General features: G+C 72.1%; 100 protein-coding genes, 3 tRNA genes and 2 pseudogenes (2 of these 105 cut by a window edge). 33 read left to right on the top strand and 72 right to left on the bottom strand.

The window, feature by feature from the left end:
* Positions 1–1,397 carry the 3' portion of a dihydrolipoyl dehydrogenase family protein gene (locus AC3CCI_RS14480; RefSeq protein WP_354595527.1) on the top strand. The gene continues 4 nt to the left of window position 1, outside the view, so the window shows 1,397 of its 1,401 coding nt (coding positions 5–1,401); its start codon lies beyond the left edge, outside the window; the stop codon is at positions 1,395–1,397.
* A 17-nt stretch (positions 1,398–1,414) separates the two neighbouring features.
* Here AC3CCI_RS14480 and AC3CCI_RS14475 read toward each other — a convergent pair whose 3' ends face one another.
* Positions 1,415–2,083, bottom strand: coding sequence for a response regulator transcription factor (locus AC3CCI_RS14475; RefSeq protein WP_056256592.1), 669 nt, complete (start codon positions 2,081–2,083; stop codon positions 1,415–1,417).
* Positions 2,084–2,200: 117 nt separating this feature from the next.
* Between AC3CCI_RS14475 and AC3CCI_RS14470 the strand changes: the two genes are divergently transcribed.
* Positions 2,201–2,482, top strand: a complete 282-nt coding sequence (locus AC3CCI_RS14470) for a GlsB/YeaQ/YmgE family stress response membrane protein (RefSeq protein WP_354595528.1) — start codon at positions 2,201–2,203, stop codon at positions 2,480–2,482.
* A 67-nt stretch (positions 2,483–2,549) separates the two neighbouring features.
* Here AC3CCI_RS14470 and AC3CCI_RS14465 read toward each other — a convergent pair whose 3' ends face one another.
* From AC3CCI_RS14465 to AC3CCI_RS14440, 6 genes are all read right to left on the bottom strand, one after another.
* Entirely contained in the window at positions 2,550–3,476 is a 927-nt protein-coding gene (locus AC3CCI_RS14465) for a carbohydrate ABC transporter permease (protein WP_488627604.1), read from the bottom strand.
* 10 nt (positions 3,477–3,486) lie between these two features.
* Positions 3,487–4,458 carry a carbohydrate ABC transporter permease gene (locus AC3CCI_RS14460; RefSeq protein WP_488627603.1) on the bottom strand — a complete coding sequence of 324 codons (972 nt, stop codon included), beginning with the start codon at positions 4,456–4,458 and terminating at the stop codon, positions 3,487–3,489.
* Positions 4,455–5,732 carry an ABC transporter substrate-binding protein gene (locus AC3CCI_RS14455; protein WP_488627602.1) on the bottom strand — a complete coding sequence of 426 codons (1,278 nt, stop codon included), beginning with the start codon at positions 5,730–5,732 and terminating at the stop codon, positions 4,455–4,457. Before AC3CCI_RS14455 ends, AC3CCI_RS14460 begins: the two co-directional genes overlap by 4 nt.
* 31 nt (positions 5,733–5,763) lie before the next feature.
* Positions 5,764–6,747, bottom strand: coding sequence for a phosphotransferase enzyme family protein (locus tag AC3CCI_RS14450; RefSeq protein WP_488627601.1), 984 nt, complete (start codon positions 6,745–6,747; stop codon positions 5,764–5,766).
* Positions 6,748–6,838: 91 nt separating this feature from the next.
* The gene (locus AC3CCI_RS14445) at positions 6,839–8,035 is read right to left on the bottom strand and encodes an FAD-binding domain-containing protein (protein WP_488627600.1); all 1,197 of its coding nucleotides are present in this window, start codon (positions 8,033–8,035) and stop codon (positions 6,839–6,841) included.
* A 90-nt stretch (positions 8,036–8,125) separates the two neighbouring features.
* A complete protein-coding gene (locus AC3CCI_RS14440; protein ID WP_488628712.1) occupies positions 8,126–8,521 on the bottom strand; it encodes a hypothetical protein in 396 nt (131 codons plus the stop codon).
* On the opposite strand from AC3CCI_RS14440, the gene AC3CCI_RS14435 reads away from it, so the two are divergent.
* Together AC3CCI_RS14435 and AC3CCI_RS14430 are read left to right on the top strand one after the other, a co-directional pair.
* Positions 8,408–8,686: a helix-turn-helix transcriptional regulator gene (locus AC3CCI_RS14435; protein ID WP_488628697.1), complete on the top strand. Its 279-nt coding sequence runs from the start codon at positions 8,408–8,410 to the stop codon at positions 8,684–8,686. The two genes, AC3CCI_RS14440 and AC3CCI_RS14435, sit on opposite strands and share 114 nt — an antisense overlap.
* Before the next feature lie 663 nt (positions 8,687–9,349).
* Entirely contained in the window at positions 9,350–9,754 is a 405-nt protein-coding gene (locus AC3CCI_RS14430; protein WP_354595536.1) for a tautomerase family protein, read from the top strand.
* Between the two features lie 157 nt (positions 9,755–9,911).
* On the opposite strand, the gene AC3CCI_RS14425 is transcribed toward AC3CCI_RS14430, so the two are convergent.
* The 3 genes from AC3CCI_RS14425 to AC3CCI_RS14415 form a co-directional block, all read right to left on the bottom strand.
* Positions 9,912–11,252: a hypothetical protein gene (locus tag AC3CCI_RS14425; protein ID WP_354595537.1), complete on the bottom strand. Its 1,341-nt coding sequence runs from the start codon at positions 11,250–11,252 to the stop codon at positions 9,912–9,914.
* Positions 11,253–11,482: 230 nt separating this feature from the next.
* Positions 11,483–11,555 (bottom strand) — tRNA-Val (locus AC3CCI_RS14420).
* An 89-nt stretch (positions 11,556–11,644) separates the two neighbouring features.
* The gene (locus AC3CCI_RS14415; protein WP_043592615.1) at positions 11,645–12,118 is read right to left on the bottom strand and encodes a peroxiredoxin; all 474 of its coding nucleotides are present in this window, start codon (positions 12,116–12,118) and stop codon (positions 11,645–11,647) included.
* Positions 12,119–12,382: 264 nt separating this feature from the next.
* Here AC3CCI_RS14415 and aceE point away from each other — a divergent pair, with 264 nt between their 5' ends.
* The 6 genes from aceE to AC3CCI_RS14385 all read left to right on the top strand — a co-directional run bounded on the left by aceE (position 12,383) and on the right by AC3CCI_RS14385 (position 20,117).
* Positions 12,383–15,127, top strand: a complete 2,745-nt coding sequence (gene aceE, locus AC3CCI_RS14410; protein WP_354595555.1) for a pyruvate dehydrogenase (acetyl-transferring), homodimeric type — start codon at positions 12,383–12,385, stop codon at positions 15,125–15,127.
* A gap of 7 nt (positions 15,128–15,134) precedes the next feature.
* Positions 15,135–16,361 carry a PucR family transcriptional regulator gene (locus tag AC3CCI_RS14405; RefSeq protein ID WP_354595556.1) on the top strand — a complete coding sequence of 409 codons (1,227 nt, stop codon included), beginning with the start codon at positions 15,135–15,137 and terminating at the stop codon, positions 16,359–16,361.
* A gap of 106 nt (positions 16,362–16,467) precedes the next feature.
* A complete protein-coding gene (locus AC3CCI_RS14400) occupies positions 16,468–17,388 on the top strand; it encodes an ACP S-malonyltransferase (protein ID WP_354595557.1) in 921 nt (306 codons plus the stop codon).
* Entirely contained in the window at positions 17,385–18,395 is a 1,011-nt protein-coding gene (locus tag AC3CCI_RS14395; protein WP_488627599.1) for a beta-ketoacyl-ACP synthase III, read from the top strand. The genes AC3CCI_RS14400 and AC3CCI_RS14395 overlap by 4 nt, the downstream gene beginning before the upstream one ends.
* Positions 18,396–18,476: 81 nt before the next feature.
* Entirely contained in the window at positions 18,477–18,725 is a 249-nt protein-coding gene (locus AC3CCI_RS14390; protein WP_354595559.1) for an acyl carrier protein, read from the top strand.
* Positions 18,726–18,878: 153 nt separating this feature from the next.
* Positions 18,879–20,117 (top strand): beta-ketoacyl-[acyl-carrier-protein] synthase family protein, encoded by a 1,239-nt coding sequence (locus AC3CCI_RS14385; protein WP_354595560.1) that lies wholly within the window; start codon positions 18,879–18,881, stop codon positions 20,115–20,117.
* 105 nt (positions 20,118–20,222) lie between these two features.
* On the opposite strand, the gene AC3CCI_RS14380 is transcribed toward AC3CCI_RS14385, so the two are convergent.
* The 9 genes from AC3CCI_RS14380 to AC3CCI_RS14340 form a co-directional block, all read right to left on the bottom strand.
* A complete protein-coding gene (locus AC3CCI_RS14380; RefSeq protein WP_354595091.1) occupies positions 20,223–20,726 on the bottom strand; it encodes a DUF3145 domain-containing protein in 504 nt (167 codons plus the stop codon).
* Positions 20,727–20,934: 208 nt separating this feature from the next.
* A complete protein-coding gene (locus tag AC3CCI_RS14375) occupies positions 20,935–22,593 on the bottom strand; it encodes a bifunctional 3'-5' exonuclease/DNA polymerase (protein WP_488627598.1) in 1,659 nt (552 codons plus the stop codon).
* Positions 22,594–22,647: 54 nt separating this feature from the next.
* Positions 22,648–23,517, bottom strand: coding sequence for a DUF1684 domain-containing protein (locus tag AC3CCI_RS14370; RefSeq protein WP_488627597.1), 870 nt, complete (start codon positions 23,515–23,517; stop codon positions 22,648–22,650).
* 123 nt (positions 23,518–23,640) lie between these two features.
* A complete protein-coding gene (locus AC3CCI_RS14365; protein WP_488627596.1) occupies positions 23,641–24,282 on the bottom strand; it encodes an FMN reductase in 642 nt (213 codons plus the stop codon).
* 19 nt (positions 24,283–24,301) lie between these two features.
* Positions 24,302–25,438 carry an LLM class flavin-dependent oxidoreductase gene (locus tag AC3CCI_RS14360; RefSeq protein WP_488627595.1) on the bottom strand — a complete coding sequence of 379 codons (1,137 nt, stop codon included), beginning with the start codon at positions 25,436–25,438 and terminating at the stop codon, positions 24,302–24,304.
* Between the two features lie 586 nt (positions 25,439–26,024).
* Positions 26,025–26,369: a hypothetical protein gene (locus tag AC3CCI_RS14355; protein WP_354595095.1), complete on the bottom strand. Its 345-nt coding sequence runs from the start codon at positions 26,367–26,369 to the stop codon at positions 26,025–26,027.
* Between the two features lie 109 nt (positions 26,370–26,478).
* Positions 26,479–26,552 (bottom strand) — tRNA-Ile (locus tag AC3CCI_RS14350).
* A gap of 57 nt (positions 26,553–26,609) precedes the next feature.
* Positions 26,610–27,878, bottom strand: a complete 1,269-nt coding sequence (locus AC3CCI_RS14345; protein WP_354595096.1) for a glycosyltransferase — start codon at positions 27,876–27,878, stop codon at positions 26,610–26,612.
* A gap of 110 nt (positions 27,879–27,988) precedes the next feature.
* Complete coding sequence (locus AC3CCI_RS14340; RefSeq protein WP_488627594.1) at positions 27,989–28,903, bottom strand: DMT family transporter; 915 nt, start codon at positions 28,901–28,903, stop codon at positions 27,989–27,991.
* Positions 28,904–28,944: 41 nt separating this feature from the next.
* Here AC3CCI_RS14340 and def point away from each other — a divergent pair, with 41 nt between their 5' ends.
* Positions 28,945–29,511 (top strand): peptide deformylase, encoded by a 567-nt coding sequence (def, locus tag AC3CCI_RS14335; protein WP_488627593.1) that lies wholly within the window; start codon positions 28,945–28,947, stop codon positions 29,509–29,511.
* A 195-nt stretch (positions 29,512–29,706) separates the two neighbouring features.
* Here the strand turns inward: def and AC3CCI_RS14330 are convergent.
* The 10 genes from AC3CCI_RS14330 to dusB form a co-directional block, all read right to left on the bottom strand.
* Positions 29,707–29,779 (bottom strand) — tRNA-Asn (locus AC3CCI_RS14330).
* A gap of 114 nt (positions 29,780–29,893) precedes the next feature.
* On the bottom strand, positions 29,894–30,949 hold the full coding sequence (locus AC3CCI_RS14325) for a D-isomer specific 2-hydroxyacid dehydrogenase family protein (protein WP_488627592.1): 1,056 nt from the start codon (positions 30,947–30,949) through the stop codon (positions 29,894–29,896).
* Positions 30,946–31,842, bottom strand: a complete 897-nt coding sequence (locus tag AC3CCI_RS14320) for an ABC transporter ATP-binding protein (protein ID WP_488627591.1) — start codon at positions 31,840–31,842, stop codon at positions 30,946–30,948. The genes AC3CCI_RS14325 and AC3CCI_RS14320 overlap by 4 nt, the downstream gene beginning before the upstream one ends.
* Positions 31,843–31,844: 2 nt before the next feature.
* On the bottom strand, positions 31,845–33,599 hold the full coding sequence (locus AC3CCI_RS14315; protein ID WP_488627590.1) for a dipeptide ABC transporter ATP-binding protein: 1,755 nt from the start codon (positions 33,597–33,599) through the stop codon (positions 31,845–31,847).
* Positions 33,596–34,609, bottom strand: a complete 1,014-nt coding sequence (locus AC3CCI_RS14310) for an ABC transporter permease (RefSeq protein WP_488627589.1) — start codon at positions 34,607–34,609, stop codon at positions 33,596–33,598. Before AC3CCI_RS14310 ends, AC3CCI_RS14315 begins: the two co-directional genes overlap by 4 nt.
* Positions 34,610–34,611: 2 nt before the next feature.
* On the bottom strand, positions 34,612–35,706 hold the full coding sequence (locus tag AC3CCI_RS14305) for an ABC transporter permease (RefSeq protein ID WP_354595102.1): 1,095 nt from the start codon (positions 35,704–35,706) through the stop codon (positions 34,612–34,614).
* A gap of 158 nt (positions 35,707–35,864) precedes the next feature.
* Entirely contained in the window at positions 35,865–37,487 is a 1,623-nt protein-coding gene (locus AC3CCI_RS14300; protein ID WP_488627588.1) for an ABC transporter substrate-binding protein, read from the bottom strand.
* Positions 37,488–37,797: 310 nt separating this feature from the next.
* Entirely contained in the window at positions 37,798–39,705 is a 1,908-nt protein-coding gene (gene dnaG, locus AC3CCI_RS14295; protein WP_354595104.1) for a DNA primase, read from the bottom strand.
* Between the two features lie 111 nt (positions 39,706–39,816).
* A complete protein-coding gene (locus AC3CCI_RS14290; protein ID WP_354595105.1) occupies positions 39,817–41,088 on the bottom strand; it encodes a deoxyguanosinetriphosphate triphosphohydrolase in 1,272 nt (423 codons plus the stop codon).
* Between the two features lie 47 nt (positions 41,089–41,135).
* Entirely contained in the window at positions 41,136–42,293 is a 1,158-nt protein-coding gene (dusB, locus tag AC3CCI_RS14285; RefSeq protein ID WP_354595106.1) for a tRNA dihydrouridine synthase DusB, read from the bottom strand.
* 15 nt (positions 42,294–42,308) lie between these two features.
* Here dusB and AC3CCI_RS14280 point away from each other — a divergent pair, with 15 nt between their 5' ends.
* Positions 42,309–42,845: an aminoacyl-tRNA deacylase gene (locus tag AC3CCI_RS14280; protein ID WP_354595107.1), complete on the top strand. Its 537-nt coding sequence runs from the start codon at positions 42,309–42,311 to the stop codon at positions 42,843–42,845.
* Here the strand turns inward: AC3CCI_RS14280 and AC3CCI_RS14275 are convergent.
* The 5 genes from AC3CCI_RS14275 to AC3CCI_RS14255 all read right to left on the bottom strand — a co-directional run bounded on the left by AC3CCI_RS14275 (position 42,835) and on the right by AC3CCI_RS14255 (position 47,937).
* Positions 42,835–43,014 (bottom strand): hypothetical protein, encoded by a 180-nt coding sequence (locus AC3CCI_RS14275; protein ID WP_354595108.1) that lies wholly within the window; start codon positions 43,012–43,014, stop codon positions 42,835–42,837. The genes AC3CCI_RS14280 and AC3CCI_RS14275 overlap by 11 nt on opposite strands.
* Positions 43,011–43,679, bottom strand: coding sequence for a DsbA family oxidoreductase (locus AC3CCI_RS14270; RefSeq protein ID WP_354595109.1), 669 nt, complete (start codon positions 43,677–43,679; stop codon positions 43,011–43,013). The genes AC3CCI_RS14275 and AC3CCI_RS14270 overlap by 4 nt, the downstream gene beginning before the upstream one ends.
* A gap of 216 nt (positions 43,680–43,895) precedes the next feature.
* Positions 43,896–44,915: a hypothetical protein gene (locus tag AC3CCI_RS14265; RefSeq protein ID WP_488627587.1), complete on the bottom strand. Its 1,020-nt coding sequence runs from the start codon at positions 44,913–44,915 to the stop codon at positions 43,896–43,898.
* A gap of 517 nt (positions 44,916–45,432) precedes the next feature.
* Positions 45,433–46,818: a glycine--tRNA ligase gene (locus AC3CCI_RS14260; RefSeq protein WP_354595111.1), complete on the bottom strand. Its 1,386-nt coding sequence runs from the start codon at positions 46,816–46,818 to the stop codon at positions 45,433–45,435.
* Positions 46,819–46,896: 78 nt separating this feature from the next.
* A complete protein-coding gene (locus AC3CCI_RS14255; protein ID WP_488627586.1) occupies positions 46,897–47,937 on the bottom strand; it encodes an aminotransferase class V-fold PLP-dependent enzyme in 1,041 nt (346 codons plus the stop codon).
* Between the two features lie 81 nt (positions 47,938–48,018).
* Here AC3CCI_RS14255 and AC3CCI_RS14250 point away from each other — a divergent pair, with 81 nt between their 5' ends.
* Both AC3CCI_RS14250 and AC3CCI_RS14245 read left to right on the top strand, forming a co-directional pair.
* Positions 48,019–48,975: a LysR family transcriptional regulator gene (locus AC3CCI_RS14250; RefSeq protein WP_354595113.1), complete on the top strand. Its 957-nt coding sequence runs from the start codon at positions 48,019–48,021 to the stop codon at positions 48,973–48,975.
* A 32-nt stretch (positions 48,976–49,007) separates the two neighbouring features.
* Entirely contained in the window at positions 49,008–49,688 is a 681-nt protein-coding gene (locus AC3CCI_RS14245) for a hypothetical protein (protein ID WP_488627585.1), read from the top strand.
* A 69-nt stretch (positions 49,689–49,757) separates the two neighbouring features.
* Here the strand turns inward: AC3CCI_RS14245 and AC3CCI_RS14240 are convergent, their stop codons facing one another.
* Both AC3CCI_RS14240 and recO read right to left on the bottom strand, forming a co-directional pair.
* Complete coding sequence (locus tag AC3CCI_RS14240) at positions 49,758–50,555, bottom strand: isoprenyl transferase (RefSeq protein WP_354595115.1); 798 nt, start codon at positions 50,553–50,555, stop codon at positions 49,758–49,760.
* A complete protein-coding gene (recO, locus tag AC3CCI_RS14235) occupies positions 50,552–51,295 on the bottom strand; it encodes a DNA repair protein RecO (RefSeq protein ID WP_194593967.1) in 744 nt (247 codons plus the stop codon). The genes AC3CCI_RS14240 and recO overlap by 4 nt, the downstream gene beginning before the upstream one ends.
* A gap of 34 nt (positions 51,296–51,329) precedes the next feature.
* Here recO and AC3CCI_RS14230 point away from each other — a divergent pair, with 34 nt between their 5' ends.
* On the top strand, positions 51,330–51,992 hold the full coding sequence (locus AC3CCI_RS14230; protein ID WP_354595116.1) for a trimeric intracellular cation channel family protein: 663 nt from the start codon (positions 51,330–51,332) through the stop codon (positions 51,990–51,992).
* A gap of 220 nt (positions 51,993–52,212) precedes the next feature.
* Here AC3CCI_RS14230 and leuA read toward each other — a convergent pair whose 3' ends face one another.
* From leuA to hrcA, 14 genes are all read right to left on the bottom strand, one after another.
* On the bottom strand, positions 52,213–53,973 hold the full coding sequence (gene leuA, locus AC3CCI_RS14225) for a 2-isopropylmalate synthase (RefSeq protein WP_354595117.1): 1,761 nt from the start codon (positions 53,971–53,973) through the stop codon (positions 52,213–52,215).
* Positions 53,974–54,180: 207 nt separating this feature from the next.
* Positions 54,181–56,484, bottom strand: coding sequence for a bifunctional lysylphosphatidylglycerol flippase/synthetase MprF (locus AC3CCI_RS14220; protein ID WP_488627584.1), 2,304 nt, complete (start codon positions 56,482–56,484; stop codon positions 54,181–54,183).
* Positions 56,485–56,559: 75 nt separating this feature from the next.
* Positions 56,560–56,718, bottom strand: coding sequence for a hypothetical protein (locus tag AC3CCI_RS14215; RefSeq protein WP_488627583.1), 159 nt, complete (start codon positions 56,716–56,718; stop codon positions 56,560–56,562).
* Positions 56,715–58,043: an alpha/beta hydrolase gene (locus AC3CCI_RS14210; protein WP_488627582.1), complete on the bottom strand. Its 1,329-nt coding sequence runs from the start codon at positions 58,041–58,043 to the stop codon at positions 56,715–56,717. Before AC3CCI_RS14210 ends, AC3CCI_RS14215 begins: the two co-directional genes overlap by 4 nt.
* Before the next feature lie 200 nt (positions 58,044–58,243).
* Positions 58,244–58,936, bottom strand: a complete 693-nt coding sequence (locus AC3CCI_RS14205) for a response regulator (RefSeq protein WP_488627581.1) — start codon at positions 58,934–58,936, stop codon at positions 58,244–58,246.
* The gene (locus AC3CCI_RS14200) at positions 58,933–60,195 is read right to left on the bottom strand and encodes a sensor histidine kinase (protein WP_488627580.1); all 1,263 of its coding nucleotides are present in this window, start codon (positions 60,193–60,195) and stop codon (positions 58,933–58,935) included. Before AC3CCI_RS14200 ends, AC3CCI_RS14205 begins: the two co-directional genes overlap by 4 nt.
* Positions 60,196–60,372: 177 nt before the next feature.
* Positions 60,373–61,311, bottom strand: a complete 939-nt coding sequence (gene era / locus AC3CCI_RS14195) for a GTPase Era (RefSeq protein ID WP_354595121.1) — start codon at positions 61,309–61,311, stop codon at positions 60,373–60,375.
* 61 nt (positions 61,312–61,372) lie between these two features.
* Complete coding sequence (locus AC3CCI_RS14190; RefSeq protein ID WP_488628696.1) at positions 61,373–62,671, bottom strand: hemolysin family protein; 1,299 nt, start codon at positions 62,669–62,671, stop codon at positions 61,373–61,375.
* A gap of 7 nt (positions 62,672–62,678) precedes the next feature.
* Positions 62,679–63,140 (bottom strand): rRNA maturation RNase YbeY, encoded by a 462-nt coding sequence (ybeY, locus tag AC3CCI_RS14185; protein WP_354595122.1) that lies wholly within the window; start codon positions 63,138–63,140, stop codon positions 62,679–62,681.
* Positions 63,137–64,252, bottom strand: coding sequence for a PhoH family protein (locus AC3CCI_RS14180; RefSeq protein ID WP_488627579.1), 1,116 nt, complete (start codon positions 64,250–64,252; stop codon positions 63,137–63,139). The genes ybeY and AC3CCI_RS14180 overlap by 4 nt, the downstream gene beginning before the upstream one ends.
* Positions 64,242–64,607, bottom strand: coding sequence for a histidine triad nucleotide-binding protein (locus tag AC3CCI_RS14175; RefSeq protein ID WP_354595123.1), 366 nt, complete (start codon positions 64,605–64,607; stop codon positions 64,242–64,244). The genes AC3CCI_RS14180 and AC3CCI_RS14175 overlap by 11 nt, the downstream gene beginning before the upstream one ends.
* Before the next feature lie 59 nt (positions 64,608–64,666).
* Positions 64,667–65,410 carry a 16S rRNA (uracil(1498)-N(3))-methyltransferase gene (locus tag AC3CCI_RS14170; protein WP_488627578.1) on the bottom strand — a complete coding sequence of 248 codons (744 nt, stop codon included), beginning with the start codon at positions 65,408–65,410 and terminating at the stop codon, positions 64,667–64,669.
* A 2-nt stretch (positions 65,411–65,412) separates the two neighbouring features.
* The gene (dnaJ, locus tag AC3CCI_RS14165; RefSeq protein WP_488627577.1) at positions 65,413–66,525 is read right to left on the bottom strand and encodes a molecular chaperone DnaJ; all 1,113 of its coding nucleotides are present in this window, start codon (positions 66,523–66,525) and stop codon (positions 65,413–65,415) included.
* Between the two features lie 106 nt (positions 66,526–66,631).
* Complete coding sequence (gene hrcA, locus AC3CCI_RS14160; protein ID WP_354595126.1) at positions 66,632–67,654, bottom strand: heat-inducible transcriptional repressor HrcA; 1,023 nt, start codon at positions 67,652–67,654, stop codon at positions 66,632–66,634.
* Between the two features lie 181 nt (positions 67,655–67,835).
* Between hrcA and AC3CCI_RS14155 the strand changes: the two genes are divergently transcribed.
* Positions 67,836–68,285: a DUF4870 domain-containing protein gene (locus AC3CCI_RS14155; RefSeq protein ID WP_354595127.1), complete on the top strand. Its 450-nt coding sequence runs from the start codon at positions 67,836–67,838 to the stop codon at positions 68,283–68,285.
* A gap of 165 nt (positions 68,286–68,450) precedes the next feature.
* Here the strand turns inward: AC3CCI_RS14155 and hemW are convergent, their stop codons facing one another.
* The 5 genes from hemW to AC3CCI_RS14130 form a co-directional block, all read right to left on the bottom strand.
* Positions 68,451–69,677, bottom strand: a complete 1,227-nt coding sequence (gene hemW / locus AC3CCI_RS14150; protein WP_488627576.1) for a radical SAM family heme chaperone HemW — start codon at positions 69,675–69,677, stop codon at positions 68,451–68,453.
* Positions 69,678–69,679: 2 nt separating this feature from the next.
* Positions 69,680–70,453, bottom strand: a complete 774-nt coding sequence (locus AC3CCI_RS14145; RefSeq protein WP_488627575.1) for a DUF1990 domain-containing protein — start codon at positions 70,451–70,453, stop codon at positions 69,680–69,682.
* 3 nt (positions 70,454–70,456) lie between these two features.
* Positions 70,457–72,307: a translation elongation factor 4 gene (gene lepA, locus AC3CCI_RS14140; RefSeq protein WP_488627574.1), complete on the bottom strand. Its 1,851-nt coding sequence runs from the start codon at positions 72,305–72,307 to the stop codon at positions 70,457–70,459.
* 294 nt (positions 72,308–72,601) lie between these two features.
* Entirely contained in the window at positions 72,602–72,901 is a 300-nt protein-coding gene (locus AC3CCI_RS14135) for a DUF4190 domain-containing protein (protein ID WP_354595131.1), read from the bottom strand.
* Between the two features lie 9 nt (positions 72,902–72,910).
* Positions 72,911–74,107 (bottom strand): pyridoxal phosphate-dependent aminotransferase, encoded by a 1,197-nt coding sequence (locus AC3CCI_RS14130; protein WP_488627573.1) that lies wholly within the window; start codon positions 74,105–74,107, stop codon positions 72,911–72,913.
* Positions 74,108–74,351: 244 nt separating this feature from the next.
* On the opposite strand from AC3CCI_RS14130, the gene rpsT reads away from it, so the two are divergent.
* A complete protein-coding gene (gene rpsT, locus AC3CCI_RS14125; protein WP_043596189.1) occupies positions 74,352–74,612 on the top strand; it encodes a 30S ribosomal protein S20 in 261 nt (86 codons plus the stop codon).
* A 130-nt stretch (positions 74,613–74,742) separates the two neighbouring features.
* On the opposite strand, the gene holA is transcribed toward rpsT, so the two are convergent.
* From holA to AC3CCI_RS14100, 5 genes and pseudogenes are all read right to left on the bottom strand, one after another.
* A complete protein-coding gene (gene holA, locus AC3CCI_RS14120) occupies positions 74,743–75,777 on the bottom strand; it encodes a DNA polymerase III subunit delta (RefSeq protein ID WP_488628695.1) in 1,035 nt (344 codons plus the stop codon).
* 669 nt (positions 75,778–76,446) lie between these two features.
* Positions 76,447–78,162: pseudogene (locus tag AC3CCI_RS14115) on the bottom strand (ComEC/Rec2 family competence protein); the annotation flags it as partial.
* Between the two features lie 71 nt (positions 78,163–78,233).
* The gene (locus AC3CCI_RS14110) at positions 78,234–78,932 is read right to left on the bottom strand and encodes a helix-hairpin-helix domain-containing protein (RefSeq protein ID WP_488627572.1); all 699 of its coding nucleotides are present in this window, start codon (positions 78,930–78,932) and stop codon (positions 78,234–78,236) included.
* Between the two features lie 107 nt (positions 78,933–79,039).
* Positions 79,040–81,649 carry a leucine--tRNA ligase gene (leuS, locus tag AC3CCI_RS14105; RefSeq protein WP_488627571.1) on the bottom strand — a complete coding sequence of 870 codons (2,610 nt, stop codon included), beginning with the start codon at positions 81,647–81,649 and terminating at the stop codon, positions 79,040–79,042.
* 117 nt (positions 81,650–81,766) lie between these two features.
* A complete protein-coding gene (locus tag AC3CCI_RS14100; RefSeq protein ID WP_488627570.1) occupies positions 81,767–83,191 on the bottom strand; it encodes an anthranilate synthase component I family protein in 1,425 nt (474 codons plus the stop codon).
* A gap of 46 nt (positions 83,192–83,237) precedes the next feature.
* Between AC3CCI_RS14100 and AC3CCI_RS14095 the strand changes: the two genes are divergently transcribed.
* Positions 83,238–84,095 carry an aminotransferase class IV gene (locus tag AC3CCI_RS14095; protein ID WP_488627569.1) on the top strand — a complete coding sequence of 286 codons (858 nt, stop codon included), beginning with the start codon at positions 83,238–83,240 and terminating at the stop codon, positions 84,093–84,095.
* 24 nt (positions 84,096–84,119) lie between these two features.
* Here AC3CCI_RS14095 and cydC read toward each other — a convergent pair whose 3' ends face one another.
* Genes cydC through AC3CCI_RS14075 form a run of 4 tightly spaced genes read right to left on the bottom strand, consistent with a single transcriptional unit; the run spans position 84,120 to position 90,051 of the window.
* Entirely contained in the window at positions 84,120–85,940 is a 1,821-nt protein-coding gene (cydC, locus tag AC3CCI_RS14090) for a thiol reductant ABC exporter subunit CydC (protein WP_488627568.1), read from the bottom strand.
* The gene (gene cydD / locus AC3CCI_RS14085; protein ID WP_488627567.1) at positions 85,937–87,583 is read right to left on the bottom strand and encodes a thiol reductant ABC exporter subunit CydD; all 1,647 of its coding nucleotides are present in this window, start codon (positions 87,581–87,583) and stop codon (positions 85,937–85,939) included. Before cydD ends, cydC begins: the two co-directional genes overlap by 4 nt.
* A gap of 10 nt (positions 87,584–87,593) precedes the next feature.
* A complete protein-coding gene (gene cydB / locus AC3CCI_RS14080; RefSeq protein WP_488627566.1) occupies positions 87,594–88,595 on the bottom strand; it encodes a cytochrome d ubiquinol oxidase subunit II in 1,002 nt (333 codons plus the stop codon).
* 43 nt (positions 88,596–88,638) lie between these two features.
* Positions 88,639–90,051, bottom strand: a complete 1,413-nt coding sequence (locus AC3CCI_RS14075) for a cytochrome ubiquinol oxidase subunit I (RefSeq protein WP_488627565.1) — start codon at positions 90,049–90,051, stop codon at positions 88,639–88,641.
* A 143-nt stretch (positions 90,052–90,194) separates the two neighbouring features.
* Here AC3CCI_RS14075 and AC3CCI_RS14070 point away from each other — a divergent pair, with 143 nt between their 5' ends.
* Positions 90,195–90,863, top strand: a complete 669-nt coding sequence (locus AC3CCI_RS14070; RefSeq protein WP_354595165.1) for a DedA family protein — start codon at positions 90,195–90,197, stop codon at positions 90,861–90,863.
* Positions 90,864–90,981: 118 nt separating this feature from the next.
* Here AC3CCI_RS14070 and AC3CCI_RS14065 read toward each other — a convergent pair whose 3' ends face one another.
* The 5 genes from AC3CCI_RS14065 to AC3CCI_RS14045 all read right to left on the bottom strand — a co-directional run bounded on the left by AC3CCI_RS14065 (position 90,982) and on the right by AC3CCI_RS14045 (position 94,949).
* A complete protein-coding gene (locus AC3CCI_RS14065; RefSeq protein WP_354595166.1) occupies positions 90,982–91,917 on the bottom strand; it encodes an ABC transporter substrate-binding protein in 936 nt (311 codons plus the stop codon).
* Positions 91,914–92,654 carry an ABC transporter permease gene (locus AC3CCI_RS14060; RefSeq protein WP_488627564.1) on the bottom strand — a complete coding sequence of 247 codons (741 nt, stop codon included), beginning with the start codon at positions 92,652–92,654 and terminating at the stop codon, positions 91,914–91,916. The genes AC3CCI_RS14065 and AC3CCI_RS14060 overlap by 4 nt, the downstream gene beginning before the upstream one ends.
* Positions 92,651–93,340, bottom strand: a complete 690-nt coding sequence (locus tag AC3CCI_RS14055; RefSeq protein ID WP_488627563.1) for an ABC transporter permease — start codon at positions 93,338–93,340, stop codon at positions 92,651–92,653. The genes AC3CCI_RS14060 and AC3CCI_RS14055 overlap by 4 nt, the downstream gene beginning before the upstream one ends.
* Complete coding sequence (locus tag AC3CCI_RS14050; RefSeq protein WP_354595169.1) at positions 93,337–94,173, bottom strand: ABC transporter ATP-binding protein; 837 nt, start codon at positions 94,171–94,173, stop codon at positions 93,337–93,339. Before AC3CCI_RS14050 ends, AC3CCI_RS14055 begins: the two co-directional genes overlap by 4 nt.
* Before the next feature lie 128 nt (positions 94,174–94,301).
* Positions 94,302–94,949 (bottom strand): TetR/AcrR family transcriptional regulator, encoded by a 648-nt coding sequence (locus AC3CCI_RS14045; protein WP_488627562.1) that lies wholly within the window; start codon positions 94,947–94,949, stop codon positions 94,302–94,304.
* Between the two features lie 20 nt (positions 94,950–94,969).
* Here AC3CCI_RS14045 and AC3CCI_RS14040 point away from each other — a divergent pair, with 20 nt between their 5' ends.
* From AC3CCI_RS14040 to AC3CCI_RS14010, 7 genes and pseudogenes are all read left to right on the top strand, one after another.
* The gene (locus AC3CCI_RS14040) at positions 94,970–95,791 is read left to right on the top strand and encodes an SOS response-associated peptidase (RefSeq protein WP_488627561.1); all 822 of its coding nucleotides are present in this window, start codon (positions 94,970–94,972) and stop codon (positions 95,789–95,791) included.
* A 38-nt stretch (positions 95,792–95,829) separates the two neighbouring features.
* A complete protein-coding gene (locus AC3CCI_RS14035; protein WP_488627560.1) occupies positions 95,830–96,873 on the top strand; it encodes an App1 family protein phosphatidate phosphatase in 1,044 nt (347 codons plus the stop codon).
* Positions 96,874–96,969: 96 nt separating this feature from the next.
* Entirely contained in the window at positions 96,970–97,332 is a 363-nt protein-coding gene (locus AC3CCI_RS14030; protein ID WP_488627559.1) for a helix-turn-helix domain-containing protein, read from the top strand.
* Positions 97,329–98,612 (top strand): type II toxin-antitoxin system HipA family toxin, encoded by a 1,284-nt coding sequence (locus tag AC3CCI_RS14025; RefSeq protein WP_354595174.1) that lies wholly within the window; start codon positions 97,329–97,331, stop codon positions 98,610–98,612. Before AC3CCI_RS14030 ends, AC3CCI_RS14025 begins: the two co-directional genes overlap by 4 nt.
* 119 nt (positions 98,613–98,731) lie before the next feature.
* Entirely contained in the window at positions 98,732–99,058 is a 327-nt protein-coding gene (locus AC3CCI_RS14020) for a DUF6504 family protein (RefSeq protein WP_055972315.1), read from the top strand.
* 139 nt (positions 99,059–99,197) lie between these two features.
* A complete protein-coding gene (pnuC, locus tag AC3CCI_RS14015) occupies positions 99,198–99,881 on the top strand; it encodes a nicotinamide riboside transporter PnuC (protein ID WP_488627558.1) in 684 nt (227 codons plus the stop codon).
* A gap of 27 nt (positions 99,882–99,908) precedes the next feature.
* Positions 99,909–101,714: pseudogene (locus tag AC3CCI_RS14010) on the top strand (glycoside hydrolase family 15 protein); the annotation flags it as partial.
* A gap of 70 nt (positions 101,715–101,784) precedes the next feature.
* On the opposite strand, the gene AC3CCI_RS14005 reads toward AC3CCI_RS14010, so the two are convergent.
* Positions 101,785–103,149, bottom strand: a complete 1,365-nt coding sequence (locus AC3CCI_RS14005; protein WP_488627557.1) for a glucose-6-phosphate dehydrogenase — start codon at positions 103,147–103,149, stop codon at positions 101,785–101,787.
* A 202-nt stretch (positions 103,150–103,351) separates the two neighbouring features.
* Positions 103,352–104,662: an FUSC family protein gene (locus AC3CCI_RS14000; RefSeq protein WP_488627556.1), complete on the bottom strand. Its 1,311-nt coding sequence runs from the start codon at positions 104,660–104,662 to the stop codon at positions 103,352–103,354.
* Positions 104,663–104,794: 132 nt separating this feature from the next.
* On the opposite strand from AC3CCI_RS14000, the gene AC3CCI_RS13995 reads away from it, so the two are divergent.
* The 7 genes from AC3CCI_RS13995 to AC3CCI_RS13965 all read left to right on the top strand — a co-directional run bounded on the left by AC3CCI_RS13995 (position 104,795) and on the right by AC3CCI_RS13965 (position 114,734).
* The gene (locus AC3CCI_RS13995; protein ID WP_488627555.1) at positions 104,795–108,274 is read left to right on the top strand and encodes a DNA polymerase III subunit alpha; all 3,480 of its coding nucleotides are present in this window, start codon (positions 104,795–104,797) and stop codon (positions 108,272–108,274) included.
* 94 nt (positions 108,275–108,368) lie between these two features.
* A complete protein-coding gene (locus AC3CCI_RS13990; protein WP_354595179.1) occupies positions 108,369–109,391 on the top strand; it encodes a glutathione S-transferase family protein in 1,023 nt (340 codons plus the stop codon).
* 18 nt (positions 109,392–109,409) lie between these two features.
* Entirely contained in the window at positions 109,410–109,745 is a 336-nt protein-coding gene (locus AC3CCI_RS13985; RefSeq protein WP_488627554.1) for a TraR/DksA family transcriptional regulator, read from the top strand.
* A 79-nt stretch (positions 109,746–109,824) separates the two neighbouring features.
* Entirely contained in the window at positions 109,825–111,186 is a 1,362-nt protein-coding gene (locus AC3CCI_RS13980) for a hypothetical protein (RefSeq protein WP_488627553.1), read from the top strand.
* 160 nt (positions 111,187–111,346) lie between these two features.
* Positions 111,347–112,624, top strand: a complete 1,278-nt coding sequence (locus AC3CCI_RS13975; RefSeq protein ID WP_488627552.1) for a GAF domain-containing protein — start codon at positions 111,347–111,349, stop codon at positions 112,622–112,624.
* 158 nt (positions 112,625–112,782) lie between these two features.
* Positions 112,783–114,324 (top strand): acetaldehyde dehydrogenase ExaC, encoded by a 1,542-nt coding sequence (exaC, locus tag AC3CCI_RS13970; protein WP_488627551.1) that lies wholly within the window; start codon positions 112,783–112,785, stop codon positions 114,322–114,324.
* Positions 114,324–114,734 (top strand): DUF779 domain-containing protein, encoded by a 411-nt coding sequence (locus AC3CCI_RS13965; RefSeq protein ID WP_488627550.1) that lies wholly within the window; start codon positions 114,324–114,326, stop codon positions 114,732–114,734. The genes exaC and AC3CCI_RS13965 overlap by 1 nt, the downstream gene beginning before the upstream one ends.
* Positions 114,735–114,770: 36 nt before the next feature.
* On the opposite strand, the gene AC3CCI_RS13960 is transcribed toward AC3CCI_RS13965, so the two are convergent.
* Positions 114,771–115,343, bottom strand: partial view of a hypothetical protein gene (locus AC3CCI_RS13960; protein WP_354595185.1) — the 3' portion only. It continues 69 nt past the right edge of the window; the window shows 573 of its 642 coding nt (coding positions 70–642); its start codon lies beyond the right edge, outside the window — the gene reads right to left on this strand; the stop codon is at positions 114,771–114,773.

Here is a 115,343-nt window from a genome sequence, read left to right as displayed (position 1 = left end):
GCATCTCGGAGAAGGACTACGACGTCGCCGTCATCGGTGCCGGACCGGCGGGTACCGCCGCGGCCCTGAGGGCGGCCGAGCTGGGTGCGCGCGTCGTCGTCCTCGAGGCGGGTCGCGTCGGCGGCACCTGCGTCAACACCGGGTGCGTGCCCACCCGGGTGCTGGCGAAGACGGCCCGGCTGATCCGCGAGACCAGGCACGCCGACGTCCACGGCGTCGACGTCGCTCCCCCGACCATCGACTGGGCGGCGACCGTCGCCCGCGTCCGGGAGCGCGTCGACAGGGTGCGCTCGATCAAGCGCGAGGCCGAACGCTTCGAGGCCGCCGGCGTCGAACTGGTCCACGAGGGCCGCGCCCGGTTCGTCGACGACGGCACCCTCGTCCTCGACAGCGGGCGGACGATCTCGGCGGAGTCGATCCTGATCTGCGTCGGCGGGCACTCGCGACGGCTGCCGATCCCGGGTGCCGAACTCGCGACGGTGCCCGAGGACGTCCTCGACCTGCCGTCCCTGCCGCGTCGCGTGGCCGTGATCGGTGCGGGCAACACGGGCGCCCAACTGGTGACCGTCTTCGACGCCTTCGGCAGCGAGGTGACCCTGCTCGATGTCGCCCCCCGGGTGCTGATGGCGTCGGACGCCTCGATCTCGGAGGTCGTCGCCGGGGCGTTCGCCGAGCAGGGCATCGACGTGCGGACCGGCATCGACGGCGTCGAGAGCCTCGCCCGCGCCGAGGACGGGTCGATCACGCTGACCTGGCGGCAGGACGACGGCACGCTCTCGGCCGACGTCGACGTCGTCGTCATGGCCACCGGCTGGCCGGCCGACGTGGACGACCTCGGACTCGAGAACGCCGGCATCGAGGTGGTCCGGTCGTCGATCCCGGCCGACCGGTACTTCCGGACCGTCGTGCCGCACGTCTTCGCGGTCGGCGACGCCAACGGCCGCGACATGCTCGTGCAGGCGGCTCGGTTCGAGGGTGAGGCGGCGGCCGAGAACGCCGTCCTGGGGGCCAACCGTCGGACGCCGCACCACCTGCTGCCGGCCGGTGGGTTCACCGACCCCGACTACGCCGGCGTCGGCCTCACCGAGGAGCAGGCCCGCGAGGCCGACGAGGGCTGCGTGGTCGTCACGATCCCGTACTCGGACGTCGACCGGGCCGTCATCGACGACCGTGAGACCGGGTTCCTCAAGCTGATCGCCGACCGGCGGCGCGAACTCGTCCTCGGCGCCCACGCCGTCGGCGAGAGCGCCGTCGAAGTCGTCCAGGCGGTCACCACCGCCATGGCGGGTGGCGTCGACGTCGCGACCCTGGCCGACGTCCGGTTCGCCTACCCGACCTACAGCGCCGTGATCGGCATGGCCGCCCGGGCCGTGCTCGCCACCCGCACCGACCGGTAGGAGGCGCGGGTCGCGCCTCAGGGACCGCCCAGCCAGTGGTCGATGCGGTGGTGGTCGGGGCGGAAGCCGTTCTCGACGCCCCACAGCACGGCCTGGGTGCGACTCGTGGCGCCGATGCGTCGGTAGACCGACCGGATGTACGACTTGACCGTGTTCGGGCTCAGGTAGGTCAGGGCCGCGACCTCGGCGTTGCTCTTGCCCTGGGTGATGAGGGCCAGGATCTCGGACTCGCGGTCGGTGATGCCCTCGCCGCGACCGGGCCAGTCGAGGCCCGGCGCGCTCGGCGCGCGCCCCCGTACGTCGCTGACGACCTGCTCGCCGCGGTGCACCGCCTCGAGCGCCTCGACGAGCTCGCGCGCGGTGAGGGTCTTCGACAGGTACCCGTGCACGCCCTGCGCCAGGGCCGCCTCGACGAGTTCGGGGTGGAAGTTCCAGGTGTAGACGACGACCTTGCCGGCCGCGGGGTTGGCGACGAGTTCGGCGAGTTCGTGGTGGTCGGACTCGGGCTGGGCGAAGGAGTCGTAGAGCACGACGTCGACCCGGTCGGACAGCGCCGTCGTCGCGTCGATCTCGGCCACGACCACCCGGTCGCGGTACCGGTCGAAGAGGTGCGCGAGGCCGGCGAGCACGACGTCGTAGTCGTCGACGAGCGCGACGGTGATCGATCGGGTCGGTGCGAGGGGCATGACGACACCATCCCACCCCGAGGGGTGTGCCGCCACCTCCCCAGGGGTGGTCTGCTGTGTCATGCGACGCCAGGGCACCGCCGGTGCCCGTCGCTCCCCTCCTGGAAGGAGAAGACCATGATCGGTCTCATCATCAGCCTGCTCGTCGTCGGCCTCATCGCCGGGTTCGTCGCCCGGGCGGTCGTCCCCGGCCGTCAGAGCCTCTCGATCGTCATGACGATCGTGCTCGGCGTCATCGGCTCGTTCGTCGGCGGGTTCCTCGGGTTCCTGCTGTTCCAGCACGACCCGACGGACGGGTTCTTCCAGCCCGCCGGCATCATCGGGTCCATCATCGGCGCGATCGTCGTCCTCGCGATCTGGGTCGCCGTCTCGGGTCGCCGCAGCACCGCCCGCCGCTGAGTCCGGCGACGCCGGGGTGGCTGCGCGCAGCCACCCCGGACCGCCCCGGCGGCCGAGGACCGGTCGATCAGCGGACGCCGCTGCGGACGAAGCCCTGGACGAAGAACCTCTGGAACGCCAGGAACAGGACGACCATGGGCACGACCGAGATCACGGCCAGCGCCATGATGCCGTTGTAGTCGGGGGTGGTCTGGCCCTTGAGGTACAGCAGTCCCACCGGCAGCGTGTACAGGTCGGGGTCCTTCAGGGCGATGAGGGGCCAGGCGAAGTCGTTCCAGCTGCCCAGCAGCGTCAGCAGCACGAGGACGGCGACGAGGGGGCCGCTGAGGGGCAGCACGATGCTGGTGAAGACCCGGAAGGGGCCCGCGCCGTCGAGACGAGCGGCCTCGATCAGTTCTCCGGGGATGCCGAGCATGAACTGTCGTGAGAGGAACACCCCGAAGGCCGTCGCCGCCGAGGGCAGGATGACGGACCAGTAGGTTCCGTAGATCTCCAACCCGTTCACGAGCCGGAACTGCGCGACCATGATCGCCTGGACGGGGATCATGAGGGTCGCCAGGAAGAGCAGGAACACCGTCGTGCGACCGACGAAGTCGATGTGAGCGAAGGCGTACCCGGCCATCAGGTTGATGACCACCGTCAAGACGGTGACGAAGAGACCGATGACGACCGAGTTGCCGAACCACTCGACGACCGGGTACCGCTCGAGGACGCGCGTGAAGTTCTCGAGCGTCACCGTGCTGGGCAGGAGGCGCAGGCCCCGTCCGAAGACCTCGCCCCGGGGGGAGAACGCCACGACGAGCATCCAGAACAGCGGGAACGCCACCACCACCGCAGCCACGACGGCGACGACGGTCCGGAGGGCGACGAATCGACCGCCCCGGCGTCGGCCGCGGCGTCGGGGTGCGGCACCGGCCGCTCGGGAGGCCCCCACGACGGTGCTGCGGGGAGCGCCGGTCACGGGGCTGTCGGCGAGGCTGCTGGGCGTGGTCACGGGTGCTCCGTCATTCGGTGAGGTCGCGGGTGCGGTTGGTGCGCCACTGGACGACGGTGAAGATCAACGTCACGACGAGGATCACGACGCCGAGGGCGGCACCGTAGCCCTGTTCGCGGACCTGGAAGCCGTTCCGGTAGGCGTAGGTGCCGAGCACGGACGTCGAGTAGCCGGGCCCGCCCCCGGTGAGCACGAAGACGAGGTCGAACACCTGGAAGGACGCGATGACGTTGAGCACGAGCAGGAAGAACGTCGACGGGCCGACCATGGGCACTGTGATCGCCCGGAACCGCTGCCACGCGCCGGCACCGTCCAGTTCGGCGGCCTCGTAGAGCTCCGGGGAGACCGATTGCAGGCCGGCGAGGTAGATGATCATGTTCAGGCCGACGCGCAACCAGATCATCGTCACGATGACCGACACCATCGCGAGGGCCCCGTCGGACTGCCACGGCACCGTGCCGAGACCGACGGCGCGGAGGATCTGGTTGAAGAGTCCGTTCGCCTCGGTGAAGAGGATGACGGCGATCATCGCGCTGGCCACGCCGGAGATCACCATGGGCAGGACGAGCATCGTCCGCCAGGCCTTCCTGCCGGGCAGCACCCCGTCCAGGAGCACGGCGAGCCCGAGCCCGAGCGCCATCTCGACCGGGACGGTGACGACGGTGAACAGGACCGTGTTGGCGAGGGTCTGCCAGAACACGGGGTCAGCGACCATGCGGGCGTAGTTGGCACCGCCGACCCAGTCCGGATCGCCGAAGCCACGGGTCGCCTGGAACGACAGCTGCACGGCCCAGAGGATCGGGACGAGCAGGAACACGGCGAGGAGCAGCAGGTTGGGACCGATGAAGGCGTACCCCACGAGGCTCTCGCGGATGCGTGCCCTGCGCCGACCCGGCCGACCTCGACCCGCGGCACCCCCGCCGGCGTGGGCCGGGGCCCCGGAGGTCGAGGGGTTCGCCCGGGTGGCTGCGGCCGTCGTCACCTGGTCGCCTGCGCGATCGACCCGTCGAGCGCGGAGAGGGTGTCGTCCACGGACTGGCCCTGCGTGAACGCCGCCTCGAGCTGGTCCTGCAGGCCGACGCTGATCTCGGCGAGGTACGGCGAGGTCAGCTGCTTCACGTCGCTCGGCTCGATGGTCGTGGCCTGGTCGACGAAGACCGGCATGACGTCGGGCCGCACGGCGAAGTCGATCGACGACGCGTCGATGTCGGTGCGCGTCGGCAGCTCGTTCGTGGCGGCACAGAACTCGGTCATCGCGTCGGCGGACGCCATGAAGTTCACGAACTCGGTGGCGAGTTCGGGCTGGTCGGTGTCGGCCGTGGCGACGAGGGCGTTGCCGCCGAGGTCGGTCGCCCCCCGCTCGTCGACGGGCATGGGCACGGCCGTCCAGTCGAAGTCGGTGTCCGCGAGCTCGGGCACCAGGAACGATCCGACGAAGGCCATGGCCGTGGTCTGCTCGCCGAAGAGCGTGTCGGCGTAGCTCGTCGACTTCACGCTGCTCGTCGGCGGCACCCAGTCCTGGGTGAAGAACGACTGCGTGAACGACAGTGCCTTCTCGCCCGCGGGCGAGTCGACCGCGGGCGTCGTGCCGTCCTCCTCGAGCACGTCACCCCCCGCCTGGAACAGCCAGCTCAACCACCGGGGCGTGCCGCCCTGTTGCCAGTTGACGACGAACGGGTACTGCTCCGCCGGGAGGCTGGCCCGGAGCTTGGCGGAGACGTCGGCGAACTCGTCCCAGGTCCAGGCGTCGTCCTGGGAGGTGGGCAGGTCGGTGACGCCGGCTGCCGCGGCGAGCTCCGTGTTGACCAGCAACGCCGAGACGTCGGTCTGGTGTGGCACGCCGTAGGGCTTGCCCTCGTACGAGACGGCTTCGAGCATGGCCGGCTGGAAGGAGTCCTCGTCGTCGAGCTTGCCGGTGAGGTCGAGCAGTTGGCCCTGGCTGGAGTACACGCCGAGGTTGCCGTAATCGACTCGGAACACGTCGGGGGCGTCGCCCGTGGACAACTGCGCGTCGATGTTCGAGAACATCTGGTCGTAGGGGACGACCTTCAGGTCGACGGTCGCGCCGTCGTGTTCCGACTCGAACTGCTTCACCAGTCTCTCGAACGAGTCCTGCTCGGACTCGCTCGCCCAGGTGGTGAACGTGATCGTGTCGGCCGCGCTGTCGTCCCCACCGCCGGTGAAGCCGCTGCACCCGGTGAGGCCCACGGTCAGGACGAGGGCCGTGGCGGCTGCGGTGGTGCGTCGTGTGGTCATGGGGTTCTCCTGGCGTCGGGACGGAGGTGAGCTATGCGCGGGTCAGTCGTTCTTCGACCAGGGACATCAGGCCCGAGGGTCCGAGCAGTGCTTCGAGACCCGCTTGTACCCCACCCGCATCGCTACCGTGCTGCGGAGAGTGTGCTCCTTCGAGCGCCGAAAAGGTCGCCGTGACGTCTTCCAGGGCGCGGACGCACCCGAATCGGACGAGACGGTCCTCGTCGAGTCGCACGTCGTCGCCGTACCCCAGGCGGAACGCCGTGCGATCCGCCTCCGTCACGGGCAGGCCGGGCAGGACTCCGAGTTCGACCAGCACCAGGTCGACCTCCCGAGGAGCCACGGTGGCCTCGTCGAGGTCGATGAGCCACGGACGACCCGCGGTGTCGACCACGACGTTGCCGAGGTGGGGATCGCCGTGACACGAGACGCGACTCGCGTCCGTCCTGGAGCCCTTGAGCTCGAGGGCCACCCGCTCGAGCCGGTCCAGGCGACCACGGTGCCGGCGCCAGAGTTCCGCGAGCGGATCGTCGGGCCGACCGACGAACCGGTGGTCGAGGTCCCGCAAGAGCACCCGAGCCCGCCGACCGGTGCGCTTGACTCCCCGGCGCAGCGGTGCCACGTCCGAGGGAGGCGCCTGGTCGTGGACCCGGCGCACGACGGCTCCCAGCTCGGTCCACTGGGCGTCGTCGAGACCCCGCCCGTCTTCGGCGGCGTCGTCGCCGAAGATCCACGGCGACACGGACACGATGGAGCCCTGGTGCTCGACCCAGAGCCCACCGGACGTCGTCGGCAGGGGCGCCACGACGCCGACGTCGAGGCCGAGGGAGGCGGCCAGCGCGAGACCGAAACGGCAGTCGCGTCGGGTCGCCTTGACCGCCCAGAGGTCACCGGGGCGGTCCCGCACCTGCCAGACGGCGGCGTCGGGATCGAGGCCACCGTCGACGAGCAGGTGCTCCACCTGGGTGAGCCCCCAGGCGTCGAGCGGCGGAGGCGAGGCGGACACGGGAACGGACACCCTACGACCATGGCACCTCCAGGCCACCCGTCACCGCCCCGGGGCCGGATGTCGGCGGGAGTGGCGTGACGCCGTCCGGTCCGCAGCCCGGTCAGAGCTGCCCGAGCAGGGCCGGGATGCGCTCCCGGAACGGGAAGAACCCGCGGGAGGCGTGCGGCCAGGTGTCGCCGTCCCACCGACGGCGGAGGGTGACGAGCTCGATGCCCTCGTCGGTCAGGGCCGAGCGCATTGCCGCGAGACGCTCGCGCACCGGCCCGACGGGGGCGTAGGGCGTCACGACGGTGTCGAGTCCCTGGGACACCGCCCAGGCCACGAGACCGGCCGGCAGCGCGTCGGGAAGCGTCTGGGCCGCGCGGCCGGAGGCGTCGATCGTCCGCGCGGTCGCGTCGGCGACGGCACCCGCGGTGAAGGCGGTCACGGTCCCGGAAGCACCGAGGGGTGAGCGGCCTGCGGCGTCCGCGACGACGGCGGTGGCCGCCGGGGCCGGGAGGACGCCGGGATGCTCCCCGAGCAGGCTCACCGCCTCGAGGTCCTCCTCGTGGAGGAGCAGCCCGGCTCGCTCACCGATCGTCCCGGCGACGTCGTCGGGATCGATCCCCGTCCTGACCGGCAGGGGCGCCTCGTCGAGAGCACGGGCCGTGGTGGCCAGACCCTCGGGGGCGAAGCGACCCTCGGTGTACCGGGCGATGTTGGCCGTCGTCGCGAGGTAGGTCTTGCCCTTCGTCTGCAGACCGGCGACCCATCGCCAGGAGAGGGTGTTCGAGGCGGCGTCCCCGTCGAGCAGGTGCCGGTAGAAGAAGTCCGCTCCGAGCTGCCAGGGCAGGCGCAGGGTGAAGATCCAGATGCTGGCGAACCACATGCGGGTGTGGTTGTGGAGGTAGCCGGTCTCGACGAGTTCGCGCACCCAGGCGTCCATCGCGGGAATGCCCGTCCGCCCGGCCACCGCAGCCCCGAACGCGGGGGGAAGACCTCCGGCGACGAGCTCGCCGACGTCGTGTCGGTAGCGTCGCCACACCTCGGGGTTCTGTTCCAGCCAGCCCTTCCAGTAGGTGCGCCAGAAGACCTCCTGCACGAACTTCTGCGCCGCGGCCGGGCTGTGGTGCGCCAGGACGGTGCCGAGCACCTCGCGCTCGGTCACGAGCCGGTGGCGCAGGTACGGAGACAGGCCCGAGACGTTGTCGCGGACGGCACCGAGGTCGTGGTTGCGGTCGCGGGCGTACGCCGACCCGGCACGGGGGACGAACTCGCGGAGGGCCTCGAGACCGGCCTCTCTGGTGGGGATGGACACCCGTCCATCATGCGCTCCCGGCGGGGCCGGGGAACGACCCTCGACGAGACGCGGCGCAGGGCCCGTCGACCCCGCGCCGCGTCCTGGGCATCAGGCGAGGGCGGCTACCGCCTCGACGCCGGCAGCGAGCTGCCGCCTCTCCTGTTCGACGACGACCAGACGCTGGCCGTGGCGATCGCCCTGCAGGCGACGGCCGGCACGGGCGGCGGGATCGAGGAGGCAGGGCTCCGCGCCCTGGCCACGGTCCGTCAGGTCACGCCCTCCCGACTGCGGCACCCGCTGGATGCGTTCGCGGTGACAGTCGTCGGCCGCCCAGGCGACGCGGCGTCGGCGGACGTCTCGCTCGACGTCCTCATGACGCTGGCGAACGGCATCCGGGACCGCCGGGTCCTGCGCTTCGACTACGCCGATCGCGGTGGCGACGACCGCGAGCGACGGCGCCGCGAGACCCGCCGCGTCGAACCGCACCATCTGGTGACGTGCCACGGGCGCTGGTACCTCGTCGCCTGGAACCTCGAACGGGACGACTGGCGACTGTTCCGCGTCGACCGTGTCGATCCGCGCAGCACCGGCGGCCCGCCCTTCACCCCCGCGTCGTCCCCGGCGGCGACGTGCACGATTTCGTCTCTGCTCGCTTCAAGGGCTCGCTGACCGACACGTGGCCGTGCAGGTGGACCGTCGTCCTCGAACTGCCTGCTCGTGAGGTCCTGCCGTGCGCCGGTGACGGCACGGTCGAGGCCTTGGGCGAGCGACGATGCAGCCTCGAGGCGGGCTCGTGGTCGTGGGGGTCGTTGGCCGCCTCCTACGGCCGCTTCGACGTGCCGATGCACGTGATCGGTCCCCCGGAACTCGCTGCCGCCTTCGCGACCCTCGCGAAGCGATACGCGGCGACGGGCGACACGGGCCATGGCTCGACGAGCCCGTCCGCGGCGGGTCACGACGGTCCGGTCACGACGCTGCGAAGCGCAGAGGTCCGGTGATCGAAGGCGTCGAGGTCGGCGTCGTAGGAGGCGTCCGTGAGATCCACGCGTCGGACGTCACGCCCACGACGCACGAATCCCGCTTTCTGCTCCTCCGAGAACGTCCCCCCGGCCCCGTACCGCGCGCCACCCCGTCGTCGACCGCCGTCTGCCTCATCGCCGAGACCATGACGCGAGCTCAGGGGCGGCGGTCTCGACCCTTGAGACCCCGTGCGGGTGGCGACCTCCCGTCGGGCGGGCGGTCGACCATCCCAGGCTCGACGTCGTCGCAGCTAGTACACATGGTGCTTAGGCGCTGCCCGAAACCGCCACCTCACGTCACCGAAGGACTGCCATGCCTCTCATCCGCATCGACCTCGTCGAGGGTCGCTCCGGCGACCAGATCGCCGCCATCGGCGACACCCTGATGGCCACGCTCGTCGAGGTCTACGGCCTACCCGAGCGCGACCGCTTCCAGATCGTGACCGAGCACCCGGTGGGCCGGTTGACCGCGCTCGACGTCGGCCTCGGCATCGACCGTTCCGAGCAGGTCGTCATCATCCAGATCTTCACCCAGGAAGGCCGCAGCACCGACGAGAAGCAGGCGTTCTTCGCCGCGCTCGCGGCGGGTCTCGCCGAGGTGGGCGTCGCCGGCGAGGACCTCGTCATCGGCTTCGTCGAGAACACCGCGGCCGACTGGTCCTTCGGCTTCGGACGGGCCCAGTACGTCACCGGTGAACTGGCCACGCCGGGCAGCTGACCTCGCCCCGTCCGGATGCCAACTGGCATCCGTCACGTCGAGGCTACGGATGACCGCTTCACGGCTGGCCTGCAGGCGTGGGAGGCGCTGAGTTGCGATGCGCCGACGTCCACGGCCCAGGGGGCGATGACGTGGGCTGACCCTACGGCCGGCCCCGCTAGACGACCTCCCCCGCCCACTGCGTCGCGAGGTCCGGGTAGACGCGGAGCGCCGCGGCCGGCACGACCTCCCAGGTGCGACGGTCTTCCTCGGAGAAGCGCAGCTCGGCCATGGCGGGGTACTCACCCGCCAGCCCCCGGGGCCACTGGTCGAACGGGTGGTCGTGGTCGCGCTGAGCCGCTCCCGACGCGGACAGGGCGTCGCGCTGCTCCGGCGACAGGGGCCGGAGGACGCCCGCGCCCTCGAGCCACTCGACGACGCGAGCGAGGCTCTCTTCGGCCCGGGCCTGCTCGGTGTCGGTGACCGCGCGCCAGCGGAGCTCGGCCTGGAGCGCCGTCTCCGCCGCACCGACCGACGCCAGCCACGGCATGGTGAGGCCAGGGGCGAACCGGCCCCGGCCGTTGACGGTCGCGGCCGTGAACGGGGCGTCGGCGATCTCGACCAGCAGCCGGGCCTCGGCCGTCGCGAACCACTCGGCGACGTCGTCGGTGAGCGCCGGGTACGCGATGCTCGCGCTCCCCGCGGCCACGGTCGCCCGCTGCCGCGGGATCGTGCGGTCGCGGAGCGCGAGCGACGGCCGGTCGAGCCCCAGGTCGGTGGCGAGCTGCTCGACGTGCCCCTTCAGGTCGTCCCGGATCGTCAGGACGGCGAGAAGGTCGGCCCCGATCGGGTCGGGCACGTCCCAGTCGAGCACGGGGGTGCCGCGGGGCACGGGGAAGGAGTCGGGGCAGCCGATGCGCACGATGAGGTCTGCGGCCCTCACCGGTGCCGCCATGACCTTCGCCGGCGCCTGCTCGATCTCGACGGGGGCCTTGTCCATGCCCATCACCACGATCACGTCCCGCTGCACGACCGGGCTCACGGGCCCCTCCTGCGGCGCGACGCCCCGGGCCTCGACGATGAACGTCGCCCCGTCGAGGGCCCGCAGGTACGCGGCGGCCATGACGCTCCGCCCGATCCCCCGAGGGCTCACGACCATGACGCGGGGGATGCGGCCGTTCTGGAGGACGGCCGCGAAGGAGGCGCGGTGCGGGGCGCTGAGGCGAGGTCGCCCCGGCGCGGAAGCGCCCCGGGATGCGGCGGTGCCGGCGGCGCGCCGACGGACGGCACGGATGAAGCGGATCTCACGGGCGTACAACACCCCGAACGCGACGGAGAAGCCGAGGCACGCGAGGGAACCGACGTACCCGAGGACGACGCGGAACCAGAGCGCCCCCGCGACCGGCCAGCCCTCAGCGAGTCGCGCTCGCTGCTCGACGTCGGGTAAGAGCCAGGCGTTTGTGCTGATCACGGCGACGACGACGGCGAGGACGGGGAAGACGGGAAGGCACCACAGCATCCTCCGTTGCGCCTCGGTCACGAGGCTCGCCCACGTGGCGTCACGACGACATCCCCTCCCCCATGGCGAGACCGGCGTCTCCCCCGGACGATAGTGGCGGAGGCGCCAGCCACGGTCGATCCCGCATCAGGGGGCCAGCCACCGACGTCACTGAGAGGGTGCTTCAGCACGTCGAGCGAGGCGGACCAGGGCCAGGGCGTCTTCCTGGGTGGTTCGATGCACGAGTCCGGTGGGCCCTACCGGGCTCGAACCGATGACATCCACGGTGTAAACGTGGCGCTCTACCAACTGAGCTAAAGGCCCTCGCGCCGGGTCGACCCGGGCGAGCGAGTCCAGGTTAGCGGGTGCGCGAGGCGACCCGCGCCTCCCGCGCCTCCGGCCGACGGGGGCCGTCAGGCGGTGACGGGGACGAGCAGGTCGAGTGCCGCCCGGTAGTCGGCGAGCGAGCGCTCCTGCCCGGGCTCGGTGCCGAAGTGCTCGCGGATGACGCCGTCGACGTCGATCAGGAAGGTGGTGCGCGTCGCGAAGCCCTTGTTCTCGAGGAAGACGCCGTACTCCTTCGAGACCTCACCGTGCGGCCAGAAGTCGGCCAACAGGGTGAAGTCGTAGCCCTTCTCCTCGGCGAAGGCCCGCAGCGTGGCCTTCGAGTCGACCGAGACGACGAGCAGCTCGACCCGGTGGTCCTGGAACATCGCGAGGTTGTCGCGCAGCGTGCAGAGCTCTTTCGTGCAGGTGCTGCTGAACGCCAGGGGGAAGAAGACCAGGGCCACGGGCTTGACGCCCCGGAAGTCGCTCAACCGAACTCGTTCGCCGAACTGGTTCGGCAGGTCGAAGTCGGGAGCCTGGATGGCGTTCTCCAGAGCCATGGGTGCGTTCCTCTCACGTCGACCCGGGCGGTCGGCGACTGACACGATCGCCGATCTTACGCCTCACGCGGCGGATTCCACACGACGACGTGGCCGGGCGTTCCCAGCGCGTGCCGAGCCTGTGTCGGTCGGGGCAACTAGAGTGGGCTGGTCAGGCGGAGTACGTCTCGGAACCCGGGCACGACGGGCCTGACATCTGTTTGTCCACTCCACGCGGTGGCCTTCCAAGAGACGGCCGCTCAACACAGATGATTGAGGTCAAGGGTGACGGTTAACGATCAGGACCCGTACACGGTCGACAAGGCCGATCGCGATCCCGAAGAGACCGCCGAGTGGCGTGAGTCGCTCGACGCTCTGGTGGCGACGCAGGGTCACGAACGTGCCCGCGAGATCATGAAGAGCCTGCTCACCCGGTCGAGCGAGCTGCACCTCGGCGTGCCCATGGTGCCCAAGACGGACTACGTCAACACCATCGCCCCCGAAGACGAGCCCGAGTTCCCGGGCGACGAAGAGCTCGAGCGTCGCTACCGCAAGTGGGTCCGCTGGAACGCCGCCATCACGGTGCACCGCGCCCAGCGCCCCGGCATCTCGGTCGGTGGCCACATCTCGACCTACGCCTCGTCGGCCGCGCTGTACGAGGTCGGCAACAACCACTTCTTCCGCGGCCAGGACCACTCCGGCGGCGGAGACCAGGTGTTCTTCCAGGGCCACGCTTCCCCCGGCATGTACGCCCGCGCCTACCTCGAGGGCCGTCTCGGCACCGACCAGCTCGACGGCTTCCGCCAAGAGAAGTCGCACGCGTCGGGTGGGCTCAGCTCGTACCCGCACCCCCGGCTCATGCCCGAGTTCTGGCAGTTCCCGACCGTGTCGATGGGTCTCGGCCCGATCAACGCGATCTACCAGGCGCAGGTCGCCAAGTACCTCACCAACCGCGGCATCAAGGACGCCAGCGACCAGCAGGTCTGGGCGTTCCTCGGCGACGGCGAGATGGACGAGGTCGAGAGCCGCGGCCAGCTGCAGGTGGCGGCGAACGAGGGCCTCGACAACCTCAACTTCATCGTCAACTGCAACCTCCAGCGCCTCGACGGCCCGGTCCGCGGCAACGGCAAGATCATCCAAGAGCTCGAGTCGTTCTTCCGCGGTGCCGGCTGGAACGTCATCAAGGTCGTCTGGGGTCGCGAGTGGGACTCGCTGCTCTCCGCCGACTCGAGCGGTGCGCTGCTCAACCTGATGAACACCACGCCCGACGGCGACTTCCAGACGTACAAGGCCGAGAGCGGCGGGTACGTCCGCGACAACTTCTTCGGCCGCGACCCGCGCGCCCTCGAACTCGTCAAGGACTACTCCGACGACGACATCTGGAACCTCAAGCGCGGTGGCCACGACTACCGCAAGGTCTATGCCGCGTTCAAGGCCGCGACCGAGCACAAGGGTCAGCCCACGGTCATCCTCGCCAAGACGGTCAAGGGTTACGGCCTCGGCCCGTCGTTCGAGGGGCGCAACGCGACCCACCAGATGAAGAAGCTCACGCTCGACAACCTCAAGCAGTTCCGCGACGAGCTCCGCATCCCGATCAGCGACGCCCAGCTGGACGAGAACCCCTACCTGCCGCCGTACTACCACCCCGGTCAGGACGACGACGCCATCCAGTACATGCAGGAGCGCCGTCGGGCGCTCGGTGGCTACGTGCCCGAACGCCGCACCAAGTACACGCAGGTGGCCGTGCCCGAGGCGAAGACCTACGACGTCGTCAAGAAGGGCTCGGGCAAGCAAGAGGTCGCCACCACGATGGCCTTCGCCCGGCTGCTGAAAGACCTGCTGCGCTCGCCCGACTTCGGCCACCGCATCGTGCCGATCATCCCCGACGAGGCCCGCACGTTCGGCATGGACGCGTACTTCCCGACCTCGAAGATCTACAACCCGAACGGCCAGCACTACACGTCGGTCGACCGCGAACTGCTGCTCGCCTACAAAGAGAGCCCGCAGGGTCAGATCATCCACGTCGGCATCAACGAGGCCGGCGCGTTCGCGGCCTTCACGGCCGTCGGCACCTCGTACTCGACCCAGGGCGAAGCGCTCATCCCGGTCTACGTCTTCTACTCGATGTTCGGGTTCCAGCGCACGGGCGACGCCATGTGGGCCGCGGGCGACCAGATGGCGCGTGGCTTCATCATCGGCGCCACGGCGGGTCGCACGACCCTGACCGGCGAGGGCCTGCAGCACGCCGACGGCCACTCGCTGCTGCTCGCCTCGACGAACCCCGCGGTCGTCTCGTACGACCCCGCCTTCGGGTACGAGCTCGGCCACATCGTGAAGTCGGGCATGGACCGCATGTACGGCACCGACGAGCACGGCAACGCGTCGCACGCCGACCCGAACGTCATGTACTACATCACCGTCTACAACGAGCCCATGGCCCAGCCCGTCGAGCCCGAGGGCCTCGACGTCGACGGCGTCGTGCGGGGCATCTACAAGCTCAAGGACGCCGAGAACCTCGGGCCCCGTGCCCAGTTGCTCGCGTCGGGCGTCGGTGTGCCGTGGGCCCTCGAGGCACAGCAGCTGCTCGCCGACGACTGGAACGTCGCGGCCGACGTCTGGAGCGTCACGAGCTGGAACGAACTGCGACGCGACGGCCTGGCCGCCGACGAGCACAACTTCCTGCACCCGAACGACGAGCCGAAGACGCCGTACGTGACCGAGAAGCTGCAGGGCGCCGAGGGTCCGTTCATCGCCACGAGCGACTTCATGGCGGCCGTGCCCGACCAGATCCGCGAGTACGTGCCCGGTGACTACCTGACGCTCGGGGCCGACGGCTTCGGCTTCAGCGACACGCGCGCCGCAGCCCGTCGGTTCTTCAAGATCGACGGCCCCTCGGTCGTCGTCCGCACCCTGCAGGCCCTGGCCCGTCGCGGTGAGGTCGACCCCGGCGTGGTGCAGCAGGCCATCGACCGGTACCAGCTGCACGACGTCACCGCCGGCACGAGCGGCACCGCCGGCGGGGAGGCCTGACGACCCCGTGAGCGCCGAGCGGGTGCCCACGTCGCCCCTGCAGCCGTCCGCGGCCACGAAAGAGCGCACGCTCGCGTGGCTGCGGACGGTCTCGGGCGAACTGTCCACCGCCACCATCAAGCGCCTCGAAGAGACGCTGCCCTGGTACGGGGACATGCCGCCCGGGCGCCGCTCGGCCGTCGGCCTGGTCGCCCAGGCCGGCATCACCTCGTTCATCAGCTGGTTCGCCGACCCTCGTTCCACGCCGTGGATCGCCGCCGACGTGTTCGGCTCGGCCCCCCGCGAGCTGCTCCGCTCGGTCAGCCTGACGCAGACCCTGCAGCTCATCCGCATCACGGTCGAGGTCGTCGAAGAACGCGTCAAGGACGGCGACGACTCGCTCCGCGAGGCGATCCTGCTCTACTCGCGCGAGATCGCCTTCGCCTCGGCCGACGTGTACGCCCGGGCCGCCGAGGCACGCGGGCTCTGGGACGCCCGACTCGAGGCGCTCGTCGTCGACTCCATCCTCAGCGGCGAGTACGACGACGAACTGCCGAGCCGCATCGCCGCCCTCGGCTGGCACGGTCACGGCGAGGTCGCCGTCCTCGTCGGGACGGCTCCCCGCATGCTCGACGTCGACACGCTCCGGCGCACGGCACGCCATCGCGAGGCCGACGTCCTCATCGGCGTGCAGGGCAGCCGTCTCGTGCTCGTGATCGGGCGGGCCGATCCGCTCGACGAGACCGGCGCCTCCTCGTCGCACCCGAGCTTCACCGAGATCGCCCGCGCCCTCGAACCCGGCTTCGGCGACGGGCACCTCGTCCTCGGCCACGAGGTGCCGAGCCTCGTCGACGCGTCCAAGAGCGCCAAGGCGGCCCTGGCCGGCTTCGCCGTCGCCCGGGCCTGGCGCAACGCCCCCCGCCCCGTGCTGGCCGACGACCTGTTGCCCGAGCGGGCGCTGGCCGGTGACCCGGTGGCGCGGTCCACCCTCGTCAACCGCATCTACAAGCCCCTCAAGGCCCATTCGACCGAGCTGCTCACCACCCTCTGGTGCTACCTCGACAACGGGCGCTCGCTCGAGGCCACGGCACGCGAGCTCTTCGTCCACCCGAACACCGTCCGGTACCGCCTCAAGCGCGTGACGGACGTCATCGGCTGGGACGCCACGGGGGCCCGCGAGGCGCTCATCCTGCAATCCGCCCTCGTCCTCGGTTCGATCGCCGACCCCGACGGGTCGGGCGCCCGACGCAAGTGACCGACTGCTCGGCAGGCCGGCCGGCTGTGCGCTTCGACAACGTTCGTCCGCATCTTTGGTCGAGTTGCTACACCGCTCGGCCCGCCTTCGTTGGCATGATGGTCCAGTGATCGTTGTCGTAGCGCCCGGTCAGGGCTCCCAAACTCCCGGATTCCTCGAACCCTGGCTGGCCGACCCCGACCAGCGTGCCCTGCTGACGTCGCTCTCCGACGCCGCCGGCGTCGACCTCGTCGCCCACGGCACGACGTCGGACGCCGACACCATCCGCGACACGGCCGTGGCCCAGCCCCTCATCGTCGCGGCCGGCATCCTCACGGCGAGGGCCCTCTTCCACCGCGTCGACCGCTCGGCCGTGTCCGGGGTCGCCGGTCACTCGGTCGGCGAGTTCACCGCCGCGGCCGTCAGCGGAGTCCTGTCCGACGTCGACGCCGTCACCCTCGTCGCCGAGCGCGGTCGGGCCATGGCCGACGCGGCCGCCCTCGTCGAGACCGGCATGAGCGCCGTCCTCGGTGGTGACGAGGCCGAACTGCTCGCCCGCCTCGACGCCCTCGGGCTCTCCCCCGCCAACTACAACGGCGGCGGCCAGATCGTCGTCGCCGGAGAGACCTCGGCACTCGCCGAACTCGCCGCCGATCCCCCGGCCAAGAGCCGCGTCGTGCCGCTGCAGGTCGCCGGTGCCTTCCACACGCGCTTCATGCAGCCCGCCGTCGAGCGCCTCCGGGCGTCCGCCGCGACCGTCACGCCCGGCGACCCCACGCTGACGCTCTGGACGAACCACGACGGCAGCACCGTCGCCTCGGGCGACCGGTTCGTCGAGCTGCTCGTGGGCCAGGTCTCGTCGCCCGTCCGGTGGGACGCGACCATGTCGTCGTTCGCCGACGCCGGCGTCACGGGCATCGTCGAACTCGCCCCGGCCGGGGCCCTCACCGGCCTCGCCAAGCGTGCGCTGAGGGGAGTCCCCTCGGTCGCCGTCAAGACCCCCGACGACCTCCAGGCCGCCGTCGACCTCATCGAGGGAGCAGCATGACCACCCCCCAGCTCAACCAGACCACGGGCGCGCAGTACACCCGCATCTACGCCCTGGGCGCGGCGCGCGGCGAGAACGTCGTCCCGAACGCCGACATCGTCGAGCCGATCAACTCGTCCGACGAATGGATCCAGCAGCGCACCGGCGTGATCACCCGCCGACGGGCCGGCAAGGACGTCAAGGTCGTCGATCTCGCAGAGGCCGCCGCGACCGAGGCCATCGCCAAGTCCGGCATCCGCCCCGACCAGATCGGCGCCGTCCTGGTCTCGACCATCGGCGCCGGCGTCGTGACCCCCTCGGTGGCCTCGTTGCTGGCCGAGCGCGTCGGCGCGAAGCCCGCCGCGGCCTACGACATCTCGGCCGCCTGCGCCGGTTTCACCTACGGCATCGCGCAGGCCGACTCGTTCGTCAAGTCCGGCCTGGCCGAGTACGTGCTCGTCGTCGGAGCCGAGAAGCTCAGCGACGTCATCGACCCGACCGACCGCACCATCTCGTTCCTCCTCGCCGACGGCGCCGGTGCGGCGATCGTCGGGCCCTCCGAGACCGCCGGCATCGGTCCGACGGTCTGGGGTTCCGACGGCTCGAAGTGGGACGCCATCGGCATGACGTCGACCATGTCCGAGTACCGCGACGGCGCCGGCGAGGTCGCCTGGCCGACCCTGCGCCAAGAGGGCCAGACGGTCTTCCGCTGGGCCGTGTGGGAGATGGCGAAGGTCGCGAAGGAGGCCCTCGAGCGTGCGGGCGTCACCGCCGACCAGCTCGCGGCCTTCGTGCCGCACCAGGCCAACATGCGCATCATCGACGAGTTCGCCAAGCAGCTCGGGCTGCCCGAGTCCGTCGTGATCGGTCGTGACATCGCGACCACCGGCAACACCTCGGCCGCGAGCATCCCGCTCGCGACCCACCGGCTGCTCGACGAGCACCCCGAGCTGAGCGGCGGCCTCGCCCTGCAGATCGGTTTCGGTGCCGGACTCGTGTTCGGCGCCCAGGTGGTCGTGCTGCCCTAGCGCGCCGCTGCCCGCCCGACCCCGGGGCGCTGTATAGGCTTTACCCCGGTCACAACGACACCCCCTCAAGGAGACAACACCATGGCACTGTCCACCGAAGAAGTCCTCGCCGGCCTCGCCGAGCTCGTCAGCGACGAGACCGGGATCGCCACCGACACCGTCGAGATGGACAAGTCGTTCACCGACGACCTCGACATCGACTCGATCTCGATGATGACGATCGTCGTCAACGCCGAAGAGAAGTTCGACGTCAAGATCCCCGACGAAGAGGTCAAGAACCTCAAGACCGTCGGCGACGCCGTCACGTACATCCACAAGGCGCAGAACTAAGACGTCGGCTGCCCGGTCGCCCTCGCGGCGACCGGGCCCCGCCGCTGTGCCCTCGACGCCGTCGACCCCTCGCCTCCAGCCTCGGCTGCCGTCCGGGTCACGGCGTCGTCGTACATCGGCACCCACCGACCGGCCCTCCCAGAAGGAACGTCAATGACCAAGAAGATCGTCGTCACCGGACTCGGAGCCACGAGCCCGCTCGGTGGCACCGCCACCGAGACCTGGCAGAACCTGCTCGCCGGCCAGTCGGGCATCACCACGCTCGAGCAGGACTGGGTCGCGAAGTACGAACTGCCCGTCACCTTCGCCGGTCAGGCCCGCACGCCCTCGGCCGACGTGCTCGACCGCCGCGAGACCAAGCGCCTCGACCCGTCGAGCCAGTTCGCCCTGACCGCCGCCCGCGAGGCCTGGGCCGACGCCGGCTCGCCCGAGGTCGTCCCCGAGCGCTTCATCGTCGACTGGGCCACCGGCATCGGCGGCGTCTGGACCCTCCTCGACGGCTGGGACACCCTGCGCGAGAAGGGCCCGCGTCGCGTCCTCCCGATGACCGTCCCCATGCTGATGCCGAACGGCCCCGCCGCCGCCATCTCGATGAGCCTGGGCGCCCGCGCCGGGGCCCGCACGGTCGTCTCGGCCTGCGCCTCCAGCACCGAGTCCATCGCGATGGCCTACGAGCACCTGCAGTCGGGCCTGGCAGACATCGCCGTCGCCGGTGGCTCCGAGGCGGCCATCCACCCGATGCCCCTGGCGTCCTTCGCGGCCATGCAGGCCCTCTCGAAGCGCAACGACGACCCCGCCACCGCCTCGCGCCCCTACGACGTGACCCGCGACGGCTTCGTGCTCGCCGAGGGCGGCGCCGCCCTCGTCCTCGAGACCGAGGAGCACGCGCTCGCCCGCGGAGCCCGCATCTACGCCGAACTGATCGGTGGCGCGGTCACGAGCGACTCGTACCACATCACCGCTCCCGACCCCGAGGGCACCGGGGCGGCCCGGGCCGTCATCGCGACGCTCGAGAACGCCGGGGTCGACCGCGACCAGGTCGTCCACGTCAACGCGCACGCGACGAGCACCCCGGTCGGCGACATCGCCGAATACCACGCCATCAAGCGCGTCTTCGGCGACCACACCTCGAAGCTGATCGTCTCGGCGACGAAGGCGGCCACCGGTCACCTGCTCGGCGGCGCCGGCGGCATCGAGGCGCTGTTCACCGTCAAGGCCCTGCACGAGCGTCTCGCCCCGCAGACGATCAACGTGACCCAGATGGACGACGAGATCGACATGGACGTCGTCGTCGACGAGCCGCGCCGCCTCCCCGACGGCGAGATCGTGGCGATCAGCAACTCGTTCGGCTTCGGCGGCCACAACGCCGTCGTCGGATTCCGGTCGGTCTGACCGCACGGACGGCGCAGGAGGCGCGGGTGGCGTGATCACGCCACCCGCGCCTCCTGCGTGGTCACCCGGTCGTCTCGGGGCACACCTGGCCCGAGCGGTGGCGGGTCAACCGACCTTGTGCAACCAGACGACGGGGTTGCCCTCGCCGCTGTAGCGGAAAGGTTCGAGCTCGTCGTCCCAGGCCTGGCCGAGGGCGAGGCGCAGCTCGCGGTGCAGCTCGAGGGCGTTGGACCCCGCGATCTCCATGGCGTAGCGGATGCGGTCCTCGGGGATGACGGTGTTGCCCGCCGTGTCGGTCTGCGCGAAGAACACCCCGAGGTCGGGCGAGTGCATCCAGCGACCACCGTCGTGGTCCTCGCCGGGATCTTCGGTCACCTCGTACCGCAGGTGCTCCCATCCACGCAGGGCGGAGGCGATGCGGGCACCGGAGCCCTCGTCGCCCTGCCACGAGAACTCGGTGCGCTGGGCGCCGGGCAGCACGGGCTGGTCGACCCAGGCGAAGTTCACGCCGTGCCCGAGGGCACGACCGACGGCCCACTCGACGTGTGGGCACAGTGCACGAGGGGACGAGTGCACGTAGAGCACTCCCCGAGCGGTTGCAGCAGCCACGATTCCTCCATCTGGTTCAGGTGCGACTTCCCCATCGACCTGTCAGACGTGACTCGTGTGCGTTCTTCGATTGTGCGGGCCGGGGCCCGATGACTCACGGACCGGAGCCCGTCTCGTGAATTATGACCGACCCGGCTGAGAAATCACAACTGTGTAACACCTGCGAAGACGGTGCCGCCCCGGGCGGGTCGCCGGCGCGCTGCCGGCCTCACTTCGCCTGCGAGTAGTCGTCGACGACCGCGACCGTCACGGGGAACGCCACGGGAGCTTCGCCGAACAGCAGCCGACCGGCCTCGACGGCGCTCTCGGTGACCAGACCGGCCACCTCGTCGGCGACCCCGACGGGCGCGTGCACCACCACCTCGTCGTGCAGGAAGAACACCAGGTGGGGCGCGTCGACCCCGGCTCCCCACCGGGCGTGCAGGCGCCGTCGCAGGGCGCCCATCCAGCACAGGGCCCACTCGGCCGCCGTCCCCTGCACGACGAAGTTCCGGGTGAAGCGACCCCACGAGCGGGCGTCACGGTCGGCCGGGCGAACGCCCATCTCGGGCGGGAGGGCGCCTGCCGCGGACCCGGCGGCCCCGGGCTCGTCGCTCGGCCGCGGCGAGCTGCGCCCGAGCAGGGTGTCGACGACTCCCCCGGCCTCGCCCGTGCGGGCCGCGGCCTCGACCAGCGCCATCGCGTCGGGGAACCGTCGGGCCAAGCGCGGCACGAGCCGGCCGCTCTCGCCCTGCGTCGCCCCGTACATGGCGCCCAGCATGGCCACCTTCGCCTCGGCCCGCGACGCCACGGCGCCGCTCGCGACGATGCCCTCGTAGAGGTCGCCCGCCCCCGCCCGCGCCATCGCCCGGTCGCCGGACAGCCCGGTCAGGATGCGCGGCTCGAGTTGCGAGGCGTCGGCCACCACGAGGCTCCAGCCGGGGTCGGCCACGACGGCCCCCCGGACCGCCTTCGGCAACTGCAGCGCGCCTCCTCCGCTCGTGGCCCATCGTCCGGTCACGACGCCGCCGGGCACGTAGTCGGGGCGGAACCGACCGTCGCGCACCCAGGCGTCCAGCCACGACCAACCGTTGGCCACGAGCAGCCGCTGCATCTTCTTGTAGTGGAGCAGGGGTCCGACGGCGGGGTGCTCGTGCCGCTGCAGCTCCCACTGGCGCGTGGACTGCACCAGGACGCCCGCACGGTTCAGGGCCCTGACCAGCTCGGCCGGCGAGTCGGGGTTGAGGTCGGGCGCGTCGAGGGCCCGTCGCACCTCGTCGAGGGCCGTGCGCATGCGGGCAGGGCGCTCGCCCGGTGCCGGCCTCGACCCGAGGGCCGCGGTGAGCAGTTCGTCGTGCACCCGGGGCGACCACGGGATGCCCCGGTGCCGCATCTCGACGGCGATCAACGCCCCGGTCGACTCGGCGGCGACGAGCAGTTCGAGTCGGCCCCGCGTCGACGACGCCTCGACGGCGTCGCGCTGGGCCACGAACTCGCCCACCGGGTCGGGCAACGAGTCGGGCACGACCTCGAACAGACCGTCCGACTCGCCGGGCGCCGCCTGCGGGACGTCCCAGGGCCCCGGTCGAGGCCCGTCCGAGGCGAACCCGGGCGTCGCCGTCGACAGCCGCAGGAGGGCGTGCACGAGCCGCAGGTCGACGCACCGGGCCACGGTGACCCCGGCGTCGAGGAGGCGCGGGTACCACCGCGGGGTGTCGTCCCAGACCCAGCGGGGCGAGGCCTCGCGCTCGAGGTCGGCGACCCGCCGCGGCAGGTCGGTCGCGGCGACCGTCTCGACGCCGACCACCTCGAGGCGACCCGACGAGCCGCGTCCGAAGCGGGTCAGCTCGACGTCGCCGTCGGCCAGGCGACGCAGCAGGAAGAACACCGTCCGATCATCCCACCGCGGCCCGGCACCGTCGGTCCACGGTGGGCACGGCGGCTAGTGCAGCGGATGGCCGGCCGCGTCGAGCACGTTCTTCTCGCCCGCCTCGATCGGCAGCGTGAAGCGGTTCTGGGCCGGCGGGATCGGGCAGTTGAACGCGTACGAGAACGCGCAGGGCGGCAGGACGGCACGGTTGAAGTCGAGGGTGATCGTGCCGTCGCCGGCCGGGGTCGGGAAGAGGAACCGCCCGACCGAGTACGTGCTGTCGCCGTTGGTGGCGTCGCCGAAGACGAGCTGCAGACGATCGCCGTCCCCCGACGGGAAGGCGGCGAGTTCGTGGTCGACCCCGCCGCGCGAGAAACGGATGAGCCCGGGCAGCGGCTTGGGGCGGCTGAGCTCGAGGTCCTTCTGGTGGCGGATGTCGACCAGGGCGTCGGGCGCGGTCGGCACGAAGTCGGCCGTGACCACCCAGTCGGGGTCGAACGGGAACGCGTCGATCGAGCCGAACCCCGTGACGGCGTCCGAGGCGGAGTCCCAGACGCGCAGGGCGTAGCCGGTGTGGTCGTCGTTCGCGATCACCGTGCCGGTCGTCGTCGGCGAGAACCTGAGGGCACTCGGCGTCATCGCGTCGTCCCCCGCCACGACGACGGTGCCGTCGACGAGGTCGCCGTCGACCCGGATGCCGTCCGCGGCGGTCGCCGTGAGGGCCAGTCCCGACACGCCCTGCGGCGTCGGGGCCCACCGCCCCGGGACTCCCCAGACGGTCTGCTCGTGGTCGACCCACTGCGTGCCCGTCAGCGCCAGCGGGCCCTGCGGCGAGACGGCCCGGGTGCGGCGCAGCGCGTGGAAACGGTCGAGCTCGGCCTGACCTGCCGCCGTCCCGGACGGGACGTCGGCTCGGTCGGTGCCGGGGGTGGTGTCGGTCATCGGTCCTCCTGGGGTCTGCCGGGGTCAACGCAGAGGAGGCGCGGTTCATGCCCCGAGGCGCGGTTCATGCCCCGAGGCGCGGCACGGCCTCGGGACGTGCACCGCGCCTCCTCGCCGTCCGGCTCAGGCCTGCGGGTCGTCGCCGCCCACGGCCAGGCGACGCAGCTGCTCGTCGAACGGCACGACGGCCGCGAACGGGTCGTCCGCGCCGCCCTGGTGCCGGTCGACCAGGTCGGCGAACTCCCCCGCGGCGCGGGTGACGCGCTCGGGCAGCGTCGTCGACGTGCCGTCGCCCTCACCCCAGTCCTCGGACGCCGCGAAGACCGACGTCGGCACGACGACCGCCTGCAGGTACGCGAAGAGCGGTCTCACCGCGTACTCGAGGGCGAGCGAGTGCCGGGCCGTGCCGCCGGTCGCCGCGACGAGCACGGGAGTGCCCGTCAACGCCTTGTGGTCGAGCACGTCGACGAACGACTTGAAGAGCCCGCTGTACGACGACGAGAACACGGGCGTCACCGCGATGACGCCGTCGGCGGTCGTCACCTCCTCGAGCGCCGCCGCCAGGGCGGGAGGCGCGAACCCGGTGAGCATCGCGTCCGTCACCTCGTGCGCCAGGTCGCGCAACTCGACCACCTCGACCTCGACGAACGACCCGCGACCGACGAGGTCGCGCGTCGTCGCCTCGACGAGGCGGTCGGCGAGCAGGCGGGTGGACGACGGCTGGCTCAGCCCGGCGGACAGGGCGACGATCTTCTTGGTGCTCATGGCGCGCCTCCCGGGGCCGTCAGCGGGCGGACGACGCGACGAGGGCGTCGTGCGCGGTGGGGGTGCCTGCGGACTGCGATGCGCGAGCCGCGGCCTCGACGAGCGAGGCGTGCGTGGGGGCGTCGGGCACGTCGGCCGGACGGTTCGCCGCAAACTCGCGGCGGAGGACCGGCACGACCTCGCCGCCCAGGATGTCGAGCTGCTCGAGGACCGTCTTCAGGGGCAGGCCGGCGTGGTCCATCAGGAAGAGCTGGCGCTGGTAGTCGCCGACGTAGTCGCGGAACCCGAGGGTGCGGTCGATGACCTCCTGCGGACTGCCGACGGTGAGCGGCGTCTGGCTGGTGAAGTCCTCCATCGACGGGCCGTGGCCGTAGACGGGCGCGGCGTCGAAGTAGGGGCGGAAGGTCCGCTTGGCGTCCTGCGAGTTCTTCGCCAGGAACACCTGACCGCCGAGGCCGACGATCGCCTGGTCGGCACGGCCGTGGCCGTGGTGCTCGAAGCGGGTGCGGTAAAGCTCGACCATCTGCTTCGTGTGCGAGGCGGGCCAGAAGATGTGGTTGGCGAAGAAGCCGTCACCGTAGTACGCGGCCTGCTCGGCGATCTCGGGGCTGCGGATCGAACCGTGCCAGACGAAGGGGGCGACGCCGTCGAGGGGGCGGGGGGTCGCCGTGAAGCCCTGCAACGGGGTGCGGAAGTGGCCCTTCCAGTCGACGACGTCCTCGCGCCACAGACGGTGGAGCAGGGCGTAGTTCTCGATGGCGAGGTTGATGCCCTGACGGATGTCCTTGCCGAACCACGGGTACACCGGCCCCGTGTTGCCCCGCCCGAGCGTGAGGTCGACGCGGCCGCCCGCGAGGTGCTGCAGCAGCGCGAAGTCCTCGGCGATCTTCACCGGGTCGTTCGTGGTGATCAGGGTGGTGGCGGTGCTCAGCACGATGCGCTCGGTCTGGGCGGCGATGTACGCCAACAGCGTCGTGGGGCTCGAGTTCACGAAGGGCGGGTTGTGGTGCTCGCCGGCCGCGTAGACGTCGAGGCCGACCTCCTCGGCCTTCTTGGCGATCGTGACCATCGCCTGGAGGCGCTCGCCCTCGGTCGGGGTGACGCCGGTGGTCGGGTCGGTCGTGATGTCGCCGACGCTGAAGATTCCGAACTGCATTGCTCCACCTTAGGTCATCTGCATGCGTTTGCATGCACTTGACCGAACCGCGGGGTGAGGGTCGGCATTCCCGTGGCGCTCGACCGCCGACGGGATCGGGCCGTGCACCCTTCCGCCCCGGCGCCGGTCGAGCGCGAAGTGAGGCGCGCCCTGTCGGCAACTCAGGGCCGGTGCTGCACGGCACACGCGCAGGCCCGAAAGGGCGGGGCCGTGACGCGACGGCGCAGCAGGAGCCAGGAACTGCCGACACGGCGACGCGACGGGGCCGGACCGGACCCGGGCCGAGTGCGGGCGGGCCCGGCTCGGAACGGATCGGCGTGTCAGCACGGGCCCCTGACGGCAACTCCGGGCAGGTGCTCCGCCGCGCACGCGCCGGCCCGGACAGGCGGGGCCGAAACAGAACGGCGCGGCAGGAACCAGGAATTGTCGGCCCCGCGACGGATGGTGGGCCGAGCGAGCAAGGCGGGAGGCGCGTGTGGCTGACGCGGGACGGGGCGGGCGGTCGCGGCGGAAGCGGTCACGGCCAGGACGGATCCGGGCGGGCGAGCGGCGGGTCAGGCCACCGGCTGGTCAGGCCACGGGCGGGTCAGGCCAGGGGTGCCAGGCGCAGCCATCGCTCGGCGACCTGCGCCTGCGTGACGGGCCCGTCCCCGTCGCGGTCGATCTGGGGCGAGTCGAACTCGACCCACCAGGTGCGCGCCGAGCCGCCGATGGCCGAGACCCCCTGCCAGGCGCTGCCGCCGGCCCGGACGACGATGCCGGTCGGACCGTACGGGAAGGGCGTCGCGGGGTCGTCGTCGGAGTCGAGCACGTAGACCTGTGCGCCGACGCCCATGCGCGCCGGCCCGGACCGTCGGTCGTCGTCGGACGAGGGATCGCCGCCCCAGGAGTCGGGGTCGGGCTCCGGCCGTCGGGGCCGCTTGGTGAACATGGACGACATCGTGCCACGCACGGCGCACGCGAGGCGACGACGCGGCCGCGCTCACAGCGGGCCCCTAGGCCGACGGGTGCCGGGCCGAGGCCACCGGTGCGTGCCGGAGTAGGGCGGACGGGACTTGAACCCGTGACCGATCGATTATGAGTCGACTGCTCTAACCGGCTGAGCTACCGCCCCCCGCGTCGACCCACCGGTGCGCGCCGGGGTCGGCCGGGGCGGTGCCGCGGTCGACCGTCAGTGTGCGCGGTCGGACGCCGCGTCGGTGGAGGGGACCACCGGCTGACCACGATACAGGCTCTCGAACACGCTCAGGGTGCGCTCGATGTCGTGCCCCTCGATCATCTTGAGGCTCGCCCGCCGCATGGCGAGGTAGTCGTCGTCGGACTTCGTCAGCACCGTCGTGAGCTTGTCGGCGAGGTCGCGGCTGTCGCCCGGGCGGAAGAGGTAGCCGTTCTCGCCCTCGTCGACGAGGTGCGGAAGCGCCATCGCGTCGGCCACGACGATCGGCAGGCCCGAGGCCATCGCCTCGAGGCTGGCGATGCTCTGCAGCTCGGCGATGGAGGGCATGGCGAAGACGGTCGACTCGGTCAACGTGCGGCGCAGTTCGTCGTCGGACAGGTAGCCCACGAACGTCACGACGTCGGCGAGTCCCAGGTCGCGGCTGGTGGCCTGCAGCTGCTTGAACAGGTCGCCCCCGCCGACGATCGTGAGCGTCGCGCCGAGCGCGGGGTCGAGCAGGGTCATGGCGCGCAGCAGCACGTCGATCTGCTTCTCGGCGGTGACCCGGCCCACGAAGACGATGCGGTTCGCGTCGGGACGCGTGTCGAGGGCGGTGTAGTGGCCGGCTTCGATGCCGCACGAGACGGCGAGCACGCCGCTGACGGCGACGGACTTCTCCAGGAACGTCGCCGCCTTCTGCGTGGGCGTCGTGATGGCCGCGGCCCGGTGGAACGTCTTGCTGGCGTCGTTCCAGGCGATCTGGGTCGCCTTGGCGCGCAGGCCCTTGGGCAGACCGGTGTGCTCGAGCAGGTTCTCGGGCATGAAGTGGTTCGTGGCGACGACGCGCACGCCCCGACGTTCGGCGACCTGCGCGACCCCGCGACCCATGACGATGTGCGACTGGATGTGGACGACGTCGGGGTGGATCTCGTCGAAGATCTTCTCGGCGTGCTCTTGCACCCGCCACGGCGTGGCGAAGCGCAGCCAGTCGTGCAGCGGCCAGCGTGTCGAGTAGAGCCGGTGCACGGTCAGGGTGACGCCGCCGTGCTGCTCGAGGAAGGTGCCGTGGTGGCGGCTGGCCGCCGGGACCATGAGATGCACGTCGTGCCCGCGCTGGGCGAGTCCCACGGCGAGCCGCTCGGTGAAGTTGGCCGCTCCGTTGACGTCGGGCGGGAACGTGTCGCCGGCGATCAGCACGGTGAGTCGGTCCGACGACCCCGAGGAGGCGCGGGTGGCGGCGTCGGCCGTCGTCGCGTCGACGGGGTGGCCGGGTTCCGAGGGCATCGGGGCGGTGGTCACGGTTCGTGGCGTCTTTCTCGTGCTCGGTGGCCGGGGTGGCGCGTCACGCGTCCGGCGGGTGGTGGGACCGTCGGTCGCGACGACCCCACGCTAGCTCAGGCTCGGGTCTGCGGATGGTATTTGGCGAGCTGGAACACGCCGTAGACGGCCACCGCGGCGGCGATGACGAAGAAGACCCCGGCGACGGGTGGTGCGTTCTGCGCCTCGCCCAGCACGACGATGCCGATGCCGACGGCGATGAGCGGGTCGACGACGGTGAGGCCGGCGATGACGAGGTCGGGCGGACCGGACGAGTAGGCGTTCTGCACGAAGTACCCACCGAGCAGGCCCGCCGCGAGGAGGAAGACGATGCAGACGATCGTGAGCCAGTCGAAGTTGCCCGCGAAGACCCGGTTGAGCACGACCTTGGCCAGCGTCGCGACGAAACCGTAGAGCACGCCCGCCGCGATGATGTAGAAGAGCGCGCTGCGCCGACGACGCAGCAGGGCGAAGGCGATGCCCAGCACGGCCCCCACGACGGCGAGGATCACGAGCACGGTGACGAGCTGCCGGGTCGTGATCTCGGGCTCGATCGCGGTGAACGCCGCGACCGTGACGAACAACCCGACCCCACCGACGCAGAACAGGATGGCGCGCTTGGCGCGGCGGTCGAGTCGCCGACCGGTGGACCGCGAGTTGAGGACGGCCGTGATGACGAGCGCGACCGCACCGAGGGGCTGCACCACGAGCAGCGGGGCGATGCGCAGGCTGGTGAGCTGGAAGAGGATCGCGAGCCCGAGCAGCAGCGTGCCCAGCACCCACGACGGCCGACCGACGAGTGCCAGCACCTGGCGGACGTTCATGCCGCTCGTGGCGGCGCCGATGCGGCGCTCGACCTTGGCGACCCCCTGGTGCTGCAGCTGCGCACCGATCGAGAGGAACACCGCACCGATGAGGGCGATGGGGATGCCGAGGGCCTGGTAGGGGGTCAGGGATACCTGGTGGGTGAGCTCCCCGATGTCCGTCGTCACGGCGTCCACGCTAGCGCCGTGGCGCTGGATAGTCTGGACGAATGGCCGTTCGACCCATTTCCATCACGGGTGACCCCGTGCTCCACTCCCCCGCCTCCGAGGTGACCGTCGTCGACGACGAGCTGCGCGCCCTCGTCGCCGACATGTTCGAGACGATGGACGCCGCCCCCGGGGTCGGCCTCGCGGGCCCGCAGGTGGGCGTCGGCAAACGGCTCTTCGTCTATTCGTGGACCGACGACGACGGAACCCTCTGGCGAGGGGTGGCCGTCAACCCGACGCTCTGGCAGAGCCCCCTGTCGATCGAGCCGCTCGACGACGAGTCCGAGTCCGAGGGCTGCCTGTCCGTGCCCGGTGAGAGGTTCCCGCTGCGTCGGGCCGACGGAGTCGTGCTGCGGGCCACCGACCTCGACGGCGACGAGGTCGAGATCGAGGCCTGGGGCTGGCTCGCCCGCATCTTCCAGCACGAGTACGACCACCTCGACGGCGTGCTCTACGCCGACCGGCTCGAGCACCCCTTCCACAAGGCGGCGGCCAAGGCCGTCCGCAAGAAGGGCTGGGGCCAGCCGGGCAGCACCTGGCTGCCGGGCGTCGACCACCTCGAGGACTGACCGGCCCTCGAGCCGACCCCGAGACCAGGGAGGCGCGTCCTGCGAACCGCAGGACGCGCCTCCGTCGGTCTCGGCCCGGCGGCACCTGTCGCAGGCGGGAGAAGACCTTCGCACACGGGAGAAGGCCTCCGCACGCGGGAGACGACTTTCGCGGGCAAGAGAAAAGGCCCAGAGGGTGGAGCCTCTGGGCCTTCGCTCCCCGAGTTGGACTCGAACCAACAACCTGCCGGTTAACAGCCGGCTGCTCTGCCAATTGAGCTATCGAGGAATGGCAACCGCCTCGGACTTTCGTCCGTGACAGCGGAGACAACTCTAGCAAAGATCTGGGGCCCCGTCGGACCACGGTGCCGACCCGGCGCGTCGGACGACCGCGGGCACCGGCTCAGTACCCGGCGCGCGGGTCGACGACGCCGACGAAGTCGCCCCGGCCGACGAACGCCGCGACGTTGTGACGGATGCGTTCGGCGAGCAGGGGGGCCGTCATCTCGGGAGTGTCCGCCTGGTGCGGCGTCACGACGACGCGAGGCTCGCCGAACAGCGGGTGGCCGTCCGGCAGCGGCTCGGGCGTCGTGACGTCGACCCCGGCACCCCACAGCCGCTCGGCCCGGACGGCGTCGACGAGGGCGTCGGTGTCGACGAGGCTGCCCCGGGCGACGTTGACGAGCACGGCCGTCGGCGGCAGCAACGCGAGCCGACGCGCGTCGAACAGGCCGGAGGTGCCGGGCGTCGCCGCGGCGGCGAGCACGACGACGTCCGCGTCGGGCAGCACCTCGTCGAGCCGGTCCACGGCGACCGTCCGGTCGGCACCCGCCACGGGGTCGTCCGAGCGTCGCACGATCGTGACCCGCACGTCGAACGGCGCCAGCAGGCGCATCAACTCGACCGCGATGCCCCCGGCGCCGACGATGACGACGTGGGCCCCGTACAGCGAACGGCCCTGCTGCTCGGTGGCCCACGAGGTCGCCCGGACGCGCTGCGGCACGACGCGCAGCAGCGAGAGCACGAGCATGAGGGCGTGTTCGGCCACGGGCTCGGCGAACGCGCCCTTGGCGCTGGTCCAGAGCGGCAGGGCTCGGTCGGCCCGGGCCGCGATCACCTCGGCGAAGGCGTCGACGCCGGCGTAGGGCAGCTGCACCCACTCGATGCCGGGGTGGTCGTCCAGGGCGCGGGCGAGGCCCGCGGGGTCGCGGTACGAGAGCCAGACCAGGCCGCGGGTGTCGGGGCCGAGGGGGACGACCTCGGCTCCCCCGGCACGGACGGCCTCGACGAAGACCGGGGTCTCGCGCGGGGCCACCGAGACGGGGCCGGGGGTCGGCCGTCGCCCGGGCGTCGGCGCGGGGCCCGTGGTGAGGACCGCGCGGTGGCCGCGCGCGCCTCCCGGGGTCGACGCCCGGGGCGCGTCCCCCGCGACGGCCCCACCGGTCGAGTCGGCGGTCACGGTGACTCGGGGCCCACGCCGTCGGCGTCGGGCACCCGGCGGGACGCCTCGCGCTCCTCCGGACGGATGATGTCGATCGGCGTCGTCTGCGACAGGACCTTGACGTAGGGGTCGATGCCGGTGCGCAACACGTCGTCGATGTCGCCCAGACCCACGAGGCGGCCGCCCCGCATGACGGCGACGCGGTCGGTGATGGCGCGGGCCTCGGCGACCGACGACGTGACGACGAGCGCCGAGAACTGACGCCCCTCGTGCAGGTTCTTGATCACGTCGAGCACGGCCTGCCGCACCAGCACGTCGACCCCCCGGGCGGGCTCGTCGGCGATGAGCAGCGGGGGCTCGAGCACGAGGCTGCGGGCCAGGGCGACGCGTTGGCGTTGACCCGAGCTGAGCTCCCAGGTCTGCTTAAGCATGGTGCCGAGCGGCAGGTGGACGCCGTCGACCAACGTCGCGACGATGCGCCCGGCCTCGGTGCGGTCGAACTTCCGGTCTCGAAGGTAGATCGGCTCGGCGATGGCCTCGCCGACGGTGAGGTCGGGGCTCAGGCGTTCGCCGTCGTCCTGCGCGAGGTAGCCGACCATCGTCGACAGCCGGTCGCGACGTCGACCGGACAGCTTGCCAACGTCCTGCCCGAAGACGCGGGCGGTGCCGCCGACCAGGCGCGGACGCCCCTCGTCGACGCGCCCGGTGCCGGTGAGCCCGGCGAGGGCCATGGCGAGCGTCGACTTGCCCGAGCCGCTCTCGCCGAGGACGGCGACGATCTCGCCCGGCTCGACCCGCAGGGTCACGCCGTCGACCGCACGGACGGCCGGGTGGCCCGCGCGCGCGGGGTAGAGCAGCGACAGATCGTCGGTGACGACCGGCTGGTCGAGGTCGAGCTCGCGGGCCGCCACCGTCAGGCCGCCCCGCCGGCGGGGTGGCCGTCGATCGCCGTGCGGTCGCCGCCCGTCGCCGCCTCGCGGTCGAGCCGGGCCAGGTGCTCGCGCCGCGACGCCTGCTCGATCGGGTCGGGCACCGGCAGCGAGGCCAGCAGGCGCTGGGTGTACGGGTGCTCGGGGGCGCCGAGCACCTGGTCGTTCGGCCCGCTCTCGATCAGGTCGCCGTGGAACAGCACGCCGATGCGGTCGGCGAGCATGTTGACGACCGCGAGGTCGTGGCTGATGAAGAGCGCCGCGAAGCCCAGCTCGGACTGCAGCTCGGTGAAGAGCTCGAGCACGCGGGCCTGAACCGACACGTCGAGCGCGCTGGTGGGTTCGTCGGCGATCAGCAGCGTGGGGTCGAGGGCGAGCGACCGGGCGAGGCTCGCCCGTTGACGCTGGCCGCCGCTGAGCTCGTGCGGGTACCGGTCGGCGAACGACTTCGGCAGCTGGACCGCCTCGAGCAACTCGTCGACGCGCGGGCGGGCGGCCCGGGCGTCCTTCGCACGACCGTGCACGATGAGCGGCTCGGCGACGCACTCGGCGATCGTGAGCAACGGGTTGAAGCTCGACGCGGGGTCCTGGAAGACGAAGCCGATGTCGGCGCGCTTCGGCTTGAAGTCCCGCTCGTGCACGCCGTTCATCTCGATGCCGAGCACCTCGAGCGAGCCACCGGTGACCTTCGTCAGGCCGGCGATGGCCCGCCCGATCGTGGTCTTGCCCGAGCCGCTCTCACCGACCAGGCCGAGCACCTCGCCGCGGGCGATCGTGAAGTCGACGCCCTTGACGGCCCGGAACCCACCACGACCGAGGCGGCCCGGGTACTCGATCTCGAGTCCCCGCGCCCGCACGACGACCTCGCTGTCGGCCGGCTGCTCCTGCTGGGTGTGGCCGCGGGCCTCGAGCTTGGGCACCGAGCCGAGCAGGCGCTTCGTGTAGTCGTCCCGCGGGTTCGCGAAGAGCTCGACGGCCGGGGCCTGCTCGACCACCTTGCCGAGGTACATGACCGCGACCCGGTCGGCGAGGTCGGCGACGACGCCCATGTTGTGCGTGATGAGCACGATGGCCGTGCCGAACTCGTCGCGGCAGCGGCGCAGCAGGTCGAGGATCTCGGCCTGGACCGTCACGTCGAGGGCGGTGGTCGGTTCGTCGGCGACGATCACCGACGGGTCGAGCACGAGCGCCATGGCGATCACCACGCGCTGCTTCTGCCCGCCCGAGAACTGGTGCGGGTAGTAGTCGACGCGGGTCTCGGGGTCGGGGATGCCCACGCGACGCAGGATGTCGATCGCCTTGACCCGCGCCTCCTTGCGTCCCACCTTGCCGTGGGCCCGCAGGCCCTCGGCGATCTGCCAGCCCACCGTGTAGACGGGGTTGAGCGCGGTCGAGGGCTCCTGGAAGACCATGGCGACGTCGGTGCCGCGCAGCTCGCGCACCTTCTTCGCGCCGACCTCGAGCACGTTCTGCCCCGAGAGCAGCACGGCTCCCGTCGCGACGGCGGTCTCGGGCAGCAGGCCGAGGATCGTCTTCGCGGTCACCGTCTTGCCGCTGCCGGACTCGCCGACGATCGCCAGGACCTCGCCGGCACGGACGTCGAGGGTCACGCCCTGCACGGCGGCCACGTCACCGCCGTCGGTCGCGAAGGTCACCTCGAGGTCGGTGATGCCGACGGCAACGGGGCGCTCGTCGCGGGGGGCGGCCGGTCGGCCCGTCGTGGTCGTGTCGGCGCTCATGCGGTCACCTCGTCGTTCGTCGTGGTCGGTGCCTGCCCGGCTGCGCGGGTGGCCCCCGTCTTGCGCTTCGCGCGACGGCGGGTCCGGAGGCGCGGGTCGGCCAGGTCGTTCATGCTCTCGCCCATCAGCGTGATGCCGAGCACCATGAGCACGATCGCCGCACCCGGGAACACGCCGGTCCACCAGATGCCGCTGGCCGTGTCGGAGAGGGCACGGTTGAGGTCGTAGCCCCACTCCGCCGCCGCCGTCGGGCCGATGCCGAAGCCGAGGAAGCCCAGGGCCGCGAGGGTCAGGATCGCCTCGGACGCGTTGAGCGTCAGGATGAGCGGCAGGCTGCGCGTCGCGTTGCGCAGGACGTGCTTGAACATGATGCGGCCCGTGCTGCTGCCGTTGACCTTCGCGGACTCGACGAAGGCCTCGGCCTTCAGTCGGGTGGCCTCGGCCCGGACGACGCGGAAGTACTGCGGCACGTACACCACGGTGATCGAGATGCCGGCCGACACGATGCCGCCCCACAGGCTCGACTGGCCGCCGCTGATGACGATCGAGACGACGATGGCGAGCAGCAGCGACGGGAACGCGTAGACCGCGTCGGCGATCACGACGAGCACGCGGTCGAGCCAGCCGCCGAGGTAGCCCGACACCAGGCCGAGGGTGACGCCGATGGTGATCGAGAGCACGACGGCCACGATGACGACGGCCACGGCGGTGCGGGTGCCCCACATGACGCGGCTGAAGACGTCGTAGCCGCCGACCGTGGTGCCCCAGAGGTGCTCGGCCGACGGAGGCGCCTGGCGCGGGAACGCCTCGGTGGCGCCGCGCAGCTGGCCGAAGCCGTACGGGGCGATGAGCGGCGCGAAGACCGCGAGCAGCACGAAGACGGCGACGATGACGACGCCGGTGAGCAGCATGCCGCGCTGCAGCCCGACCGAGCGGCGGATCTGGGCCACGACGGGGAGGCGCAGGAAGAGGGGTTCGCGGCGGTCGGCCGCGACGGTTGCGTAGGTCATGGTCAGTACCTCACCCGGGGGTCGATCAGCGCGGCGATCACGTCGACCACGAAGTTGGTCACCGCGACGATGACGGCGAGCACGGCGACGATGCCCTGCACGGCGACGAAGTCACGGGCGGACAGGTACTGCTGCAGCTGGAAGCCCAGCCCCCGCCAGCCGAAGGTCGTCTCGGTCAGCACGGAGCCACCGAGCAGCATGGCGATCTGCAGGCCCATCACGGTGATGATCGGGATGAGCGCCGGCTTGAGGGCGTGGGCCCGCACGAGGCGGAACTCGCTCACGCCTCGAGAGCGCGCCGCGTCGACGTACTCGGAGCCGAGGGTGCCGATCACGTTGGTGCGCACCAGGCGCAGGAAGATGCCCGCGGTGAGGACGCCGAGCGCCAGGGCCGGCAGCACGGCGTGCGACAGGACGTCGGTGATGATCGTCGAGTTGCCCGTCCGCAGGGCGTCGACGATGTAGATGCCCGTCGGGTCGTCGATGCGGCCGAGCGCGATGGCCACGCGCGTGCTGGCGCGACCGCCGAGGGGCAGCCAGCCGAGCCAGACCGAGAAGGTCAGCTTGAGCAGCAGGCCGGCGAAGAAGACGGGGGTCGCGTAGGCGAGGATCGCCAGCACGCGCAGGATGGCGTCGGGCCAACGGTCGCGCACGTAGGCCGCGAGCATGCCGAGCGGGATGCCCAGCACGAGCGCGACGATCAGCGCGTAGAAGACCAGCTCGATGGTGGCGCTGCCGTACTGCAGCAGGATGTCGCTGATCGCACGGTTGTCGGTCGCGGTCGTGCCGAAGTCGCCGCGGACGATCTGGCCGAGGTACTCGAGGTACTGCACGATCACCGGGCGGTCGTAGCCGGCCGCGGCGAGGCGCTCCTGCAGCTGCGCCTCGGTGAGGCGCCCGCCGACGGAGGCGGTGATCGGGTTCCCGACGACGCGCATCAGGAAGAACACGAGCGTGACGAGGATGAACACGGTCGGCACGATGAGGATCGCGCGGACCACGATGTAGCGTCCGAGGCCGCCGCCGCCGGAGCCCCGGGACTTCCCGGGGGTCGAGGTGGGCGGCGCCGTGAGGGAGCCGTCGGTGATCAGGGTCACGTCGTTGGGCCTTTCGATGGTGTGGTGCCGGTCGCAGGCCGGAGGGGGCGCCCCGCGGTGTCGCGGGTCGCCCCCTCGGCGTACGGCCGTGGTGCGGAGTCCCCCGCCCCCCGAGCCCGACCGGCGGACCGGCGGGGCTCAGGGGACGAGGAGGCGCGTCAGCGGCTCAGCGCACCGTAACGGAACTTGAACGACGCGTCGAGCGTGTCGTCCACGCCCTTGACGTCGGACTGCGACACGACGACCTGCGTGCCCTGCAGCAGCGGCAGCGTGGGCAGGTCGGCCGCGACGGCGTCCTGGATCTGACCGATGACGGCCTCGCGTGCCGAGGCGTCCTGCTCGCCGATCTCCTGCGTCAGCAGACCCTGGACGGTCGGGCTGTCGTAGTGGTTTCCGACGAAGTTGTCCGCGCTGAAGAACGGCGTCAGGTAGTTGTCGGCGTCCGAGAAGTCGGGGAACCAACCCAGCTGGTACACGGGGTAGGCGTCCTCGCGGCGCTCGGTGCTGTAGGTGTCCCACAGGGTCGACTGCAGGTTGACGGTGAAGAGGCCGCTCGCCTCGAGCTGCGACTTGATCAGCGCGTATTCTTCGTCGCTCGACGCGCCGTAGTGGTCGGGGCTGTACTGCAGGTCGATCGACACCGGGGTGCTGACGCCGGCGGCCGACAGGGCCGCGGCGGCCTTGTCGACGTCGGGGCCGCCCTGGCCGTCGCCGTAGAGGCCCTCGAGGGGCTTCGTGGCACCGGTCAGGCCGTCGGGGACGACCGAGTAGAGCGGCGTGTAGGTGTCGTTGTAGACGTCCTTGGCGAGGGCCTCACGGTCGATCGTGTCGGCCACCGACTGGCGGACCGCGAGGGCCTTCGCCGCGTCCGCGTCGGGCTGCGTGGCACCGAAGGGCATGGTGTCGAGGTTGAACACCAGGTAGCGGATCTCGCCACCGGGGCCGTTGTGCACCGTCAGCGAGTCGTCCTTGGCCAGGTCGGCCAGGTCGGTCGGGCTCAGGCTGCGGTTCGCGACGTCGACGTCGCCGTTCTGGACGGCGAGCTTGAGGTCGGTCTCTTCGGTGTAGTAGGTCGCCGTGACCGAGTCGGTCTTCGGGGCCCCGAGCACGCCGTCGTAGGCGTCGTTCGCCTCGTAGGCGATGGTCTCGTTCTGCGAGTAGTCCGTGATCTTGTACTGACCCGAGAAGGCGTCGCCCGTGACGATGTCGTCGGCGTCGGTCAGCGCGGTCGCCGAGAAGACGTCCTCGTCGACGATGGGGCCGGCGGGGCTCGAGAGCACCTGCGGCCAGGTCTGGTCGGCCGACTTGAGGGTGAAGACGACGGTCGTGTCGTCGGGCGCGTCCGTGCTGGCCAGGTTGCCGAGCAACGACGAGGGGCCGTTGGGGTCGGCGATCGCCAGCTGACGGTCGAAGCTGAACTTGACGTCGCTCGAGGTGAGCGCGTTGCCGTTCGAGAAGGTCAGGCCGTCCTTGAGCTTGACGGTGTACTCGGTCGGGCTGGTGAAGTCGGCGGACTCGGCCAGGTCGGGCTCGACGTCGGGGCTGCCGTACGGGGCGTTCGTCAGGAAGCCGAACACCTGGTTCTGGACGGCGAACGAGCCGTTGTCGTACGAACCGGCCGGGTCGAGCGACGTGATGACGTCGGTCGTGCCGATGCTGAGACCGTCGAGGGCGTCGGTCGCGTCACCACCGGAGGCGCAGCCCGAGAGGACGAGCGCGGTGGCAGCGGCGCCACCGACGACGGCCAGGGCGCGTCGGGCGAGCGTGGAGTCGGATGTCATATCCGGTTACCTCTTTCTCTGTGTGCAAGGGGTCCCGGGCCGTGCTGTGGACGCGGCCGTTTCGGGGAACGTTCATTGGTAACACACACGTGACCGTGCAACGGGTTCATCGCGCAACTGTTTACAGGCCCGCAACGAACCCTTGCCACGTGGTCGGGTCGCGGGTGGGGCCCCGGGCCCCGCTGCTCGGACCCGGAGGCGGGCCTGCGGGCCTGCGGGCCTGCGGACCGGAGCCGACGACCCGCAGCGCGCCGGACCCGACGACCCGCGGCGGGCCGGCCGGACGCCCCGGGGTCGGCACGCCCCGTCGTCACTCCTGCCGGATCGACCGCCGGTCGGCCTCGACCGCCGCGATGCGCACCTGGATCTCGCGCCAGCGTTCGGGTTCGGCCTTGACGTCGGTGCGGAACGACTGGCCGAGCAGTTCGGACTTCTCGCGGATCAGGTCGCGCTCGACGATCGAGACCACGATGCCGCGGCAGTACGTGGTGATCTCGCGTCCCTCGCGCTCGGGGATCGGGGCGACCGCAAGCTCTTTGGCCAGCGCGTCGAAGGGCGACGGGGTCTGGCCGAGCACCACGTCGAGCCAGTCCGACGAGTCGAACCGGTCGAGGCTGGCACCGATCGCGTCGCGGACGACCGCCAACGCGCTGTTCTCGATGCGTGCCCTGGCCGCGCGCTGCATCAGGTCGAAGCCGACCGTGGCGGGGTGCTGCAGCATGGCCATCAGCGCGTCGCGCTCGGTGCGCGTGGTGAGGTCGCCCGGCAGGGTCAGCAGGCTCGGGCCGGCCGGTTCGTCGGGCACGGGCGGCAGGCTGGTGATGGACTGCCGGCCGTCGGACACGCTCTTCGGCTGCGTCCGCTCGAGGGCGTGCTGCGCCGAGGAGGCGCGGCGGGCGTCGTCGACGCTCGTCGCGACGTCGGCCGGGTCGAGCCCCAGCCAGCCGGCCAGCGACCGCACGTAGCCCTGCGTCATCGACCGGTCGCGGATGCCCGCGACGACGGGAGAGGCGGCCCGCAGCGCGGACACGCGACCCTCGACCGTCTCGAGGTCGTGCCCGTCGATCAGGCGCCGGATCATGAACTCGAACATCGGTCGCTTGGTCGAGATGAGGCGACGCACGGCGTCGTCGCCCCGGTTGAGACGGAGGTCGCAGGGGTCGAGCCCGTCGGGGGCCACCGCGACGAAGGTCTGGGCGGCGAAGCGCTGTTCTTCGGCGAAGGCGCGGGACGCGGCCCGCTGCCCCGCCTCGTCGGGGTCGAAGGTGAACACGACCTCGCCGCCGGTCGACGTGTCGGCCCCGCCGACGTCGCCGAGCATCGGGCGCAGCACCTTGATGTGGTCGACGCCGAACGAGGTGCCGCAGGTCGCCACGGCCGTGGTGACCCCGGCGAGGTGGCAGGCCATCACGTCGGTGTAGCCCTCGACGATGACGACCTGCTTGCCCTTCGAGATGTCGCGTCGGGCCAGGTCGAGCCCGTAGAGCACCTGGGACTTGTGGTAGATCGGCGTCTCGGGGGTGTTGAGGTACTTGGGGCCCTTGTCGTCGTCGAGCAGGCGCCGGGCACCGAACCCGATGGTCGACCCGGTGACGTCGCGGATCGGCCACACCAGTCGGCCGCGGAACCGGTCGTAGGGGCTGCGATCGCCCTGGCTGAGCAGCCCCGCCGTGACCAGTTCGTCGTCGCGGTAGCCGAGCCCCTTCAGGTGCGAGCGGAGCGCGTCGAACGACTTGGGGGCGAAGCCGACGCCGAAGCGTTCGGCCGCCGCCGGGTCGAAGCCCCGCTCGCCGAGGAAGCGCCGTGCCGGCTCGGCGTCGGCGGCCGTCAGCCGACCCACGAAGAACTCGCGCGCCGCCTCGTTCGCCGAGATGAGCCGTGCCCGGTTGCCGTGGTCGCTCGCCTGCCCACCGTCTTCGTAGTGCAGCTCGAAGCCGATGCGGGCGGCCATGCGCTCGACGGCCTCTTGGAACGTCGTGTGGTCGGTCTTCATCACGAAGCTGAAGACGTCGCCGTCTTCGCCGCAGCCGAAGCAGTGGTACCGGCCGACCTGGGGCCGCACGTGGAAGCTCGGGCTGCGCTCGTCGTGGAAGGGGCACAGGCCCTTCAACGAACCGACCCCCGCCCCCTTGAGCGTGACGTGGTCGCCCACGATGTCGGCGATGTTGGTGCGCGACCGGACCTCGTCGATGTCGTTGCGTTTGATCAGGCCGGGCACGTGTCGATTGTAGGTCGCGCCACCGACGACGCCGACCCGAGGGACCCACCGCGGGAGGACGAGGAGGCGCGGCCGGGCTGGGCAGGACCCGCGCCTCCTCGGCGGCCCGCCCTATCGACCGGCGGTGAGCCGGTCGTGCCAGGCCATCGCGCTCTGGTCGGTCAGCGACGCGACCTGGTCGACGACCACGCGACGCCTCGCGGCGTCGTCGTCGGCCGAACCCCAGTCGGCGGCGAAACCGCGGTCGAGCTCGGACGGGCCCGCCTGCCAGAGGGCGTCGGCGAGGCTGGTGAGCACCTCGCGCTGCCGCAGGTAGATCGGCTGTCGGTTGTCGCGGGTCATCACGAACGCGGCCACGATGCCCTTCAGCACGGCGATCTCGCCGATCACGTCGGGCGCGACGACCACGGAGGCCCCGAAGCGCATCAGGGCGTCACCCGGGTACGACTCGCGCGTCGCCTGCGTCGCCGACCCCGCGAAGCGGCCGATCAGCTGACTCGTCAGGTTCTTCAGGCGTGCCTGCGCGAAGCGGCTGCCGTCGTAGGACTCGAGCCAGAACGGCAACGCCTGCAACCGGTCGAAGGCCTCGGTCAACTCGTCGCGGCTGAGTTCGCCACCGACCCACTCGTGCATGGCCGTGACGAGCGAGTCGTGGTCGACCCGGGCGCCGAGGCTCGCGACGTCGACGTAGCCGTTGACCACGGCGTCCTCGAAGTCGTGCACCGAGTACGCGATGTCGTCGCTGAGGTCCATCACCTGGGCCTCGACGCAGCGGCGCCGCCGGGGGGCTCCCCGACGCAACCACTCGAAGGCGGCCGTGTCGTCGTCGTAGAAGCCGAACTTCATGCGTCCCCCCGGGTCGGGGATGCCCTGGGCGGCGGGCCACGGGTACTTGCAGCTCGCGTCGAGGCTGGCCCGCGTCAGGTTGAGGCCGAAGCTGCGACCGGTGGCGTCGATGACCTTGGGTTCGATGCGCGTCAGGAGGCGGAGGGTCTGGGCGTTGCCCTCGAAGCCGCCGATGTCGGCCGACCACTCGTTGAGGGCCCGCTCGCCGTTGTGACCGAACGGCGGGTGGCCGAGGTCGTGCGCGAGGCAGGCCGTGTCGACGACGTCGGGATCGAGGCCCAGGCTGGTCGCGAGCTCGCGACCGACCTGCGCGACCTCGAGCGAGTGCGTCAGACGGTTGCGTGCGAAGTCGAGGCCCGCCGTGGGGCTCAGCACCTGCGTCTTCGCCGCCAGGCGACGCAGCGCGCTCGAGTGCAGCAGGCGGGCCCGGTCGCGGGCGAAGTCGCTGCGGCGGTTCGAGTGCTGCTCGGGCAGCCAGCGCTCGGAGTCGGCGGGGTCGTACCCGGGGGCGGCACTCGGCAGGGCTTCGGTGGACACCGGGGCCTCTCGGTCAGGAACGGACGGGATCGAGCGGACGGACGTGCCTAACCGCCGCTGTGGTGCAGCTCGGCCGCCGCGAGCTCGGCCTTGAACGCCTCGTCGAGGTCGCGGCTCTCGAGCCAGCGGTCGGGCAGCGCCGGTCGCTTCGGGCTGCCGGCTCGGCCGCGGGGGCCCTCGGCCGCCTCACCGGGGTAGCGCTCGTCGGGGTCCATCGTGGCGAGGAGGTCGTCGATCTGCTGCAGCGAGTCGGCGAGGGCCAGGGCGGCCCGGACTTCTCCGCCCACCGGGTAGCCCTTGAAGTACCAGGCGACGTGCTTGCGCATGTCGCGGCAGGCGCGCCCCTCGTCACCCGACCAGAACTCGACCATCAGCTCGGCGTGACGCCGGAAGGCCCGGCCCACCTCGCCGAGGGTCGGCTCGGCCTTCAGGTCTTCGCCTCGGAAGGCGGCGGCCAGGTCGCCGAACAGCCATGGCCGACCGAGGCAGCCCCGTCCGACGACGACGCCGTCGCAGCCGGTCTCGTCGACCATGCGCAGGGCGTCGGCCGCCGACCAGATGTCACCGTTGCCGAGCACGGGCACGTCGGTGATCGCCTCTTTGAGCGTCGCGATGGCGGACCAGTCGGCCGTGCCGGAGTAGAAGTCGGCGGCCGTGCGGGCGTGCAGGGCGATGCTCGCGACGCCGGCGCCCTGGGCGGCTCGGCCGGCCTCGAGGTACGTGAGGTGGTCGGAGTCGATGCCCTTGCGCATCTTGACGGTGAGCGGGATGTCACCGGCGGCCTTGACGGCCCCCTCGACGATCTCGCGGAACAGCCCGATCTTCCAGGGCAGGGCCGAGCCGCCGCCCTTGCGCGTCACCTTCGGGACCGGGCAGCCGAAGTTGAGGTCGATGTGGTCGGCGCGGTCTTCGGCCACGAGCATGGTGACCGCCTCGGCCACCGTGTTGGGCTCGACGCCGTAGAGCTGGATGCTGCGCGGGGTCTCGGACTCGTGGTGCTGGATCAGGCGCATCGACTCGGGCGTGCGCTCGACCAGCGCCCGGCTCGTGATCATCTCGCTGACGTAGAGGCCGGCGCCGTACTCGCGGCAGAGACGACGGTAGGCCGTGTTGGTGATGCCCGCCATCGGGGCGAGCACGACCGGCGAGGCCACGTCGATCGGGCCGATCGAGAGGCCTCGCGAAGGCAGGGTGGTGGTGGACATCGTTACGATTCTCCCATGAGCGACGGCGGGCTGACGAGCGGTGTGGACGACACGGTCGCAGGGGGCGACGCAGGGCACGACGCCGACCGGCCCGAGGGCACCGACCGGGTGCGCGCGGACGCCGCCGCGCGGGGAGTCGCGGTCGAGATCGTGGCCCGACCCGCGGCCGACTCGCTGGAGGCCGCGGCCGCCCTGCTCGGGCTCGAGCCGTCCGACATCGTCAAGAGCCTCGTGGTCAAGCGCCACGACGGGTCGTTCGTGTTCGCGCTCGTGCCGGGCGACCGCCAGATCTCGTGGGCCAAGCTGCGGGCCGCCGTCGGCGTCAACAAGCTGTCCATGCCCAGCGCGGACGTCGCCCTCGAGGCCACGGGATACGAGCGGGGCACCATCACCCCGATGGGCAGTGCGACGGCCTGGCCGGTGGTCGCGGACTCCCGCGTCACCGGTCGACGCGTCGCCCTCGGCGCGGGCGCACACGGCTTCAGCGCCTTCGTCGACGCCGACGAGTTGGTGCGGGCGTACGACGCGACGGTGGCCGACATCAGCGACTGACTCCGCGCCTCCCGGGCCGGTCTCCCGCCGCCGCGTCGTCGGGCGCGACCGAGGCGTCAGCCGGCACGACGAGGCAGGCGTCGCCCTCGCAGACGACGGCGTCGGACGCGCCGAGCATGGTGAACGGGCCGGACGACAGGGGGCCTCGCGAGTCGGAGGAGCCGCTCACCGCGTCGCCTCGGAGGCTACCTGCTCGAGGGCCTGGACGAAGGCCTCGGGCGCCTGGGCACCCGAGATGCCGTACCTGCCGTCGAGGACGAAGAAGGGGACTCCCGAGATGCCGTAGGCCTGCGCCTGGGCCTGGTCGGCACGGACGTCGTCGAGGTGACGACCGGACTCGAGCGCCTCCCGGGCGGCGGACTCGTCGAGGCCGACCTCGCCGGCGAGCTGCACGAGGTCGTCGACGCGGCCCACGTGACGGCCCTCTTCGAAGTAGGCGTGGAGCAGGCGCTCCTTCATCTCGACCTGACGGCCGTTCGCCTTGGCGAAGTGCAGCACCTCGTGCGCCTTGACGGTGTTCGTGTGCTGCAGGTGGTCGAAGTCGTAGGCGAGGCCCACCTCGGACGCGATGCCTGCCACGGTGGCGAGCATGCCGCGGACCTGGTCGGCGGGCATCCCCTTGTGCGTCGACAGGAAGTCGACCTCGTCGCCCTCGAAGTCGACCGGGGTGTCGGGCGACAGCTCGAAGGAGTGGTACTCGACCTCGACGGGGCGGCCGAAGCGCCGCACGGCCTCCTCGAACTTGCGCTTGCCGATGAAGCACCAGGGGCAGGCGATGTCGGACCAGATGTCGACCTTCACGGTCGCGGACGGGGTGGCGGGGGCTGAGGTCACGGCAGGCTCAACTCGGCCCCGGGCGCGGCCATTCCCGCGCGTGGCTCCGCCGGCCCCCGCCCGCCCCGCTCCGTCGACACGCGCCCACCTCGCTCCGTCGTCGCGCGCCCGCCCCCCGCTCCGCCGTCACCCGCCCGCCCCCGCTCCGTCGTCGCGCGCCCGCCCCCGCGTGCGAGATCGCGGTGCTGCCATTCGCCTCACATGTGGCGCGCTCGGTCACCCCCGCCCCTGGTCCACGAGTCGGTATCCGCGCTGCCCCCTGGTCCCTCGTCCGCCTCCCCCGGTCGGCAACTCCTGATCCGTGCGGCGTCTCGGCACGGCCAGCCGCCAGGCCCGGCGGCCCCGTGGCCCCAGGACGCGCGGGAGGCCGGAATTGCCGACACGCGACTCCGGCCTCGCACCTCCCGCCGTCGTCACCAGCGCCTCGATCGCGGCAGCGGTCCGGGCCCAACGGTCGCGGACCATCGTCGTACCGGCCCGGAACGGCACCCGTCCGTCGAGGGCGATGTCGGCGTCCTTCGTGCGGTCCTGGTCGAAGCGCTTCTCGTGGTGTTCCCGCCCGTCGGTCTCGAAGCCCACGATCCCGTCGACGAGCATGTCCAGGATCTTGCCCGTGCCACCCACCGGGACCTGTCGCTCGACGTCGTGGCCGGCACGACGCAGCCGCGTCCCGGCCGCGGACTCGAGGATGCTCTCGGCTCCCCCGTCGCTCCAGGCGACCAGACCGGCGGCGTCGGCTCGTCTGCGGCCCAGGACCTCGGCGGCGTCGTCGTCGTCGGTCACGATGCCGACGTGACGGGCCCAGTCCACCAGGATCACCGCGTCCTCGAGGGACCGCGATTCGACGACGGCGCGAGCGAGGGCGTCCCGGGGGTCGACCGACCAGGTCGTCCCGCGCGCGCCGAGCTCGACCGGGTCCCAGACGATCCTGACCCCGCGGCGGCGTCTGAGCCGGGACGCGGTGGCAGGTACGGACACGGTGATCGGCGGACGGCGCCACGACCACGCGCCGAGCTGGTGCAGGGCAGCGGCCCCGGTGAGGCGGCCACCCACCGCCACGGCCACGAAACGTGGATCGTGTCGCGGCCAGGTCGAGTACCAGCCACGGCGGGGTCGACTCACCGCCCCTGACCGGACGGCGACGGTGAGCTGGCGGTCGGTGGCGCCCTGCGCCACGAGGTCGTGTTTGTGGAGCAGGCCCCCGGCCCGGGAGACGAGTTCGGCGATCGTGGTCATGCCGACAGGCTGCCTAGGTCGACCCGGGCGTCCCGAGCGACCTCTGGGTGCCTGGGGACCGTCGCTCGCACCCGCCATCTGTGGAGGAGCGCTCGCCCGGCAGGACAGGACGAACCCGGCCGGGAACTCCTGCCGCGTGCCGCGCGAACCGCCGACATGCCCGCCCTTCGGCGTGTTCTGCGACGGGAAGCAGGAATTGCCGACGCGGCGAGGGGCCAGTGGGCGGGGGTCCGGAGGCGCGAGGCGGACCCGGGGTGGGTGCGAGGCCCGGCCCGGAGGCGCGGCGACGGGTGCGAGGCCCGGCCCGGAGGCGCGGCGACGGGTGCGAGGCCCGGCGCGGAGGCGCGGGACCGGGGGCGAGGCCGGGTTTGAAGCCCGGGCGCGGAGGCGCGGGGCGACCCCGGGGACGCGGCGACGGGCGCGGAGGCGCGGGGCGACCCCCGGGGGCGCGGCCGGGCCCGGGGGGCACGGCGACGGGCGCGGCGCCGACCGACGGAGCCGCGCCCGGCCTGCGGTGCTAGGCGCCGAGCAGCTGCTCGGCCAGGTACGCCCGCAGCCCGGCCAGCGGGATGCGCTGCTGGGCCATCGTGTCGCGTTCGCGGACGGTGACGGCGTCGTCGTCGAGCGAGTCGAAGTCGACCGTGACGCAGAACGGGGTGCCGATCTCGTCCTGGCGGCGGTAGCGACGGCCGATCGCGCCGGCGTCGTCGAAGTCGATGTTCCAGTACTTGCGGAGGTCGGCCGCGAGCCCGCGCGCCATGGGCGACAGCTGCTCGTTGCGGCTCAGCGGGAGCACGGCGACCTTGACGGGTGCCAGGCGGCGGTCGAGCTTCAGCACGGTGCGCTTGTCGACGCCGCCCTTGGCGTTCGGCGCCTCGTCCTCGGTGTACGCGTCGACCAGGAACGCCATCAGCGACCGGGTCAGGCCCGCCGCGGGCTCGATGACGTAGGGCGTCCAGCGTTCGTTCTTGGCCTGGTCGAAGTAGGTCAGGTCCTTGCCCGACGCGGCCGCGTGGGTCTTGAGGTCGTAGTCGGTGCGGTTCGCCACGCCCTCGAGTTCGCCGAACTCGCCGCCGGCGAAGCGGAAGCGGTACTCGATGTCGACGGTGCGCTTCGAGTAGTGCGAGAGCTTCTCGGCGGCGTGTTCGTAGAGGCGGAGGTTCTCGGGGTCGATGCCGAGGTCGACGTACCACTGGAACCGCTGGTCGATCCAGTACTGGTGCCACTCTTCGTCGGTGCCGGGCTCGACGAAGAACTCCATCTCCATCTGTTCGAACTCGCGGGTGCGGAAGATGAAGTTGCCGGGCGTGATCTCGTTGCGGAAGCTCTTGCCGATCTGGCCGATGCCGAACGGCGGCTTGATCCGCGACGACTGCAGGATGTTGTCGAAGTTCGTGAAGATGCCCTGGGCGGTCTCGGGACGCAGGTAGGCCATGCCCTGCTCGTTGTCGACCGGACCGAGGAACGTCTTGAGCAGGCCCGAGAAGTTCTGCGGCTCGGTCCACGAGCCCGGCTGGCCCGTGTCGGGGTCGCGGACGTCGGCCAGGCCGTTCTCGGGCGGGTGGCCGTGCTTGGCCTCGTACGCCTCGAGCAGGTGGTCGGCGCGGTAGCGCTTGTGGGTGTGCAGCGACTCGACGAGCGGGTCGCTGAAGACCTCGACGTGGCCCGAGGCCTCCCACACCTGGCGGGGCAGGATGACGGCGGAGTCGAGGCCGACGACGTCGTCGCGACCCTGCACCATGGTCTGCCACCACTGGCGCTTGATGTTCTCCTTCAGGGCGACGCCGAGGGGCCCGTAGTCCCAGGCCGAGCGCGAACCGCCGTAGATCTCTCCCGACTGGAAGACGAAGCCGCGGCGCTTGGCCAGGGCGATGACGGAATCGAGACGGTTGGGTGCTGCCACGTGTGATGCTCCGATGAGTTGAGGCCCGAGCTGGGTGCCCGGTCGGTCGAGGTACCCGGCAACTCTAGCGGCGGCGCGTCACCGGCCGAGCGCGGCGGCCACCGCCTCGACGTCTCCCTCGTCGTTCCAGAGGTGGAAGGCCACGCGCACGCGACCGGCACGCCCCGACACGACGAGCCCGGCGTCGCCGAGGAGGCGCTGGTCGCGTCCGTCGGGGTCGGCCCAGGTCACGATGGCGCGGCCCTGCGCCTCGATCCCGAGCCGCGAGCAGAGAGCGTCACCCGTGCCGGCGGCGTGTGCCCAGGTCTCGTCCGCGTCGAGCCCGGCGAACGCCTCGAGTGCGGGCAGCGCCCCCGCCCAGGCCTGCCAGGCGGGCGAGACGTCGAACGCCCGGGCGTCACCGGCGAGCCGCATCTCGGGGCCGTAGCACGAGCCCCACACGTCGTCCCCGGCGTACCAGCCGGCCTGGGCGGGCACCATGGCCGCCCGCAACCGCTCCCCCACGGTGAGGAACGCCACGCCACGCGGGCAGCACAGCCACTTGTAGGCGTGCGTCACGGTCGCGTCGTAGCGCGACGCGTCGACCGGTCGCACCCCGGCGGCCTGCGTCAGGTCGCACAGGGTCAGCGCCCCGTGCCGGGCCGCGGCCTCGACGACGCCCGCGTCGTCCGCCACCTGGCCCGTCGCCGACTGGACGGCCGACCACGCCACGAGGTGCGTGTCGGGCCCGACCGACCCGGCGAGCTCGTCGAGGGGCACGCTCCGCACGCGGACGCCCCGCGCCTCCTGGACCACGAACGGGTAGACGATCGAGCTGAAGTCGCCCGTCGGGACGAGCACCTCGGCACCGTCGGGCACCGAGGCCGCGACCACGGCCACCATGGACGAGGTCTGGGACGCGATGGCGACGCGACCGACGTCGACCCGGGCCAACCGGGCGAAGGCCGCACGCGCCTCCTCGACGACGGCACCGTAGGCCGCCGGCCCGGCCAGTCCGGACGCCCAGGCGTCGACGTCGGCGCGCAGGGCCGCGACGGTGGCCCGCGTGGGCAGCCCCATGGTGCAGGCCGCGAGGTAGCCCGGTGCCGGGGCGAAGAGGTCGGCGTGCGGCGAGGTCATGCCTCCAGGGTCGGGGAGCACGGACCCCACGACAACCACCAGTGTCTGAGGTGGTCCATCACCGTCGCTTATGCTTTGGAGATGACCGCCGACCTCGACCTGGCCTCTCTCCGGGTCGTCCGCGCCGTCGCCGACACGGGCACCATCACCGCCGCGGCCGCCCTGCTCGGCTACAGCCAGCCCGCCGTCAGCCAGCAGCTGCGCCGGGCCGAGCGCCAGGTGGGCCAACCGCTCGTGCTGCGCGCCGGGCGCGGAGTCGCCCTGACCGAGGCCGGGCAGCGGCTCGCGGCCCACGCCGTCCACGTCCAGGCGGCCCTCGACGCCGCCCGCCAGGACCTCGACGCCCTGGGCGGGGTCGCCACGGGCCGCGTCACCCTGGCCGGGTTCCCCAGCGCGTCCTCGACGATCGTGCCCGACGTGCTGTCGCGCCTGCGCGACCGGCACCCCGGCCTGACGGTCGACTACGTCGAGGCCGAACCCCCGGAGGCGCTGGCACGACTGCGGGACGGCTCGGCGGACGTCGCGGTCACCTTCAGCCACGGGGGCGCCCCGGCGGGCGAACGCGACCTCGACGGGCTGCTGCACCGCGCCTCCTTCGTCGACCGCACCGTGCTCGCCGTACCCGCCGCCCACCCGTTCGGCCGCGGTGACGCGTTCGCGAGCCTGGCGCACGAGCGGTGGATCGGCGGCTGTCCCCGCTGCCGTGGGCACCTGCTCGCGACCTGCGCGGCGTCGGGCTTCGAACCCGAGATCGTGCTCGAGACCGACAACGCGCTGGCCGTCCTCGGGCTCGTCGCGGCAGGTCTCGGCGTCGCCCTGCTGCCGGGCCTGTCGCTCGTGGCGGCTGCCGTGCCCGCCGGGGTGCGGGTCGTCGAGCTCGACGACGGCCTCGCCCGGGTGGTCCACGTCGTCCACGGGCGTGGCGGCGACCGGGTGCCGAGCGTGCGTGCCGTCCTCGAGGCCCTCGGGCACGTCGACGGCGGGGCACTCGGACTCGTGGCGGTCGGTCCGGAGGTGCCGACGGGAGCGCCGGGTTAGGCTGGCCCGACGAACCAGGAGAGGTGCAGGTCGTGCGCAGAAGACTGTCCGTCGGCATCGCCGTCTCGACGTTGGCCCTCGTCGGGCTGACCGGGTGCTTCCCGAGCCTCGACGGCCTGACGCCGGTCGGCGCGGGCGGGTCCGGCGGTTCGGCCGCGACGCCGGGCACCGGGGCGAGCGGCGTCCCTCAGCCCCAGGTCACGGGCGCTCCGGGAACGGGCGGTGGCTCGGGGTCGCAACCCGACGCCCTGGCACCCGGCGGCACCCTGCTCGGTCAGGTCAACTACAAGGACCTCACCATCTACGTCTACGGCGTCGGCGAGCTGACCACCACGGCCCCCTCGATCTACGCCCGCCCCGACGGCACCGACCCCTACCCGGCGGGCACCGACGTCGAGGTCACCGCCTACGTGCTGACGAACAACTCGCAACGACGCCTCGACCTCACCGACCTCAGCGCGGACTACTCGTCGTACGGCAACGACCTGGCCACGCAGGACGTCTTCGCCGGGCAGGACCTCCTGACCCGGCTGGGCTACGAGACGTCGCTCCAGTCGAAGTTCCCCGCCGACAGCACGACCTGGTACCTGTTGCCCGGCGAGTCGACCGTGTTCGCCAACGCCTGGTTCCACCGGGCGAGCGACGGCCCGTTGACCCTGCAGTTCCTCTGGCCGGCCGAGCGGATCTTCCTGGGCGCGAACATCCAGTTCTGACGGGGCCGTCGCGCGAGTGCGGGTCCGCGGCCTCGCCCGGGGCCACGTCGGATCGTGCCCGGGCGTCGGTCAGGCCGGGCTCGGGGCGTCCACCGCGCCGCCGAACCGGCGGGTGCGCGAGGCGTAGGTCTCGACCGCCTGCCACAGGTCGGTGCGGGTGAAGTCGGGCCACAACCGGTCGAGGAAGACCATCTCGGCGTAGGCGGACTGCCACAGCAGGAAGTTGCTCGTGCGCTGCTCGCCCGAGCTGCGGACGAACAGGTCGACGTCGGGCAGTTCGGGCGCGTACAGGCGCTTCTGGATCAGCTTCTCGCCCACGGCCGACGGCCTGAGCCGCCCGGCCGCGACGTCGTCCGCGATCGAGCGCACCGCGTCCGCGATCTCGGTCCGGCCGCCGTAGTTCACGCACATGGTCAGCGTCAGGACGTCGTTGCCCTTCGTCAGCTCTTCGGCGAACTGGAGCTCCTTGACGACCGACCCCCACAGCCTCGGCTTCCGCCCGGCCCAGCGGACCCGCACGCCCCAGGCGTTCAACTGGTCGCGTCGGCGGTGCAGCACGTCGCGGTTGAAGCCCATCAGGAAGCGCACCTCGTCGGGCGAGCGCTTCCAGTTCTCGGTAGAGAACGCGTAGACGCTGAGGTGCTTCACCCCGATCTGGATCGCCCCCGCCACGACGTCGAGCAACGACATCTCGCCGGCCTTGTGCCCCTCGACGCGCGTGAGCCCGCGGCCGTTGGCCCAGCGACCGTTGCCGTCCATGACGATCGCCACGTGCTCGGGCACGGCGCCCCTCGGCATCGCCGGCGGGTGCACGCCCGTCCAGTCGAGCGGGCGGAAGTCGGCGGCGTCGCGGTGGGTCTTCTTCACGGTCTCTCTCTTCCGGGCACCCGGTCGACGTGCTGCAGCGATCGCAGTCCCCGTTCGAGGTGCCACTGGGTGTACGCGGCGACGACGCCGCTGGCCTGGTTGCGGGTCGCGTCGGGGGCGTCCTCGGCGTGGCCCCAGTCACCCGTCAGCAGCGCTCCCAACAGGGCCAGCGCCTCCTGCGTCAACCGCGGAGCGCCGGGAGGCGCGTGCGAGTCGGCCACCACGCCGCCCAGCTGGACGACGAAGGCCGAGTGGGGCCCGGGTGCGCCCGTCACGGCGCAGTCGCCGAAGCTGGGCGACCAACCGGCGATGCTGAGCGCGCGCAGCAGGTACGAGTCGAGGGTCAGTTGCGGAGCGTGCTCGTGGCGCGCGAGCGAACGGAGGGCCCCGACGAGCAGGAGGTACTGCTGCAGGCCCGCCTCGGCCTCGGTGAGCTTGTCGGCCGTCTCGACCATGACGCTGCCGGCCGTGTAGCTCTCGTAGTCGGCGGCGATCACCGCACCGTACGAACCGAGCGACTCGGCCTGCTGCACGATGTCGAGCGACCGACCCTCGTAGAGCTGCAGGTCGGCCACCATCATCGGCTCGAGCCGCGCGCCGAACTTCGAGGCCGTCCGCCGGACGCCCTTCGCGACGGCCCGGATCTTGCCGTGGTTGCGGCTCAGCATCGTGAGGATGCGATCGGCCTCACCCAGCTTGTGGGTGCGCAGCACGACGCATTCATCACGGTAGACGGGCACCGACCAAGCATCGCACGCGTGGTACAAACGTCAGGTGCACGCCACAGCCTTCGCCGTACCCCTGTGGGTGGATCTCCTCGCCGTCGGCATCGGCAGCCTGCAGGGGGCGATGTTCGCCTCCGAGTACAAGGACCGCCGGCTCGACCTGCTCGGCATCGCCATCATCGGCACCGCCACCGGCCTCGGCGGCGGCGTGCTGCGCGACGTGCTGCTGGGCGAGGTGCCCCGCGCCATGACGAGCAACTGGTACCTGCTCGTCGCCGTGGCGGCCGCCATCGTCGGCATGGCCCTGCAACGCGTCTTCACCCGGCTGGCCGGCGTCATCACGGTGCTCGACGCCCTGACGATCGGACTGCTCGGCGCGATCGGGTCGACCAAGGCGCTCTCGCTCGGGCTGCCCGAGATCCCCGCCGTGTTCGTCGGGGTGATCGCGGCCGTCGGCGGGTCGGTGCTGCGCGACCTGCTGATGAACCTGACGATCGCGATGATGCACGTCGGCTCGCTCTACGCCGTCGCCGCCGCCGGCGGGACCGTCGTGCTCGTGGTCGCCGTGTCGCTCGGCGCCCCCGTCGCCGCGGCCGCGATCGCCGGCACCTCGATCACCTTCGCCATCCGCATGCTGGCCGTCCGCTTCGGCTGGACGCTGCCCGAGCAGCGCGCCCTCAGCAGATTGCCGCGCTGGCGCCGCCCGCGCTGACCCCGAGACACGACCGGCCGAGGCGCCCGGGGCGTCCGCGCAGCCGTCGGCAACTCCTCACGGGTGCGCCCGGGCACCCCGCCACGCCGCTCAGCCGGACCCGCCTGCCGCAGCAGGCAGGAGTTGCCCGCACCCGCGAACGACCTCGCGGCCCGACCGCCCGGGTGCGGGCACGACGACGCCCCCGGCACCGTCGGCACCGGGGGCGGGTCGGCCGGGCTCAGACGGCGGCGAGCTCGCGGGCGTCGCTCACCGTGCGGATGGCGCGGTTGACCGCCGAGACGATGGCCTTGAGCGATGCGGTCGAGATGTCGGCGTCGATGCCGACGCCCCAGAGCCGGGTGCCGTCGACGTCGAGCTCGACGTAGGCGGCGGCCTGGGCGTCGCCCGAGGCGCTCAACGTGTGCTCGACGTAGTCGTAGAGCTTGACCTGGACCCCCTGGTCGGCCAGCACCGCGATGAAGGCGGCGATGGGCCCGGTGCCGCGGGCGGAGGTCGACTCGACGCCCTCGCCGACCCGCAGGTCGACGTCGAGCGTGGTCTCGCCGCTCATGTCGCTCGACGTGCTCGTCCGCGTCAGCTCGAAGCGGCCCCACTTGTCGTCGGCGTCGTCGGCGGGCAGGTACTCGTCCTGGAAGATCGACCAGATGTGGGCGCTCGTCATCTCGCCGCCCTCGCTGTCGGTGCGCGACTGCACGACGCCGCTGAACTCGATCTGCAGCTTGCGGGGCAGGTCGATGGCGTGGTCGGCCTTCAGCAGGTAGGCGACGCCGCCCTTGCCCGACTGCGAGTTGACGCGGATCACGGCCTCGTAGCTGCGCCCCAGGTCCTTCGGGTCGACCGGCAGGTACGGCACGGCCCACTCGAGTTCGTCCACGTCGACGCCGCGGGACGCCGCGGTGGCCGCCATGGCCTCGAAGCCCTTCTTGATGGCGTCCTGGTGCGAACCCGAGAAGGCCGTGTAGACGAGGTCGCCGGCCCACGGGCTGCGCTCGTGGACGGGCAGCTGGTTGCAGTGCTCGGCGGTGCGCTTGACCATGTCGAGGTCGCTGAAGTCGATCTGCGGGTCGATGCCCTGCGTGAAGAGGTTGATGCCCAGGGCGACCAGGTCGACGTTGCCGGTCCGCTCGCCGTTGCCGAACAGGCAGCCCTCGATGCGGTCCGCACCCGCCAGGTAGCCGAGCTCGGCGGCCGCGATGCCGGTGCCGCGGTCGTTGTGCGGGTGCAGCGACAGGATGACGCTGTCGCGACGCGCCAGGCGCCGGTGCATCCACTCGATCGAGTCGGCGTAGACGTTCGGGGTCGCCATCTCGACGGTGGCCGGCAGGTTGACGATGACGGGACGCTCGGGCGTCGCGTCGAAGGCCTCGATCACCTGGTTGCAGATGTCGAGCGCGAAGTCGAGCTCGGTGCCGGTGTAGCTCTCGGGCGAGTACTCGTAGAAGACGGCCGTCTCGGGGATGGTCTTCTCGGCCTCGAGGCACAGTCGGACGCCCTCGAGCGCGATGTCGACGATGCCCTGGCGGTCGGTGCGGAAGACGACGTCGCGCTGCAGCACGCTCGTCGAGTTGTACAGGTGCACGATGGCCTGCTTGGCGCCGGCGATCGACTCGTAGGTGCGGGCGATGAGGTGTTCGCGCGCCTGGGTCAGCACCTGGATGGTCACGTCGTCGGGGATGGCCCCCTCGTCGATGAGGCTGCGCACGAAGTCGAAGTCGGTCTGCGACGCGCTCGGGAACCCGACCTCGATCTCTTTGTAGCCCATGCCGACCAGCAGGTCGAACATGATGCGCTTGCGCTCGGGGCTCATCGGGTCGATCAACGCCTGGTTGCCGTCGCGCAGGTCGACGGCGCACCAGCGCGGCGCCTCGGTGATGCGCTTCGACGGCCAGGTGCGGTCGGGCAGGTCGACGGCGATCTGCTCGTGGAACGGCCGGTACTTGTGGATCGGCATGGCCGACGGCTGCTGTGCGTTCTTCATGTCCTGTGGTCTCTCTCGCCCTCGAGGGGCTGCTCTTCGCGGGGGTGTCGGCCGACGACGGACTCCGCGACGAGTGGGGCCTGGGTCAGGACTCGCCGCGGCAGCTAAGGAGGAGCAGGCCGGTGGACACGTGACGAGGCTAGCACCGACCGAGGAGGCGCGGGTCGTCGACCGCCGGCACCGCGCCTCCTCTGCTCGTCGCGTCGATCAGACGACGGTGCGGACGAGCCGCACCACCGCCCCGACCGACAGGTCGGGCAGGTAGGCCCGCCCGAGCGCCGTGCCGATGGCGGGCAGCTGGACCGGATCGGGGAAGGCCATCACGAGCGGCACGAACTCGGGCTGGAACTTCTTCTTGAAGGTGAGCAGCGTCTGGAAGCCGTACGCGGGTTCGAGCACCCGCCCGAGGAAGGTCAGCACGCGCTCGGTCTGTGTCGCCGGGCCGTCGACCGGGCCGGTGGTGGCGAGCGGCGCCGCCGACAGGCTGAGGAACTCGACGCCCCGCTCTTTCATGGCCAGGGCCGACGAGGCGATCACGAACTCCATGACGCCGTTCATGCTGTCGGGTCGGCGGCGCATGAAGTCGAGGGTCCACCCGACGACCTCGCCGTCGCGCCAGGTGGGCAACCAGCTCGTCACGGCCAGGACGGTGTCGTCGGCGTCGAGCGCGAGCATCAGTGCGACGTCCGGGTCGCGCAGCTCGTCGAGGCCGCCGAGGGTGAACCCCATCTCGGGGAGGTTCTTCTCGGCGACCCAGAGCTCGCTGATCTCGGTGATCTGTCGGGCGACCGCGGGGCGCAGGTCGGCGTACCGGGTCCATTCGGCCCGGACGCCGTTCTTGGTCGCGCGGTTGAGGCTCGACCGGACGTCCTGCCACTTCTTGCCGGTCATGCTGAAGGTGGCCGGGTGCAGCACGGTCTCTTCACCGACCGGCAGGGTCGTCCAGCCCAGGTCGTCGAAGAACGGGGAGAGCTCGCCCCGCACGCTGTAGAAGACGGGGGTGAGCCCCTGGTCGTCGCACCACCGGGCGAAATCGAGGGTGACCTCGCGCAAGCGGTCGGGCGGGCAGAGGGGTTCGGCGGTCGTCAACGCGATGCCCGAGACCACCCGGTACGCCACGGCCGACCGGCCGTCGGCGGTGAACCACCAGCTGTTGCCCGACCACAACGCCATGTGCGACAGCGTGCCGGGTGCCCCGCGGTGCACGATCTCGCGCACGCGGGCTCGTTCGGCGTCGGGACGGAGGTCGCCCGGCCGCACCGCCCCGGCCACGAGCGCCACCAGGACGACGAGCCACCACAGCGGCCCCGTCCACTCGAACGCCACCCGGACGACACCGCCCACCGGGACCGGCCCCAGCCCCGCCAGGCCGACGAACCCCACGGGCACGAAGCGCTCCGGGACGTCGGCCGCGAGGGTCGCCGCGTCGATGGACGGGACGAAGGAGGCGCGCCCCACCCAGGCGACGACGGCGAACGTCGCCGAGAGGACGGCCCCGGCCCCCAGCACGACCGTGGCGACGAGACGCCGTCGCACGCCCGCCCCCACGCCGAAGTGGTGCCGGAGGACGAACAACGAGACGGCCGTGCCCGCCGGCACGGCCACCGCGACGACGGTGAGCAGGACGTGCGCGACGAGGTGTCGCCGGGGGTCGCCGTCCGCCGTGCCCGTGGCCGGCATGACCACGTAGTACACGAGGGCGAAGACGGCGAGGAGGCCGTTCACGGCGACGGCGACGTCCAGGGCGACCCGTCGGCCCCGGCGGAGGAACCACGCGGCGACGAGCAGGACGGCCAGCGGCAGCAGGCTCAGCGCGACGGTCGGCACGGCGTCGATGCTGCCGAGCGCCGCGGCCCGGGCGCAGGCGTCCACCCGTTCGGCCTGCCGGTCGAGCGGCGTGCGCAGGGCCGCCGCGCAGAGGCTCGCCGGCGACCGGCCCGACAGGACGTCACCGAACAACAGCCCGAAGGGTGACAACGGTCCCACGGGGCTGCGCGCGAGCAGGGTCAGGACGGGTCCGGCCGCGGTCACGGCCACGACGGCCGAGGCGAGGCGACGCACCTCGTGGTGCGAGCTGCGCAACCAGCCGCGCCGGGCGGGCGGTCCGGCCAGGAGACGGCCGAGCGCGAGTCCGACCACGGCACCGACCAGGGCGTAGAGCCCCGAGGGGTGGCCGTCGTAGAGCACGAACGCCAGCAGGGCCGAGAAGCCGAGCAAGCGGATGCGTCGACGCCAGAGCGGACCCACGAAGCCGCTGACGGTCATGATCGTGCCGAGCGCCGGGGTGAACGGGTGCAGCGTCGACTCGGCGGCGACCTCGAGGGCCCAGGGTTGCCCCACGGCGCGACCGACGGCTTGCACGGCGACCCCGACCGCCGTGGCCACGACGGCCGTCACGACGTAGGCCGTGAGCGCCCGGCGGCTGCCGATGCGCCGCTCGGCGACGCCGACGAGCACGAGCACGGCGACGACGGCGAGGACGAGCTCGCGGGGGCCGGAGGCGAAGAGCACCGAGCCGAGGGTCAGCGGCCAGAAGCCGCGGTCGTCGAACGGGTCGAGACCCGCACCGACGGCCTCGCGCAGGCGTTAACCCGGCCCGTGCACCAGGCTGCCCGAGACCACCGCCAGCACGACGAGGAGGGCGACGAGCACGATGCTGACCGGCTGGGACCTCGCGAACGCGACCGTCGAACGCCAGGCCGCGCCCAGACGGCCCCGAGCGGCAGGGGCGTCGACGGCGCTCACGGCTGCTGGACCGAGTCGGCGAGCCCGAGCCGCGGATAGAGCGCACCGATGCCGTGCGCGAAGCCGTTGGTGGCCGTCGTCCAGTCGTGGGCGCTGCCGGGCGAGACGTAACGGGTCACGGACATGCCGGCCCGCTCGGCCGCGGCGGAGTTCTCGGTCATGATGCGACCATAACGGGTGTCGTTCTGACCCACCGCGAAGAACGCCGTGGTGTCGGGGTACGGCGCCTTCGCGGCCATGATCGCCTGCGGCTGGGCGGCCTCGTAGGCGGCGTCGCTGCCCGCGAAGCCCCCGTCGACGGTCGCCTGACGGGTTCCGATCGAGGGGCCGAGCTCGCCCGAGACGTCGATGAACGAACCGAACAGGTCGGGGCGCGCCGACGCGAACTGGATCGAGCAGGTGCCGCCCTGCGAGAACCCCCCGACGGTCCAGGCCCGGGGGCCGGTCGCGACGTGGAAGTGGCTGGTCACGTAGTCGACCACGTCGGTCGTGATGTACGTGGCGCTGTCGCCCAGCGGGCCGTCGACGCACATCGGGTTGTCGGCGTCGGCACCGAGCTGGTCGGGCACCACCACGATGGGAGCCAGACCGTGGTTGCGGGCGGCGAACGCGTCGAGGGTCTCGACGAGGTGCCCGGGGCCCACGACCGACTCGGGACTGGCCGGCTGGCCCGACATCATCACCATGACCGGCAGGGCCGGGGCGTCGGCGACGAGGGCCGCCGGGGGCAGGTACACGATCGCGTCGCGGGCGGCGAAGTGCGAGACCGTCCCGGCGATGTGCACGGAGCCGTACCGACCGTGCTCCGGCATGCCCGCGGGAGCGTGCCAGGTCGACCAGAGCGTCGGGTCGAACGCGGTCGACGACGCCGACGCGGGAGGCGCGGTGCCGGCGTCCGCCAGGGCCGGCACCGCCTCGCGGCCGAGGGCCTGGGCGAGGTCCTGGTAGACGCCGCCGTCCCGGTTGACCGCCAGACCCGTCGCCAGGACGAAGACGACCGCGGCGACGACGGCCACCACCTTGCGCCACCACCGCGTGCGGACCAGGCCGACCACGACGAGGCCCAGGCCCGCCCCCAGGGCGGCGATCCAGATCCGGTCGACGAGCGTGGGTGCGACCCCGACGACGTCCTGGACGTCGCCGAACCACCAGGTGGCGAGCAGCGCCGCTCCCCCACCGACGACGACGCCGAGCCCGACCCAGCGCCACCACGTCCGGCGCGTCCGCGGCCGGACGAGCAGCCACGCGACGCCGAGCCCGGCCACGACGTCGACCGGTGCCAGCACGGTCGAGGACAACAGGGGAAGCGACGACAGGTCGATCATGGGGCACTCCGTTCCGGCGGCGGTGGCTCGACGGCGACCGCCCGGACGACACTCTGCCCGCACGGACCGCACGGACACCGCGCCGACAGACAGCTCTCAGCAGCCTCATCATCGACGCCCAGCGGACACGCGACCTCGGCCGGCGTGCCGGCGTCGTCGGGACGTCGGCGTCGTCGGGGACGTCGGACGGGCGCGCGAGGCTAGTCCGTCAGGCCGTGCTCGTACGCGTAGACGACCAACTGCACCCGGTCACGCAGCGAGAGCTTCGAGAGCACCCGGCTGATGTGGGTCTTGACCGTCGCCTCGCTCAGGAACTCCCTCGACGCGATCTCGGCGTTGCTGAGTCCGCGGGCCGCGAGGTCGAAGATGTCCCGCTCCCTCGTGGTGAGGGTGCCGAACGACTCGGGGACGGCCCGGGCGCGCGACGCCCGGCCGTCGAAGTGCTCGAAGAGCTCGCGGGTCGCCGACGCGGCGATCACGGCGTTGCCCGAGTGGACGGTCCGGATCGCGGCGAGCAGGAACTCGGGGTCGGCGTCCTTCAGGACGAAGCCGCTCGCGCCTCCTCGGATCGCCCGCGTGGCGGCCTCGTCGAGGTCGAAGGTGGTGAGGACGATGATGCGGGGCGGCCGACGAGAGGCGGCCTCGGCCTGGGCCAGGACGGCGGTGGTCGCGGCGATGCCGTCCATCACCGGCATCCGGATGTCCATCAGGACGACGTCGGGGGCGGTGCGGGCCACCATCGCCACGCCCTCGTCGCCGTTGCTCGCCTCGCCCACGAACTGCAGGTCGGTCTGCGATCCGACGAGCATCTTGATTCCCGCCCGGAACAGGGCCTGGTCGTCGACCAACGCGACTCGGATGGGCGCCGCGGAGCGGCCGGGCATGTCGATCATCGGATGCGTACCTCTTGGGTCAGTGCCAGTGTCGGCACGATGGCGTGGACGACGAAGCGCCCGTCGGCGTTCTGGGTGGTGAGCGATCCGCCCGCCAGGGTGGCTCGTTCGCGCATGCCGTCGAGGCCGTGGCCCCCGCGACGCTCGTCGCCGCTCGTGTCGACGGGACGCGTGGGCGGACGGACGACGTTCGAGATCAGCAGGTGCAGGGCCTCGTACCGCCAGTCGAAGTGCAGGTCGACGGGATGGTCGGCGGCCCCGTGACGGAGGACGTTCGTGAGGCTCTCCTGCACGATGCGGAAGACCGCGAGCTGTCGGTTCGTCCCGAGCACCTGGGGTTCGCCGGTCACCCGGAGGTCGACGCTCAAGCCCGAGCCGCGCATCTGCTCGAGCAGACGGTCGAGGTCGCCGAGGGCGGGCTGGGGTGCCTCGCCCTGGCTGTGCCGCAACTGCCCGAGCAGCACGCGGACGTCGCCGAGCGCCTCCCGTGCCGTCGTGGCGATGGTGGTCAGGGCCCCGTCGACGGATGTCGGGTCGACGCGGGCGGCGTAGCGCGCCCCGTCGGCCTGGGCGATGACGACCGCCAGCGAGTGGGCGACCACGTCGTGCATGTCGCGGGCGATCCGGTTGCGCTCCTGCTCGACCGCGATGTCGCGCTCGGCCCGGGCCGCCTCGCGCTCGGCCCGCGCGGCGTCGTTCTCGGCCCGCGCGGTCTCGCGCTCGGCGATGAGGCGCGCCTCGCGGCTGAGTCGCTCGGACCACCGCTGGCGGGCCAGGAGTCCCCCTGCCCAGGGCAACCCGAGGAGGGCGAGGAAGCCCAGCAGCGTGATGCCCACCTGCAGCAGGAGGCGGACGACGTCGGTGACCGCGTAGATGTCGTAGTCGACCCCGAAGAGACTCTGCTGCACGTACGACAGGTAGAACGTGCCGAGCAGGGCCCCGGCCCCGACCGAGACGAGCCCCGTCCACTTCACCCGGTCGCTGCCGTAGGCGGCCGTCGAGTACAGCACCGCGCAGATCGCGAGGTTCGTGACGCCGGGTGCGGCGCCCGTCGCCATCTGCGAGGCCGCGACCAACCAGGCGAGGGTCAAGGCCAGCCCCGGCGACAGGCGACGCAGCGCGAAGGTGACCGTCATGCCCAACACGACGAAGGGGGTCGTGACCACACCGTCGGTCAGCAGCAGGCCGACCACGCCGAGGACCAGTGCCGCCGTCAGGTCGACGGCGACCTGGTACGGGGCGAGGCGGCGGAAGATCACCCGACAACCGTACGACGTGCCGCGGTGGACCGGGGCCCGCCGCAGCGCGCGGAAGACCTGGGGACCACCACGATCATCCGGAGGGACGACGGACGGCCCGGACGCCTCGGGCGCCCCTCGCCGACCCGACGGGGTCGGTCGTGCCGGTCGTGCCGGTCACGCCGGTCGTGTCGACGGTCAGAATCCGAGGCGCCCGAGCTGCTTGGGGTCGCGCTGCCAGTCCTTCGCCACCTTGACCCGGATCGACAGGAAGACCTGTTTTCCGACGAGCGGTTCGATCTGGGCGCGGGCGCGTTCGCCGACCTCGCGGAGGCGCTGGCCGCCCTTGCCGATCACGATCGCCTTCTGACTGTCGCGTTCGACGAAGAGGTTGGCGTAGATCTCGAGGAGGTCCTTGTCGTCGCGCTCGACCATGTCGTCGATGGTCACCGCGAGCGAGTGCGGCAACTCGTCCTGGACGCCCTCGAGCGCGGCCTCGCGCACGTACTCGGCCACCCGGTCGGTCAGGCCCTCTTCGGTCACGGCGTCGGACGGGTAGAGCGGCTGCGACACCGGCATCAGCTTGATGAGTTCGGCGGTGAGCACGTCGAGCTGCACGTCGCTGACCGCGGACAACGGGATGATGGCCTCCCAGTCGCGCAGGCGGCTGACCGCGAGCAACTGCTCGGCGACGGCGGGCCGCGAGGTCGCGTCGGTCTTCGTGACGATGGCGACCTTCTTGGCTCGTGGGTACTGGTCGAGCTGTTCGTTGATGAAGCGGTCGCCCGGGCCCAGCTTCTCGTCTGCCGGCACGCAGAACCCGATCACGTCGACGTCGCCGAGCGTGGTCTGGACGATGTCGTTGAGCCGTTCGCCGAGCAGGGTGCGTGGGCGGTGCATGCCCGGCGTGTCGACGAGCACCAGTTGTCCCGTCGCCTGGTGCACGATGCCGCGGATCGCCCGACGGGTCGTCTGCGGCTTCGACGACGTGATGGCGACCTTCTCGCCGACGAGCGCGTTCGTCAGGGTCGACTTGCCGACGTTGGGTCGACCGACGAACGAGACGAAGCCCGCGCGGTAGGTCGACCCCCGAGGAGGCGCGGCCGAGAGGGTGGGGTCGTCTCCGGTGGTCGACATGGGGGCCTTTCGTTGACGGGGTGGGTCGGGTGGGGACGACGTGTGGCGTCGGGCCCCGGGGTCAGTCGTCACGCGAGCCCTCGACGAACGCGGCCTGCGCGTCGACGAGGTCGGGATCGCGCTCGACGAGCACGGTCTGCAGGTCGTGACGACGCCCCTCGGTGCGGTCGGCGGTGAGGACGAGGCCCGAGACGCGGGCGACGGAGCCCTGCTCGGGCAGTCGACCCAGGACCTTCGTGAGCAGTCCGCCCACCGAGTCGACGTCGTCGTCGTCGAGCTCGAGGCCGAAGAGGTCGCCGAGCTCGTCGACGGGCAAGCGCGCGCTGACCCGGAAGACCCCGGACGAGACCTCCCTGTGCGGCGCGACCTCGCGGTCGTACTCGTCGCTGATGTCACCGACCAGCTCTTCGATGAGGTCTTCGAGGGTGACGAGCCCGGCGATGCCGCCGTACTCGTCGACGACCATGGCCAGGTGGTTCTTGTCGAGCTGCATCTGGCGCAGGGCGTCGTCGGCCTTCTTGGACTCGGGCACGAAGACGGCCGGGCGCGCGAGGGTCGTCACGGGGGCCGAGTCGTCGCCGGTGTGCTCGTGGAGCCGCCGGGCGAGGTCGCGCAGGTACACGATGCCGACGACGTCGTCGGAGTCGCGGCCGACGACGGGCACCCGCGAGACGCCACGCGCGAGGAAGAGGCTCATGGCCGCCCCCACCGAGGCGGTCGCGTCGAGGGTGACCATGTCGGTGCGAGGCACCATGACCTCTCGGACGACGGTGTCGCTGAACTCGAAGATGGAGTGGATGAGCTCGCGGTCGTCCTCTTCGAGGACGTCGAGCTCGGTCGCCTCGTCGACCATGCTGAGCAGCTGCTCCTCGGACGAGAAGGACGCGCTGCGGGGCCGCCCCGGGGTCACCCGGTTGCCGATCGCGACGAGGGCGTCGGCCAACGGGCCCAGGACGACGCGCACGAGGCGCACGAGACCGGAGGTCAGCCGCACCAGCCCCCTGGCGTGGGCGCGACCGACGCTGCGCGGGCTGGAGCCGACCAGCACGAACGAGACGACGGTCATGATGAGGGCCGACAACAGCAACGCCAGCCACCACGGCTCGACCGAGAAGGCGAACGACAGCGACACCAGCACGGCCGCCGAGGTCTCGGCCAGGATGCGGACGAAGTTGACGGCGTTGACGTGGGCCCCGACGTCGGCCGCGATCGCGGTCAGCGCCGTGGCGTGACGGGGGTCGTCGTCGGCCTCGTCGAGCAGGTCTTGACGGCTGAGGACGCCCAGCGCGGAGTCGGCGGCGGCCAGGAGACCGCCGAAGACCACCAGGAAGATCGCCACGACGACGAAGACCGTGACCATCACGGCGTCACCGGCTCGCGTCGGCCGCGGCGAAGGCCGCGAGGATCTCGCGCTGCAGGCCGAACATCTCGCGTTCGTCGTCGGGCTCGGCGTGGTCGAACCCGAGGAGGTGCAGGATGCCGTGGCAGGTGAGCAGCAGCATCTCGTCGAGGGGGCTGTGCCCCGCCGTGGCGGCCTGCGCCACGGCGACCTGCGGACAGACGACGATGTCGCCGAGCAGGCCGGCGGGAGTCGGTTCGTCCTCGGTGCCCGGACGCAGCTCGTCCATGGGGAAGCTCAGCACGTCGGTCGGGCCGGGCTCGTCCATCCACTGCACGTGCAGCTGCTCCATCGCGGCCTCGTCCACGAACACGACGGCCAACTCGGCCTCGGGGTGCACGTGCATCTGGTCGAGGGCGAACGTGGCCAGGCGCTGGATCGTGGCCTCGTCGACCTCGACGGCGGATTCGTTGGCGACCTCGATGCTCACCGGGTTCCTCTCTTGGGCAGGCGGTCACGCGGCACCCCGGCCCGACGCTCGGCACGATCGGTGCCCTCGGCCTGGGCCTGCGCGGCCTCGTGGCGTCGGTGCTGTTGTGCCTGACGTTCGGCGTCGTACGTCGTGTAGGCGTCGACGATGCGACCGACGAGCGTGTGGCGCACCACGTCGTCGCTGGTCAGGCGGGCGAAGTGGATGTCGTCGATGTCGCCGAGGACCGTCGTGACGAGCTGCAGGCCGCTCGCCCCGGTCGGCAGGTCGACCTGGGTGACGTCACCCGTGACGACCATGCGCGAGCCGAAGCCGAGGCGGGTCAGGAACATCTTCATCTGTTCGGGCGTCGTGTTCTGGGCCTCGTCGAGCACCACGAAGGCGTCGTTGAGCGTGCGTCCGCGCATGTAGGCCAGCGGTGCCACCTCGACCGTGCCCGCGGCCAGCAGCTTGGGGACGATCTCGGGGTCCATCATCTCGTTCAGCGCGTCGTACAACGGCCGGAGGTAGGGGTCGATCTTGTCGGTCAGCGTGCCCGGCAGGAAGCCGAGCCTCTCGCCCGCCTCGACCGCGGGTCGGGTGAGGATGATGCGCTGGACCTCGCGCCGTTGGAGCGCCTGGACCGCCTTGGCCATCGCGAGGTAGGTCTTGCCCGTGCCGGCAGGGCCGATGCCGAAGGTGATCGTGTGCCGGTCGATCGCGTCGACGTAGTCCTTCTGACCCGCCGTCTTGGCGCGCACGCCCTTGCCCCGGCTCGTGACGATCGGCTGGCCGAAGACCTCGGAGGGGCTGCCCTGGCCGGAGTCGAGCAACCTGGCCGACGTCGCGACCTCGGCGGGCCCCAGGTCGTGGCCGCCGCGGACCATCGAGACGAGCTCGGCCACGAGCCCCTCGGCCCGGCGGACGTCGCCCGAAGGGCCCTCGAGGGTGACCTCGTTGCCCCGGACGAGGACGCGGACCTCGGGGTACTGCTTCTCGACCGCGCGCAGCAGCCGGTCTTGCGGGCCCAGCAGCTGGACCATGGCGACGCCGTCGACGGTGACGTCGACGCGTCGGACGTCGTCGCCCGACGACGTCGAGGGGCCGGTGGCGTTCGTGTCGCTAGTGGGCAAGGGTGCCTTCCTGGAGGGGTCCGCCGAGCACGTGGGCGTGCACGTGGAACACGGTCTGGCCGGCGGATGCGCCGGTGTTGAAGATCAAACGGAACTCAGCCCCGGAGTGTTCCCCGAAGACGGCCGGGTCGGCGGCGAGCCGCGACGCCGTCGCGACCATCTCGGCCAGCAGCGCCGGGTCGCCGGCGGCGAGTTCGACCACGTCACGGTAGGCCTCGGTCTTGGGCACCACGAGCAGGTGGACGGGCGCCTGAGGAGCGATGTCGCGGAACGCGACGACCGTGTCGCTCTCGAACACGATGTCGGCGGGGATCTCTCGCGCCACGATGCGGCTGAAGACGGTGGGCTCTGACATGCTGCCCATCGTAGCGACGACCTCCGACAGCGACCTCCGACGGCCCACCGGCCCGTGGCTCACCACCGACCCAGGCGCGCGCTCAGCACCGACAGGGCGGCCGGCCCGGCCGTCGAGGTGCGCAACACGGCGTCCCCGAGGCGGACCGGGCGGGCGCCCGCCTCAGCGAGCAGGAGCAGTTCGGCGGGCGACACCCCGCCCTCGGGGCCGACGACCACGACGACCCGGTCGGGCACCGCGCCTCCTGCGGTCAGGTCGACGGCCGTCAGCGCCTGCTCGGCCGACGGTTCGAGCACGAGGACGAGATCGCGGGAGGCGCGCGCGGCCAGGGCCTTCGTCGTCGCGAGCCCCGTCACCTCGGGTGCCCACGGACGGATGGACTGCTTGGTCGCCTCGCGGACGATCGACGACCACCGGGTCAGCCCCTTGGCGACCTTGGGGCCTTCCCAGCGGGAGACGCTCCGCGCAGCCGCCCACGGGACGATCTCGTCCACGCCGAGCTCGGTCGCCGCCTGCACGGCGAGCTCGTCGCGATCGCCCTTGGCCAGGGCCTGGGCGAGGACGAGGCGGGTCGACGGACGGTCGTGGCGCACCACCCGCGTCGCGAGGAGCACGAGACGGTCGGGTGCCGCCTCGACGACCTCGCCCTGCACGACCAGCCCCCGGGCGTTGCCGAGGGTCAGCGCCTCGCCCACCCGGACGCGGCTGACCGTGACCGCGTGTCGCGCCTCGGAACCGGTCACCTCGACGGTCGACCCCGCCCCGGCGTCGGTCAGCCCGTCGACCAGGTAGAAGTGCGCCACGGTCAGAAGTTCAGGAAGCGATCGCGCAGCTTGCCGAACAGACCCTGCTGGAAGTGCGACAGCTCGGGTGCCGGCGACCGTCGACCGGAGGCGAACTTCTCGATCAGTTCGCGCTCCTTGTGGCTGAGCTTCGTCGGGGTGACGACCTGCACGCCGATCTTGAGGTCGCCGCGTCCGGTGCCCCGCAGCCGCGTGATGCCACGGTCCTTCACGGTGATGATGTCGGCGCTCTGCGTGCCGGGCTTGATCTCGACCTCGATCTCGCCGTCGAGGCCCGTGAGCGTGGTCGACGTGCCGAGGATGGCGTCGGCCATCTGCACCTCGAGCGTCGCCAGCAGGTCGTCGCCGTTGCGGCTGTAGGTGTCGTGGTGACGCACCTTGACCTCGAGGTACAGGTCGCCGTTCGGTCCGCCGGCCTGGCCGACCTCGCCCTGACCGGGCAGCTGCAACCGCAGCCCGGTGTCGACGCCGGCGGGGATGTCGATCGGGATGGACCGACGTGCACGCACCCGGCCCTGGCCCTGGCAGGTGGGGCAGGGGTTCGGGATGACCGTGCCGTAGCCGCGGCAGGTGCCGCAGGGGCTCGAGGTCATCACGTTGCCGAGCAGCGAGCGGACGGTGCGCTGGATCTGGCCCGAGCCGCCGCAGATGTCGCAGGTCTGGGGCGAGGTGCCGGGCGCGCAGCACGAGCCGCTGCACGTGTCGCAGAGGACGGCCGTGTCGACCTCGATGTCGCGCTGGGTGCCGAAGACGATGTCGTCGAGGTCGACCTCGAGCCGGAGCAGGGCGTCCTGTCCCCGTTCGCGCCGCGACCGCGGCCCCTGGCGCTGCCCCTGGCCGCCGCCGCCGCCGAAGAACGCGTCGAAGATGTCGCCGAAGCCCGCCGCGTTCCCGCCGCCGCCGAAGCCGGGCTGGGGGCCGAGGTCGTACCGCTCGCGCTGCTGGGGGTCGCTGAGGACGTCGTAGGCGTGCGTGACGTCCTTGAAGCGTTCGGACGCCTCGGGGCTCGGGTTGACGTCGGGGTGCAGCTCGCGGGCGAGCTTGCGGTACGCCTTCTTGATCTCTTCCGGGGTCGCCTGACGGTCGACTCCGAGGACGTCGTAATGATCTGCCACTTGTTCTCGTCTGCCTCTGGTGTGGTGTGGTGGTGTCCCGGCGGGGCCGGGCCCGGCGAACCGGGACGGGGTGGGGTCGTGGGGCGGCCGGGGCCGCGATCGTGGTCTACCGCTCGGCGAGCAGCGACGACAGGTAGCGGGCGACGGCACGGACGGCCGCCATGTTGGTCGAGTAGTCCATCCGCATCGGACCGAGGACGCCGAGCCTGGCGACCTCGCTGCCCTGGGTCGAGTAGCCGCTGGCCAGGACGGAGGCCTGCGACAGCCCGAACGAGGCGTTCTCGCGGCCGATGCTCGCGGCCACGTCGACCGCGTCGAGCTGCATCTCGCCGAAGAGCCGCAGGAGGGCCACCTGCTCTTCTATGGCCTCGAGCACCGGATAGAGGTCGCCGCTGAAGTCGTCACCCGTGCGCACGAGGTTCGCGGCGCCGGCCATCACGAGACGGTCCTGGCGCCCCGCGGCGATCTGCTCGGTCAGGCTGGCGACGACGACGCCGACCACCGCGGCGAGGTCGGGTCGGAACCGTGCGGGCAGGTCGGCGAGGGCGGCGGACGCCTCGCCGAGGGGACGACCGCCGATCACGGCGTTGATCGCGGCCCGCAGTTCGGACAGGAACGACTCGTCGACGGTCGTGCGGATGTCGACCACCCGTTGCTCGACCTGCCCGCTGTCGGTGATCAGCACGGTCATGACGCGGCCGTCGCCGAGGCTGACCAGCTCGACGTGGCGCACGCGCGCGCGGGAGAAGGTCGGGTACTGCACGAGGGCCACCTGGTTGGTCAGCTGCGACAGCAGCCGGACCGTCCGCCCGAGCACCTCGTCGAGGTCGGTGGAGTCCCCGAGGAAGGTCTCGATGGCCTGACGCTGCGCCGCGCTCAGCGGACGCAGGTCGGCGAGCTGGTTCACGAAGAGGCGGTAGCCCTTGTCGGTGGGCACGCGGCCCGACGACGTGTGCGGGGCGGCGATGAGCTCTTCTTCTTCGAGGAGGGCCATGTCGTTGCGGATGGTCGCGGCCGAGACGCCGAACTGGTGACGCTCGACGATGGACTTCGACCCCACCGGCTCGCGCGAGGCCACGTAGTCGTGCACGATGACGCGCAGCACTTCGAGACCGCGTTCGGAGACCATGCCGCACCTCTCTTCGCTCGACGCCCCCCGGGTCGTCCACCTCCGGGCGACCGGGCCTGGCACTCGTCGTGCCGGACTGCCAATCGTACGACACCTCCGTCGCCCGGCCTACTCGCGCCGCGCCCGCCTGCCCTAGGGTGGCGGGGACGACCCGCACGACACTCACGGAACAGGTGCAGCCATGACCGACACCCCTCCCGCCCAGCCGAACGGCCCGCAGCCCGGCCAGGGCTACGGCCAGCAGGGCGGCTACGGCCAGCAAGGCTACGGCCAGCAAGGCGGTTCCCAGCCGCAGCCGGTGCAGCCGATGCGCCCCGAGGACGAGAAGCTCTGGGCGACCCTCGTCCACCTCGGCGGCATCCTGTTCGCCTTCGTCCCCGCGCTCGTCGGCTACCTCGTGTTGAAGGACCGCGGGCCGTTCGTCCGCGAGCACACCAAGACCGCGCTCAACTTCCAGATCACCATGGCGATCGTGTACGTGGTCTCGGCGATCCTCTCGATCATCCTCATCGGCGGCCTCCTGGCGCTGATCGCGGCGATCCTCGTCGTCGTCTTCTCGATCATCGCCGCCGTCGCGGCGAACAAGGGCCAGTGGTACAAGTACCCGCTGACCATCGAGTTCATCAAGTAGACGGTCCACCGGCCCGGACGGGCACGACGCGAGGCGCGACTCCCCCGGGAGCCGCGCCTCCTGCGTTCTCGGCCCGCGCCTCCTGTGTTCTCGGCCGACGCCCCCGGGCCCCTGCCTCCCCCACGTGCGCCTCGGGGCCGGCGGGGACCCGACGCGGCGGGCCGGTCAGTCGGGCAGCAGGCGCCGGACGACGGCGTCGGCCATGAGGCGACCCTCGCGCGTCAGGACGACGCGACCCCGCAGGGCCGGACGACCCTCGACCCAGCCGTCGGCGATGAGCCCGGCGACGGCCTGACGGCCGTCGTCGTCGAGCTCGGAGGTCGGCAGGCCCTCGCGGATGCGCACGCCGAGCAGGACGCGCTCGACGCGGCGCGTCTCGTCGTCGAGGGTCTCGCGTCCGGCGGCCGGCGACTCGCCCGCGGCCATGCGCTGCTGGTAGGCGGCCGGGTGCTTGACGTTCCACCAGCGCACCCCGCCGACGTGGCTGTGCGCACCCGGTCCGACGCCCCACCAGTCGTGCCCCTGCCAGTAGGCCAGGTTGTGACGGGACCGGTGTTCGGGACCCCGGGACCAGTTGCTCACCTCGTACCAGTCGTAACCCGCCTCGGCGAGCCGCGCGTCGGCGAGCTCGTACATGTCGGCGGCGGTGTCGTCGTCGGGCGTCGCCACCTCGCCCCGCTTGATCTGGCGGGCGAGCTTCGTGCCCTCTTCGACGATGAGCGAGTAGGCGGACAGGTGGTCGGGCTGCTGCTCGAGCGCGACGTCGAGCGACCGGCGCCAGTCGTCGAGGGTCTCGCCGGGCGTGCCGTAGATGAGGTCGAGGCTGACGTCGAGCCCGGCGTCCCGCGCCCAACGGACGACGAACGGGATGCGCTCGGGGTCGTGCGTGCGCTCGAGGGTGGCCAGCACGCTGGGCACCGCCGACTGCATGCCGAAGCTGACGCGCGTGAACCCGGCGTCGGCGAGCTGCTGCAGGTAGAGCGCGTCGACCGAGTCGGGGTTCGCCTCGGTCGTCACCTCGGCGCCCGGCTCGAGCCCCCAGGTGTCGACCGTCGCGTGCAGCATCGACGCGAGGTCGCCCGACGGCAGCATCGTCGGGGTGCCCCCGCCGAAGAACACCGAGGAGGCGCTCCGCCGTGGCAGCCCCGCCTCGCGCAGCACCCGGCCCCCGAGTTCGATCTCGGCGACGGCCTGCCCGGCGTAGTCGTCGCGACGGGCGCCGCGCAGCTCGTCGCCGGTGTAGGTGTTGAAGTCGCAGTACCCGCAGCGCACCCGGCAGAACGGGACGTGCAGGTAGACGCCGAAGTGGCGGGCGTCGGCACCGACGGCGACGCTCTCGGGCAGGCGACCGTCGACCGGTGCGGGGTCGCCGAGGGGAAGGGCTCCGGGCACCGTCAGGCGCCGGTCCCGGCGGCGTCGCCGCGCGGCCCGGTCGGGGGCCGCTCGTCGCCGCGCGGGTCGCCGACCCCGGCCTCGGTGTCCTCGACCACGACGACCTCGTCCGTCTGCTCGCCCTTCTCGTTGAGGCTGAGCGCCCGGAGGTACCGCTTCGTGTACTGCGCCTGGGTGCGTCGGAGGAACGGCGCCACGAGGCGCCACTTCGCGCTCGACGGCTTCGAGAACGACCGGATCGACAGCCAGACCGAGCCGTCGTCGGTCTGGTCGACGATCCAGGACTCCTCTCCGCACTCGGGGTGCCCGTCGAGGGTGCCGTAGGCGAAGCCCTTTCGCTTCGGCTCGTCGATCACGTAGACGACGCGCACCGGCGCTTCGACCGTGCGACCGTAAGCCTCGATGCCGAGCGTGGCCGTCGTACCCGCCGTCAGGAACGGCGTGCCGTCCGGCGCGTAGCGCGACTCGTCACGGGCGGCCGCCCACTCGGCCGCGTCGACCGGTTGGCCGTGCTCGTCGAACTGCACGGGCGTGTACTCGCTCTCGTCGGCCGAGGGCACGCTGTCGACGCGGACGCTGATGCCGCTGCGCTCCTGGATCTGCCAGGTCATGGTGGCGATCCACGCCGCGGCGAACCGGGCGTCGCCGTGACCGACGCGGGCCCGGTACTCGGCCGGCTTGAACCCCTTCGGCGGGTACTGCATGAGGTCGGGAGCCTGCGTGGCCCCGACCTCGCCGTAGGTCGTGCGGGTCTCGGTGTGGGTGGCTCGGCGCATGGCCTACTTCTTGTCCTTCTTCTCGACGTCACCGCTCAGCGCGGCGATGAAGGCCTCTTGGGGCACGTCGACCCGGCCGATGGTCTTCATGCGCTTCTTGCCCTCTTTCTGCTTCTCGAGCAGCTTGCGCTTGCGCGAGATGTCACCGCCGTAGCACTTGGCGAGGACGTCCTTGCGCATGGCGCGGATGCTCTCGCGGGCGATGATGCGGGCACCGATGGCGGCCTGGATGGGCACCTCGAACTGTTGCCTGGGGATGAGCTCGCGCAGTCGGCCGGTCATCAGCACGCCGTAGGCGTAGGCCTTGTCGCGGTGCACGATCGCGCTGAACGCGTCGACCTGCTCGCCCTGCAGCAGGATGTCGACCTTCACCAGGTCGGCCTCCTGGTCGCCCATGGGCTCGTAGTCGAGGCTGGCGTAACCCGCCGTCTTCGACTTGAGACTGTCGAAGAAGTCGAAGACGATCTCGCCGAGCGGCATCGCGTAGCGGATCTCGACCCGGTCCTCGCCGAGGTACTCCATGCCGAGCAGCGTGCCGCGTCGCTGCTGGCAGAGCTCCATGATCACGCCGACGTAGTCCTTCGGCGCGAGGATGCCCGCCTTGACCATGGGCTCGCTCACGCTGGCGATCTTGCCGCCCGGGAACTCGCTCGGGTTCGTCACCGTCACGGTCTTCTTGTCTTCGGTCGTGACCTCGTAGATGACGCTCGGCGCCGTCGTGATGAGGTCGAGGCCGAACTCGCGCTCGAGACGCTCGGTGACGATCTCGAGGTGCAGCAGCCCGAGGAACCCGCAGCGGAACCCGAAGCCCAGGGCGACCGAGGTCTCGGGCTCGTAGACCAGCGCCGCGTCGGACAGCTTGAGCTTGTCGAGGGCCTCACGCAGGTCGGGGTAGTCGCTGCCGTCGATCGGGTACAGACCCGAGAAGACCATCGGCAGGGGCTCGGTGTAGCCGCTCAGCGCCTCGGTCGCGGGCTTGGCCGACGTCGTGACCGTGTCGCCGACCTTCGAGAGGCGCACGTCCTTCACGCCGGTGATGAGGTAGCCGACCTCGCCCACCGACAGCCCCTGGCTGGGCACGGGCTCGGGCGACGAGACGCCGATCTCGAGGATCTCGTGCGTCGACTTGGTCGACATCATCTGCACCTTCTCGCGCGGGTGCAGCGTGCCGTCGATCATGCGGATGTAGGTGACGACGCCGCGGTAGCTGTCGTAGACCGAGTCGAAGATCATCGCGCGGGGCGAGGCGTCCTTCACGCCGACGGGCGACGGGATGCGGTCGACCACCCGGTCGAGCAGGTCCTCGACGCCCATGCCGGTCTTGCCGCTGACCCGCAGCACGTCGGCGGGGTCGCCGCCGATCAGGCCCGCGAGCTCGGCGGCGTACTTGTCGGGGTCGGCCGCGGGCAGGTCGATCTTGTTGAGCACCGGGATGATCTCGAGGTCGTTCTCGAGCGCGAGGTAGAGGTTCGCCAGCGTCTGGGCCTCGATGCCCTGAGCCGCGTCGACCAGCAGGATCGCTCCCTCGCAGGCGGCGAGCGATCGGGAGACCTCGTAGCTGAAGTCGACGTGCCCGGGGGTGTCGATCATGTTGAGCGCGAAGGTCTCGCCGTTGCGCTCCCACGGCATGCGGACGGCCTGGCTCTTGATCGTGATGCCGCGCTCGCGCTCGATGTCCATGCGGTCGAGGTACTGCGCCCGCATCGCCCGCGACTCGACGACGCCGGTGATGCCGAGCATGCGGTCGGCGAGGGTCGACTTGCCGTGGTCGATGTGCGCGATGATGCAGAAGTTGCGGAGGGACTCGGGCTCGGTCGACGCCGGCTCGAGTGCGCGGGTTGCTTGGGGACTCACACGATCCTCTGGGGTGGTGGGCGGGGGTACCGCTCGATTCTCCCATGCCGGGGGGCCGGATCGGACGGCGCGCCGTGCGGGGTGGGGCGTCGGCGACTCCTGCCGGGTGTGACCACCGGCACCGCGCCTCCTCGGTCCCACCCGCCCGTCGTGACGGCGAGGGGGAATTGCCGACGCATCGTGCGTCGGCCCCGGGGCCGGACGCGCGGCGCGGGCGGGAGGCGCGGGCCGGCGGGAGGCGCGGGCCGGCGGGAGGCGCGGCACGGGCGGGAGGCGCGGGCCTGGCCCCGTGGGTCAGCCCGCGGTGCCGGGGATCAGCGCGAGCAGGCCGGCCCCACCGACGACGGCGACGCCGATCGCGAGGGCGACGAGGGTGCCGGCGAGCATCACGACGGACGACACGATGCCGACGAGGGCCATCGTGCGCCCCTCGGGCTCGCGACGACGCGACAGGACGCCGAGGACGAGGCCGGCGATCGGGACGACGAAGGTGAAGCCGAAGCCGATCGAGGCGAGGCCGAGGACGAGACTCCAGACGGCCAGGGGCGAGCGGACGGTGGTCGGGACGGTGGCGTGGACGGGTCGGTTCGTCATGTTCCGAGCCTAGGAACGGCCCGACGCGGGACCCAGGGGGCTGACCCCCGGATCTCGGCGGGGGTCGCCCGGAGCCGGGAGCTTGCCGAGCCCCCGGGTGATCACCTCGGGCGACGAGGCGAGGCAGACCCGGATCCACCCCTCGCCGCTCCGGCCGAAGGCGCTGCCCGGCGCGACCGCGACCCGGTGCGTCAGCAGGAACCGTTCGGCCCACCCGGCGACGTCGCCCCGGGTGGCGTGGCCCATGTCGATCCAGAGGTAGAAGGCGCCGGTGGGCTCGAGGTACCGGATGCCCCGCTCGTCGAGCAGCGTCGTCGCGAGCTCGAGGTTGCGACGGTAGTGCTCGCGGGCGTCGGCCACGGGCTGGTGGTCGCCGACGATCGCGGCCAGGGCGGCGTGCTGGTCGGGTTCGGCGACGCAGCTGATCGCGGCCTCCTGCACGGTGCGCATCGTCTCGGAGAGCCCCTTCGGGGTCACGAGGTAACCGACCCGCACGCCGGTCATGGCGTAGGTCTTGCTCAGCGAGAACACGCTGAACACCCGGTCGTCCGCGTCGAGCGAGGCGAGGCTGACGTGCTTCGGGCCGTAGGTGAAGTACTCGTAGACCTCGTCGCTGACGACCCAGAGGTCGTGGCGGCGCGCGAAGCCGAGCAGCCGCCGCAAGGTCTCTTCGGGATAGACGACGCCGAGCGGGTTCGACGGGCTGTTGACCACCAGGACCCGGGTGCGATCACCGACGAGGCGTTCGAGCTCGTCGAGGTCGGGATGGAACCCCTGGGCCGGCGTCAGCGTGTAGGGCACGGGCACGGCGTCGAGCATGTGCGCGTTCATCGTGAACGTCGTGTAGCCGGGGTCGGGCACGAGGACCTCGTCGCCCGCGGCCAGCAACAGCCCCATGGTCTGGTGCAGCGCCTGCGTGCCGCCCACGGTGACCCAGACCTGTTCGAGGTCGACGTGGACGTCGTTCTCGCGCGCGAGCTTCGCCACGAGGGCCTCGCGGAGGGCGGGGATGCCGCCGTTCGGCGTGTAGTCGGTGCGGTCGTCGGCCCAGGCCCGTCGGGCGGCGTCGGCGATGTGCCGGGCCACGGGGACGTCGGGCTCACCCACGACGAGCATGTCGACGTCGTCCAGCTGTGCCGCGATCTCGAACACGCGACGGATGCCCGACGGGGGCACGGTGGTCATGTGGGGAGCGAGCTGGGGCATGACGGCACGGTACTACGGGCGACACGGCACGCCGTCGGCACGGCGCTCGTTGAGAGTGCGGCCTGCTGCTGGTAACGTTGCCTGTTGGCTTGCGCGTTACGTCTGCAGTGGCGGAACGCGATCGCAGCCGAGAGCCGCTCCGGTGGCCATCACCGGCGGCAGCACCGGGTCGACCGATTCACGTCGGTCGGACGCTCGGCTGGCGCACATCCGTCCGAGACACAGAATCCAGAAAGTAGTTCACGTGGCAAACATCAAGTCGCAGATCAAGCGCATCGGCACCAACAAGAAGGCCCAGGACCGCAACCGCGCCGTCAAGAGCGAGCTCAAGACCGCCGTCCGCGCCACCCGCGAGGCCATCGCCGCCGGCGACAAGGACAAGGCCACCTCGGCCCTGCTCCTCGCGTCGAAGAAGCTCGACAAGGCCGCCAGCAAGGGTGTCATCCACCAGAACCAGGCCGCCAACCGCAAGTCGTCCATCGCGAAGCAGGTCGGCGCCCTCTAGGCCCCTCCCCCGGGCCCTCGGGCTCGACGACGAAGGCCCCGTCTCGATCGAGACGGGGCCTTCGTCGTCCCTGCCGCGGGGGTCGCCGCCACCGGGCCGAGAGGCGGCCGAGCGGGTCAGGAGGCGCGGGTCACGACAGCAGGGAGCCCCGCGTCGAGATCATGGTCACCATGCGCTCGAGCGCGTAGACCGGGTCGCGCTCGGCACCCTTGACCGCGGCGTCGGTCTCGGCGAGCACCTCGATGCACCGGCCCAGCCCCTCTTCTGACCAGCCGCGCAGGTCGCGTTGCGCCCGCTCGACCTGCCACGGGGCGAGCCCGAAGCGTGACGCGAGCTGGCCGGAGCCGCCGTACGAGCCCTGCAGCTTGGCCATCGTCCGGATCTTCATCGCGAAGGCGGCCACGACCGGGACGGGGTCGGCCCCGGTCGAGAGCGCGTGTCGCAGCAGGACGAGCGCCTGGCCCTGCTGACCGGCGATGGCCGCGTCGGCCACCTTGAAGGCGTTCGTCTCGACCCGCCCCGAGTAGTACTTCTCGACGGTGGCCTCGGTGATCTCGGCCGCGGCGTCGCTGATCAACTGCTGGCAGGCGCTGGCGAGCTCGGCCAGGTCGTCGTTGAAGGCCGTGACGAGCGCCCGCAGGGCCCCCTGCGAGATGCGCCGACGTTCGGCGGAGAACTCGGCGGCCGCGAACTCGAGCTTCTCGGTGTCTTTCTTGAGTTCGGCGCAGACGACCTCGAGGCCGCCGCCCGTGCCGCCGCGGATCGCGTCCAGCAGCTTCTTGCCCCGGACGCCGCCACCGTGACGCAGCACGACGGTCGTGTCGTCGGCGGGGGTCTCGAGGTAGCGGAGGGTCTCGGTCAGGAACGCGTCGGTGCACTTCTCGACGTTCGAGACCCGGATGAGGCGCGGCTCGGCGAAGAGCGACGGGCTGGCCAGGGTGACGAGCTCACCGGGCTGGTAGTGGTCGGCCTCGAGGTCGTGCACCTCGAGGCTCGGGTCTTCGGCGGCGAGCTGGTCGCGCAGTTGACGCGTGGCCCGGTCGGCGAGGAACTGCTCGGGCCCGCTGACCAGTACGACAGACGCGGGCCGGATGCGGTCCCACCCGACCTGGTCGATCGCGACCGTCGACTTCTTGGCGGTCCTGCCGCTCGCTCGCGCTGCCATGCTGCCTCTCGGACGTCGTCCCACGGGCGCGGGGCCCGCCGCGCCTCCTCCGATGCTAGAGGACCCCACCGACCCCGCCGACCCGGCCGACGAACCGGCCTCGGTACGAGGGGACGCGTGCTCGCTCCACACGCGGAGGCCCACCACCCCGTCGGCCCCGACGACGGGCACGACCGCAGCCTCGCCCGCCTCGTCGCTGCGAACCACGACTCCCCCGGCCGCCCGCACCGTCTCGAGGGCGGTGTCGGTCGGGTGCCCGTAGGAGTTGTCCGCGCCGACCCCGATGAGTCCGACCCGCGCCGCCACCCGCTCGTAGAGCCCGGCGAGCTGGTCGGCCGAACCGTGGTGCGAGACCTTGACGACGTCCACCCGGGCGAGTCCGGCCTCGGCCTCGGGCGACGAGGCGAGTCGGCGCTGGGCGGTCTCGCCGAGATCTCCCAGGTCGAGCAGTGACAGGCACCCGGTCGAACACCCCGGCCCCGGGTCGACCCTGAGCACCAGGCTGGCGTCGTTGCCGGCAGGCGTCGCGGGCGGCGGCCAGAGCAGCCGCCACGTGAGCTCGCCGAGGCGTCCTCGGGTGCCGGCCCGCGCCTCCTGGACGTCGGCGCCGGCGTCGGCCAGCGCCGTGACGACGGCCGCGTCGTCCGACCGGCCGGTCGGGCCGACGAGGACGGTGCCCACGCGGCCGACGACCGCGTCGACCGCCCCGACGTGGTCGCGGTCGAAGTGGGTCAGCACGAGCAGGTCGACGCGTCCGACCCCGAAGGTCGAGAGGCACCGGCGCAGGGCGGCCTCGTCGTCGCCCACGTCGACCAACGCGACGGCCGGGCCGCTGCGCACGAGCACGGCGTCGCCCTGGCCCACGTCGCACTGGGCGACGACCCAGTCGTCGGGCACCGAGGCGCGGGTCACCAGGGTGCGCCCGGCCACCACGCCCGCCGTCACGGTCACGACGGCGACGAGCAGCGCCGCCGTGAGCGCCCTCGTGCGGCCGCGGGCCCGGGCGACGAGCGCCACGACGATCAGCGCGGTCAGCCCGACGAGCGCGGCGACCCCGAGCCCCGACGGGCTCCAGTCGACCCGGGTCACCGGCCAGGTCGCCGCCGCGCGCGCCACGGCGGCCACCCACGACGCCGGCAGCCAGGAGACCCCGGCGACGACACCGGCCGCCCCGGGGGCCCAGGGGGCCAGCACGCAGACGACCAGCCCGCCCACGGTCGCCAGCGGGGCCGCGGGCCCGGCCAGCACGTTGGCGGGCACGCCGTGCAGGGCGATGGTCGGTTCGAGGGCCAACAGGACGGGTTGACAGGCGAGTTGGGCCGCCGCCGGCACGGCGAGGGCCGCCGCCACGGGCTCGGGCACGAGCCGGGCGAGCAGGACGGTCAGCGGTCCGCCCAGCACGACCAGCCCGGTGGTGGCGAGCACCGACAGGACGAAGGCGAGGTCGCGGGCCAGCCACGGGTCGACGACGAGCAGGCCGGTGACCGCCAGGGCGACGACCGGCACGCCCGCGATCGGCCGGGCGACGGCGAGGTGGACGAGGACGATCACGGCCATGACCGTCGCCCGGACGATGCTCGGCTCGGGGGTGACGAGCACGACGAAGGCCACGAGCACGCCCACGGCCAGTGCCGACCGCACGAGCCGGGGCAGGCGCAGCAGGGCTCCCCCGAGCATCACGAGCGTGACGAGCACGGCGCAGTTCGAGCCGGACACCGCCGTGAGGTGGCTGAGCGACGCCGCCGTCATGTCGGCGTCGAGGTCGTCGGGCACGCCCGACGTGTCGCCGATCGCGAGCCCCGGCAGCAGGGCGCCGCCGTCACCCGGCAGACGTGCCGCCACGGCGCGGAAGGACGACCGCAGCCCGTTCGACCAGGCCGAGGCCCCACCCGGCTCGGCCAGGAGGTCGAGCCGCCCGACCGAGCCGCCCTCGAACGCGACCGACTCGCCGTACCTCACGGGGCCCGGCACGAGCCGGGACGACACGCGCGAACCGATCTCGACCGGGCGAGCGGAGCCGACCCGCGCACCGAACAGCCTCACGCGCACGGCCGACCGGAGCACCACCGCCCCCTGGCCGACGTCGACCCGGTCGACCGACAGGGTCAGCACGTCGGCCCGGCCGTCGACCCGGTCGAGGGTGCGGCCCTCGACCGTCACGGCGTGCCCCACGGCCGACACGAGCACCGGCGGGTGACGGATCTCGTCACGCGCCGCGGCCTGACCCGTCAGCCCGGCGCAGACCCCGGCCTCCAGGGCCACCACCAGCAGGACGGCCCCGATCACACCCCCGGCCGGTCGGGTCACGACAGCGGCCCCGAGAGCGACCGCCCCGACGACGACCGCGACCGTGGCGACGAGCGCCAGCAGCCCCGGCCGCGTCATTCCGACCGCGAGCCCGGCCCACGCCACGCCCACGGGCACGCCGAGCCGCAGGTCGAGCACCCGCCCGGGCGTCACACCCGCACCCGGTCGCGCAGCTTCTCGAGGGTCTTCGGGCCGATGCCCGGCACGCCGAGCAGGTCGTCGACGCTGCGGAAGCGCCCGTTCTCGTCACGCCAGGCCAGGATCGCGGCCGCCGTCGCCGGACCGACCCCGGGCAGGGTCTGCAGGGTCGCGTCGTCGGCCAGGTTCAGGTCGACCACGCCCCCGGCACCCGCACCCGCACCGCCGACGGCGTCCCCACCGGTGCCGCCCCCGCCACCCGGCCCGCCGGCCGCCGTCGGGCCGTCGGGCATCTCGCCCACGGCCGGCACCCGAAGCTGTTCTCCGTCGACGAGCGGCCGAGCGAGGTTGACGGCCGCCTGGTCCGCCTCGGCGGTGAAGCCGCCGGCGGCCGCCACCACGTCGACGACGCGCGAGCCCTCGGGCAGCTCGAACAGGCCGGGCGACGCCACCTGGCCGTGCACGTGCACGAAGACGACCGGGGCACCTCCGGGAGGCGCGGTGCCGGGCCCTGCGGACGGCCCCGCCCCGGTGCCCGGCTCGACGGTCACGAGGTCGCCGGCCGCGCCTCCTCGGGTCGCGAACGCGGACACGCCGACGCTCACGGCCAGGACGACCAGCAGGAGCACGACGACCGCTCCGAGGCCCACGCGCCACCGCGGACCACCCGGGTCGGACGGGTCGACGGCGGTGCGGAAGCTGACGGTCATGGCCCGTCACGCTACGAGCGGGCGGTCACCCGCACACGCGGCGACGGCCGCCCTGGGGAACCAGGACGGCCGTCGACGGGGTGGGGACGAGGCGCCCCCGACGGGGCCTACTTCACCGCGATGTTCACCAGGCGCGGAGCCCGCACGATGACGTTGACGATCTGCTTGTCGCCGATCGCGCGCTGCACGGCGGCCGAGTCACGGGCGAGGGCCTCGAGCTCGTCCGAGCCGATCTTCGGCGAGACCTCGAGCCGGTCGCGCACCTTGCCGTTGACCTGCACCACGGCCGTGACGCTCGTCTCGACGAGCAGCGTCGGGTCGGCCTTGCGCCACCCGTACGTGGCGATGCCGCCGCCGTCGTAGCCCAGCTTCTCCCACATCTCGGAGGCCGTGTAGGGCGCGAACAGCGACAGCCCCAGCGCCACGGTCTCGGTCGCCTCGCGGACGGCCGGGTCGGAGGCGCCGGGCCCCGAGTCGATGGCCTTGCGGACGGCGTTGGTGAGCTCCATCAGGCGGGCCACGACGACGTTGTACTTGAAGGCCTCGCTGAGCCCGGGGGCCTCGGCGAGGAACCGGTGCGTGACCCGGCGCAGCGCCTGATCGCCGTCGGCCCAGACCACGTCGGGCGAGCTGTCGACGTCGGTCGCGAGGCGGAACGCCCGGGCGAGGAACTTCGCCGAGCCGGCCGGCGAGACGTCGGCCCAGTCGATGTCGTCCTCTGGCGGGCCGGCGAAGGCCATCGTCAGGCGGATCGCGTCGACGCCGTGCGCGTCGATCTCGTCGGACAGGCTGACGACGTTGCCCTTGCTCTTGCTCATCTTCGCGCCGTCCTGCAGCACCATGCCCTGGTTCAGCAGCGCGCTGAAGGGTTCGGTGAAGTCGACGTGGCCGAGGTCGAAGAGCACCTTCGTGATGAACCGTGCGTAGAGCAGGTGCAGGATGGCGTGCTCGACGCCGCCGACGTACTGGTCGACCGGCGCCCACTTGCCGGCCTGGGCGGGGTCGAAGGCGCGATCGGCGTCGTTCGGGTCGAGGAACCGCAGGAAGTACCACGAGCTGTCGACGAAGGTGTCCATCGTGTCGGCGTCGCGGCGCGCCGGTGACCCGTCGCGCGGGTCGGGCACGTTCACCCAGTCCTCGGCGGCGCCGAGCGGCGAGCTGCCCTTCGGCTTCAGGTCGAGGCCCTCGGTCGACGGCAGCCGGACGGGCAGCTCGTCGTAGGGCACGGGCACCTCGACGCCGTCGGCGCCGTGCACGATCGGGATGGGCGTGCCCCAGAAACGCTGGCGCGAGATCAGCCAGTCGCGCAGGCGGTACGTCTTGGCCGCCTTGCCGTCGCCGGACGCCTCGAGCAGCTCGACGACGCGCTTGATCGCGTTCGACTTGCTGAGGCCGGTCAGGGCACCCGAGTTCATCAGGCGGCCGTCGCCGGTCAGGGCCACGCCCGTCTCGCGGGGGTTCAGGTCGGGCAGGTCGTCGGGCAGGATCGCCTGGCCGTCCTCGTCGAGCTCGAGCTTGGGGATCACCCCCGTGACGGGCGCGTTCGTGTCGACCACGACGCGCACCGGCAGGTCGTACTTGCGGGCGAAGTCGAGGTCGCGCTGGTCGTGCGCGGGCACGGCCATGACCGCGCCGTGGCCGTAGTCGGCCAGCACGTAGTCGGCGGCCCAGACCGGCATCGGGTCGCCCGTGAGCGGGTTCACCGCGACCCGGCCGAGCGGCACGCCGGTCTTGGGGCGTTCGCTCGACTGGCGCTCGATCTCGGTGGCCTTCTGCACCTCGACGAGGTACTCGGCGAAGGTCGCCTTGACGTCGTCCGTCGCGTCGGCGACGAGTTCGGCCGCCAGGTCGGAGTCGGGGGCGACGACCATGAAGGTCGCGCCGTAGAGGGTGTCGGGGCGCGTGGTGAAGACGGTGACCTTCTCGTCACGACCCTCGATCGTGAAGTGCACGTCGGCACCGATCGACCGGCCGATCCAGTTGCGCTGCATGTTGAGCACCTTGGTCGGCCAGCGACCCTCGAGCTGGTTGAGGTCGTCGAGCAGGCGGTCCGCGTAGTCGGTGATCTTGAAGTACCACTGCGTCAGCTTCTTCTTGACGACGACGGCACCCGACCGGTCGCTCGTCCCGTCGGCCAGCACCTGCTCGTTGGCGAGCACGGTCTGGTCGACCGGGTCCCAGTTGACCCAGCTGTCCTTCCGGTAGGCGAGGCCCTTCTTGTACATCTCGAGGAACAGCCACTGGTTCCACTTGTAGTACTCGGGGTCGCTCGTGTGCAGGACGCGGCTCCAGTCGAACGACGGCGCGTAGAGCTTCATGCTCTGCTTCTGCTGCGCGATGTTGGCGTACGTCCACTCGCGGGGGTCGACCCCGCGCTTGATGGCCGCGTTCTCGGCGGGCAGCCCGAAGCTGTCCCAGCCGATCGGGTGCAGGACGTTGAAGCCCTGCTGCCGCCAGTAGCGCGTCACCATGTCGCCCAGGGCGTACTGCTCGGCGTGCCCCATGTGCAGGTCGCCCGAGGGGTACGGGAACATGTCGAGGATGTACTTCCGCGGACGCTTGTCGTCGGGGTCGACGACGAAGGGCTGCTCGGCGTCCCAGCGGGCCTGCCACTTCTCTTGCAGGCGGGCGACGTCGTACTCGCGTTCGGGGGCCCCGCCGGGGGGCGTGCTGGCCGAGGAGGCGTCGGTCGCGGTCGTGTCGTGCTCGTGTGCCACGGGGCTCTCATTCACTGCTGGCAGTCGGTGCGGTGGGGGCGGACCGCCCGTGCCTGGGCACGACGACGTGCGCTGAGCGCAGCGATCCGCGACAAGGCTACCGAACGCCGCGCCACGTCACGACATGCGCACCGGCCCCCCGTCGGCCGCGCGGACGCCGAGGACGGCGAGCAGGGCCGCGGCCTTCAGCTCGACCTCGTCGCGTTCGTCGGCCGGCACCGACGAGATCGTGATGCCGCCGCCCACGCCGACGCGAGCCCCGGCCGGTCGCGCGGGGCGCCCCGGGGCGGCGGCCAGGGCCCGGTGCACCTCGATCGACCGGATGACCATCGCCAGGTGCGCCGACCCGTCGCGCCCGAGCCACCCCGTCGCGCCCGAGTAGACGCCCCGGGGCGCCCCCTCGAACCCGGCCAGCAGCTCGACGGCGCGGCGCTTGGGCGCCCCGGTCATCGACCCCGCCGGGAACGCCGCCTCGACCACGTCGGTCGCCGTGCGTCCGGGTGCGAGTCGCGCCCTGACGGTGCTGACCAACTGGTGGACGTGCTCGTACGAGTGCACCGCGAGCAGTTCGGTGACCTCGACCGAGCCGAGACGGGCCACGCGGGCCAGGTCGTTGCGCACGAGGTCGACGATCATGACGTTCTCGGCGCGCTCCTTCTCGCTCTCGAGCAGCTCGCGGGCGAGCGAGGCGTCGTCGGCCCCCGAGCCGCGTCGTCGCGTGCCCTTGATCGGCGACGACGAGACGACGCCGTCGGTCGACACCTCGACGAACGCCTCGGGCGACGCCCCCACGACCGACACGTCGCCGATCCGCACGAACGACGCGTGCGGCGCCGGCGACGAACGACGGAGGTGCGCGAAGGCCTCGAGGGCGTCGACCCCGCCCGCGACGTCGACCGCCGTGGTCAGGCAGAGCTGGTAGGCCTCGCCCGCCGTGATGGCCCGGCGACAGCGGTCGATCAGGTCGAGGTACTCGCCCGGCCGGTGCCGCCAGCGGGCCGTCGGGGTGTCCGACCCGCCGGAGGAGGCGCGGGTCGGCCCGGGCACCGGCGGCTCGACGGGCACGTCGCCCCAGGTCTCGGCGACCCGGCCGGGCCACGGGTCGCCCGCGCGCGCCACGGCCTCGACCGAGCGAGCGGCGTGGTCGAACACGAGGGCACGGTCGACGTCGAGCAGGGCGACGTCGGGGGCGTCCCCCTCGGCGGCCGTGGTCGCGGACGTGGCCGCCGGCCGGTGCCCCGCGGTGGCGTCCCGGTCGATCAACCGGCAGCCGAAGCCGTAGCCGAGCCAACCGGCCCAGCCGAGCGGGTCGCTGCCTGGTTCGACGTCGGCGAGGTCGTCGCGCACCGCCTGCCAGAGCCGGTCGGCGCCCCCGTCGCGCACGTCGCCCGTCGCGGGGCGGCCCCAGCCGACGATCGAGCGCCCCCGCGAGGCGTCGAGACCCGCGTCCCGCCACACGACGTCGTCGGTCGCGGCCAGGTGCCGCACCACGGACTCGGGGTCGCGCCACGGCAGGGAGGATCGGACGACCGCGGGGCGCATACCCTCGATCCTATGAGCGGAACGGCGACCCGATGAGTGTGGAGCGATGAGCGCGGGGGCGCCGGGCGGCGCGGTGCTGCACGTCTGGCAGGGCGGCGAGCTGCGTCCGTCCGAGGGCGGGCGGGACGACGAAGCCGACCCGCGCCTCCTCGTCGCCGACTCGTGGCTCGTCGACGACGGGCGGGTGCTCGCCCTCGACGTGCACCGCGACCGGTTCACCGGCTCGGTGGCCGAGGCGCTGGCGCGCCCGGACGTCACGACCGGCCCCGACGCCGGCGAACCGGCGGCGTTCTGGGCGGCCGCCGTCGCGGCCCTTCCCCGGACGGGCGCGTGGTTCCCCCGCGTCGAGCTCGTCGCGGTCGACCGCCCGGACGGGCGGCCCGGTGGGGGCGGCGGCGCGCGGCTGCAGCTGCGCCTCCGGCCCGCTCCCCCGCGTCGCCGCTCGGTCGTCCTCGCGACGGCGGACCACGACCCTCGGACGCGGCCCACGGTCAAGGGGCCCGACCTCGCGGCGCTGGGTGCGCTCGTCGCGGACGCCCGCGCGCGCGGAGCCGACGAAGCCGTGCTGCTCTCGCCCGAGGGTCACGTCGTCGAAGGCGCCTGGAGCTCGATCGTCTGGTGGCGCGGCGACGCCCTCTGCCTGCCTGCCGACGACCTGCCGCGCCTGCCGGGCGTGACGCTCCGCACCCTGACGACCCTCGCCGCCGTCCTGGGCGTCGACGTGCTGCACGACCGCACCCGCCCCGACGAGCTCGACGGCTTCGAGGTGTGGAGCCTCGGTGCGCTGCACGGCCCGCGCATCGTCACCGGCTGGGTCGGGGGGCCGTCACCCGCCGAGGAGCCCGGTCGCCTCGGGCTCTGGCGCGGCCGGCTCGACCGGCTCCGTCGGCCGATCGACGCCTGACCGCGGCGCCGACCGGAGCGGGGGTCAGCCGCGGACCCACGGCTCGGGTCCGCCGTCGGAGTCGACGGACGACGACGCCTCGATCTCGCGCAGCCGACCCGCCTCGACCCGGACGCGACGCGTCACCAGGTCGGCGGGCACCTCGACGTGCGAGATCACGACGACCGTGGCGCCGTCGTCGCGTGCCGTCGTGAGGACGTCGCGCACGAGCCGACCGGCGGTCTCGGGGTCGAGGCCGGCCGTGGGCTCGTCGAGCACGAGCACCGGGAAGCCCCGCAGCAGGGCACGGGCCAGCGAGATGCGCTGGGCCTGACCACCCGAGACGAGGGCGCCACGCTCACCCACCGGGGCGTCGAGACCGCCGCGCCCGGCGGCCCAGCGTCCGAGCCCGACGCGGTCGAGCACGCCGAGCAACTCGTCGTCGGTGGCGGTGTCGCGGGCGAAGAGCAGGTTCTGTCGCAGCGACTCGTCGAAGAGGTGGGGCGCCTGTTCGATGAGACCCACCGTCGCCCGGACGGCCGCCGGTCGCAGCGTCGCGGTGTCGACTCCCCCGACCTCGTAGCGACCGGTGTGTTCGACGAAGCGCGCGAGGACCGACGCGAGCGTGGTCTTGCCGGCCCCGCTCGGACCCTCGACGACCATCCGGTCGCCCACCGCAACGTCGAGGTCGACGCCGCGGAGGGCCGGCCCCGCGGCCCCGGGCCAGGTCGCCGAGACGTCACGGAGGCGCAGTGCCGGCGGTGGCGTCGCCCGCGTCGTCGCCGCGGAGGTCGCGGACGACGACCCACCGGGTGCGGGGCCCACCTCCGCCGTGTCGGCGTCGGCTCCGACGCGCCCCCGGGCGACGGCGTCGACGTCCCCCGGGCCGACGGCTCCGTCGTCCACGACGCCGACCGGCACCTCGTCCGGCACGGCCGAGTCCACGCGCTCGCCGCTCGCCCGCACCCGTCGCCAGGCGAGCACGGCCGTCGGCACGGCCCCGACGACCTCGAACACGGCGAGCGGCACGAGCACGACCAGCGCGAAAGCCGGCCCCGAGAGGTCGCCCGAGGCCACGGCAGGGGCCACGACCGGCACGGTGGCGAGCACCGCGGCGCCCGAGAGCGCCGACAGGACCGCGGCGACGACGCCGGCGGTGAGGGCTCGACGCGAGGAGGCGCGGCGCAGGTCGGCGTCGAGCGTCGCGACCCGGCCGAGCTGGGCCTCGACCGCCTCGAACGCCACGAGGACGTCGAGGTTCTGCACGAGGTCGACCACGGCCGTCGAGAGCGCCCCGCGCCGAGCCGCGAGGGTGCGCTCGTTCCGTCGGGCGAGCCGGTCGGCCGCGACGCACCCGACGACGAGGGCGACGACCAGCGCGCCGGCCAGGACGGCCGCCGCCGCGGGTGAGACGAGGGCGACGCCGACGACGGCGACGACCGAGGTGAGGCCCGACACCACGAGCGGTTGCACGACCCGCAGCGGGAGGTCCTGCAGGGCGTCGACGTCGCCCACGACGCGCGCCAGGAGGTCGCCGCGGTCCGAGCGCCCGAGGCCGGCCGGCGCCACGCGGACGAGCCGCCGGTAGAGCTCGGTGCGGACGACCGCCAGCTGCCGGAAGGCCGCGTCGTGGCTCGCGAGGCGTTCGACGTAGCGGAACGCCGCCCGGGTCAGGGCGAAGGCGCGGACGCCGACGACGGCCAGCGAGAGGTAGAGGATGGGCGGCTGCTCGGCGGCCCGCGTGATCAGGTACGCCGACGCGGCGAGCAGGGCGACCGCCGACAGGGCGCTCAGCGATCCGGCGACGATGCCGGGTGCCGCCCGTCGCGGACCGGGCTGGGCGGTGCGGAGCAGCGAGCGCGTCACGAGGCGCCTCCGATCGTCACGACGAGGTCGGCCGCGTCGCTGACGGCCCGGCGGTGCGTGACGACCACCACGGCGACGCCCGTCGCCGCGATGCGCCGCAGGCCCGCGACGACGCGCGCCTCGGTGATGCGGTCGAGGGCCGACGACGGCTCGTCGACCAGCAGGAGGCGCGACCCCACCCGGTCGAGACGGTACAGGGCCCGGGCGACCGACACCCGCTGCGCCTGTCCCCCGGACAGCCCCTCGCCCCCGGCGCCGAGCACGAGCGCCGGGTCGAGCCCGGCCGCACCCGCCAGCTCGAGGGCACGGACCACGGCCGCCGTGTCGGGTTCGCCCCCCTCGCCGAGGGCGACGTTCGAGGCCACCGTGCCGGACGAGAGCCGGGGCGACTGCCCCGACCACGAGATCTCGGACCGGGCGGGAGCCCGGCCCGACGACCGCCAGACGACCCGCCCCTCGCACGGTTCGAGCCCGAGCACCGCGTCGAGCAGGGTGGACTTGCCGGCACCGCTCGGGCCGACGACGGCGGTGACGCGACCGGTCTCGGCGACGAACGAGGTCTCGGGCAGCCGCACCGCGCCTCCTCGGTCCACGTTCAGCCGGTCGACGACGAGGGCGTCCGCCGGGGCGCCGACGGAGCGGCGCTCGATCTCGACCGTCGGACCGGCGGGCGTCGCACCCGCGACGCCGTGCTCGTCGTCGAGCAGCTCGAAGACCTCCTCGGCCGCGGCGACCCCGTCGGCGGCGGCATGGTAGTTCTCTCCGACCCGGCGCAGGGGCAGGTAGGCCTCCGGGGTGAGCAGCAGGACGAACAGTCCCGCGGTCAGCCCCATCGCCCCCTCGACGAGCCGGATGCCGATCGACACGGCGACGAGGGCGACCGACAGCGACGCCGCGAGCTCGAGCACGAAACCGCTGAGGAACGACACGCGCAGGACCGTGACCGTCTCGACCCGGAGGTCGTCGGTGAGGCGACCGATGCGCTCGACCTGTCGACGCTCGCGGCCGAAGGCCTTGAGGGTCGACACGCCCGCCACGGCGTCGGCGAACGACGAGGCGAGACGGGTCAGTCGCTCCCACTGGCGGGCCTGGGCGGCCCGGGTGGTCCACCCGATCAGCACCATGAACACCGGGATGAGCGGCAGCGTCAGCACCACGATCACGGCGGACAACCAGTCGCGCGAGGCCATGACGGCGATGATCAGCGGAGTCGCCAGGACGGTCAGCACCAGCTGCGGCAGGTACCGGGCGAAGTACTCGTCGAGCGCGTCGAGCCCGGGGCCGACGAGGGTGGCCACCCGTGCCGACGAGTGCCGGTCGACCCAGGCCCGGCCGCGGTCCGCGACCGCGGCGACGACCCGGGCCCGCAGCTGGCTCTTGACCTGCGCCGCGGCCCGCGCGGCCGTCACCTCGAGCGCCCAGGCCACGAGCGACCGCGCCGCCACCGAGACGCCGAGCCCGAGCAGGGTGGTCGCGAGCCCCTGGGCGGCCCGTCCGTCGACGACCTGCACCACGGCCGACGTCGTGAACCAGGCCACGGCCACGATCGAGGCGGTCTGGGCGACGCCCAGCAGGGCGCCCAGCCCGAGGAACACCCGGGCGGCGGAGGCGTGGCGCAGGAGGCGCGGGTCGAGCGGCTTCACGGAGGCCGGCTCAGTGCGCGGCCGGGATCGCCGCACGGCTGATCCGTCTGCGGAAGATCCAGTACGTGAAGCCCTGGTAGCCCAGGATCAGCGGGACGAAGACGAGGGCGACCCAGCTCATGATCGTCAGGGTGTACGTGGAGCTGGACGCGTTCGCGATCGTCAGGCTGTTCGCCGGGTCGTTGCTGGCGGGCATCACGGCGGGGAAGAGCGCGGCGAACAGGCTGGCCACCGCCAGCGCGATCGTCACGGCCATGAGGCCGAAGGACCGGCCCTCGCGACCCCGGAGGTTCGCGACGAACGACGCGATCAGGCTGACGGCCGCCACGGCCGAGAGCACCGTCGACGCGAGGGTGCCGTGCATCAGCGAGGTCAGGGCGAGGAAGCCCGCGGCGACGACGATCGTGACGACCCCCGCACGGACGGCCAGACGGCGGGCGCGCTCGCGGATCTCGCCCTCCGTCTTGAGCGTCACGAACACCACGCCGTGCGTGAAGAAGAGCAGCAGGGTCGTGAGGCCGCCCAGCAGGGCGTAGGGGTTGAGCAGGTCGAGCACCGTCCCGGTGTAGTCGTGCCCCGCGTCCAGGGGGACGCCCTGGACCACGTTGGCGAAGACGAGGCCCCAGACGAACGCCGGCACGGCCGAACCGACCACGATCATCAGGTCGAAGCGGCGCTTCCACGAGGCCTCGGGGCGCTGGTGGCGGTACTCGAACGAGACCCCGCGGGCGATCAGGGCCAGCAGGATGACCAGCATCAGCAGGTAGAAGCCGCTGAACAGCGTGGCGTACCACTCGGGGAAGGCGGCGAACAGGAACGCGCCCGCGACGATGACCCAGGTCTCGTTGAGGTCCCAGACCGGGCCGATCGTGTTGATCAGCACACGCCGGTCGGTGTCGTCGCGCCCGAGGAAGGGCAGCGACATGCCGACGCCGAAGTCGAAGCCGTCGAGCACGAAGTAGCCGACGAAGAAGAAGCCGAGGACGACGAACCAGAGGGTGGGGAGGTCCATGGTCAGTGCCTTTCTCGCGAGGGTCCGGTGGGGGTCATGGGCATCAGTAGACCGTCGCCTCGTGGCGGATCTCGCCCGACGCGGGATCGGGCTCGGGGGCGTCCGCCGGTCCCTTCCGGGCGGCCTTCACGATGAGCTTGAACTCGACGACGGCGAGCGTGCCGTAGACCAGGGTGAAGGCGACGAGCGAGATGAGCACCGTCAGGCCGGTCACCCCGGGCGAGACGCCGTCCTCGGTCTTGAGCAGCCCGAAGACGAGCCAGGGCTGTCGACCCATCTCGGTGAAGACCCACCCGACGATCATCGCGAGCAGCGGCATCGGGTAGCTGTAGACCGCCGCGCGCCAGGCCCACCGGTTCTGCGGGAGTCGACCGCCCCGCGTGATCCAGAGGCCGACGACCGAGACGAGGACGCTGACCATGCCGAGGCCCATCATCCAGCGGAAGGACCAGTAGGTCACCCAGATCATGGGCGTGTAGTCGCCCGGGCCGTAGAGCTGCACGTACTGCGCCTGCAGGTCGTCGATCCCCTCGACCGTGCCGTCGAAGGTGTGCGTCGACAGGAACGACAACAGGTAGGGCACCCGGATGCTGAAGAGCTCGTGCACCCCGTCGGGCGTCCCCAGGGTGAAGATCGAGAACGAGGCGTCGGCCCCGGTGCTCGTCTTGTAGAGCGCCTCGGCGGCGGCCATCTTCATGGGCTGGGTCTCGACCATGGCGAGACCGAGCTGGTCGCCCGTCAGGAAGGTCAGCCCGCCGGCGACGACCATCGTCCAGAGGCCGAAGCGCAGGGCCGGGCGCATGGTCTCGAGGTGCTGGTTCCGTGAGAGGTGCCAGGCGGCGACCGCGACGATGACCGCGGCCGACACCATGAAGCAGGCGAAGATCGTGTGCGGGAAGGCCGCGAGGGCCACCTTGTTGGTCAGGACCTCCCAGATGCTGGTGAGCTCGGCCCGCCCCCTCTCCTCGTTGATGTCGTAGCCGACCGGGTTCTGCATGAAGGCGTTCGCGGCGATGATGAAGTACGCCGAGAGGATGCTGCCGACCGTCGCACCCCAGATGCTCGCGAGGTGCAGCTTCTGCGGCACCTTGTCCCAGCCGAAGATCCAGATGCCGATGAAGGTGGCCTCCAGGAAGAACGCGAGCAGGCCCTCGAGCGCGAGGGGGGCGCCGAAGACGTCGCCGACGAACCGCGAGTAGTCGGACCAGTTCATGCCGAACTGGAACTCCTGGACGATGCCCGTCACGACGCCCATCGCGAAGTTGATCAGGAAGATCTTGCCGAAGAACTGGGTGAGCTGGAGATGGTGGATGCGGCCGGTGCGCACCCACGCCGTCTGGAAGACGGCCACGGTGAAGGCCATGCCGATCGTGAGCGGCACGAAGAGGAAGTGGTAGATCGTGGTGAGGCCGAACTGCCAGCGGGACAACAGCAGCGGGTCGAGCAGCTCGTTCATCGGGATGCGCCTTCTCCCTCGGGTGGTGGTGGTGGTCGTGCGTCGCACCGTCGGGACGAGACGAGCATAGGTCCGTAGATAATCGACACCTGTCGTTTTGGACCCCCGGGCGCCGTGCACTCACTGTGAATAGGCTCGGGCGGGTGAACGACCTGCTGACGACCCTGCTCGACCTCGTGCAGTCCGTCGACCCCGTGCTGAGGACGGTGCTCGCGGGCGTCGCCATGGTGCTCGAGACGTCGGTCCTGCTCGGCCTGGTCGTCCCGGGCGACACGGTCGCCATCGTCTCGGCGACGGCGGTGGCGTCCCCGGTCGAGTTCGGGGCGCTCGTGGTCGCCCTCGTGCTCGGCGCCCTGGTGGGTGAGAGCGTCGGCTTCGCCCTCGGTCGCTTCTTCGGGCCCCGCATCAGGGCGAGCTTCCTCGGCCGCCGCATCGGCGAGGCGAACTGGGTCCGCGCCGAGAACTACCTCGCCCGACGGGGCGGCATCGCCGTCTTCGTCTCGAGGTTCCTGCCGGTGCTGCACTCGTTGATCCCGCTGACCGTCGGGACGAGCCCCATGCGGTACCGGACGTTCGTCGCGTGGACGACGCCCGCGTGCATCCTGTGGGCGCTCGCCTACGTGTCGGTCGGGGCCGCGGCCGCGGGCAGCTACCGCGAGCTCGCGGATCGACTGCACCAGGCCGGGTACGTCTTCGTCGGCATCATCGTGGCGTTCGCCCTCGTGGTGGTCGTCGTCAAGAAGCTCCTCCACCGGCGCGAGGAGCGGCACATGGCGCACCCCGACGGGGACGCGGGCGACGAGACCCCCTGACCCGCGCCTCCTCGGACCCCGGCCGCCCGCCCGGTGCGCCCGTCGGGCCGCGACGGCGGACCCGGACGACGAAAGAGCCCCGCTCCGCGGACGGAACGGGGCTCTCAGAGGGGTCTGCCTACTGGTCGAGCAGGCCCTTCTCGGTCAGGTAGTCCTTGGCGATGGTGGCCGAGGACTCCTTGTCGGTCTGGCTCTTCGAGTTGAGCTGCTGCAGGTCGGAGGGGCTCAGGACCGCGTCGACGCTGTCGATGACGTCCTGCGCGTCGGAGTCGACCTTGTCGGACACGATCGGGACCACGTTCTGCGGCAGGATCATGTTCTCGGGGTCGTCGAGGGTGACGAGGTCGTTCTCGGCGATCAGCGGGCTGGCCGTGTAGATGTCGGCCAACTGGACGCTGCCGTCGGTGAGGGCCTTGACCGTCAGCGGGCCACCGCCGTCGTCGATCGGGGTCGAGGTCACGTCGACGCCGTAGACGCTCTTCAGGCCGGGAGGGCCGTAGGGGCGTTCGGCGTTCTCGGGCGGAGCGCCGAGGGCCAGCGTGCCGGAGTAGTCCTTGAGGTCCGCGAGGCTCGTGATGTCGTTGTCCTCGGAGAACTGCTTCGTCACGTTGTAGCTGTCCTGGTCGGACGCCTCGGCGGCCTTGAGCGCCGTCAGGCCGTCGGGCAGGGCCTCGGCCAGGGCGGCCTCGACCTCTTCGGGCGACTTCGCGGTCTCTTCTTTGTCGTAGTACTGCAACAGGTTGCCCGTGTACTCGGGGAAGACGTCGATCTTGCCCGACTCGAGCTCGGGCAGGTAGACCTCTCGCTGACCGATCTGGTACTGACGGTCGACCGTGTAGCCCTTGGCCTCGAGGGCCTGGGCGTACAGCTCGGCGATGATCTCGTTCGAGTAGTACTGCTGCGAGCCGATGACGAGCGTGTCGCCGTCGCTCGACGCGGACGAGTCGCCCGAGCTCAGCGGGTCGCTCGACGCGCACCCTGCCAGGGCCACCATGGCCCCGATCGCGACTGCACCGAGAACGGTGAGCCGGCCCTTCTTGTTCGCTGTGATCACTGTGTGCCTTTCGTGAGGGGTGTTGCCGTGACCGCCCCGGGCCGGACGGCCTTGGAGCGGGTGTCGGAGGGGCGACCGGCCGTGACCCCGGCGGGGACGACCAGGCGCTGGACGATCGAGAAGACCACCTCGAGGACGACGGCGAGGGCTATCACGACGATCGAACCCGCCAGCATCTGGGTGTAGTCGTTCGACCGCAGGCCACGGAAGATGTAGGTGCCCAGGCCGCCGGCACCGACGACGGTGGCGATGGTCGCCGTCGCCACGACCTGCAACGTGGCCGAGCGGATGCCGCCGATGAGGAGCGGCAGCCCGAGGGGCACCTCGACCTTGGTGACGATCTGCCACTCGGTCATGCCCACGGCCCTGGCCGCGTCGACGGTCTTGCGGTCGACGGCCTCGAAGCCCGAGTAGGCGCCGGCCAGCACCGAGGGGATGGCCAGGACGACGAAGGCGATCATCGGCGCCGTGATGCCGATGCCGACGAGCAGCGCCAGCAGGAACACCAGCCCGACGGTGGGCAGGGCCCGTGCACCACCGGTCAGGGCGACGGCGAGGGTCCGGCCACGACCCGTGTGTCCGATGAGGTAGCCCGCCGGGATGGCGAGGACCGAGGCGATGACCACGGCGACGATCGTGTACCAGAGGTGTTCGCCCAACCGGGTGGGGACCCCGTCGACTCCCGAGAGGTGCGCGGGGTCGCCCAACCAGGCGAAGGCGTCGAGGAAGAGGTTCACGGCGCCACGACCTTCTGCCGGGCCCAGGTGGGCGTGTTCGCCCTGGTCGGGGCCTGACCCCTCGTCCAGGGCATGAGGGCTCGACCGAGCAGGACCAGCAGACCGTCGAGGACCAGCGCCATGACGATGGTGAGGACGATGCCGGCCACGATCTCGGCCATGATGTCGCGCTGCAGCCCGTCGTTGAAGAGCAGTCCGAGCCCGTTGATGCCGAGGATGCCGCCGACGGTGGCCAGGCTGATGGTGCTGACCAGGACGACGCGGAGGCCGGCGAGCAGGACCGGGCCGGCCAACGGGATCTCGACGCGCCAGAACCGCTGCCATCCCGAGTAGCCGATGGCCGTGGCGGACTGGCGCACGTCGGCCTCGACCGACTGGAGGCCGTCCGCGACCGACCGGACCATGAGGGCGACGCCGTACAGGGTGAGGCCGATGATGAGGTTCGTGTTGCTGCGGATGCTGTAGCCGATGAGACCGGGCAGCACGACGAGCAGGGCGAACGAGGGCACGGCGTAGAAGAGTCCGGCGACCGCCAGGACGACGCCACGCAGCCGCGCGTACCGGTTGGCCGCCCACCCGATCGGCAGCGAGATGACGAACGCCAGGACGACCGGGGGCACGCTGAGGCCGAGGTGCACGATCGTCTTGTCGAGGACGTAGTCGCTGTTCGACACGATCCAGTTCACGACGCCCGCCCACCTCGGACCGGCTCGGTCAGCACCCCGGCGGTGCGTCCGTCGCCGTCGACGACCACCTGCCCGGTCGGGGTCTGCTCGACGTGGAGCGCGCGCTTGCCGCGGTTGGCCCCGACGAACTCGGCCACGAAGTCGGTCGCCGGCGCCGAGAGGATCTCGGCCGGGCTGCCCTGCTGGGCGATGTGACCGCCCTTCTCGAGGATGACCACCTGGTCGCCGAGGTAGAAGGCCTCGTCGATGTCGTGCGTGACGAACACGACCGTCTTGTCGAGCTCGCGCTGCAGGCGGATGAGCTCTTGCTGCAGGTCGGAGCGGACGAGCGGGTCGACGGCGCCGAACGGCTCGTCCATGAGCAGGATGTTGGGGTCGACCGCGAGTCCGCGGGCGACGCCGACGCGCTGCTGCTGCCCGCCCGACAGCTGGCTCGGGTAGCGCTGGGCGAGGCCGCGGTCGAGCCCGACGGTGTCCATCAGCTCGAGGGCCCGGTCGCGCGCCGCCCGCTTCGAGGTGCCCGTGAGGACGGGCACGGTGGCGATGTTGTCGACGACCTTGCGGTGCGGCAGCAGACCGGAGTTCTGCATGACGTAGCCGATGCTGCGGCGGAGCGCCACCGGCTCGAGGTCGCCGATCGACTTGCCGTCGATCTCGATGACGCCGGAGGTCGGATCGACCATGCGGTTGATCATGCGGAGGATCGTCGTCTTGCCGCAACCACTCGAGCCGACGAAGACCGTGGTCTTGCGGGAGGGGATCACGAGGCTGAAGTCGTCGACCGCCAGGGTGCCGTCGGGGTACTGCTTCGTCACGGAACGGAACTCGATCATGGGTGGCTCATTCCTCGTGGGCAGCACGAATCGACACTTGCCAGGGCGTTCACCCAACCACAGATCTCGACGATGTGTCATCGACCTCGCCGAGGCCGCGGACACACGCCGTCACACGGCCCGCGAGGTCAGCGCAGGGTGACGAGCGGCTCGAGGTAACCCGTCAGGACCGACCGGCACTGGCCCACGAAGCGCTCGTCGCCCGTGACGTCGTCGATGAACGCCCGCGCGAGCAGGGCGTTGGCGATCTCGACCGCGACCTGCAGGCCCAACTCGAGCTCGTCGGTGCGGACGACCGAGCAGTGGTCGACGAAGACGGCCGACAGCTGCTCGGCCAGCGGACTCGTGTACGGGCGCGACTCGGGCGTGCGCACGTCGGGTGCGTCACCGAACCGGATCGCGCGGAACCCGGGCTCGCTGCGGTACATCTCGGCCTTGGCGTCGACGAAGGACTCGACGGCACGACGCCAGTCGGTGACGACGTCGTCGGACACGAGCTCGGTCACGCGACCGGTCAGCCGCTGCACGCAGCGGAGGGCGAGGGCGTCGACGACGGCGATGCGGTCGGGGAAGTACCGGTAGACGGTGCCGATCGAGGCGCCCGCGCGCTCGGCCACCATGGCCGTCGTCAGACGCTCGTAGCCGATCTCGTCGATGATGGCCGCGGCCGCGTCGAGCAGGCCGGTGAGCCGCGCCGAGCTGCGGGCCTGGACGGGCTCGTTCCTGAGCAGCGGTGAACCCCCGGGCAGTGCGTCATTGACGTCGGTGACGAGCAACGTTTCTCCGTTTCGTGGCGATGCCTCGACGGGGTCGGGCATGGTGCGACGACGTCGAGGGTGACCGTGGTGTCGGTCACCGGTTGTCGGCGGCTGCCGTCAGAATGGACCGCATGTGCGGACGATTCGTGATGGCGCGCGCCTCGAGCGACCTGGTGGCCCTCTTCGACGTCGATGTATCAGGAGAAAGTCTCCCAGAGCCTTCCTGGAATATCGCTCCGACTCGACCGGTGAGTCTGCTGGTCGACGCCGCTCCGCGGGGTGACGACGCGGGTGGTCCGCCGGTGCGGCGACTCGCCGCCGCCCGCTGGGGTCTCGTGCCTGGTGGGTCGACCGGCCCCGACGTCGGCCCGCCGTTGTTCAACGCGCGCTCCGAGTCCGCCGCCGAGAAGCCGTCGTTCCGCGACGCCGTCGCCTCGCGGCGGGGGCTGGTGCCGGCGACGGGCTGGTACGAGTGGCAGACCCTCCCCGACGGCCGGAAGCGCCCGGTCCTCGTCCGCCTGCCCGACGACGAGGTGATCCTGTTCGGGGCGCTGTACGAGTGGTGGCGCGATCCGTCCGCCGAGGTGGGCGCCCCGTCTCGGTGGCTGCTGTCGACGACCGTCCTGACCCGCGCCTCCTCGGGTCCCGTGTCCGAGGTGCACGACCGGATGCCCCTGCTCGTCGGCACCGACGTCATGGACGACTGGCTCGACCCCGAGACCGAGGGCGACGACGACCTGGTCCAGGGCATCGCGGGCCTCGGCACCGAGATCGCCGAGCGCCTCCTGCACCACGAGGTCGGCCCCGAGGTCGGCACGACGACCGTCGACCACCCCGGGCTGCTCGATCCCGTGCACTGAGCCGCCCGCCCGGCGGCTCGCCGTGCGAGACTGACCGGATGCCCGACACCCGCAAGGCACCGCCCGCCGCCGTCGAGCCGTTCCTGCACCGCGCGGCACGCATCGAGAACTCGGTCCACCGCTTCCGCGAGAAACGGGCCCGACGTCGCGGCCTCCTGCCGACCGTCGTGCCGTACACCGGCTACGGGGCCCCCGGGTGGGCCCGGGTGCTGTCCCGGGTGCTGCTGACCCGCACGGGCACCCTGTCGGGCGTCGACCGCCTGAACGTGAGGGGCTGGCGCAGCTTCACGAGCGTCCCCGTCGAGAAGGCCCTCGTCGAGATCTCGCTCGGTGGGCACGTCCAGCACGTGCAGACCGACCGCGGCGGCGTGCTCGACGCGCGCATCCCGGTCGACCTCGAACCGGGCTGGCACGTGGCGACCCTGACCACCGAGGGTTCGACGCCGGTCGAGGCGCCGATCTTCGTGATCGACCCGGAGGCGCGGTTCGGCATCGTCTCGGACATCGACGACACCGTCATGGTCACCTCGTTGCCCCGGCCGATGCTGGCGGCCTGGAACACCTTCGTGCTGAACGAGCACGCCCGTCGGCCCGTGCCCGGCATGGCCGTCCTCTACGAGCGGCTGAACGCGGCGAACCCCGGGTGCCCCGTCGTCTACCTCTCGACGGGAGCGTGGAACGTCGCGCCGACGTTGTCGCGGTTCCTGTCGCGCAACCTGTACCCGAGCGGCCCCCTGCTGCTCACGGACTGGGGGCCGACGCACGACCGGATCTTCCGCAGCGGGCGGCTGCACAAGCAGGAGTCGCTGCGCCGCCTGGCCGAGGAGTTCCCCGAGCTCAAGTGGCTGCTCGTCGGCGACGACGGCCAGCACGACGAAGAGTTGTACGGCACCTTCTTGCACGACCACCCCCAGAACGTGGCCGCCGTGGCCATCCGCCAGTTGTCCCCCAGCGAGGCCGTGCTGGCCGGCGGCCGGTCGTCGCGATCCGAGCACGCCGGCGGCAGCGACGTGGCCTGGGTGTCGGCGCCCGACGGCGCGGGCCTGTGGGAACAGCTGCTCGACAACGGCGTCATCGACTGATCAGCTGACCGTGTCGACCTCCGCGCAATAGTGGGAATTTCACTTTTACGAGCCGATTCTCACTGTTATGCTGGGTTATCCCGTGATTGGAGGACCATGCGTGACGACGATCGGATGCCGGGCGACGCCGAAGGGCCCGTCGTGTCCACCGACGAACGCGAACGACAGGTGGGCGACCAGGTCCGTCGCCTGAGGCTCGACCGGGGCCTCGACCAGGTCGAGCTCGCCCGACGGGCGGACCTGTCGCCGAGCACCGTGCAGTCGCTCGAGGCCGGGCGGGGCAGCACCCTCCGCAGCCTGGTCCGCGTGCTGCGGGCGCTGGGTGCGGACGACGCCCTCGCCCGCCTGGCCCCGGCGAGCGCGGTCAGCCCCCTCGACGTCCTGAGGTCGTCGGCCGACGAGCCTCGACGCCGGGTGTACCGCCCGCGGGGCGCCCGGTCGCCCGAGGGCGGCTCGTGAGCTGGGTGCCGGTCCGCGCGGTCGAGGTGACGGCGTGGGGACTGCGGGTGGGGGCCGTGGCACCCGACCCCGCTCTCGGCGCCTACGTGTTCGAGTACTACCCGGACTGGGTGGCCAGGGGCATCGAGCTCGCCCCGTTGACGATGCCGATCCGCGTCCGTCGGCACGTGTTCCCGCAGCTTCCCGAGGCGACGTTCCACCGGCTGCCCGCCGTGCTGGCGGACGCGATGCCGGACGACTTCGGCAACGCCGTGATCGACGCCTGGCTGGCGCGGCAGGGCGTGTCGAGGCAGCTCGTGAGCCCGCTGGACCGGCTGGCCTACATGGCCGACCGGGCGATGGGCGCGTTGGAGTTCCGGCCGTCCCGGGGCCCGCGGCAGCGGACGGCCAGTGCGCTCGAGCTGAGCGAGCTGGTCGACGGGGCGCGGAGCGTGCTGGACGCCCGCTTCAGCGACGACCGCGAGACGGAGTCGGCGATCCGGTCGTTGATCCAGGTCGGGACCTCGGCGGGTGGGGCGCGGGCCAAGGCGGTGGTCGCGTGGAACAGGGCGACGGGCGAGATCCGGTCGGGTCAGGTGGCGGCGCCCGAGGGGTTCGAGCACTGGCTGATCAAGCTCGACGGGCTGGGCCCGGACTCCGAGTTGGGGTCGGGCGGCCTCGCCGGTCGGATCGAGTACGCGTACTCGTCGATGGCGGGGGCGGCGGGGATCGACATGGCCGAGTGCCGGTTGCTCGACGAGAACGGACGGTCGCACTTCATGACCCGACGGTTCGACCGTCGCGACGAGGGCAAGGCGCACGTCCTGACGCTCTGCGGGGCGGCCCACCTCGACTTCCGGCAGCGGCAGGCGCACGACTACGGTCAGCTGTTCGACGCCGTCCGTCGCCTGGGGCTGGGCGACGAGGCGATGGCCCAGGCGTTCCGGCGGATGGTCTTCAACGTGCTGGCCGCCAACAACGACGACCACACCAAGAACTCGTCGTTCCTGCTGGCCGGGCCCGGGGCGTCGTGGGCACTGTCCCCGGCCTACGACGTGACCTTCGCGCACAACCCGACGGGGCGGTGGACGTACCAGCACCTCATGGGGGTGGACGGGGTCTTCCGGGACGTCTCGCGGGCGGACGTGATGCGCCTGGCCGATCGGTTCCTGGTGCGGGACGCGTCCGGGATCGTCGACGAGGTGCGTGACGCGGTGGGACGTTGGCGTTCGTTCGCCGACGAGGCCGGCCTGCCCCGCGAGGCGGCCGACCACGTCGAGGAGGCGCTGCCCCGCTGGTGAGGCGGCTCCCGTCCCGGCACTCCCGGCCACGGGGCGTGGAGGCACCCCGAGGGGGTGGCCGATGTCGGTGGAGGTTCGTAGACTCTGTTCGAACACACATTCGAACGAGAGGTCGGCAGATGAGGGTGGACGAGAAGGTCCCGGTCGAGACGACGGCCGACGGGGCGCCCCTGCGCTTCGAGTGGCGGGGGGTCGTGTACGGCGTCGTCAGCTCGCCCGAGCTCTGGGTCACGCGCACCGACTGGTGGCGCTCGGCGACCCGGGCGCCACGAGGGGCGAGCGCTCACCTGCTCGAGATGACCGTCTGGCGGGTCGACGCCGTCCCGCTCACCGACGGCGCCCATCGGGTCGACGGCACGTTCGACCTGGCGCTCGACGGCCGGGGCGACTCGTGGTTGCTGCTCGGGGTCTTCGACGACCGGGTCGAGCAACAGCTGTTCGCCTGACGCCGGGGCTACGCCACGACGGGGCCGCGCCCACCGGGAATGGCCCTCGTGCCACACTCGTTGCAGCACCAGGCGCCCTGCGCCCCGGGGACGCCGTGGTCCCGCACCACTCCGTCACCCCGATCGAAGAGAGCCCCCGATGAACCCGTTGCTGTGGTTGTTCGACGCCCAGTTGCACATCGGCGACCAGACCATCCTCTGGCGCGAGGTGATCGGCAACGTCTTCGGCCTGCTCAGCGCCCTCGGCGGCATGCGACGCAAGGTCTGGGCCTGGCCGATCGGCATCGTGGGCAACGCCCTGCTGTTCACCGTCTTCCTCGGCGCGGTGTTCGACACCCCGAACCCGGTGAACCTGCTCGGCCAGGCCGCCCGGCAGGTCATGTTCATCGTGGTGTCGATCTACGGGTGGTACCGCTGGAAGCACGCCGGCGACACCGGCGGCGTGGCCGTCGAACCCCGCTGGGCAGGAGCGAAGAACCGTGTGCTGGTCGTCGTCGGCCTGGTCGGCGGCACCGCCGTGCTGACCCCCCTCTTCCGGCTGCTGGGGTCGTACGAGCCCGTCTGGGCCGACGCCTGGATCTTCACCGGGTCGCTGCTGGCGACCTACGGCATGGCCAAGGGCTGGGTCGAGTTCTGGCTGATCTGGGTCGCGGTCGACCTGGTGGGCACTCCCCTGCTGTTCAGCGCCGGCTACTACGCGTCGGCGTTCATGTACGTCTTCTACGGGGCCTTCACGCTCGCCGGCTTCGTCGTCTGGGCCCGCACCCGTCGGCAGAAGCCCAAGGTCGAGACGCTCTGGCCCGACCCGACGCTGCAACGCTGACCCCGGCCGGGGGCCCGCTGGTTTGATGAGCGCATGCCCCTGCCCATCGAGAACTACGCACTGATCGGCGACCTGCACACCGGATGCCTCGTCGGCACCGACGGCAGCATCGACTGGCTCTGCCTGCCCCGCTTCGACTCCGCCTCGACCTTCGGCGCCCTGCTCGGCGACCACGACTCGGGCCGCTGGCTCGTGGCCCCCGTCGACACGGGCGCCACCTCGACCCGGCACTACGTCGACGACACCTTCGTGCTCGTCACCCGGTGGACGACCCCCACGGGGGTCGTCGAGGTCACCGACCTGATGCCCTACGGCGACCGACGGGCCGACGTCGTCCGTCGCGTGACCGGCGTCTCGGGCACCGTCTCGATGCACGTCGACCTCGCCATCCGCTTCGGTTACGGCACGGCCGTGCCGTGGGTGCGGCAGGTCCCCGAGGGCGACGAGACGGTGCTCGTCGCCACCGCGGGGCCGGACGCCGTCGTCGTCCGCGGCCCCCGCCTGACGGCCACCGACCACACGCACGAGGCGACCTTCGACGTCGCACCGGGCGAGACCGTCGACCTCAGCCTCACCTGGTACCCGTCGCACCGCGAGCCGCCGGCTCCCGTCGACGTGTCGGCCCGCATCGACGAGACCGTCACCTGGTGGCAGGAATGGGCGTCGCGGTGCTCGGCGCCCGAGGTCTACGGCCGCGAGGTGCACCGGTCGCTGCTCATCCTCCGGGCCCTGACGAACGAGGACACCGGCGGGATCGTCGCCGCGGCGACCACGAGCCTGCCCGAGCAGTTCGGCGGCTCACGCAACTGGGACTACCGCTACGTGTGGCTCCGTGACGCGTCGATGACGCTCCAGGCACTCATCCTGCACGGCTACGCCGAAGAAGCCGACCGGTGGCGCGGCTGGCTCCTGCGCGCCATCGCCGGGGACCCAGCCGACGTGCAGATCATGTACGGCCTGGCCGGAGAACGCTACCTCCACGAGAGCGAGCTCGGGCAGCTGTCCGGCTACGACGGGGCGTCGCCCGTCAGGATCGGCAACGCCGCCTACAAGCAGTACCAGGGCGACATCTTCGGCGAGGTGATGGTCGCGCTGCACGAGGCCCGCCTGCTCGGGGTCGAGGAGAGCGAGTACTCCTGGCCGCTGCAACGCGCGCTCGTGCAGTACGTCGAGGACAACTGGACCCGCCCCGACAACGGCATCTGGGAGATCCGCGGCGAACTCCAGCACTTCACCCATTCGCGCGTGATGATCTGGGCCGCCCTCGACCGGGCCATCCAGGGCGTCGAGCAGTTCGGCCTGGACGGCCCCGTCGACCGCTGGCGAGGGTTGCGCGACGAGGTGCGCGCCGAGATCGAGACCCACGGCTGGAACGCCGACCGCGCCTCCTTCACCCAGCACTACGGGACGACCGAGGTCGACGCGTCACTGTTGCAGCTGGCGCAGGTCGGCTTCGTCGCCGCCGACGACCCGCGCATGCTCGGCACCGTCGCCGCGATCGAGCACGACCTGCTGCAGGACGGCCTGTTGATGCGGTACCGCACCGAGAGCGGGGTCGACGGGCTCGAGGGCGCCGAGAACCCCTTCTTGACCTGCTCGTTCTGGCTGGCCGAGCAGTACGCCGCCTCGGGACGGGTCGACGACGCCGTCACCCTGATGGACCGACTCGTGGGCTACTGCAACGACGTCGGCATGCTCTCGGAGGAGATCGAGGTCGCCACCGGCCGCCACGTCGGCAACACCCCGCAGGCGCTCTCGCACCTGGCGCTGGTGCGCGCTGCGGACGCCATCTCGAAGGCGAAGTCGAAGGCGGGGGCGGACGCGGACGGCTAGGCCCCGCACGGCGACGGCCGCCCTGCTCTGACGAGCGGGGCGGCCGTGACGCGGGACGACGCAGGAGGGATCAGGCGGGCCAGTCCTTCGGACCGGTCGACCCGGCGGCGTACGTGTCGAGCGGCACGCGGTCGGCCTTCCAGGCCTCGATCACCGGCGCGACGATCGCCCAGCAGCGCTCGGCGACGTCGCCACGGATGGACAGCGTCGGGTCGTCGTGGAAGATGCCGCTGAGAACCTCGCCGTAGGGGGTCAGCTCGGGCTTGCCGAGCGTCACCTGGAACGTCGACTTCTCGAGGTCGAAGGGGTTGCCCTTGCCGTTGGTCGTGACGCCGAGCTCCATCGTCTCGGGGCTGATCTCGATGCGCAGCGTGTCGGGAGTCGACGAACCGTTGAGACCCTCGGGCAGTGCCGGCACGGGCTTGAAGGTGATGAGGACCTCTTTGCGGATCTTGGTCATGCCCTTGCCCGAGCGGAGGATGAACGGCACGCCGGCCCAGCGACGCGTCTTGACCTCGAACTCGACCTCGGCCAGGGTCTCGGTCTGGCGCTCGACGTCGACGCCGTCCTCGTCGGCGTACGCGGGGACGTCCTTGCCGTCGATGGTGCCGGCGGCGTACTGCGCCCGGCGGCTCGAGGCGATCGGGTCGGCGCCCTTGACCCAGGTGGCCCGCAGCACGCGAGCGATCTCGCTGCGCAACTCGACCGAGTCGATGCTCGACGGGGCGTCCATGGCGATGACGGCGAGCACCTGCAGCAGGTGGCTCTGGATCATGTCGATCAGGGCGCCGGCCTTGTCGTAGTACTGGGCGCGACCCTCGAGGCCGAGGACCTCGTCGTAGAAGATCTCGACCTTCTCGATGTTGTCGCCGTTCCAGACCGGCTCGAAGAGGCGGTTCGCGAAGCGCAGGCCGATCATGTTCAGCACGGTCGCGCGACCCAGGAAGTGGTCGGTGCGGTGGATGCGCTCTTCGGGGACGATCTTGAGCAGTTCGGCGTTCAGCTCGCGAGCGCTCTCCTCGTCGGAGCCGAACGGCTTCTCGAGGGCGAGGCGGAGGCCGTCGGGCAGGTCGATCTCGGCGAGCGCCTGGATCACCTTGGTGCTGATCGCGGGGGGCAGGGCGAAGTACATCACCGGGGTGCCCTCGCTGGCCTCGAAGAGGGCCTGCAGGTGTTCGACCGTGGTCGGGTCGCCCTGGATGTACCGGCTCGACGCGAGGGTCTTCTTGGCGAGGTCGCTGCCGGCGTCGCCGTTGAAGGCGGTCTTCACGACGTCGTCCCATTCTTCGGGGCTGCGCTCGCTGCGGCCGGTGCCGATCAGCTGGACGTCGACGCCGCGGTCGCTCTTCAGCAGGCTCGCGAGGCCGGGGAGCAGCAGACGCTCGGTGAGGTCTCCGCTGGCTCCGAGGATGATGAGGGTGGTGGTGTCTGTCACAGTGCAGCTTTCGTGGGGAGGGCGGCGATCGTGTCGTCGCTGGTCGATCAGGCGGCGGGGGTTCTCGGGGCCACGGGTGTCAACGCACAGGGGGGACGGGCATTCCCGTCGACCGCCCCGGCCGGGTGGGGGCACGGGTCGCGTCTCGGCGTCGGTGCCCGGTCAACCGTACTGCTCCCGGAGGTCGTGCGCCGTATCGGGGTCAGCGGGCGTCGTCGTCGGCGCGACCGGCGGGGGCGTCGTCGTCCTGCCCGGTGTCGTGCGGCGCGGTGTCGCGGGGGGCGCTCGCGTCGTCGACCGGCCCCGTGCTGTCGGTGCCGCCCACGCGGCCGCCGGTGCCGTCGTCGTCCGCCGCGCGCGCCTCCTCGGCGGCGTCGTCCTCGGGGCGGGGCGCGGTCGTGTCGTCGGGGTCGAGGGCGGCGACGACGCGTCCGAGCGAGACCGCGATCGAGACCCCGCCGCTCGTGGCGGTGGTCGGGCGGTCGCGATGGCGGTCGACCGCGTCCCAGAGGTCGGCGACGCGGCGGCGGGCGTCGGTGAACGCGTCGGCGTCGTCCGTGCCGTGGCGTCGGATGACGGTGGCGACGCCGTGAACGGCGTGGGCGACGTCGGGCGCGAGGTCGTCGGGCATGCCGATCTGGCGGCCGATGCGACGGCCGAGGATGCCCGAGACCTCGGCCACGTCCTGCAGGTGGAACGACACGCGCTCGTAGACGGCGAGGTCGGCGTACTCCTGGCCCAGGTCACGGCGCCGCAGCAGCCGGCGGGGGTTGAGGTGGCGGGACTCGTCGGCGTACCGGACGGCCTCGCGCACCCGACGCAGGGTGCTCGGCAGGACGCCGACGCGGCGTTCCCACTCGTCGTCCTCGAGCGGCCAGGTCGTCTCGAACACCCCGGCGATCTCGTCGGCCCGGTCGGCGAGCGAGTCCCGGACGCGGGCGAGGCGCTCCTCGGCGCGTGAGGCGTAGAGCGGCGGCACGAGCACCAGGTTGACCACGACGCCGACGACGACGCCGACGCCGACCTGCACGACGTAACCCAGCGAGTAGGCCTCGGCGTTCGAGCCGCCGAGCAGCAGGACGAACAGCCCGGCCGTCAGCACCCAGTCGCGACCGGCGCCGAGCCAGCGGATGCCGGCCACGAGGACGCCCACCCCGACGACGAGCGCGACGGCGAGGACGCCGGGCCGCCCCTCCTGCAGGGCGAAGACCGTGGTGGCGAGGACGATGCCGACGACGAGGCCGAGCAGCACCTGGAACCCCTGCCGCACCGAGCTCTTGATCGTCGGGTACATGGCGATGACGGCGCCGAGCGGGGCGTAGTAGGGGTACTCGGCCGCCACGCCCGGCACGTGCGGGGCGATCCAGTAGGCGAGTGCCGCGGCGAGCGCGGTCTTCACCGCGAGCAGGAGGCGCGGCTGGGCCAGCAGGACGCGGGTCCAGTGGGTGGCGGTGCGGGCGTCGCGACGCAGGGCGCCCCCTCGGCGGGGCGGGGCGGGGCGTCGATCAGGCATGCCCCGATGATGACAGGCGGCGGGACGGGACGGACGGGTGACGGGCACGACGGGTCGGCTCGGGCGACGTACACTGGTCGAACACCTGTTCGAACGACCCGGCCGGGGGTTCAGCAGCCCGAGGTACCGACCATGAGCTTCACCCACCTGCGCGTCGCGTCGGCGTTCAGCGCGCACCACGGCACGGCACACCCGAAGGCGCTCGTCGACGCCGCCGTCGCGGCGGGGGCCGACGCCGCGGCGATCACCGACCGGGACGGGCTGTACGGGGCGATCCGTCACATCGGAGCGTGCCGGACGGCGGGCGTCGACCCGATCGTCGGGGTGGAGCTGGGCTGTCGTGACGACCGCGAAGGGGGCGCGTCGGTCGATGGGGCCGACGGGCGCGACGGCTCGGGCGGGTCGGGCGCCGTCGACCGCATCGTGGTGCTGGCGCACGGGGCACGGGGTGGTGGCCCCGCGAAGGCCGGGTGGGCGGCGCTGTGCCGCCTGATCAGCGCGTCGCACGGGCGGGCCACCCGCAAGGCCAGCGGCAGTGCCAACAGCGTCGCGACGATCGCCCGGTCGCGGGTGCGGGGGTTCGTGCAGGGCGAGACCGAGCCCGCGGCGACCGTCCTGCTGGGGCCCGACTCCGACGTCGGGCGACTGGTTCAGGCCGGGCGGCACAGCGAGGCGGCGGCGTCCCTGTCGGACTGGGCGGCCGCGCTGCCGGGCGGGGTCGTGGTCGAGGTCGTCTGCCACCTGACCGAGCCGGGCGAGAGCCGCAGCATCCGGCACGCGGCGCGCATGCTCGAGCTCGCCGACCACGTCGGGGTGCCGGCCGTGCTGACGAACGCGGTGCGCTACCTCGACCCCGACGAGGCGGTCACGGCCGACGTGCTCGACTCGGCCGGTCACCTGGCCGCGCTCGGCTCGTTCCGGCCCCAGCCCAACGCCCAGGCGTACCTCAAGGGCCCCGGCGACATGCGCCGGCTGGCCCGTCTGGTGAGCGACGCCTCGTCGTTGCCGCGCAGCGCCGGCGACGAGATGCTCGCCGCGACCGAGCGACTGGCCGACCGGTGCCGGCTCGACCCCGCCGCCGACCTCGGCTGGGGCCGTCCCAAGGTGCCAGAACTCAGCGCGATCGGCATCGACGGCGACCCCGACCAGGCCCTGTTCCGACGGGCCGAGGCGGGCGTCACCGAGCGCTTCGGCGATGCCGACCGAGCCCTGCGCGACAAGGTCGAGGACAGGATGCGCTACGAGCTCGGCATCATCACCGGTTTCGGCTTCGCGGGGTACTTCCTCACCGTGGCCGACGTCTCGGCACTGATGCGCGACCTGCGGGTGCGCAACGCGGCGCGGGGGTCGGGTGCCGGCAGCCTGGTCACCTACCTGTTGCGCATCTCGAACGTCGACCCGATCGAGCACGACCTGCTGTTCGAGCGGTTCCTCGGCAACAAGCGCGAGACCCTGCCCGACATCGACATCGACGTCGAGTCGGCCAGGCGACACGAGGTCTACCGGGCCGTCTTCGACCGGTACGGCAGCAACCGGGTCACGCTCATGTCGATGCAGTCCACCTACCGGGGTCGCGGTGCCGTGCGCGACGCCGGCCTCGCCCTGGGGCTCGACGACGAGCAGATCGACCTCGTGGCCAAGAACGTCTGGCGGTCGAACGCCCGCGACCTGCGCACCGCGATGGCCGAGAAGCCCGAGCTGCGCGAGATCGCCGAGCTGGCCCGCAGCAACGACCAGATCGACCTGCTGGTCGACCTCAGCGAACGGCTCGACCGCCTGCCCCGGCACATCTCGATGCACCCGTGCGGGGTGATCCTCGGCGACTCCGACCTGCTCAGCACCACCCCCGTGCAGCCGAGCGGCATCGGCCTGCCGATGAGCCAGTTCGACAAGCACGACATGAACGACGCCGGCCTGCTGAAGCTCGACGTTCTCGGGGTCCGCATGCAGAGCTCGCTGGCCTACGCCCTCGACGAGATCGAACGGGTCAACGGTCCGCGTGCCGCCCTCGCCGGCGCCCTGCCGGTCGACGTGCCGTACGTGAACCGTCAGGGGCGCATCGAGCTCGACGAGATCCCCCACGACGACGAGCCCACCTTCGAGGCGATCCGCACCACCCACACCCTCGGCATGTTCCAGATCGAGAGCCCGGGGCAGCGCGAACTGATCGGCAAGATGCAGCCCGACCGCTACGAAGACCTCATCGCGGACATCTCGCTGTTCCGCCCCGGCCCGATGAAGGGCAACATGATCGCGCCCTTCCTCGACACCAAGCACGGGTTCCGGCAGCCCGACTACCTGCACCCGAGCTTCGCCTCGTTCCTCGACGACAGCTACGGGGTGGTCATCTACCACGAGCACGTGTTGCGCATCCTCGAGGCCACCATGCAGGTGTCGCTCGCCGAGGCCGACGAGATCCGACGCCACATGGGAAAGGGCGACGACGACGCCCTCGAGGCGACCTTCCGCGAGCGCACCCGCGGCAACCTCGACCCCGTGACGGGGCGCCGTCGCTTCGACGACGCAGCGGTCGACCGCATCTGGGCCGCGCTCAAGGGGTTCGGGTCGTTCGGCTTCTGCAAGGCCCACGGGGCCGCGTTCGCGCTGCCCACGTACCAGAGCGCCTGGCTGAAGACCCACTACCCGGCCGAGTTCCTGGCCGGCGTCCTCACCCACGACCCCGGCATGTACCCGAAGCGACTGCTGCTGACCGAGGCCCGGCGCATGGGGGTGCCCGTGCTGCCGCTCGACGTCAACGCCTCGACCGACGTCTACCGGGTCGAGCGCCTCCGTCCGCCGGCGACCCCGATCGCCCCGACCCGGGTGGGCGACCTCGGGCTGAGGCTGTCGCTGGCCGACGTGCACGGCATCAGCGACGCCGAACTGGCCCGGGTGGTCGTGAACCGCCCGTACGACTCGATCACCGACTTCTGGCAGCGGGCGACGCCGTCTCGGTCGCTGTTCGAACGCCTGGCGCAGGTCGGGGCGCTCGACTCGGTCGCGGGGCCCGGCCGCACCCGCGGCGACGTCCTCGCCCGGGTGCGGGCCCTCACCGGCCGGTCGTCGCGACCGCGGGCCGCCGACGTCGAGAACCAGCTCGACTTCTCGATCGACGACTCCGACACCGTGCCGACCGGGACGCCCGACGTCGGCGCCCGGCAACGGGTCAGCGACGAACTCGACATCCTGTCGATGGAGGTCAGCGAGCACGTCATCGAGAGCTACCGGCCGATGCTCGACGACCTCGGTGTCGTGCGGGCCGCCGACCTGCGCGACCACTGGAACGGCACCACCGTCCTCGTCGCGGGCATCCGCATCGCGACCCAGACCCCACCGATGCGCAGCGGCAAGCGCGTCGTCTTCATCAGCCTCGACGACGGCAGCGGCTGCTCGGACTCGACGTTCTTCGAGGAGGCCCAGGCCCGAGCCGGCTCCCTGCTGTTCGGCACCCAGCTCATGCTGATCCAGGGTCGCACCCGTCGCACCGGCGAGCGCGGCATCTCGCTCGAGGCCGAGAACGCGTGGGACCTCAAGGCGATGTGGCGCGACTGGAACGCGACCCGCGCCTCCTCGTCCCGCCCCACCTCGTCCCTGGCCGTCGAGAACTCCTGACCCCTGCTGCGGACGCCTGCTCGGGGGGCCGCCGTCACGGGCCGACCGACGCACCGACCAGGAATCACCGACGCCCCGTGCGTAGGGTGGCGCCATGAGCGATCAGCAGGTCAAGGGCAGCTACGTCGAGCCGGGCCAGGAGTACACCCGCGACACCAACTACATCGAGGACCGCATCACGCGCGATGCCGTCGACGGGTGGCCGGTCGAGGCCGGCCGGTACCGGCTCGTCGCCGCCCGGGCCTGCCCGTGGGCCAACCGCAGCGTGATCTCGCGCCGCCTGCTCGGGCTCGAGGACGCGATCTCGCTCGGCCTGCCCGGCCCCACGCACGACGCCCGCAGCTGGACCTTCGACCTCGACCCCGACGGCCGCGACCCCGTGCTCGGCATCGAGCGCCTCCAAGAGGCCTTCTTCGCCCGGACGCCCGACTACCCGCGGGGCATCACCGTGCCGGCCGTCGTCGACGTCCCGAGCGGCAAGGTCGTCACGAACGACTTCCCGCAGATCACGCTCGACTTCGCCACCGAGTGGACCGCCTTCCACCGGGAGGGCGCGCCCGACCTCTATCCCGAGGCCCTCCGCGGCGAGATCGACGAGGTGAACGCCGTGGTGTTCCGCGACGTCAACAACGGCGTCTACCGGGCCGGTTTCGCCGGCTCGCAGAAGAGCTACGAGCGCGCCTACCGCACCCTCTTCGACCGGCTCGACCGGTTGTCCGAGCGCCTGGCCGGGCAGCGCTACCTCGTCGGCGACACGATCACCGAGGCCGACATCCGGCTGTTCACCACGCTCGCCCGGTTCGACGCGGTCTACCACGGCCACTTCAAGTGCAACCGGAACAAGCTCACCGAGATGCCGGTGCTCTGGGCCTACGCCCGCGACCTGTTCCAGACCCCGGGGTTCGGCGACACGATCGACTTCGACCAGATCAAGGCGCACTACTACGTGGTGCACTCCGACATCAACCCGACCGGCATCGTCCCGGTCGGGCCCGACGCGTCGGGGTGGCTCACCGAGCACGGCCGCGAGCAGCTCGGCGGCAGGCCGTTCGGCGACGGGACTCCCCCGGCCCCGCCCCGCGCGGGCGAAGAGGTGCCGCCGCTCGTGTCGGCCTGAGCCCGGCAGCGTGAGCGCGTGATCGACCCCTCCGACCGGCTGCGCACGACGCGCGACGAGGCGCTCGCGCTGGCCGACCGGCTGCTCGCCGACATGGAGGCGGTGGCCGCGGCCCGAGAGGGAGCGAACGTCGACGACGAACACGACCCCGAGGGGTCGACCATCGCGTACGAGCGGTCGCAGCTCGACGCCGTCCGGCGGTCCGCCCTCGAGCGTGCCGCCGACGCGGAGTCCGCCCTGGCCCGCGTCGCCGACGGCACCTTCGGCCGCTGCGAGCGCTGCTCGGCCCGCATCGGCGAGGCCCGGCTCGAGGCGCGACCCACCGCCCGACTCTGCATCGACTGCGCGAGCTGACCCGCGCCTCCCGACCCCCGTTTTTCCGCCCCCGATCGACCATCGGCGCGGCGGCATCCGCCTGCCCTAGGCTCGAACGGTGCCGTGGACGCAGATCACCCGGCGGTCGGTCGCGGCCGCGCTCGTCGGCACGCTCGTGGGAGCGACCCTCGTCGGCTGCGGCCCCGTGAACGCCGGCAGCGGGTACGGCAGCCGGTTCGAGCAGCACATGGAGGCGCTCCCGGGCGTCGTCGACGCGACGGGCGGTGGGCCGAACACGCTGCCGTTCTCGGGCTCGATGTCGGGCCGCGTCGAGATCGCGGCGGACGTCGACGCGACCACCCTCCGGAGCATCACCGACGAGATGGGCGCCTGGTGGGTGGACAACGCGTCCGCCTCGCTCGACGTCACCTCGATGGACGCGGTGGTCGGGCCGGTGTCCTTTCCCGTCCTCCCCTCGCGTGTCGACAACGGGACCACGCTCGACCTCGTGGCGCTGGTGCGGCCCCTGACGGAGTTCACGACGATCGAGGTGGTCGACCGCGGGGACGGCGACCCGCCCGGTCTCGCAGGCGAGCAGGCGGCGGGCGACCCCTTCGACGCCGTCGGGGTCCTGGCGGCCGCACGCGCGGACGACCCCCGCTTCGACCGGGGCCCGGTCAGCGCCACCGCGGGCGACGTGACGGTGCGGACCGATGCGGGCATCGTCGACGCCGAGACCCGGGCTGCCTACGACTCGGCGGTCTCCGTCGCCACGGTCACGGCCGCCGACGTCGGGCCGGACCGGCTGGACCTCACCCTGGCCGACCGCGACGACGGCCGCGTCGTCGCCGGTCTCCTCTCGGACGAGGCGGCGACGCGCGACGTCACGGTGACGGCCGGTGGCGTCCTCCGCACGGTGGACGGGCCCCTGGACCGCGTCGAGGCCCTGCTCGCCGCCGCGACGTCCTCGGTCGGCGTCGTCACGGCGGAGCTCTCGGCGTCCACCCTCGAGGTCCACACGGCCGACGGCACCGACGCCCTGGCCGCCGCCGCGGCCATGTCCGCGGCGGACGCCGGCGCCGGCATCGACGTGCGGTCGCTGCCGGAGTCCGGAGCGGCATCCGACGGGACGTACGCGGCCGTCGGCGCCGACTCCGCCGACCTCGGCGACGGCGTCGGACTCGTCACCGCCCTCGTCGGCGTCGCCGGGGTCGAGGCCGCGTCACTCGTCGACGGCGAGCTCTCGGTGAGCGTGCCCGCGGCCTCGGTCGACTCGCTCCGTGCCGTCTTCGCCGCCGCCGCGCCCCACCTCGAGCCCGGGATGCCGGTGACGGTGCACAGCGGCCGGGCGGACGCCGACTTCGTCGCCGAGCCGGGCGAGCTCGAGCTCCCCGCCCGGACGACGGACACCGACGACGACACCGCCCTCCGCACGCTCGTCGCGGACGCCTGGAACGCCACGGCGCCGCTCGGTCGCTGACGGCGGGCTCCCGGCGTCCCCGGCCCTTCCCCGCCGGGGTCACGGCAGACCCCCACCCGACGCCCTTCCCCACGGACCCGGCCCGCCGTACGCTGACAGCACCACGGCGACGACGCCGCACCACGGCCGCCTCGCCCCGACAGACGACGACGGGTGCCCGATGTCCCCCACCGCGAGCGGTCCGCCCCGCGACGCCGGGTCGGTGCGCCGGGTGGTTCGTGACTCGTGGGACCGCGCCTCGCGGCACCGGCTCGACCCCGACGGCCTGCCCCGACTCGAGCTGCCGGAGGACGACCTCGACGACCGGCGCCGCGACCACCCGTTGGCGCTCGCCCTGCCCGTGGTGCGTCGCCTGCTCGTCGACGACGTCGCGGGTTCCGGGCTGCTCGTCGCGATCGGCGACGAACACGGCCGCCTGCTCTGGGTCGAGGGCGACCACGCGGCCCGCCGCCGGGCCGAGGACATGCTGTTCGTCGCCGGGGCCGGATGGTCGGAGGCGCGGGTCGGCACCTCGGCGCCGGGCACCGCACTCGTGCTCGACCGGGGTGTGCAGATCCGGGGCGACGAGCACTGGAACCACCGCGTCCAGGCCTGGAGCTGCACGGCCGTGCCCGTCCACGACCCCGTCGACGGCCACCTCATCGGCGTCGTCGACATCACGGGCGACGACCGGGCGGCCGGCTCGATGACCCTGCCCCTCGTCACCGCGACCGTCGCCGCCGTGGAGGCGCACCTCGCGCTCCTGCGCTTCGCCGCGGTCGGTCGCGCCCCGGCGCGTCCCTCGCACCACCCCGTGCGCCCGGTCTCGGTCGGCACCTCCGCATCCGCGGGCCCCTCCCCCGTCACGAGCCCGACGACCCTGACGACGCTCGGCCGGGACGAGGCGATCCTGTCGGTCGGCGACGGCCGCATCACCCTCGGCGCCCGGCACTCCGAGATCATGACCCTGCTGGCCCACCGACCCACCGGCCACACGGCGCACGAACTGGCGGACGCGGTCTACGGCGACGTCGACGCGGTGTCCACCCTGCGCCCCGAGATGGTGCGCCTGCGGCACGTCGTCGAGGCCCTCGACCCGACGCTCGTCCCCCTGTCGCGCCCGTACCGGCTGCCGCGACCGGTGACCCTCGACCTCGACGCGCTCGTGGGGCTCGTCGACCGTGGCAGCCACCGGGCGGCGGTGCGGGCCGACACCGGCCCGGCCCTGCCCTCGTCCATCGCGCCCGGCATCGTCGCACTCCGGGCCGAGGTGGACGCGACGGTGCGGGACGCGGTCCTCGCAGGCGGGTCGACCGCGACCCTGCAGGCGTTCGCCGAGTCGGCCGCGGGACGCGACGACCCTGCCGTCCTGTTCGAGCTCCTCCGGCGCCTGCCGCCGGGGTCGCCCCGGCGCACGCGCCTCGTCGCACACCTCGAGGCGCTCGAGGACCGCGGCTGACGCGCCCACGCCCCCGCGCCTCCGGACGCCCGGCCCGGCTCCAGCACGCCCGCCCCGGCCGGGAGGTGCAACCCGATGCAACGTCCCCCGACGTAGCCTGCCGCCATCGGCGGGCGACCCCCGTCGACGACCCGACAACGACGTCGAAAGGGACAGCCATGACCGTCACCACTCCCCCGAACACCTACGCCGCCCCGGGACAGCCGGGCGCGAAGGTGACCTTCAAGCCTCGGTACGACCACTTCGTCGGCGGCGAGTACGTCGCCCCCGTGGGCGGCCGGTACTTCGAGAACCCGAGCCCGGTGAACGGCAAGGTGTTCACCGAGGTCGCCCGCGGCAACACGGCCGACGTCGACAGGGCGGTCGAGGCCGCCTGGCGTGCCTTCGACTCCTGGAAGAAGACGACGATCGCCCAGCGCGCGCTGATCCTGAACAGGATCGCCGACGTGATGGAGGCGAACCTCGAGATGCTCGCCGTCGCCGAGACCTGGGACAACGGCAAGCCCATCCGCGAAGCCCTCGCCGCCGACGTCCCGCTCGCGATCGACCACTTCCGGTACTTCGCCGGCGCGATCCGCGCGCAGGAGGGCTCCACCGGCGAGATCGACGCCGACACCGTCGCGTACCACTTCCACGAACCGCTGGGTGTCGTCGGCCAGATCATCCCCTGGAACTTCCCCCTGCTGATGGCCGTGTGGAAGCTCGCGCCCGCCCTCGCGGCCGGCAACTGCGTGGTGCTCAAGCCGGCCGAGCAGACCCCCGCGTCGATCCACGTGTTCATGGACCTGATCAAGGACCTCCTGCCCGCCGGGGTGCTCAACATCGTCAACGGCTTCGGCGTCGAGGCCGGCGCGCCCCTGGCGAGCCACCCGAACATCCGGAAGATCGCGTTCACGGGCGAGACCACGACCGGTCGCCTCATCATGCAGATGGCGAGCGAGAACCTCATCCCGGTGACGCTCGAGCTCGGCGGCAAGAGCCCGAACGTCTTCTTCGCGGACGTCGCCGACGAGCGCGACGACTTCTACGACAAGGCGCTCGAGGGCTTCTCGTTCTTCAACCTCAACTCGGGCGAGGTCTGCACCTGCCCGAGCCGCGCGCTCGTGCAGCAGTCGATCTACGACCAGTTCACCGCCGACGGCATCGAGCGGGTGAAGCAGGTCAAGCAGGGCGACCCGCTCTCGATGGACACGATGATCGGCGCCCAGGCCTCGAACGACCAGCTCGAGAAGATCCTCAGCTACATGGACATCGGCAAGCAGGAGGGCGCGAAGCTCCTGCTCGGCGGCGACCGGGCCGACCTGGGCGGCGACCTGACCGAGGGCTACTACGTCAACCCGACGATCTTCGAGGGCCGCAACTCGATGCGGATCTTCCAGGAGGAGATCTTCGGTCCCGTCCTCTCGCTCACGAGCTTCAGCGACTACGACGATGCCGTCAAGATCGCCAACGACACCCTGTACGGCCTGGGCGCCGGCGTCTGGAGCCGCAACGGCGCGCAGCTCTACCGGGCCGGACGCGACATCCAGGCCGGACGCGTCTGGTCGAACACGTACCACCAGTACCCGGCGGGTGCGGCGTTCGGCGGCTACAAGCAGTCCGGCATCGGTCGCGAGAACCACAAGATGATGCTCGACCACTACCAGCAGACGAAGAACCTGCTCGTCAGCTACGCGGACGGTCCGATGGGCTTCTTCTGATGGCGCCGCCCACCCCCTCGCGGGTCGACGTCTCACCCGAGGCCGCGGCGTTCCTCGTCGACCTCACCGCCCAGCACGGCCCGCTGATGTTCCACCAGTCGGGCGGTTGCTGCGACGGCTCGTCGCCGATGTGCTACCCCGTCGGGTTCTTCCGGGTGGGCGCGGTCGACGTCCACCTCGGCGACCTGCACGTCGACGGCCTCGACCCGATCGAGGTCTACATGTCGCGCAGCCAGTTCGAGTACTGGAAGTACACGCACCTCACCATCGACGTCGTCCCCGGCCGCGGGGCCGGGTTCTCGGTCGAGAGCCCCGAGGGCAAGCGCTTCCTCATCAGGTCGCGGATGCTCGACGACGACGAGCTGCGGGCGTTCGGGCTCGACGAGGCCGTGGCGAGCACACCGGGCTGATCGAGCCGCACCGGTCGCGCCGGGACGGCCCGACGGTCAGTCGGTCGACGGGTGGGGCAGGGCGTAGGTGCCGTGCCCCACCCGCTCGATCACACCCTGCCGGGCCAGCACGCTGAGCGTCGAGAGCACGCTGCTGCGCCGGTAGTCGGGCAGGGCGGCGACGATCTCGGTCGTCCGCCGGGCGCCGTCGCGCAGCACCTCGGGCAGTCGGTCGGCCAGGGAGTCGCCGACGGGAGGAGCCGGTGCGGTGACGCTCGTCGGGTCGCCGGCCCGCGCCTCCTGGGCGTACTCGGCCCGGGCCTGGTCGAGGCCCTCGGCCGAGACCCGAGTCGTCGACCCGTCGGTGCCCGACGCGTGGGCATAGGGCCCGAGCGTCAGGGACCGCCCGACGCGGCCGTAGACCGCGGACGCGCTCGTGCCCTGGTGCTCGGCGATCTCGGGGTACGAGGCGCCGCCGAGCAGCAGCACGGCCTCGCCCTCGAGACCGAGCCACTGGCCGAGGCTGGCGATCTCCCACCCGGCGGTCGTGACGGCCGAGCCCCACACCTCGACGTCGTCGGCGTGCTCCGTGGTGAGCGCCTTCAGGTCGTCGAGCAGGTCGAGGAGGCG

It is taken from the genome of Frigoribacterium sp. CF331, from assembly GCF_057787905.1.
The sequence above is the reverse complement of the archived record's forward strand: the minus strand, read 5'-3'. Positions and strand labels throughout refer to the sequence as shown.

Bases quoted from the DNA above. Each gene is read 5' to 3' on its own strand.
- AC3CCI_RS14475 (WP_056256592.1), bottom strand. From the start codon at position 2,083: ATGCCCCTCGCACCGACCCGATCGATCACCGTCGCGCTCGTCGACGAC.
- AC3CCI_RS14470 (WP_354595528.1), top strand. From the start codon at position 2,201: ATGATCGGTCTCATCATCAGCCTGCTCGTCGTCGGCCTCATCGCCGGG.
- AC3CCI_RS14455 (WP_488627602.1), bottom strand. From the start codon at position 5,732: ATGACCACACGACGCACCACCGCAGCCGCCACGGCCCTCGTCCTGACC.
- AC3CCI_RS14430 (WP_354595536.1), top strand. From the start codon at position 9,350: ATGCCTCTCATCCGCATCGACCTCGTCGAGGGTCGCTCCGGCGACCAG.
- AC3CCI_RS14425 (WP_354595537.1), bottom strand. From the start codon at position 11,252: ATGCTGTGGTGCCTTCCCGTCTTCCCCGTCCTCGCCGTCGTCGTCGCC.
- AC3CCI_RS14415 (WP_043592615.1), bottom strand. From the start codon at position 12,118: ATGGCTCTGGAGAACGCCATCCAGGCTCCCGACTTCGACCTGCCGAAC.
- AC3CCI_RS14395 (WP_488627599.1), top strand. From the start codon at position 17,385: ATGACCACCCCCCAGCTCAACCAGACCACGGGCGCGCAGTACACCCGC.
- AC3CCI_RS14390 (WP_354595559.1), top strand. From the start codon at position 18,477: ATGGCACTGTCCACCGAAGAAGTCCTCGCCGGCCTCGCCGAGCTCGTC.
- AC3CCI_RS14385 (WP_354595560.1), top strand. From the start codon at position 18,879: ATGACCAAGAAGATCGTCGTCACCGGACTCGGAGCCACGAGCCCGCTC.
- AC3CCI_RS14370 (WP_488627597.1), bottom strand. From the start codon at position 23,517: ATGACCGACACCACCCCCGGCACCGACCGAGCCGACGTCCCGTCCGGG.
- AC3CCI_RS14365 (WP_488627596.1), bottom strand. From the start codon at position 24,282: ATGAGCACCAAGAAGATCGTCGCCCTGTCCGCCGGGCTGAGCCAGCCG.
- AC3CCI_RS14360 (WP_488627595.1), bottom strand. From the start codon at position 25,438: ATGCAGTTCGGAATCTTCAGCGTCGGCGACATCACGACCGACCCGACC.
- AC3CCI_RS14355 (WP_354595095.1), bottom strand. From the start codon at position 26,369: ATGTTCACCAAGCGGCCCCGACGGCCGGAGCCCGACCCCGACTCCTGG.
- AC3CCI_RS14345 (WP_354595096.1), bottom strand. From the start codon at position 27,878: ATGCCCTCGGAACCCGGCCACCCCGTCGACGCGACGACGGCCGACGCC.
- def (WP_488627593.1), top strand. From the start codon at position 28,945: ATGGCCGTTCGACCCATTTCCATCACGGGTGACCCCGTGCTCCACTCC.
- AC3CCI_RS14315 (WP_488627590.1), bottom strand. From the start codon at position 33,599: ATGAGCGCCGACACGACCACGACGGGCCGACCGGCCGCCCCCCGCGAC.
- AC3CCI_RS14310 (WP_488627589.1), bottom strand. From the start codon at position 34,609: ATGACCTACGCAACCGTCGCGGCCGACCGCCGCGAACCCCTCTTCCTG.
- AC3CCI_RS14300 (WP_488627588.1), bottom strand. From the start codon at position 37,487: ATGACATCCGACTCCACGCTCGCCCGACGCGCCCTGGCCGTCGTCGGT.
- dusB (WP_354595106.1), bottom strand. From the start codon at position 42,293: ATGTCCACCACCACCCTGCCTTCGCGAGGCCTCTCGATCGGCCCGATC.
- AC3CCI_RS14280 (WP_354595107.1), top strand. From the start codon at position 42,309: ATGAGCGACGGCGGGCTGACGAGCGGTGTGGACGACACGGTCGCAGGG.
- AC3CCI_RS14265 (WP_488627587.1), bottom strand. From the start codon at position 44,915: ATGACCACGATCGCCGAACTCGTCTCCCGGGCCGGGGGCCTGCTCCAC.
- AC3CCI_RS14255 (WP_488627586.1), bottom strand. From the start codon at position 47,937: ATGACCTCGCCGCACGCCGACCTCTTCGCCCCGGCACCGGGCTACCTC.
- AC3CCI_RS14250 (WP_354595113.1), top strand. From the start codon at position 48,019: ATGACCGCCGACCTCGACCTGGCCTCTCTCCGGGTCGTCCGCGCCGTC.
- leuA (WP_354595117.1), bottom strand. From the start codon at position 53,973: ATGAAGAACGCACAGCAGCCGTCGGCCATGCCGATCCACAAGTACCGG.
- AC3CCI_RS14210 (WP_488627582.1), bottom strand. From the start codon at position 58,043: ATGATCGACCTGTCGTCGCTTCCCCTGTTGTCCTCGACCGTGCTGGCA.
- AC3CCI_RS14205 (WP_488627581.1), bottom strand. From the start codon at position 58,936: ATGATCGACATGCCCGGCCGCTCCGCGGCGCCCATCCGAGTCGCGTTG.
- era (WP_354595121.1), bottom strand. From the start codon at position 61,311: ATGTCGACCACCGGAGACGACCCCACCCTCTCGGCCGCGCCTCCTCGG.
- AC3CCI_RS14190 (WP_488628696.1), bottom strand. From the start codon at position 62,671: ATGGTCACGGTCTTCGTCGTCGTGGCGATCTTCCTGGTGGTCTTCGGC.
- AC3CCI_RS14175 (WP_354595123.1), bottom strand. From the start codon at position 64,607: ATGTCAGAGCCCACCGTCTTCAGCCGCATCGTGGCGCGAGAGATCCCC.
- hrcA (WP_354595126.1), bottom strand. From the start codon at position 67,654: ATGGTCTCCGAACGCGGTCTCGAAGTGCTGCGCGTCATCGTGCACGAC.
- AC3CCI_RS14155 (WP_354595127.1), top strand. From the start codon at position 67,836: ATGACCGACACCCCTCCCGCCCAGCCGAACGGCCCGCAGCCCGGCCAG.
- AC3CCI_RS14145 (WP_488627575.1), bottom strand. From the start codon at position 70,453: ATGCGCCGAGCCACCCACACCGAGACCCGCACGACCTACGGCGAGGTC.
- AC3CCI_RS14135 (WP_354595131.1), bottom strand. From the start codon at position 72,901: ATGACGAACCGACCCGTCCACGCCACCGTCCCGACCACCGTCCGCTCG.
- AC3CCI_RS14130 (WP_488627573.1), bottom strand. From the start codon at position 74,107: ATGCCCCAGCTCGCTCCCCACATGACCACCGTGCCCCCGTCGGGCATC.
- holA (WP_488628695.1), bottom strand. From the start codon at position 75,777: ATGGCAGCGCGAGCGAGCGGCAGGACCGCCAAGAAGTCGACGGTCGCG.
- AC3CCI_RS14110 (WP_488627572.1), bottom strand. From the start codon at position 78,932: ATGACCGTCAGCTTCCGCACCGCCGTCGACCCGTCCGACCCGGGTGGT.
- AC3CCI_RS14100 (WP_488627570.1), bottom strand. From the start codon at position 83,191: ATGCGCCCCGCGGTCGTCCGATCCTCCCTGCCGTGGCGCGACCCCGAG.
- AC3CCI_RS14095 (WP_488627569.1), top strand. From the start codon at position 83,238: ATGAGCGCGGGGGCGCCGGGCGGCGCGGTGCTGCACGTCTGGCAGGGC.
- cydB (WP_488627566.1), bottom strand. From the start codon at position 88,595: ATGGACCTCCCCACCCTCTGGTTCGTCGTCCTCGGCTTCTTCTTCGTC.
- AC3CCI_RS14075 (WP_488627565.1), bottom strand. From the start codon at position 90,051: ATGAACGAGCTGCTCGACCCGCTGCTGTTGTCCCGCTGGCAGTTCGGC.
- AC3CCI_RS14050 (WP_354595169.1), bottom strand. From the start codon at position 94,173: ATGATCGAGTTCCGTTCCGTGACGAAGCAGTACCCCGACGGCACCCTG.
- AC3CCI_RS14040 (WP_488627561.1), top strand. From the start codon at position 94,970: ATGCCTCGACGGGGTCGGGCATGGTGCGACGACGTCGAGGGTGACCGT.
- AC3CCI_RS14035 (WP_488627560.1), top strand. From the start codon at position 95,830: ATGCCCGACACCCGCAAGGCACCGCCCGCCGCCGTCGAGCCGTTCCTG.
- AC3CCI_RS14030 (WP_488627559.1), top strand. From the start codon at position 96,970: ATGCGTGACGACGATCGGATGCCGGGCGACGCCGAAGGGCCCGTCGTG.
- AC3CCI_RS14020 (WP_055972315.1), top strand. From the start codon at position 98,732: ATGAGGGTGGACGAGAAGGTCCCGGTCGAGACGACGGCCGACGGGGCG.
- pnuC (WP_488627558.1), top strand. From the start codon at position 99,198: ATGAACCCGTTGCTGTGGTTGTTCGACGCCCAGTTGCACATCGGCGAC.
- AC3CCI_RS14000 (WP_488627556.1), bottom strand. From the start codon at position 104,662: ATGCCTGATCGACGCCCCGCCCCGCCCCGCCGAGGGGGCGCCCTGCGT.
- AC3CCI_RS13995 (WP_488627555.1), top strand. From the start codon at position 104,795: ATGAGCTTCACCCACCTGCGCGTCGCGTCGGCGTTCAGCGCGCACCAC.
- AC3CCI_RS13990 (WP_354595179.1), top strand. From the start codon at position 108,369: ATGAGCGATCAGCAGGTCAAGGGCAGCTACGTCGAGCCGGGCCAGGAG.
- AC3CCI_RS13975 (WP_488627552.1), top strand. From the start codon at position 111,347: ATGTCCCCCACCGCGAGCGGTCCGCCCCGCGACGCCGGGTCGGTGCGC.
- exaC (WP_488627551.1), top strand. From the start codon at position 112,783: ATGACCGTCACCACTCCCCCGAACACCTACGCCGCCCCGGGACAGCCG.
- AC3CCI_RS13965 (WP_488627550.1), top strand. From the start codon at position 114,324: ATGGCGCCGCCCACCCCCTCGCGGGTCGACGTCTCACCCGAGGCCGCG.